This window comes from Amycolatopsis methanolica 239 (assembly GCF_000739085.1).
Classification (GTDB): domain Bacteria; phylum Actinomycetota; class Actinomycetes; order Mycobacteriales; family Pseudonocardiaceae; genus Amycolatopsis_E; species Amycolatopsis_E methanolica.
The window spans coordinates 3,207,149-3,319,120 of sequence record NZ_CP009110.1 but is presented as its reverse complement, the minus strand read 5'-3'; the positions used below and the strand labels follow the sequence as shown (position 1 = coordinate 3,319,120).

General features: G+C 70.3%; 108 protein-coding genes, 1 tRNA gene and 9 pseudogenes (2 of these 118 only partly in view). 50 read left to right on the top strand and 68 right to left on the bottom strand.

The window, feature by feature from the left end; genetic code table 11:
• Positions 1-497 carry the 5' portion of an aldehyde dehydrogenase gene (locus tag AMETH_RS16015; protein WP_017982116.1) on the bottom strand. It extends 940 nt beyond the left edge of the window, so 497 of the gene's 1,437 nt are visible here — the first part of the coding sequence; it begins with the start codon at positions 495-497; its stop codon lies off the left edge, out of view.
• A gap of 129 nt (positions 498-626) precedes the next feature.
• Here AMETH_RS16015 and AMETH_RS16010 point away from each other — a divergent pair, with 129 nt between their 5' ends.
• The gene (locus tag AMETH_RS16010; RefSeq protein WP_026153091.1) at positions 627-1,244 is read left to right on the top strand and encodes a TetR family transcriptional regulator; all 618 of its coding nucleotides are present in this window, start codon (positions 627-629) and stop codon (positions 1,242-1,244) included.
• Positions 1,245-1,304: 60 nt separating this feature from the next.
• Here AMETH_RS16010 and AMETH_RS42090 read toward each other — a convergent pair whose 3' ends face one another.
• The 4 genes and pseudogenes from AMETH_RS42090 to AMETH_RS15995 form a co-directional block, all read right to left on the bottom strand.
• Complete coding sequence (locus AMETH_RS42090; protein ID WP_017982114.1) at positions 1,305-1,742, bottom strand: zinc-binding dehydrogenase; 438 nt, start codon at positions 1,740-1,742, stop codon at positions 1,305-1,307.
• Between the two features lie 262 nt (positions 1,743-2,004).
• Positions 2,005-2,157: pseudogene (locus AMETH_RS42615) on the bottom strand (alcohol dehydrogenase catalytic domain-containing protein); the annotation flags it as partial.
• 110 nt (positions 2,158-2,267) lie between these two features.
• Positions 2,268-3,029 (bottom strand): 3-hydroxyacyl-CoA dehydrogenase, encoded by a 762-nt coding sequence (locus AMETH_RS16000; RefSeq protein ID WP_017982113.1) that lies wholly within the window; start codon positions 3,027-3,029, stop codon positions 2,268-2,270.
• Positions 3,030-3,044: 15 nt separating this feature from the next.
• Positions 3,045-4,016, bottom strand: a complete 972-nt coding sequence (locus AMETH_RS15995) for an NAD(P)H-dependent flavin oxidoreductase (protein ID WP_038532159.1) — start codon at positions 4,014-4,016, stop codon at positions 3,045-3,047.
• Positions 4,017-4,191: 175 nt separating this feature from the next.
• Between AMETH_RS15995 and AMETH_RS15990 the strand changes: the two genes are divergently transcribed.
• Positions 4,192-5,370 carry a thiolase family protein gene (locus tag AMETH_RS15990; protein ID WP_017987883.1) on the top strand — a complete coding sequence of 393 codons (1,179 nt, stop codon included), beginning with the start codon at positions 4,192-4,194 and terminating at the stop codon, positions 5,368-5,370.
• Between the two features lie 145 nt (positions 5,371-5,515).
• Positions 5,516-6,676 (top strand): Vgb family protein, encoded by a 1,161-nt coding sequence (locus tag AMETH_RS15985; protein ID WP_017987882.1) that lies wholly within the window; start codon positions 5,516-5,518, stop codon positions 6,674-6,676.
• Positions 6,677-6,732: 56 nt separating this feature from the next.
• Here AMETH_RS15985 and AMETH_RS15980 read toward each other — a convergent pair whose 3' ends face one another.
• Complete coding sequence (locus tag AMETH_RS15980; protein ID WP_017987881.1) at positions 6,733-8,346, bottom strand: FAD-dependent oxidoreductase; 1,614 nt, start codon at positions 8,344-8,346, stop codon at positions 6,733-6,735.
• A 152-nt stretch (positions 8,347-8,498) separates the two neighbouring features.
• On the opposite strand from AMETH_RS15980, the gene AMETH_RS15975 reads away from it, so the two are divergent.
• The gene (locus tag AMETH_RS15975; RefSeq protein ID WP_017987880.1) at positions 8,499-9,731 is read left to right on the top strand and encodes a cytochrome P450; all 1,233 of its coding nucleotides are present in this window, start codon (positions 8,499-8,501) and stop codon (positions 9,729-9,731) included.
• Positions 9,732-9,866: 135 nt separating this feature from the next.
• Positions 9,867-10,709 (top strand): FadR/GntR family transcriptional regulator, encoded by an 843-nt coding sequence (locus AMETH_RS15970; RefSeq protein ID WP_017987879.1) that lies wholly within the window; start codon positions 9,867-9,869, stop codon positions 10,707-10,709.
• Positions 10,710-10,741: 32 nt separating this feature from the next.
• Here AMETH_RS15970 and AMETH_RS15965 read toward each other — a convergent pair whose 3' ends face one another.
• Genes AMETH_RS15965 through AMETH_RS15955 form a run of 3 tightly spaced genes read right to left on the bottom strand, consistent with a single transcriptional unit; the run spans position 10,742 to position 13,598 of the window.
• Complete coding sequence (locus tag AMETH_RS15965) at positions 10,742-11,851, bottom strand: acyl-CoA dehydrogenase family protein (RefSeq protein ID WP_017987878.1); 1,110 nt, start codon at positions 11,849-11,851, stop codon at positions 10,742-10,744.
• Entirely contained in the window at positions 11,848-12,771 is a 924-nt protein-coding gene (locus tag AMETH_RS15960; protein ID WP_156131669.1) for an acyl-CoA dehydrogenase family protein, read from the bottom strand. Before AMETH_RS15960 ends, AMETH_RS15965 begins: the two co-directional genes overlap by 4 nt.
• A complete protein-coding gene (locus AMETH_RS15955; RefSeq protein ID WP_223843161.1) occupies positions 12,768-13,598 on the bottom strand; it encodes an enoyl-CoA hydratase/isomerase family protein in 831 nt (276 codons plus the stop codon). The genes AMETH_RS15960 and AMETH_RS15955 overlap by 4 nt, the downstream gene beginning before the upstream one ends.
• 81 nt (positions 13,599-13,679) lie before the next feature.
• On the opposite strand from AMETH_RS15955, the gene AMETH_RS15950 reads away from it, so the two are divergent.
• Positions 13,680-14,447, top strand: a complete 768-nt coding sequence (locus AMETH_RS15950) for an SDR family NAD(P)-dependent oxidoreductase (RefSeq protein ID WP_017987875.1) — start codon at positions 13,680-13,682, stop codon at positions 14,445-14,447.
• Between the two features lie 10 nt (positions 14,448-14,457).
• Here the strand turns inward: AMETH_RS15950 and AMETH_RS15945 are convergent, their stop codons facing one another.
• Genes AMETH_RS15945 through AMETH_RS15875 form a run of 15 tightly spaced genes read right to left on the bottom strand, consistent with a single transcriptional unit; the run spans position 14,458 to position 32,026 of the window.
• Complete coding sequence (locus AMETH_RS15945; protein WP_017987874.1) at positions 14,458-15,936, bottom strand: class I adenylate-forming enzyme family protein; 1,479 nt, start codon at positions 15,934-15,936, stop codon at positions 14,458-14,460.
• Positions 15,933-18,149, bottom strand: coding sequence for a CaiB/BaiF CoA-transferase family protein (locus AMETH_RS15940; protein WP_156131668.1), 2,217 nt, complete (start codon positions 18,147-18,149; stop codon positions 15,933-15,935). The genes AMETH_RS15945 and AMETH_RS15940 overlap by 4 nt, the downstream gene beginning before the upstream one ends.
• 2 nt (positions 18,150-18,151) lie before the next feature.
• On the bottom strand, positions 18,152-19,321 hold the full coding sequence (locus AMETH_RS15935) for a thiolase C-terminal domain-containing protein (protein ID WP_017987872.1): 1,170 nt from the start codon (positions 19,319-19,321) through the stop codon (positions 18,152-18,154).
• On the bottom strand, positions 19,322-19,741 hold the full coding sequence (locus tag AMETH_RS15930; protein WP_017987871.1) for a Zn-ribbon domain-containing OB-fold protein: 420 nt from the start codon (positions 19,739-19,741) through the stop codon (positions 19,322-19,324).
• Positions 19,738-20,697, bottom strand: coding sequence for an acyl-CoA dehydrogenase family protein (locus tag AMETH_RS15925; protein WP_017987870.1), 960 nt, complete (start codon positions 20,695-20,697; stop codon positions 19,738-19,740). The genes AMETH_RS15930 and AMETH_RS15925 overlap by 4 nt, the downstream gene beginning before the upstream one ends.
• The gene (locus tag AMETH_RS15920; RefSeq protein WP_017987869.1) at positions 20,694-21,845 is read right to left on the bottom strand and encodes an acyl-CoA dehydrogenase family protein; all 1,152 of its coding nucleotides are present in this window, start codon (positions 21,843-21,845) and stop codon (positions 20,694-20,696) included. The genes AMETH_RS15925 and AMETH_RS15920 overlap by 4 nt, the downstream gene beginning before the upstream one ends.
• A 21-nt stretch (positions 21,846-21,866) precedes the next feature.
• Positions 21,867-22,694: a mycofactocin-coupled SDR family oxidoreductase gene (locus tag AMETH_RS15915; RefSeq protein WP_017987868.1), complete on the bottom strand. Its 828-nt coding sequence runs from the start codon at positions 22,692-22,694 to the stop codon at positions 21,867-21,869.
• The gene (locus AMETH_RS15910) at positions 22,691-24,142 is read right to left on the bottom strand and encodes an aldehyde dehydrogenase (RefSeq protein ID WP_017987867.1); all 1,452 of its coding nucleotides are present in this window, start codon (positions 24,140-24,142) and stop codon (positions 22,691-22,693) included. Before AMETH_RS15910 ends, AMETH_RS15915 begins: the two co-directional genes overlap by 4 nt.
• Before the next feature lie 21 nt (positions 24,143-24,163).
• The gene (locus tag AMETH_RS15905) at positions 24,164-24,472 is read right to left on the bottom strand and encodes a hypothetical protein (protein ID WP_017987866.1); all 309 of its coding nucleotides are present in this window, start codon (positions 24,470-24,472) and stop codon (positions 24,164-24,166) included.
• Positions 24,472-26,094 carry an AMP-binding protein gene (locus AMETH_RS15900; RefSeq protein ID WP_017987865.1) on the bottom strand — a complete coding sequence of 541 codons (1,623 nt, stop codon included), beginning with the start codon at positions 26,092-26,094 and terminating at the stop codon, positions 24,472-24,474. The genes AMETH_RS15905 and AMETH_RS15900 overlap by 1 nt, the downstream gene beginning before the upstream one ends.
• Positions 26,091-27,578 carry a hypothetical protein gene (locus AMETH_RS15895; RefSeq protein ID WP_038533098.1) on the bottom strand — a complete coding sequence of 496 codons (1,488 nt, stop codon included), beginning with the start codon at positions 27,576-27,578 and terminating at the stop codon, positions 26,091-26,093. Before AMETH_RS15895 ends, AMETH_RS15900 begins: the two co-directional genes overlap by 4 nt.
• On the bottom strand, positions 27,575-28,345 hold the full coding sequence (locus tag AMETH_RS15890) for a crotonase/enoyl-CoA hydratase family protein (protein WP_017987863.1): 771 nt from the start codon (positions 28,343-28,345) through the stop codon (positions 27,575-27,577). The genes AMETH_RS15895 and AMETH_RS15890 overlap by 4 nt, the downstream gene beginning before the upstream one ends.
• A gap of 23 nt (positions 28,346-28,368) precedes the next feature.
• The gene (locus AMETH_RS15885) at positions 28,369-29,601 is read right to left on the bottom strand and encodes a cytochrome P450 (protein ID WP_017987862.1); all 1,233 of its coding nucleotides are present in this window, start codon (positions 29,599-29,601) and stop codon (positions 28,369-28,371) included.
• Between the two features lie 5 nt (positions 29,602-29,606).
• Positions 29,607-30,500 carry an SDR family NAD(P)-dependent oxidoreductase gene (locus tag AMETH_RS15880; protein ID WP_017987861.1) on the bottom strand — a complete coding sequence of 298 codons (894 nt, stop codon included), beginning with the start codon at positions 30,498-30,500 and terminating at the stop codon, positions 29,607-29,609.
• A gap of 23 nt (positions 30,501-30,523) precedes the next feature.
• Entirely contained in the window at positions 30,524-32,026 is a 1,503-nt protein-coding gene (locus AMETH_RS15875; RefSeq protein WP_017987860.1) for an aldehyde dehydrogenase family protein, read from the bottom strand.
• A gap of 154 nt (positions 32,027-32,180) precedes the next feature.
• Between AMETH_RS15875 and AMETH_RS15870 the strand changes: the two genes are divergently transcribed.
• The 3 genes from AMETH_RS15870 to AMETH_RS15860 are packed head-to-tail and all read left to right on the top strand — an operon-like array spanning position 32,181 to position 35,152.
• Complete coding sequence (locus tag AMETH_RS15870; RefSeq protein ID WP_017987859.1) at positions 32,181-33,140, top strand: PDR/VanB family oxidoreductase; 960 nt, start codon at positions 32,181-32,183, stop codon at positions 33,138-33,140.
• Positions 33,141-33,186: 46 nt separating this feature from the next.
• Positions 33,187-33,792, top strand: coding sequence for a TetR/AcrR family transcriptional regulator (locus tag AMETH_RS15865; protein WP_081617755.1), 606 nt, complete (start codon positions 33,187-33,189; stop codon positions 33,790-33,792).
• Positions 33,793-33,820: 28 nt separating this feature from the next.
• Positions 33,821-35,152, top strand: coding sequence for an MFS transporter (locus AMETH_RS15860; RefSeq protein ID WP_017987857.1), 1,332 nt, complete (start codon positions 33,821-33,823; stop codon positions 35,150-35,152).
• Here the strand turns inward: AMETH_RS15860 and AMETH_RS15855 are convergent.
• Both AMETH_RS15855 and AMETH_RS15850 read right to left on the bottom strand, forming a co-directional pair.
• A complete protein-coding gene (locus tag AMETH_RS15855) occupies positions 35,070-36,356 on the bottom strand; it encodes an amidohydrolase family protein (RefSeq protein WP_017987856.1) in 1,287 nt (428 codons plus the stop codon). The two genes, AMETH_RS15860 and AMETH_RS15855, sit on opposite strands and share 83 nt — an antisense overlap.
• Before the next feature lie 43 nt (positions 36,357-36,399).
• Positions 36,400-37,719 carry a CoA transferase gene (locus tag AMETH_RS15850; protein ID WP_017987855.1) on the bottom strand — a complete coding sequence of 440 codons (1,320 nt, stop codon included), beginning with the start codon at positions 37,717-37,719 and terminating at the stop codon, positions 36,400-36,402.
• A 214-nt stretch (positions 37,720-37,933) separates the two neighbouring features.
• Between AMETH_RS15850 and AMETH_RS15845 the strand changes: the two genes are divergently transcribed.
• Positions 37,934-38,800, top strand: coding sequence for a 3-hydroxybutyryl-CoA dehydrogenase (locus tag AMETH_RS15845; protein ID WP_017987854.1), 867 nt, complete (start codon positions 37,934-37,936; stop codon positions 38,798-38,800).
• A 46-nt stretch (positions 38,801-38,846) separates the two neighbouring features.
• Positions 38,847-39,171, top strand: a pseudogene (locus AMETH_RS37990) (acyl-CoA dehydrogenase family protein); the annotation flags it as partial.
• Positions 39,172-39,786: 615 nt separating this feature from the next.
• Here AMETH_RS37990 and AMETH_RS35785 read toward each other — a convergent pair.
• A complete protein-coding gene (locus AMETH_RS35785) occupies positions 39,787-39,966 on the bottom strand; it encodes a hypothetical protein (protein ID WP_085929453.1) in 180 nt (59 codons plus the stop codon).
• On the opposite strand from AMETH_RS35785, the gene AMETH_RS37985 reads away from it, so the two are divergent.
• Complete coding sequence (locus AMETH_RS37985) at positions 39,965-40,150, top strand: hypothetical protein (RefSeq protein ID WP_156131667.1); 186 nt, start codon at positions 39,965-39,967, stop codon at positions 40,148-40,150. The two genes, AMETH_RS35785 and AMETH_RS37985, sit on opposite strands and share 2 nt — an antisense overlap.
• Before the next feature lie 6 nt (positions 40,151-40,156).
• Here AMETH_RS37985 and AMETH_RS15835 read toward each other — a convergent pair whose 3' ends face one another.
• The 6 genes and pseudogenes from AMETH_RS15835 to AMETH_RS15805 all read right to left on the bottom strand — a co-directional run bounded on the left by AMETH_RS15835 (position 40,157) and on the right by AMETH_RS15805 (position 44,218).
• A complete protein-coding gene (locus AMETH_RS15835) occupies positions 40,157-40,762 on the bottom strand; it encodes a class I SAM-dependent methyltransferase (protein ID WP_017987850.1) in 606 nt (201 codons plus the stop codon).
• Between the two features lie 21 nt (positions 40,763-40,783).
• A pseudogene (locus AMETH_RS36830) lies at positions 40,784-41,599 on the bottom strand (IS5 family transposase).
• Positions 41,600-41,930: 331 nt separating this feature from the next.
• Positions 41,931-42,413, bottom strand: coding sequence for an MSMEG_6728 family protein (locus AMETH_RS15820; RefSeq protein WP_017987847.1), 483 nt, complete (start codon positions 42,411-42,413; stop codon positions 41,931-41,933).
• Complete coding sequence (locus tag AMETH_RS15815; protein ID WP_017987846.1) at positions 42,414-42,857, bottom strand: hypothetical protein; 444 nt, start codon at positions 42,855-42,857, stop codon at positions 42,414-42,416.
• Positions 42,858-42,885: 28 nt separating this feature from the next.
• Positions 42,886-43,770 carry a DMT family transporter gene (locus tag AMETH_RS15810; protein WP_017987845.1) on the bottom strand — a complete coding sequence of 295 codons (885 nt, stop codon included), beginning with the start codon at positions 43,768-43,770 and terminating at the stop codon, positions 42,886-42,888.
• Between the two features lie 22 nt (positions 43,771-43,792).
• A complete protein-coding gene (locus AMETH_RS15805; RefSeq protein ID WP_017987844.1) occupies positions 43,793-44,218 on the bottom strand; it encodes a YkvA family protein in 426 nt (141 codons plus the stop codon).
• A 156-nt stretch (positions 44,219-44,374) separates the two neighbouring features.
• Here AMETH_RS15805 and AMETH_RS15800 point away from each other — a divergent pair.
• The 6 genes from AMETH_RS15800 to AMETH_RS15775 all read left to right on the top strand — a co-directional run bounded on the left by AMETH_RS15800 (position 44,375) and on the right by AMETH_RS15775 (position 48,633).
• A tRNA-Leu gene (locus AMETH_RS15800) sits at positions 44,375-44,458 on the top strand.
• A gap of 108 nt (positions 44,459-44,566) precedes the next feature.
• Positions 44,567-45,037 (top strand): AbrB/MazE/SpoVT family DNA-binding domain-containing protein, encoded by a 471-nt coding sequence (locus tag AMETH_RS15795; RefSeq protein WP_223843160.1) that lies wholly within the window; start codon positions 44,567-44,569, stop codon positions 45,035-45,037.
• 261 nt (positions 45,038-45,298) lie between these two features.
• Complete coding sequence (locus AMETH_RS15790) at positions 45,299-46,048, top strand: tyrosine-type recombinase/integrase (RefSeq protein ID WP_017987842.1); 750 nt, start codon at positions 45,299-45,301, stop codon at positions 46,046-46,048.
• 312 nt (positions 46,049-46,360) lie between these two features.
• The gene (locus AMETH_RS15785) at positions 46,361-46,939 is read left to right on the top strand and encodes a DUF6932 family protein (RefSeq protein ID WP_026153961.1); all 579 of its coding nucleotides are present in this window, start codon (positions 46,361-46,363) and stop codon (positions 46,937-46,939) included.
• The gene (locus AMETH_RS15780) at positions 46,923-47,873 is read left to right on the top strand and encodes a hypothetical protein (protein ID WP_017987840.1); all 951 of its coding nucleotides are present in this window, start codon (positions 46,923-46,925) and stop codon (positions 47,871-47,873) included. Before AMETH_RS15785 ends, AMETH_RS15780 begins: the two co-directional genes overlap by 17 nt.
• Positions 47,874-48,165: 292 nt before the next feature.
• Positions 48,166-48,633: an NUDIX hydrolase gene (locus AMETH_RS15775; protein WP_026153960.1), complete on the top strand. Its 468-nt coding sequence runs from the start codon at positions 48,166-48,168 to the stop codon at positions 48,631-48,633.
• A gap of 11 nt (positions 48,634-48,644) precedes the next feature.
• Here the strand turns inward: AMETH_RS15775 and AMETH_RS15770 are convergent, their stop codons facing one another.
• Both AMETH_RS15770 and AMETH_RS15765 read right to left on the bottom strand, forming a co-directional pair.
• Positions 48,645-49,214, bottom strand: a complete 570-nt coding sequence (locus AMETH_RS15770; RefSeq protein ID WP_017987837.1) for a hypothetical protein — start codon at positions 49,212-49,214, stop codon at positions 48,645-48,647.
• 16 nt (positions 49,215-49,230) lie between these two features.
• A complete protein-coding gene (locus tag AMETH_RS15765; protein WP_017987836.1) occupies positions 49,231-50,073 on the bottom strand; it encodes a helix-turn-helix domain-containing GNAT family N-acetyltransferase in 843 nt (280 codons plus the stop codon).
• 106 nt (positions 50,074-50,179) lie between these two features.
• Here AMETH_RS15765 and AMETH_RS15760 point away from each other — a divergent pair, with 106 nt between their 5' ends.
• From AMETH_RS15760 to AMETH_RS15750, 3 genes are read left to right on the top strand one after another with little or no spacing between them, the layout of a single operon-like run.
• Positions 50,180-51,511 (top strand): FAD-dependent oxidoreductase, encoded by a 1,332-nt coding sequence (locus tag AMETH_RS15760; RefSeq protein ID WP_017987835.1) that lies wholly within the window; start codon positions 50,180-50,182, stop codon positions 51,509-51,511.
• The gene (locus AMETH_RS15755) at positions 51,508-52,728 is read left to right on the top strand and encodes an MFS transporter (RefSeq protein ID WP_017987834.1); all 1,221 of its coding nucleotides are present in this window, start codon (positions 51,508-51,510) and stop codon (positions 52,726-52,728) included. Before AMETH_RS15760 ends, AMETH_RS15755 begins: the two co-directional genes overlap by 4 nt.
• A gap of 41 nt (positions 52,729-52,769) precedes the next feature.
• Positions 52,770-53,807: a flavin-containing monooxygenase gene (locus AMETH_RS15750; protein ID WP_026153959.1), complete on the top strand. Its 1,038-nt coding sequence runs from the start codon at positions 52,770-52,772 to the stop codon at positions 53,805-53,807.
• Here AMETH_RS15750 and AMETH_RS15745 read toward each other — a convergent pair.
• Positions 53,797-54,309 (bottom strand): DinB family protein, encoded by a 513-nt coding sequence (locus tag AMETH_RS15745; protein ID WP_017987832.1) that lies wholly within the window; start codon positions 54,307-54,309, stop codon positions 53,797-53,799. The genes AMETH_RS15750 and AMETH_RS15745 overlap by 11 nt on opposite strands.
• 48 nt (positions 54,310-54,357) lie before the next feature.
• Positions 54,358-55,173 (bottom strand): arsenite methyltransferase, encoded by an 816-nt coding sequence (gene arsM, locus AMETH_RS15740; RefSeq protein WP_017987831.1) that lies wholly within the window; start codon positions 55,171-55,173, stop codon positions 54,358-54,360.
• A gap of 98 nt (positions 55,174-55,271) precedes the next feature.
• On the opposite strand from arsM, the gene AMETH_RS15735 reads away from it, so the two are divergent.
• The 3 genes from AMETH_RS15735 to AMETH_RS40195 are packed head-to-tail and all read left to right on the top strand — an operon-like array spanning position 55,272 to position 57,384.
• The gene (locus AMETH_RS15735) at positions 55,272-55,634 is read left to right on the top strand and encodes an ArsR/SmtB family transcription factor (RefSeq protein ID WP_017987830.1); all 363 of its coding nucleotides are present in this window, start codon (positions 55,272-55,274) and stop codon (positions 55,632-55,634) included.
• Positions 55,631-56,704 carry an ACR3 family arsenite efflux transporter gene (gene arsB, locus AMETH_RS15730; protein ID WP_017987829.1) on the top strand — a complete coding sequence of 358 codons (1,074 nt, stop codon included), beginning with the start codon at positions 55,631-55,633 and terminating at the stop codon, positions 56,702-56,704. Before AMETH_RS15735 ends, arsB begins: the two co-directional genes overlap by 4 nt.
• A gap of 2 nt (positions 56,705-56,706) precedes the next feature.
• The gene (locus AMETH_RS40195) at positions 56,707-57,384 is read left to right on the top strand and encodes an arsenate reductase ArsC (protein WP_017987828.1); all 678 of its coding nucleotides are present in this window, start codon (positions 56,707-56,709) and stop codon (positions 57,382-57,384) included.
• Positions 57,385-57,425: 41 nt separating this feature from the next.
• On the opposite strand, the gene AMETH_RS36825 is transcribed toward AMETH_RS40195, so the two are convergent.
• Complete coding sequence (locus AMETH_RS36825; protein ID WP_081617754.1) at positions 57,426-57,722, bottom strand: GntR family transcriptional regulator; 297 nt, start codon at positions 57,720-57,722, stop codon at positions 57,426-57,428.
• Positions 57,723-57,994: 272 nt separating this feature from the next.
• Between AMETH_RS36825 and AMETH_RS36820 the strand changes: the two genes are divergently transcribed.
• The gene (locus AMETH_RS36820; RefSeq protein WP_081617753.1) at positions 57,995-58,852 is read left to right on the top strand and encodes a helix-turn-helix domain-containing protein; all 858 of its coding nucleotides are present in this window, start codon (positions 57,995-57,997) and stop codon (positions 58,850-58,852) included.
• 12 nt (positions 58,853-58,864) lie between these two features.
• Here AMETH_RS36820 and AMETH_RS15715 read toward each other — a convergent pair whose 3' ends face one another.
• The 3 genes from AMETH_RS15715 to AMETH_RS15700 form a co-directional block, all read right to left on the bottom strand.
• Entirely contained in the window at positions 58,865-59,176 is a 312-nt protein-coding gene (locus AMETH_RS15715; RefSeq protein WP_017987826.1) for a hypothetical protein, read from the bottom strand.
• 303 nt (positions 59,177-59,479) lie between these two features.
• Positions 59,480-60,430, bottom strand: coding sequence for a phosphotransferase family protein (locus AMETH_RS15705; protein WP_017987824.1), 951 nt, complete (start codon positions 60,428-60,430; stop codon positions 59,480-59,482).
• A 14-nt stretch (positions 60,431-60,444) separates the two neighbouring features.
• Positions 60,445-60,909 carry a glycine-rich domain-containing protein gene (locus AMETH_RS15700; RefSeq protein ID WP_026153957.1) on the bottom strand — a complete coding sequence of 155 codons (465 nt, stop codon included), beginning with the start codon at positions 60,907-60,909 and terminating at the stop codon, positions 60,445-60,447.
• A gap of 200 nt (positions 60,910-61,109) precedes the next feature.
• Here AMETH_RS15700 and AMETH_RS15695 point away from each other — a divergent pair, with 200 nt between their 5' ends.
• On the top strand, positions 61,110-61,709 hold the full coding sequence (locus AMETH_RS15695; RefSeq protein WP_209436876.1) for a helix-turn-helix domain-containing protein: 600 nt from the start codon (positions 61,110-61,112) through the stop codon (positions 61,707-61,709).
• A 36-nt stretch (positions 61,710-61,745) separates the two neighbouring features.
• On the opposite strand, the gene AMETH_RS42610 is transcribed toward AMETH_RS15695, so the two are convergent.
• From AMETH_RS42610 to AMETH_RS42600, 3 genes are all read right to left on the bottom strand, one after another.
• Positions 61,746-62,333, bottom strand: coding sequence for an IS3 family transposase (locus AMETH_RS42610; RefSeq protein WP_410468250.1), 588 nt, complete (start codon positions 62,331-62,333; stop codon positions 61,746-61,748).
• Entirely contained in the window at positions 62,236-62,568 is a 333-nt protein-coding gene (locus AMETH_RS42605) for an IS3 family transposase (protein ID WP_410468252.1), read from the bottom strand. The genes AMETH_RS42610 and AMETH_RS42605 overlap by 98 nt, the downstream gene beginning before the upstream one ends.
• A gap of 68 nt (positions 62,569-62,636) precedes the next feature.
• The gene (locus AMETH_RS42600; protein ID WP_038532151.1) at positions 62,637-62,927 is read right to left on the bottom strand and encodes a transposase; all 291 of its coding nucleotides are present in this window, start codon (positions 62,925-62,927) and stop codon (positions 62,637-62,639) included.
• A 183-nt stretch (positions 62,928-63,110) separates the two neighbouring features.
• Between AMETH_RS42600 and AMETH_RS15680 the strand changes: the two genes are divergently transcribed.
• Both AMETH_RS15680 and AMETH_RS15675 read left to right on the top strand, forming a co-directional pair.
• Positions 63,111-63,452: a hypothetical protein gene (locus AMETH_RS15680; protein ID WP_017987820.1), complete on the top strand. Its 342-nt coding sequence runs from the start codon at positions 63,111-63,113 to the stop codon at positions 63,450-63,452.
• Between the two features lie 10 nt (positions 63,453-63,462).
• Positions 63,463-64,020 carry an HD domain-containing protein gene (locus AMETH_RS15675; RefSeq protein WP_017987819.1) on the top strand — a complete coding sequence of 186 codons (558 nt, stop codon included), beginning with the start codon at positions 63,463-63,465 and terminating at the stop codon, positions 64,018-64,020.
• Positions 64,021-64,141: 121 nt separating this feature from the next.
• Here the strand turns inward: AMETH_RS15675 and AMETH_RS15670 are convergent, their stop codons facing one another.
• Positions 64,142-64,768: a prepilin peptidase gene (locus tag AMETH_RS15670; protein ID WP_017987818.1), complete on the bottom strand. Its 627-nt coding sequence runs from the start codon at positions 64,766-64,768 to the stop codon at positions 64,142-64,144.
• A gap of 109 nt (positions 64,769-64,877) precedes the next feature.
• Positions 64,878-65,549: pseudogene (locus AMETH_RS15665) on the bottom strand (IS256 family transposase); the annotation flags it as partial.
• On the opposite strand from AMETH_RS15665, the pseudogene AMETH_RS42595 reads away from it, so the two are divergent.
• The 9 genes and pseudogenes from AMETH_RS42595 to AMETH_RS15630 form a co-directional block, all read left to right on the top strand.
• A pseudogene (locus AMETH_RS42595) lies at positions 65,545-65,934 on the top strand (family 1 glycosylhydrolase); the annotation flags it as partial. The pseudogenes AMETH_RS15665 and AMETH_RS42595 sit on opposite strands and share 5 nt — an antisense overlap.
• Positions 65,900-66,439 carry a family 1 glycosylhydrolase gene (locus AMETH_RS41500; RefSeq protein ID WP_267283513.1) on the top strand — a complete coding sequence of 180 codons (540 nt, stop codon included), beginning with the start codon at positions 65,900-65,902 and terminating at the stop codon, positions 66,437-66,439. The pseudogene AMETH_RS42595 and the gene AMETH_RS41500, both read left to right, overlap by 35 nt.
• Before the next feature lie 155 nt (positions 66,440-66,594).
• Entirely contained in the window at positions 66,595-67,590 is a 996-nt protein-coding gene (locus AMETH_RS35780; protein ID WP_017987816.1) for an Lrp/AsnC family transcriptional regulator, read from the top strand.
• Positions 67,587-68,786 carry a dipeptidase gene (locus tag AMETH_RS15655; protein ID WP_017987815.1) on the top strand — a complete coding sequence of 400 codons (1,200 nt, stop codon included), beginning with the start codon at positions 67,587-67,589 and terminating at the stop codon, positions 68,784-68,786. The genes AMETH_RS35780 and AMETH_RS15655 overlap by 4 nt, the downstream gene beginning before the upstream one ends.
• 1 nt (position 68,787) lies before the next feature.
• Positions 68,788-70,143 (top strand): amidase, encoded by a 1,356-nt coding sequence (locus AMETH_RS15650; RefSeq protein WP_017987814.1) that lies wholly within the window; start codon positions 68,788-68,790, stop codon positions 70,141-70,143.
• Positions 70,144-70,168: 25 nt separating this feature from the next.
• Positions 70,169-70,843: a hypothetical protein gene (locus tag AMETH_RS15645; RefSeq protein WP_017987813.1), complete on the top strand. Its 675-nt coding sequence runs from the start codon at positions 70,169-70,171 to the stop codon at positions 70,841-70,843.
• Positions 70,844-70,958: 115 nt separating this feature from the next.
• Positions 70,959-72,404 carry a sodium:solute symporter family protein gene (locus AMETH_RS15640; protein WP_038532149.1) on the top strand — a complete coding sequence of 482 codons (1,446 nt, stop codon included), beginning with the start codon at positions 70,959-70,961 and terminating at the stop codon, positions 72,402-72,404.
• 3 nt (positions 72,405-72,407) lie between these two features.
• The gene (locus AMETH_RS15635) at positions 72,408-73,166 is read left to right on the top strand and encodes an aspartate/glutamate racemase family protein (RefSeq protein ID WP_020486780.1); all 759 of its coding nucleotides are present in this window, start codon (positions 72,408-72,410) and stop codon (positions 73,164-73,166) included.
• A 1-nt stretch (position 73,167) separates the two neighbouring features.
• Positions 73,168-74,475, top strand: a complete 1,308-nt coding sequence (locus AMETH_RS15630; protein ID WP_017987809.1) for a CapA family protein — start codon at positions 73,168-73,170, stop codon at positions 74,473-74,475.
• Here the strand turns inward: AMETH_RS15630 and AMETH_RS15625 are convergent.
• From AMETH_RS15625 to AMETH_RS15590, 8 genes are read right to left on the bottom strand one after another with little or no spacing between them, the layout of a single operon-like run.
• Complete coding sequence (locus AMETH_RS15625) at positions 74,460-76,103, bottom strand: N-acyl-D-amino-acid deacylase family protein (protein ID WP_017987808.1); 1,644 nt, start codon at positions 76,101-76,103, stop codon at positions 74,460-74,462. The genes AMETH_RS15630 and AMETH_RS15625 overlap by 16 nt on opposite strands.
• Positions 76,094-77,062, bottom strand: coding sequence for an N-acetylglucosamine kinase (locus AMETH_RS35775; protein ID WP_051962081.1), 969 nt, complete (start codon positions 77,060-77,062; stop codon positions 76,094-76,096). The genes AMETH_RS15625 and AMETH_RS35775 overlap by 10 nt, the downstream gene beginning before the upstream one ends.
• Positions 77,059-78,129 carry an ROK family transcriptional regulator gene (locus tag AMETH_RS15615; protein ID WP_081924791.1) on the bottom strand — a complete coding sequence of 357 codons (1,071 nt, stop codon included), beginning with the start codon at positions 78,127-78,129 and terminating at the stop codon, positions 77,059-77,061. The genes AMETH_RS35775 and AMETH_RS15615 overlap by 4 nt, the downstream gene beginning before the upstream one ends.
• Complete coding sequence (locus tag AMETH_RS15610; protein ID WP_017988205.1) at positions 78,122-79,339, bottom strand: alanine racemase; 1,218 nt, start codon at positions 79,337-79,339, stop codon at positions 78,122-78,124. The genes AMETH_RS15615 and AMETH_RS15610 overlap by 8 nt, the downstream gene beginning before the upstream one ends.
• A complete protein-coding gene (locus AMETH_RS15605) occupies positions 79,329-80,441 on the bottom strand; it encodes an ABC transporter ATP-binding protein (RefSeq protein WP_167345522.1) in 1,113 nt (370 codons plus the stop codon). The genes AMETH_RS15610 and AMETH_RS15605 overlap by 11 nt, the downstream gene beginning before the upstream one ends.
• A 14-nt stretch (positions 80,442-80,455) precedes the next feature.
• A complete protein-coding gene (locus tag AMETH_RS15600; RefSeq protein ID WP_017988203.1) occupies positions 80,456-81,316 on the bottom strand; it encodes a carbohydrate ABC transporter permease in 861 nt (286 codons plus the stop codon).
• A 1-nt stretch (position 81,317) separates the two neighbouring features.
• Entirely contained in the window at positions 81,318-82,280 is a 963-nt protein-coding gene (locus AMETH_RS15595; protein ID WP_017988202.1) for a carbohydrate ABC transporter permease, read from the bottom strand.
• Positions 82,264-83,652 carry an ABC transporter substrate-binding protein gene (locus AMETH_RS15590; RefSeq protein ID WP_017988201.1) on the bottom strand — a complete coding sequence of 463 codons (1,389 nt, stop codon included), beginning with the start codon at positions 83,650-83,652 and terminating at the stop codon, positions 82,264-82,266. The genes AMETH_RS15595 and AMETH_RS15590 overlap by 17 nt, the downstream gene beginning before the upstream one ends.
• A 145-nt stretch (positions 83,653-83,797) precedes the next feature.
• Between AMETH_RS15590 and AMETH_RS15585 the strand changes: the two genes are divergently transcribed.
• The 3 genes from AMETH_RS15585 (at position 83,798) to AMETH_RS15575 (ending at position 87,656) form a co-directional block, all read left to right on the top strand.
• Positions 83,798-84,814 carry an SIS domain-containing protein gene (locus AMETH_RS15585; protein WP_051079606.1) on the top strand — a complete coding sequence of 339 codons (1,017 nt, stop codon included), beginning with the start codon at positions 83,798-83,800 and terminating at the stop codon, positions 84,812-84,814.
• Positions 84,815-85,091: 277 nt separating this feature from the next.
• Positions 85,092-86,774, top strand: a complete 1,683-nt coding sequence (locus tag AMETH_RS15580; RefSeq protein ID WP_017988199.1) for a purine-cytosine permease family protein — start codon at positions 85,092-85,094, stop codon at positions 86,772-86,774.
• A gap of 36 nt (positions 86,775-86,810) precedes the next feature.
• Positions 86,811-87,656: a C45 family peptidase gene (locus AMETH_RS15575; protein WP_017988198.1), complete on the top strand. Its 846-nt coding sequence runs from the start codon at positions 86,811-86,813 to the stop codon at positions 87,654-87,656.
• A 9-nt stretch (positions 87,657-87,665) separates the two neighbouring features.
• On the opposite strand, the gene AMETH_RS15570 is transcribed toward AMETH_RS15575, so the two are convergent.
• The 3 genes from AMETH_RS15570 to AMETH_RS15555 form a co-directional block, all read right to left on the bottom strand.
• Positions 87,666-88,448, bottom strand: coding sequence for a putative hydro-lyase (locus AMETH_RS15570; RefSeq protein WP_017988197.1), 783 nt, complete (start codon positions 88,446-88,448; stop codon positions 87,666-87,668).
• Between the two features lie 464 nt (positions 88,449-88,912).
• A complete protein-coding gene (locus tag AMETH_RS15560) occupies positions 88,913-89,929 on the bottom strand; it encodes an Lrp/AsnC family transcriptional regulator (RefSeq protein ID WP_026154013.1) in 1,017 nt (338 codons plus the stop codon).
• Positions 89,930-89,978: 49 nt separating this feature from the next.
• The gene (locus AMETH_RS15555; protein WP_209436874.1) at positions 89,979-91,754 is read right to left on the bottom strand and encodes an amidohydrolase; all 1,776 of its coding nucleotides are present in this window, start codon (positions 91,752-91,754) and stop codon (positions 89,979-89,981) included.
• A 63-nt stretch (positions 91,755-91,817) separates the two neighbouring features.
• Here AMETH_RS15555 and AMETH_RS15550 point away from each other — a divergent pair, with 63 nt between their 5' ends.
• The 6 genes and pseudogenes from AMETH_RS15550 (at position 91,818) to AMETH_RS42585 (ending at position 96,151) form a co-directional block, all read left to right on the top strand.
• The gene (locus AMETH_RS15550) at positions 91,818-92,966 is read left to right on the top strand and encodes an FAD-dependent oxidoreductase (RefSeq protein ID WP_017988193.1); all 1,149 of its coding nucleotides are present in this window, start codon (positions 91,818-91,820) and stop codon (positions 92,964-92,966) included.
• Between the two features lie 44 nt (positions 92,967-93,010).
• Complete coding sequence (locus tag AMETH_RS15545; RefSeq protein WP_017988192.1) at positions 93,011-94,453, top strand: purine-cytosine permease family protein; 1,443 nt, start codon at positions 93,011-93,013, stop codon at positions 94,451-94,453.
• Between the two features lie 122 nt (positions 94,454-94,575).
• Complete coding sequence (locus AMETH_RS15540) at positions 94,576-95,094, top strand: SDR family NAD(P)-dependent oxidoreductase (RefSeq protein WP_020486788.1); 519 nt, start codon at positions 94,576-94,578, stop codon at positions 95,092-95,094.
• Complete coding sequence (locus AMETH_RS15535; RefSeq protein ID WP_017988190.1) at positions 95,091-95,498, top strand: DUF1003 domain-containing protein; 408 nt, start codon at positions 95,091-95,093, stop codon at positions 95,496-95,498. Before AMETH_RS15540 ends, AMETH_RS15535 begins: the two co-directional genes overlap by 4 nt.
• Before the next feature lie 271 nt (positions 95,499-95,769).
• A pseudogene (locus AMETH_RS42590) lies at positions 95,770-95,841 on the top strand (dienelactone hydrolase family protein); the annotation flags it as partial.
• 76 nt (positions 95,842-95,917) lie between these two features.
• Entirely contained in the window at positions 95,918-96,151 is a 234-nt protein-coding gene (locus tag AMETH_RS42585) for a dienelactone hydrolase family protein (RefSeq protein WP_410468253.1), read from the top strand.
• 92 nt (positions 96,152-96,243) lie between these two features.
• Here AMETH_RS42585 and AMETH_RS41905 read toward each other — a convergent pair whose 3' ends face one another.
• The 3 genes from AMETH_RS41905 to AMETH_RS15520 all read right to left on the bottom strand — a co-directional run bounded on the left by AMETH_RS41905 (position 96,244) and on the right by AMETH_RS15520 (position 99,545).
• On the bottom strand, positions 96,244-97,215 hold the full coding sequence (locus AMETH_RS41905) for an HAD-IC family P-type ATPase (protein WP_275451572.1): 972 nt from the start codon (positions 97,213-97,215) through the stop codon (positions 96,244-96,246).
• Positions 97,216-97,285: 70 nt separating this feature from the next.
• On the bottom strand, positions 97,286-98,635 hold the full coding sequence (locus tag AMETH_RS41900) for an HAD-IC family P-type ATPase (protein WP_223843159.1): 1,350 nt from the start codon (positions 98,633-98,635) through the stop codon (positions 97,286-97,288).
• Between the two features lie 28 nt (positions 98,636-98,663).
• Entirely contained in the window at positions 98,664-99,545 is an 882-nt protein-coding gene (locus AMETH_RS15520) for a universal stress protein (protein WP_017988188.1), read from the bottom strand.
• Positions 99,546-100,321: 776 nt separating this feature from the next.
• Between AMETH_RS15520 and AMETH_RS15515 the strand changes: the two genes are divergently transcribed.
• Both AMETH_RS15515 and AMETH_RS36800 read left to right on the top strand, forming a co-directional pair.
• Positions 100,322-102,310, top strand: coding sequence for an APC family permease (locus tag AMETH_RS15515; protein WP_017988187.1), 1,989 nt, complete (start codon positions 100,322-100,324; stop codon positions 102,308-102,310).
• Positions 102,229-102,567, top strand: a pseudogene (locus AMETH_RS36800) (hypothetical protein); the annotation flags it as partial. The gene AMETH_RS15515 and the pseudogene AMETH_RS36800, both read left to right, overlap by 82 nt.
• Before the next feature lie 128 nt (positions 102,568-102,695).
• Here AMETH_RS36800 and AMETH_RS39190 read toward each other — a convergent pair.
• Positions 102,696-103,700, bottom strand: coding sequence for a hypothetical protein (locus AMETH_RS39190; RefSeq protein WP_209436873.1), 1,005 nt, complete (start codon positions 103,698-103,700; stop codon positions 102,696-102,698).
• Positions 103,701-103,830: 130 nt separating this feature from the next.
• Here AMETH_RS39190 and AMETH_RS15500 point away from each other — a divergent pair.
• Both AMETH_RS15500 and AMETH_RS41490 read left to right on the top strand, forming a co-directional pair.
• Positions 103,831-104,950, top strand: a pseudogene (locus tag AMETH_RS15500) (glutathione-independent formaldehyde dehydrogenase).
• Positions 104,951-105,144: 194 nt separating this feature from the next.
• Positions 105,145-105,216: pseudogene (locus AMETH_RS41490) on the top strand (peptidase C56); the annotation flags it as partial.
• Between the two features lie 120 nt (positions 105,217-105,336).
• On the opposite strand, the gene AMETH_RS15495 reads toward AMETH_RS41490, so the two are convergent.
• The 7 genes from AMETH_RS15495 to AMETH_RS15465 all read right to left on the bottom strand — a co-directional run.
• Positions 105,337-106,659, bottom strand: a complete 1,323-nt coding sequence (locus AMETH_RS15495) for an MFS transporter (protein ID WP_017988185.1) — start codon at positions 106,657-106,659, stop codon at positions 105,337-105,339.
• 77 nt (positions 106,660-106,736) lie between these two features.
• Complete coding sequence (locus tag AMETH_RS15490; RefSeq protein WP_017988184.1) at positions 106,737-107,666, bottom strand: AMP-binding protein; 930 nt, start codon at positions 107,664-107,666, stop codon at positions 106,737-106,739.
• 66 nt (positions 107,667-107,732) lie between these two features.
• On the bottom strand, positions 107,733-108,368 hold the full coding sequence (locus AMETH_RS15485; protein WP_017988183.1) for a response regulator transcription factor: 636 nt from the start codon (positions 108,366-108,368) through the stop codon (positions 107,733-107,735).
• Positions 108,361-109,518, bottom strand: coding sequence for a GAF domain-containing sensor histidine kinase (locus AMETH_RS15480; protein WP_017988182.1), 1,158 nt, complete (start codon positions 109,516-109,518; stop codon positions 108,361-108,363). Before AMETH_RS15480 ends, AMETH_RS15485 begins: the two co-directional genes overlap by 8 nt.
• 45 nt (positions 109,519-109,563) lie before the next feature.
• Positions 109,564-110,646 carry a glycoside hydrolase family 88 protein gene (locus tag AMETH_RS15475; protein WP_017988181.1) on the bottom strand — a complete coding sequence of 361 codons (1,083 nt, stop codon included), beginning with the start codon at positions 110,644-110,646 and terminating at the stop codon, positions 109,564-109,566.
• A 29-nt stretch (positions 110,647-110,675) separates the two neighbouring features.
• Positions 110,676-111,791, bottom strand: a complete 1,116-nt coding sequence (locus AMETH_RS15470; RefSeq protein WP_017988180.1) for a zinc-binding dehydrogenase — start codon at positions 111,789-111,791, stop codon at positions 110,676-110,678.
• Positions 111,792-111,825: 34 nt separating this feature from the next.
• Positions 111,826-111,972, bottom strand: partial view of a CaiB/BaiF CoA transferase family protein gene (locus tag AMETH_RS15465; RefSeq protein ID WP_017988179.1) — the final stretch only. Its footprint extends 1,038 nt past the window's final position; only the last 147 of its 1,185 coding nucleotides appear in the window; the start codon falls outside the window, past its right edge; its stop codon occupies positions 111,826-111,828.

Below are 111,972 nucleotides of genomic sequence, written 5' to 3'. Positions count from 1 at the left end.
GCCAGCGCCGGGCCGATCTTCATCGCGGCCAGCGGCTGGGGGTAGTTCCAGGGCACGATCGCGGCGACCACGCCGGCCGGCTCGCGCCGCACCAGCACCTCGCCGAAGAGCCCTGCGCGGCTCTCCTCGACCTCGAGGTCGCGGGCGAGCCGCGCGTAGTAGCCGATGATCTGGGCCGGAGCGAAGCCGTTGACCGCCTTCGACAGCGCGATCGGCATCCCGTTCTCGCGGCTGACCAGCGTCGCGGTGTCTCTGCCCCGTGCCTTGAGCGCCGCCGCGAACCGGTCGAGGGCGTGCGCGCGCTCCGCCGGCCGGCAGCGGCTCCACGGCCCGTCCAGGGCTCGCCGGGCCGCGGTGACCGCCGCGTCGACGTCGGCGCCGGAGGCCGAGCCGACCACCCCGAGGGGCGCTCCGCTCGCCGCCTCGACCACCTCGAACGAGCCGCCCGTGGGCCGGCTCCAGCTCGCATCGACGAAGAATGCGGGTTCCTGGCGCACCGTTGCTCCCTGTCCCACAAGGGTTCCTCTCGACCGTCATCTAATGGCTTTAGGTTAAGGGGAGGGTCGCCGTCGCGCAAGGGGAAGCGGGAGCCGGGCTACCTAATACCGATAGGCCATAATCGAGTCATGCCACGTCCCGCGCAGCCACTGATCAGTCGTGACCGGGTGATCAGCACGGCACTGGAGATCATCGACACCGACGGGCTTGCGGCGTGCAGCCTGCCTCGCCTCGCGCGGGAGCTGGAGGTGAAGGCGCCGTCGCTCTACCACCACTTCGCCGACCGCGCCGAGATCATGGCCGGGGTGGCGCGCAGCATCGTGCTGGAGGCGGCAGCGCCGCGACGGCGCGAGCCCGCGGACTGGCAGGAGTGGTTGGTCACCCTCGCCGTCAACTTCCGGCGTGTCGTCCTCCGGCACCCCAACGCGGCACCGGTACTGCTCGAGCACGTGCCCCGCGACCTGCTGAGCGCACGCTACGACGACGCGGCGCAACTCATGCGAGACGCCGGTGTGCCGGAGGAGGTGCACGTGCTGATCCTGGACGGGCTGGAGAACCTGACCCTGGGCGCGGCGCTCACCCAGGCCGTCAAGCCGGCCGACATCCGGAACCGGATCTTTCCGCACGTGGACGCCGAGAAGGAGCCCGCCCTGGCGAGCGCGGTGAAGGCCAACGAGTGGCGGACCGGCGAAAAGCTGTTTGCCGAGTCGATCCGCTCGTTCCTCCGGGGCGCCGTCCAGCGCTGAGCTGCGGCAGGGCGGCGCAGCCGGCAGCACGGCCGCCCGCCGAACGCCGCCGGAACCGCCTCAGCGCAGGTCGAGCACGAGTTTGCCGGTGGCCGTCCGGTCCGCCAACGCACCGAGCGCGTCTGCGGCCTCTGCCATCGGGTACACGGTCGGCTCGGCAGCGGTGAGCGTGCCGTGCTCGAGCAGCGGGTACAGCTCGTCCCACCGCCACCGCAGGGAGGCGGGCTCCTGGCGGAGCATCTCGCCCCAGCCGGCGCCCAGCACGGAGGTGTTGCTCAGCAGCAGGCGGTTCACCTTGACCGTCGGGATCGAACCGCCTGTGAAGCCGAGCACCACGAGGCGCCCCTCGGGCGCCAGGCTGCGCAGGCTGTCGGTGAACCGGTCGCCGCCCACCGGGTCGAGCACGATGTCGACCCCGCGCCCGCCGGTCCACCGGCGCACCTCGTCCAGCCGGCCGTCCACGCGCACGACATGGTCGGCACCCGCCGCGGCGGCCACCTCGGCCTTCCGCGTCGCTCACGACCGCGACGCTCCGCAGGTCCCATGCCCGGCACAGGTGCAGCGCGGCGATGCCGACACCGCCCGCGGCGCCGTGCACCAGGACCGCCTCCCCCGCCTCCGCCTTCGCGCGGCGCCGCAGCGCGAAGTGCCCGGTCAGGTAGTTCACCGGCAGCCCGGCGGCGGCCGTCGGCGACACGGTGTCCGGCAACGGCAGCACCCGCGCCGGGGCGACGGCCGCGACCTGCCGCCAGGTGCCCTCGAACGACAGCACCGCGACCCGCTGGCCCGCCCGCAGACCGCTCCCCGGCGGGGCGGCGCGGACGACGCCCGCGCCCTCCGCCCCGGGCACGAACGGCAGTGGCCGTCTCAGCTGGTAGAGCCCCTGCGTCTGCAGCAGGTCGGGGAACGACACACCGGCCGCGACGAGATCCACCACCACGTCACCGGCTTGCGGCTCCGGGAAATCCACCAGCCGCAAGCCCTCCGGCCCGGTGAGGTCCGTGAGCTGAAGCGCGTGCCGGGTCAGCGCGGGGCCATCCGGATGGCGCCGTCGAGCCGGATGGTCTCGCCGTTGAGCATCGGGTTCTCCACGATGTGCCGGGCCAGCGCCGCGAACTCGGCGGGGTCACCCAGCCGCGAGGGGTGCGGCACCTGCGCGCCGAGGGAGGCGATCGCCTCCTCCGGCAGGGTCGCGAACAGCGGCGTGTGGAACAACCCCGGCGCGATCGTCACCACCCGGATCTGCAGGCTCGCCAGATCCCGCGCGATCGGCAACGTCATCCCAACGATCCCGCCCTTGGACGCCGAATACGCCGCCTGCCCGATCTGCCCGTCGAACGCGGCCACGGACGCGGTGTTGACGATGACGCCGCGTTCCTCGCCTGCCGGCTCGGTCTTGGCGATCCGCTCCGCGGCCAGCCGGATCACGTTGAACGTGCCCACCAGGTTGACGTTGATGACCTTGACGAACCCGTCCAGCGGGAAGGGACCCCGCTTGCCCACGGTCTTGTGCGCGTTGCCGATGCCCGCGCAGTTCACCGCGATCCGCAACGTGCCCAGCGCCTCCGCCGCGTCCAGCGCCGCGGACACCTGCGCCTCGTCGGTCACGTCGGCCGCGGCGAACACCACCCCGTCGCCCAGCTCCTTGGCCACCGCCTCACCCTGCGACGAGGGCAGATCCACGATGACGACCTTCGCGCCCTTGCCGTGCAGCTCCTTGACCGTCGCCAGCCCGAGCCCCGACGCGCCACCAGTCACCAGCGCGACCGCGTTGCCGACCTCCATGTCACAACACCCCTTTCAGTTCAGCACGCCGGCCAGCCGGCCGGCGATGAGCTCGCGCGCCTCGGTGACGATGCGCTCGATCAGCTCGGCGACGGTGGGCACGTCGGTGATGATGCCCTGCACCATCCCGGCCGACCAGATGCCCAGGTCCAGGTCGCCCTCTTCGAACACCTTGCGGCCACGGGCGCCGGCGACCAGGTCGCGTACGTCCTCGAACTTCCCGCCCCGGTCCAGGATCCCGACCACCTCGCGGGAGACCGAGTTGCTCGCCACGCGGGCGGTGTTGCGCAGCGGGCGGAAGATCAGCTCCGAGTCCCGCTCGGTGTTGGCGACCAACTGCCGCTTGACGTTGTCGTGCACCGGGGCTTCGGCGGTGGCGAGGAAGCGGGTGCCCATGTTGATGCCGTCCGCGCCCAGAGCCAGCGCCGCCACCAGACCACGCGCGTCACCGAACCCGCCCGAGGCGATCATCGGGATGGTGATCTTCTCCGCGGCGGCCGGGATCAGCACCAGGCCGGGGATGTCGTCCTCACCCGGGTGCCCGGCGCACTCGAACCCGTCGATCGAGATGCCGTCCACGCCCAGCTCCTGGGCCTTCACCGCGTGGCGGACGCTGGTGCACTTGTGCAGCACCTTGACCCCGCCCGCCCGGAAAGCCGGCAGGTGCTCGGCCGGGTTGAACCCCGCGGTCTCCACCACCGGCACCCCGGACTCCACGATCACGTCGCGGTACTCGGCGTACGGCGGCGGGTTGATCGAGGGCAGAATGGTCAGGTTGACACCGAACGGCCTGTCGGTCATCTCCCGGCAGCGCGCGATCTCCTTCGCCAGATCCTCGGGAGTCGGCTGGGTGAGCGCGGTGAGGAACCCGAGCCCGCCCGCGTTCGCGACGGCCGAGGTCAGCTCCGCGCGGCCCACCCACTGCATCCCACCCTGCACGATCGGGTACGCCACCCCGAACACGTCGCAGAACCGTGTGCGCACCATTGCAGAAGTCCTCCTGATCACGAGTCCAGGAGAACCATAGCGCCCTGAACGAGCGCTACGTAAACCCCGTGAGCCACATCTCGTCTCCGGGAAACGCTTGACAGCACGGACGTCTCTTCCGATCGTCGAGGAGTCCCGGCGCGCACTCGCGCCGACCATCCACAGGAGACTCATCATGACCAGTGCTGTCATCGTCGACGCGGTCCGCACCGCATCCGGGAAGGGCAAGCCCGGCGGCCAGTTGTCCGGACTCCACCCGGCCGAACTTCTCTCCCAGGTGCTGCGGCAGCTGGTGGAGCGCACCGGAATCGACCCCGGCCTGATCGACGACGTCATCGGCGGCTGCGTGAGCCAGGCCGGTGAGCAGGCGATCAACATCACCCGCAGCGCCGTGCTCGGCGCCGGATTCCCCGAGCACGTGCCGGCCACGACCATCGACCGCCAGTGCGGATCCAGTCAGCAGGCCGCGCACTTCGCCGCCCAAGGTGTGCTCTCCGGCGCCTACGACGTCGTGATCGCCTGTGGTGTCGAACTGATGAGCCGGGTGCCGATGGGCTTCGCCGCACAGGGCAAGAACCCATTCGGCCCCGCCGTCGGCGCGCGTTACCCCGAGGGCCTGGTGAACCAGGGCGTGTCGGCCGAGCTGATCGCCGCGCGGTGGAAGCTCGACCGGACCACTTTGGACGAGTACTCGGCGCGCTCCCACGCCCGGGCGGCCGCCACCGCGGCCGCGGGCGGGTTCGACCGCGAGATCGTCCCGGTCGTCTCAGGCAACACGAAGATCAGCACCGACGAGACGGTCCGCCCGCAGACCACCGTGGAGGGTCTTGCCGGACTCGACCCGTCCTTCGCCGACGAACGCCTTTCCCAGCGTTTCCCGGAAATCGACTGGAAGATCACGCCGGGCAACTCTTCGCCGCTCACCGACGGCGCGTCGGCGGTGCTGATCATGAGCGAGGAGAAGGCGAACGCCCTCGGCCTCCAGCCCAGGGCGCGGTTCCACACGTTCGCGGTGACGGGAAGCGACCCCCTGCTCATGCTCACCGGCGTCGTCCCGGCGACGCGCAAGGCGCTGGACCGCTCCGGACTCACGATCGAGGACATCGACGCGTACGAGGTGAACGAAGCGTTCGCTCCGGTCCCACTGATGTGGCAGCAGGAGTTCGGCGCGGACCCCGAACGGCTGAATCCGCGCGGTGGCGCGATCGCACTCGGTCACGCACTGGGCGCCTCCGGCACACGACTACTGACGACGCTGGTCAACCACCTCCAGGCCACCGGCGGCCGGTACGGGCTGCAGACGATGTGCGAGGGCGGCGGCATGGCCAACGCGACCATCGTCGAGCGCCTCTGACAGGCGTCACCAGGGCCGGACGCGCGCACGGGTAAGCAGTTAATCTTTACAAAGTTAATGTGCTATCGTGCTCGCGACCGGCCGTCCGGACGTGACGCCGCCGGTCCTGCGCTCCCTGTCAACGAAGCCACGGAAGGACGCCGTAGTGCCACGTTCGGTCACCAAGAAACGCAGAGTCCTCACCGCCGTCGCCGGTGCCGCCCTGCTCGCGAGCTCCGCAGCCATCCCGGCGTCGGCGGCGGACGGCACAGTGGGCGGGGCGGGCCCCATCAAGGAGTACGCCCCGTTCCCCACGCCGGTCAGCTACCCGTGCGAGGTCATCGTCGACGACAACGGCAAGTTATGGACGGACCAGTTCATCGGCAACCGCTACGGGCGGGTCGACCCCGAGACCGGCCAGGTCAGCGAAACGCCCCTGCCGAACCTGGCCGGCCTGCCCGGCGGGCAGAACAAGGGGCCCGACGGCAGCATCTGGTTCGTCGAGGCGACCGGGAACGCCCTCGGGCGGCTCAACCCGGAAACCCTCCACATCGACACCTACCCCTTCCCCTGGGGCAACATCGGCCCGATCAACCTGCCCGCCACGCCCACCATCAACACCGGGCTGGGCGTTCCGTTCGACAACAGCTTCGGCAAGGACGGCAAGCTCTACTTCGCCCTGATCGGACTGAACATCTTCGGCAGCTACGACCCGGCCACTGGCCAGTGGGAGCGTTACGACATTCCCACGCCGCTGTCGGGGCCGATCGCGATGGAGAAGGGTCCGGCCAACACGATCGCCTTCACCGAGGCGATCGGCAACAAGATCGCCCTGTTCGACATCTACACCCACGAGTTCACCGAGTACACGATCCCGACCCCGGGCGCGTTCCCCGGTGGGCTCACCGTTTCGCCGGACGACAAGTACCTCTACTTCGGTGAGACGCTGACGAACAAGATCGGCCGCATCGAGTACGCCACAGGCAAGATCGAGGAGTTCGACCTGCTCGCCCTGCGCAAGGGGCTGCCCAGCAACCTGCTCACCGGCAACCCCCTGCCCAACCCCGGGCAGATGCGCTTCGGCAGCGACGGCAAGCTCTACATCATGCAGGGCACGTTCACCCTGGGCAACCAGGTCGGCCAGTTCGACCCGAAGACCCTGGAGTACAACGAGCTCCGCACGCCGACGCCGTACTCCTCGCCCTGCGACCTGAACAACACGGTGCCTGGCAAGATCTTCTTCGCCGAGTTCACCGGCAACCGGATCGCCTACTTCGACATCCCGGTCACCGAGGACATCAGCAACACCTTCCCGGTGTTCGGCTGATCGTCGCGGACAACGAGACGGGGCCGGTCCTGAGTGGACCGGCCCCGTCTTCGTGCTCAGCGGCCCCGCGCGACGGACAGCATCTCCTCGACGGACACGAACTTGACCCGCGGCCGCCCCGCGGCCCGGCCGGCGTCCCGCTCAGCCGCGTCGATGCGCTGCCAGCCGGCCGCCCCTAGCACACCCGGCACCCGGGCGCGGACCAGGGCGCCCAGGTCCGCGCGGGTCTTGACCGGCTTCGCCAGACGGCCGGCGGTGAAGTCCTCCAGCAAGCCGGCGACGGTTTCCTCCGAGCAGACCTTGTTGCTGCCGATGACACCGGACGGCCCGCGCTTGGCCCAACCGGCGCAGTAGAGCCCGGCCAGCGGCTCACCGTCCTCGATCACCCGGCCCGCCCGGTTCGGGATGACTCCCTTCGCCGGATCGACGGGTACACCGGCCGGCGGCCGCGACGAATAGCCGATCGCCTTCACGACCACGGAGGCGGGCAGGGTTTCCCGCCGCCCGGTCTCCACCAGCAGCGGAGACCCGCTGGAGCGGTCGATGCGCTGCTCGGCGAAGGTGATCCCCTCCACCCGGTCCGTTCCCTCGATCGCGACGGGCACGGACAGGAAACGGAAGTCGATCCGCTTCGCCCCTGGCCGCTGGGGGCGCCGCGCGGCTTCGAGCACGAGGTTCGCCCGGCGGCGCGTGGTGTCGCCGGTGTGCGAAGTGGACTCCAGGTGCTCAAGTTCCTCGCGCGAGCAGGTCACCGTCAGGTCCACGTCCTGCAGCCGGGCCAGCTCGCCCAGCTCCCCCGCGCTGCAGGCGAGCGAATCCGGACCGCGACGGCCGGCGATGACGACCTCCCGGATCGTGCTGCACCGTAACGCCTCCAGCGCGTGGTCGGCGATGTCGGTACGCGCCAGGGTCTCCCGGTCGCGGACCAGGATCCGGGCGATGTCCAGTGCCACGTTGCCGTTGCCGATGACCACCGCGCGCTCACCCGAGAAGTCCATCCGGTCCGCGGCGTGCTCGGGACGGCCGTTGTACCAGCCCACGAAGGCGTTCGCCCCGAAGGCGCCGGGCAGGTCCTCGCCGGGGACGCCCAGCCGCCGGTCCTCCTGCGCGCCGGTCGCGACGAGGACCGCGTGGTGGTGCTCGAGCAGCTCGTCCACCGTGATGTCGGCGCCGACGTCGACACCGAAGAAGCAGTCGACGTTCGGCCGGGCCAGCACCGGGCCGAACCGGTCGCCGATCAGCCGGGTGTGCGGGTGGTCCGGCGCGACACCGGACCGCACCAACCCGAAGGGCGCGGGCTGGCGCTCGAACACGCTGACCCGCGTGCCGCGCATGGTCGCCAGCTCGGTGATCGCGTAGCACGCGGCGGGCCCGGTGCCGACCACCGCGACCCGCAGCTCCTCCGGCGCGTCGTCCAGCCGTGGCCGCGGACGGCGGACCGGAACGCGGTCGTAGCCCGGCAGATCGCTGAAGTACCCGGCGTTGACGTCCAGGTAGCCGGCCAGCTCGGCGGGGAGGTCGTGTCCCGGGTGGATCGCGTCCACCGGGCATTCCTCGACGCACGCGCCGCAGTCGATGCACACGTCGGGGTCGATGTAGAGCTGCTCCGCGGTCTCGAACTCCGGATCCCCCGGGCGGGGCCGGATGCATTGGACCGGGCAGACGCTCACGCACGAGGCGTCGCGACAGCAGCCTGGGGAAATGACGAACGTCATCCGAATGTGCCTCCTCGCACTCTCCACGGCCGCATCATCGTAATCTTTAATAAGATGAGATACAATGGCGGGGCAACGTCGGTGCGGACGGGAAGGAAACGGCTGGGATGGACGCGAAGCAGGACCTGGCGGTCGAGTTCGACCACCACTCGCCGGAGTTCAACCGCGACCCGGTGCCGGAGCTCGCGGAACTCCGTCGCCGGTGCCCGCTCGGCTACACCGCGAGCCACGACGGCTACTGGGTCGCGACGACCTACGCCAACGCGCGCCGGGTGCTCAGCGAGCCGGAGAACTTCACCGTCGAGCGCAGCGCGGACGGACTCCGCGGCGGCAAGCTCATCCCCACCGCGCCGCACGCGCCGCTGATCCTCCCCGGCGCGCTGGACGGCGCGGAGCACGACCGGCTGCGTGACCCGTTGCGGCGCTACTTCCTCCGCCCCTACGTGGAGAGCCGGATGGCAGGCGAGGTCGCCGATATCGTCCACGAGCTGGCGAGCAGCCTGCGCGAGCGCGAGGAGTTCGACTTCGCCGCCGAGTTCAGCTTCGAGCTGACCGTGCGGACCATCTTCAAGTTCGTCGGTCTCGACCGGGACGTGCCGGACAAAGCCCGGTTCATCCGCATGCTCGAAGACGCCTTCGCCATCGACCCGGAGGCCGGTTCCGAGCGCGACAAGCTGGCCGAGGTCACCTCCACGCAGTTCCTGGAAGCGGAGGCACTGGTCACGCGGATCGTCGAGACCCGCCGCGCGGCCGCGGACCCGGGTGACGACCTCATCGGGCGCATGGTCGCGGCCGAGCCGGCCCTGACCGTGCCGGAGATCGTCTCGCTGACCCTGTCGCTCGTGCTCGGCGGAGTGCGTACCACGGCGGCGACGCTGGAGAACGTGGTGTGGCACCTGGACGCCGACCGCGATCTGCGCCGTGAGCTGCAGGCGGACCGCGCCCGGATCCCGCGCGCCGTCGATGAGCTGGTGCGGTTCTACCCGGCGACGCCGGTGGTCGCGCGGACGGCGGTCCGCGATGTCGAACTCGACGGGGTGCGCATCCGCGAGGGCGACCGGATCGCCGCGGTCATCCCGTCGGCGAACCTCGACGACGAGGTGTTCCCCGCGGCGGACCGCATCGACCCGGACCGGCGGGACGGCCCGCCGCTGACCTTCGGCGCCGGGATCCACTTCTGCATGGGTATCTGGCTTGCCAAGATGGAACTCCGCCTCGCGGTGGAAGGCCTGCTGGACCGGATGCCGGACTACGCGGTCGACCGGACGGCCTCCCGGCGGTTCGAGCGGCTGGGCGTGAACAACGGGTGGGCGAAATTGATCGTCCGCCCCCGCGGCTGAGAGCGCATGCACTACGCTGGGCGGTCCCTGACGACCAGGCACGCCCGGATGGTGAGCATGCCACCGGATCGATCCGAATCTGTGTAAACTTATAAACACTGAGACGCTGTTGACCAGCCGTGAGGGGAGCCCTTCATGCTCGATCATCTGGACCGGCCGCGCAGGGCCCGCGTGCAGCCCCGCCTCGCCGAGATGATCGCCTCCGAGCTGCGCGAACAGATCCTCAACGGCGTCTACACCGACGGGATGCTGCCCAAGCAGGAGGACCTGATCGCGCAGTTCGGCGTCAGCGCGCCGCCGATGCGCGAGGCGCTGCGCATCCTGGAGGTCGACGGTCTGATCACGGTGCGCCGGGGCAAGGTCGGCGGCGCGGTCATCCACCGGCCGGACGGCGGTTCGGTGTCGCACGCGCTGGGCATGACGCTGCAGGGCGAGCACGTGCCGCTGCGGGACCTCGCCGACTCGGTGCTGCAGCTCGAACCGATGTGCGCCGCCGGGTGCGCGCGCCTGCCCGACCGGGCGAAGCTGCTCGGTCCGCTGATCGAGGCCAACCTCGCCGAGACGGAGGAGGCCATCGGCGACGGCCCGGTGTTCACCCACCGGGCCCGGCTGTTCCACGACCTGATCGTCGCACACGTGCCGCAGATGACGATGCGGCTGGTGGTGCGCAGCGTGCTGGCGGTCTGGACGGCGCAGGAGGAGACCTGGGCGCACGAGGTCACCGAGGCCGGCCGCTACCCGAACCGCCGGGAGCAGCGCAGCGCCCTGGACGCGCACAAACGCATCGCGGCCCGCATCCTCGACGGCGACGCCGAGGGCGCCGAACGCGCGGCGCGCTCGCACACGAAGGCCTCGCAGAAGCGGGTGCTGGCGGAGTTCGGCGACCGCGTCGTGGACGCGTCCTCGCCCCGCGCGCTGCGCGGGTTGCGCGAGGTCACGGCACGGCATTCGGATCTCAACCTCTACCAGCAGGACTGAGGGGTGGCGGCCGCCAGGCCGCCACCCCTTCTTCATCGCGGCAGGCCCAGGACCCGCTGAGCCAGGATGTTGAGCTGGATCTGCTCGGAGCCGCCGTAGATGGAGGCCGCCCGGGAGTACAGGTAGCGGCGAAGCCACGGTGAGGTCGCCTCACCGAGCAGGGCCGACGCGCCCAGCAGCCGCACCGCACCGGCGTGCAGCTCCTGGTCCACCTGGGTCATCAGCAGTTTGTCCACCGACATCTCCGGACCAGGCGGGGCGTCCGAGCCGTCCCGCTCGCGCAGCCGGCGGGCGACATGCTGGCCCAGCACCCGGTACAGCACCTCCAGCCGCCCCAGCTCGCGGCGGACCAGCGGATCGCCCGGCCGGGACGTGGCCAGCTCCGCACGCAGCTCCTGCAGCGCCGCCCCGAACTTGGACAGATACCCCACGTCGGCAGCCCCGCGCTCGTAGGCGACCGTCATCATCGCGATCGCCCAGCCGTCACCCTCGGCGCCCACCCGGTTCTCCGCGGGCACCTCGACCCCGTCGAGGAAGATCTCCGAGAACTCCGACTCGTCGGTGATCGCCCGGATCGGCCGCACCTCGACACCCGGCAGCCGCATCGGGACCACGAACGCGGAAATCCCCTTGTGCCGTCCGTCCGGCGGCCCGGTGCGGGCCAGCAGAAGGCAGTAGTCGGCGTAGTCGCCGTAGGTCGTCCAGACCTTCTGGCCGCTGATCCGGTACACGTCGCCATCCCGCACCGCCCTGGCGGCGATCCCCGCCAGATCGGAGCCCGCCCCCGGCTCGGAGAACCCCTGGCACCAGTAGTCCGCGCCGCTGAGCAGGGCCGGCAGGTACTTCCGCCGCTGCTCCTCGGTGCCCCACTGCAGCAACGCGCGTCCGAGGTAACCGATGCGCGGCGCGTCCGGCGCTCCGGACGCGCCGATCTCCTCGTTGAGCACGACGTCGTAGACGTTGCCCAGCTCCTGGCCGCCGTATTCGCGCGGCCAGGACAGCCCGACCCAGCCGCCCTGGTACAGCGTCTGGTGCCAGCGCTTGAGGAACAACGCGTGCGGCTCGTCCGGCCCCGGCGTGATCACGTTGTCGCGCAGCCACTCGCGGAACCGCGCCCGGAACGCGGCGACGTCCTCGGTCATCGCGCCACTCCTTCCACCTCGTCGTGCAGCAGTCCGTACAGGGCGTCCGCGGTCCCGAAGACCTGCGCGTCCGCCACCACGCGCCGCAGGTGCAGGTGCGCGGGGAACTCCCAGGTGATCGCCACGCCGCCGAACACCTGGATGGCGGTCTCCACCACCGAGACCGCGGCCTCGTTCGCGTAGGCCTTCGCGACCAGGGCGCAGGCGTGGGCGTCGTCCCCGGTGTCGATCGCGTGGGCGGCGTGCGCCAGTGTGCTGCGCATCGCCTCCAGGTCGGCGAACGCCCGGGCCAGCAGGTGCTGGACCGCCTGGAACGAACCGATCGGCCTGCCGAACTGCACACGCTGCTCGGCGTACTCGACCGCCTTGCCGAACAAGCCCCCGGCCGCGCCGAGCAGATCCGCGGTGAGCAGCACGCGCGCGAAGCCGGCGAACCGCCGCGCCTCCGCCTCGCCGAGAGCCGCGCCACACCGGCCGACGATCTCGCCGACCCGGGACACGCCCCGGGTGAGGTCGGCGGAGGGCTCCCCGGCGCCGAGCGCGACCGTCACCAGCTCGCCCTGGTCCAGGGCGAGGCCACGGGACACCGCCGTGGAGTCCCAGGCGAGCCCCGCACCGAGCGAACCCAAGTCATCGGCCAGCACCAGCGTGAGGGGCTCATCGAGCGCGACGCCGGCCAGCCGGAGCGCCTCGCCAGCCAGCAGCGTGCCGACCAGCGGCGCCCCGCACACCACTTTCGCCATCTCCTCGACCACGACGACGGTCTGCGCCGCGGTGGCCGCCGGAGCGTCCCCGTCGGCGTCGCGCAACGCGCTGAAACCGGTCTCGGTGAGGGCTTTCCAGCAGTCGTCGTGCTGCTCGGGACGGCACTGCTCCGCGATCTCCGCGGCCGTTTCCCGCAGCAGGGTGTCTTCGCTCATCGTGTCCACCACTTCGCCGGTTTCGCCGCCGTCCTGTCCAGCCCGTCGGCGCCGATCGGGTTGCCGATCTGCGTGTACATCAGGGCCGTGTCGAGCGCCTGCACGCGGGTGCGGTCCAACGACTGCCACATCGCCTTGACCGTGCCCTGCACCGCCGCCGGCGGTTGCGCCGCGATCGCCTCCGCCAGCTGCAGCGCACGGGCGTGCAACTCGTCCCGGTCGACGATTTCGGTGACCAGCCCCGCGGACCGCGCCGTCTCCGCGGTCATGCGCTCGTACAGGCCGAGCAGCGCCATCCGCAGGGTTTCGGAGAAGTGCATGCGGTAGGACAACGCGATCGGCTCCAGCGCCGCCACCATGCCGTAGGTGACGTGCGGGTCGAAGAACGTCGCCTCCGGACTGCAAATCACGATGTCGCACTCGGTGATCCAGTAGAACGCGCCGCCCGCGCACATCCCGTGCACGGCGGCGACCACCGGCTTCCACAACCCGTTGCGCTTCGGGCTCAGCTGGTGCCCGGGATCCTCGGTCTCCGCCCACGGCTCGGCCGTGTCCAGCCAGGGGCTGTCGGAGGAGCCGGTGCGCTCGGTGACGTCCAGCCCGGTGGAGAACGCGCGGTCACCGGCGGCGCGCAGCACCACGGCGCGGATCCCCGGGTCCTCGCGCACCTCCGTCCACAAGCGGGCGAAGTCGGCGCGCATGGCTTCGTTGAACGCGTTCAGCACCTCGGGGCGGTTGAGCGTGACGACCGCGACTCCGGTGTCGGTCCGCTCCAGCAGGATGGTCTGGTAGGGGTGCCCGGTCATGGAACCCTCGTCTTTCAGCACGGCTTGATACGGTAGCTTAACTTCTATATCTTTAACAGTATAAGAATCCCCGCCCATCGTCGAGGACAGGAGCCCAACGTCATGCCGATCGCGCAGGATCTCTTTTCGCTGCAAGGAAAGTCGGTGCTCCTCACCGGGGCGACCGCGGGGCTGGGGCGCCGGTTCGCCGAGACCCTGAGCGAGGCGGGCGCGAAGGTCGCGATCGTCGGCCGACGGGCCGCGCTGCTGGCGGAGATCGCCGAAAAGAACCCCGGCTGCGTCCCGGTCCAGGCCGACCTCGCCCAGCCGTCGATCGTGCCGGACGTCGTCGCGCGGGCCACCGAGGCGGTCGGCGCCATCGACGTGCTCGTCAACAACGCCGCCTACATCGCAGGCGGCGTGCGCGCCGAGGACGAGACGCCGGAGGACATCGACACCACCCTCAACGTCAACCTCGTCTCGCCGATCCGCCTGGCGCAGGCGGTGTTCCCGGCGATGAAGGAACGCGGCCGCGGTTCCATCATCAACGTCACCTCGATCGTCGCCAGGGCCGGCATCGCCCGCTTCCCGCAGGCCACCTACGCCGCCTCCAAGGGCGGGCTCGAGGCCATCACCCGCGAGTGGGCGGCACAGTGGGCGCGCCACGGCATCCGGGTCAACGCGATCGCGCCCGGGTTCTTCGAAAGCGAGATGACCAGCCAGGTCATCCACCACGAGAAGGTCCAGAACTGGATCCTGGACAACACGCTGATCCCCCGGCACGGCACCGCCGCCGACTTCGACGGCGCCCTGCTGTACCTCGCCAGCGATGCCAGCGGCTACGTCACCGGGCAGACCCTCGTCGTCGACGGCGGCTGGACCGCGCACTGAGATCACCGGCTCAGCCGCGGTCCGCGGGGACCGCGGCGAGCTCGGCCCGCAGCACGCGGCGCAACAACTTGCCGGTCTCGCTATAGGGCAGCGCGTCCTTTTCGACCACAATGGACGGTGCGCGCGAGGAACGCAGACGCTCCTTCACCCAGGCCCGCAACTCGTCGGGCTCCGCCTTGCACCCCTTGTGGAAGACCACCGCGGCCGCGACCGTCTCACCCCATTCGACATCCGGCACGCCGACCACCGCGACCTCGGCCACGGCAGGGTGCCGGAACAGGACGTCCTCGATCTCGCCCGGCGACATGTTCTCCCCGCCCCGCACGATCACGTCGTCGGCCCGGCCCTCGATGAACAGGTAGCCGTCGGCGTCCAGGCGACCGTTGTCGTTGGTGCGGAACCAGCCCTGCTCGTCCCGCGCGTCGGCGCTCTCGTACTCCCCCGCCACCTGCTCACCGCGGACGAAGACCTCGCCGACCTCGCCGGCGGGCAGCACCGCGCCGTCGGCGTCCCGGATCTCGATCTCCACACCCGGCACCGCGCGGCCCACCGAACCCAGCCGCGCGCGGACGGCCGCATCCGCGCTCGCCGCCGCGGCCCGGTGGTCGTCCGGGCCGAGCAACGCGATCGTGGAGCTCGTCTCGGTCAACCCGTACGCGTTGACGAACCCGACCTCGGGCAACAGCCGCATGGCGCGCTCCACCACGGGGGTCGGCATCCGCCCGCCGCCGTAGGACAGGTGCCGCAGGTGCGGCAGCGTGGTCCCGGTCTCGGCCAGTACGTCGAGGATCCGGCCGAGCATCGTCGGCACGATCATCGCGTGGGTGATGCGCTCGGCCTCGGCCAGTTCGACCCACCTGCGCGCGTCGAACTGCGGCAGGTACACCAGCCGCCGCCCGAGGTACACGTTGGACAGCACCGCCGCCATGCCGGCGATGTGGTACTGCGGCACGCTCACCAGCGCCGCCTCGTCCTCGCCCGCCGACAGGAAGTCCACTGTGGACAGGATGTAGGAGACCAGGTTGTGATGGCGCAGCAGCACCAGCTTCGGCGTCCCGGTGGTGCCGCTGGTGAACAACGCGATCGCCACGTCCGAGCCACCGTCGCCGGGCTCGGCCGCCGTCGGGGCCAGCAGCTCCGCCTCGGTCGCGAAATCCAGCCCGGCGACGCCCTCGACGCGCGGCCGCGTCTGTTCGTCGGCGACCACGACGGCCGGCGCGGCGCGGCCCAGGACGTCGCGCAGCCGGTCGTCGGCCAGGCGGTAGTTCACCGCGGTGAACGGGACCCGCGCCTGCGCGGCGCCGAACACCATGGCCGGGATGGCGTCGGTGTTGAGTCCGGCAAGCACCAGCCGGCGGGCGTCCCGCCCGGTCACGTGGGCGGCCACGGCGCGGGCCTGGTCCCGCAACTCGGCGTAGGTGGCCTTCCCGACGGCACGCCGGTCGCCGGCCGCGTCGGCCACCATGTCCAGCAGCATCGCGATGTTCATCGGGCCACCGCCTCACGGGTCATCATCGGTGTCACTCCTGAATGGGAATCGAGTTCGCGCAGCACTTCGGCTGTGTGCTCGCCGAGGGCGGGCACCGACTCGCCGGTGCGCCCGGCGCTCCAGAAGCCCCCGACAACGTCGAGGCGCCCGTAGCCGCTGGTGTCCAGCGTGCGACTGAAGCCCAGCGCGCGGTGGTGCGGATCGTCGAAGAAGGCGTTCATCCGGTCGAACGCGACGCGGGTCGCCGGTACGCCGGCTTCCGCGAGCCGGGCCAGCAACTCGTCGGTGCCGAGTCCGCGGAAGGTTTCGGCCGGGGACGCCGTGCCGGTGAGGCGGTAGAGCCGCGCCAGCTCCTGGTCGGTGCGTGCGGCGATCGCGACCCAACCGTCGCGGACCTGGAGGATCCGGTGCGCGGGTGACACGCCCGTCTGGTCCGCGTCAACGCGGTCCACCCGCAGCCGCTCGCCGGACACCGGCAGGGCCACCTCGCCGGCCATGGTCATGCCGACCGCCAGCAGGGAGGTCGCCGCCTCCCCCGCCAGCCCGGTCCGCTCCCGCCGGAACAGCTGCAGCAGCGCCCCGACACACGCCGCGAGCCCGGCCTGCACGTCCAGGATCGAGTTGCGCAGCCACATCGGCGGCCGGCCCGCGCCGGCGTTGGCGCGCTCCCAGCCGGTCAGCGCCTGCGCCGTCGGGTCGTAGCCCGGGTAGGCCGCGAGCGGGCCGTGCTGCCCGTTGGCGCTGACGTGACTGAACACCACCCGAGGGTTGACCGCGCGCAGCCCGTCGGCGTCGATGCCCAGCCGCTTGGCGGCGCGCAGCCGCATGTTGTGCAGGACGATGTCGGCGCGCTCGACCAGGCGGCGCAGCGGTTCCCGCGCCGAGTCGTCCTTGAGGTCCAGCGCGATCGAGCGCTTGCCCCGGTTCGACCCGGCGAACTGCGTCAGCCCGCGGCCGCGGTCACCGGAGAGCGGCTCGACCTTGATCACGTCGGCGCCGAGCTCGGCCAGGCACTGCGCGCCGTACGGGCCGGCGACCACGCCGCCGAAGTCCAGGGCGCGGATGCCCGCCAGCGGCAGCGCGCCGGAAGACTCTCCCCGCGGAGCGGGCCGGGGCTCGCCGAACGCGGCGAGAACCTCCTCGAACGCGCTCTCCTCGAGCGGGCCGCGCACCACGCTGTCCGGGGTGGTGTGGATCGGCGGTCCGACCTGCAGGCAACGCCCGATGACCGGATCGTCGACCTCGACGACGTAGCCGTTGACCCGCGCCTGTTCGTCGGTGAAGCAGTCGCCGAGGTCGCGGATCCGCATGCACGGCACGTCCGCCTCACCGAACTCGCGGATCCAGTGCGCCGAGTCGTGCTGCCGGAAGACCTGCTGCCACTCGTCCCTGTTGGCCGGGGTCACGCCGGTCTCGCACAAGTCGACCTTGTCCAGCACCGCGAGCGTCTCGATCACCGGCGGGGACTCCAGCCAGCCGCCCATGGCCCCGGCCAGCTGGATCCATTCGCCGTCCGCGCACTCGAAGATGCTCAGCGCCGCGTCCGGCCAGATCTTGGGCAGCGTGTGCCCGTTCAGCCCGGCGGGCAGGCGCTCGGACCGCTGCCAGTACAACGCGGCCGGGGCGAGCGCGCCCTGGAAGACGCTGGTGTGCATGGCCCGGACCACCCCGGTCCGCTCGCGCTGCACGAGCCGCGCCAGCACGCCGGCGGCGAGCAGGTAGGCCGCGCACCAGCTCGGGAACGGCATCCGCACGAAGATGGGGCCCTCGCGATTGCCCTGCTGCTCGTCCATGAACCCCTCGGCGGCCTGGACGAGCGAGTCCGGCGCGTCCCAGTTCTCCCGCGGGTGCCCCGCCGGATAGGCCGGGACCGAGCCGAGCACCAGGTGCGGGTGGCGGGCGGCCAGGCTCGCCTCGTCGAGGCCGAGCTCCCGCGCCCGTCCGATCGGCAGCGAGTGGACCAGCACGTCGGCGCGAGCCAGCAGGTCGTCCAGCTGCCCCCGCTGCGCGGCGAGGTCCAGCACCACCCCGCGCTTGCTGCGGTTCCAGGTAGCGAACCCGGCCGGCCACAGCTGCCGCGCCGGGTCACCACCGGGGCGCTCGACCTTCACCACGTCCGCACCGGCCTCGGCCAGCAGGCGCGTGGCGAAGGGACCGGGAATCCCCTCGGCGAGGTCGACGACCCGCAGGCCGGCGAGAACCGCCTCGGACATGATCACCTCCCGTCCGTCGTGGCGAACAGCGCGGCGCTGCTCAGCTCGGAGATGGGGCCGCCGGACACCAGGCACAGGCGCGCGCCCGGCACGGGGTTGCTCGACTCGCCCCGCAGCAGCCGGACCGCCTCGACGGCGTTGCCCATGCCGTGCAGGAAGCCTTCGGCGAGGTCGCCGCCGCCCGTGCAGATCGGCAGTTTGCCGTCCGGCGCGATCAGGTTCTCGAACGTGAGGAACTCCCCCGCGTTCTCCGCGGTGCAGAACCCGAGGTCGATCAGGGCCGAGACGGCGGGACCGGTGAAGTTGACGTACAACTGGACCGCGTCCACGTCGGACGGAGTGACCCCGGAGCGTTCCCACACCCGGCGGCCCGCCGAGACCTGCGACGAGGACGTGTACGGCTCGTGGTTCTCGTCCAGCTCGCCCCACTTCGGCCCGTCCGCGCCGATGGCCGACGCCAGCAGGTACACCGGCTTGTCGGTGAGGTCGCGAGCGCGCTCGGCGGAGGTCAGGATGATCGCCGCCGCCGCGTCGTTCTCGCGGGAGGAGTCGAACAGCCGCAACGGTTCCACGATCCAGCGCGACGACTCGTACTTCTCGTCGGTGAGGTCCACCCCGTGCCCGACCGCGTCCGGGTTCTTGCCCGCGTGGTGGTAGCAGGCCTGGGCGATCGCGCGCAGCGCCGACGGCGGGATGCCGTCGTGCTCGATGAGCCGCTGCGTGCGCAACCCGAGCGCTTGCGCGGGCGAATCCACACCGTGCGCGGCGTAGTGCGGCCCGAACACACCCTGGCTGACCGCGCGCAGCAGCCGCCCGCTGGAGGACTCCGCGGTGGCGCGGTAGACGACGACCGTTTCGGCGTGCCCGGACAGGATCGCCGCCTCGGCCATCGCGATCGCCCCGGCGCTGCCCCCGCCGCCACCGCCCCACACGAGGCTGCTCCAGCGCAGCTCGCGGGTGCCCAGCGGCCCGGCGAGCCGGGTGCCCTCCTGCACGTCGGCGCCGTAGGAGCAGAAGCCGTCGATCTCGCTCGCGGGGATCCCGGCGTCGGCCGCGGCCGCGTCGATGGCCTTGAGCAGCAGCTTGCGTTCGGCGTCCGGGGACGCGCCGCGCTTGTGGTACGGCGTGATCCCGATCCCCACGACGGCCACGCCCGTGGGTCGCTTGCCCATTCAGGACTCCTTCGTCCAGGTCAGCACCGGCAGTCCGGCGGTGCGCTCCGAGGCGGCCACGAACGTGCCGCGCACCCGGTCGCCGATCCGCGCACCGCCGCCGGTGAGCAGCCCGATGAGCCGGGCACCGCCCGCCTGCGGCAACTCCACCAGCACGTTGTCGTAGGGCACGAGGTCGGCGTAGGCCGGGACGAACGGGTAGTGCGTGCGGATCCGGCTGAACACGGTGCCCACCGGCTCCACGGCCTCCCAGCCGAGGTCGTAGGACCCGCAGCCGGGGCAGCGCCAGTCCGCGGGCCAGGCCCAGCGCCGGCAGGACGTGCAGCGCTGGATCCGCAGCTCGCCCTCGGCCAGGCCCGACCAGTACGGCGCGTCGACCCGGCGGCCGAACTCGACCGCCGCGTTGCGTTCCCCGGTCATGTGCCGGTCACCAGCAGGTCTTCGCCGGTGTCGGTGAACAGGCTCGCCAGCGGCACCGACTCGACGGTCTCCAGCAGGCGCGCCTGGGTCTGCGAACGGCCCCACGGCAGGCGGCGGATCGGCTGGCTGTGGCGCGACAGCCAGGACAGGTCCGTCTCGTCGCAGAAGCCCATCGCGCCGAACATCTGGTGCCCGGTGCGGAACACCGTCTCGGCCGTCTCCAGCGCGGACATCCGCAGCGCCATCGCGTCGGTGGCGGCGCCCGGCTGCCCGGACAGCACCGACCACAGCGTGTACTTCGCCAGCTCCTCGAAGCCCTGCAGCTGCGCCGCGGTGTCGGCCAGCTGGAACTGCAGGGCCTGGAACGTGGCCAGCGGGCGGCCGAACTGCTGCCGGTCAAGCAGGTGGCGCCGGGTCATCCGCAGCGCTTCGTCGACCATGCCGAGCAGGACCCAGCAGGGCAGCGTCAGCGCGAGCGGGGTGCGCCCGCCGTCGTCGGACCACTCCCCCAGCTCCACCGGGCACGCCAGGGCACCCAGCTTCGAGCCCACCCGCGCCCCGGTGGACACCACCGGCGCCCGGCGGCCCCGGCCGTCCAGGGCGAACCAGCTCAGCGCGGGGTCGACGTCGGCCAGGTTGATCCGCGGCGACGGCAGCGGCACCACGGCCACCGCGTCCACTCCGGACTCCGGGTCCCCGGCGAGCCGCTGCGCGACCGGGTACGGCAACGCGAAGCGCCCGGCGGCGCGGCAGACGGCCGCCGCCGCTTCACCGTCCACCGCGGACTCCCGGGGCCGCAGCTCCCACACCCCGATCTCGGCGAGCAGGGTCCGCACCGTGCCGGACTGCTCGCCCGCCTCGGCCTGCCGCACCAGCTCGAACCCGCCCGCCTTGCGCAGGGCGGCCTCGACCACCTGCTCCAGTTCGAGCGCCTCGGCACTCAGTTCGGTCTTCACTTCGCCCCCAGCAGCGTGCGCGAGAGCAGCATCCGCTGCACCTCGATGCTGCCCGAGGCCACGGTCGCGGCCTGGGCGTAGCGCCAGTGGTCGTCCACCGCGCGCTCGAACAGCCGGGCCGCGTCGCCCGCGCCCACGGCTCGTTCCTCGATCATGTCCATCAGCACCTCTGCCACTTCCTGGTCCACCTGGGTCGCGACGATGCGGTAGGCGGCCGCGTCCGCCGGGTCGACCGTCCCGGTCTCCTGCTTCTCGATCACCCGGTAGGCCAGCAGCCGCGCCTGCCGGGTGTGCACGAGCGCCTTGGCCCACCGCTGCTTCAGCTCGGCGGGCAGCGCGTCCCACCGGTCGGCGAGCATCACCGGCGCGAGGTTGAGCAGCCGGTCGCACCGCGCGTACCGCGCGATCCCGACGCGCTCGAACGCCAGCGCCTCCCGCACGATCGACCAGCCCTGGTCGACCTCGCCGAGCACGTCCTCGCGCGTCACCGCGACGTCGTCGAAGTAGACCTCGTTGAGGTGGTGCGGGCCGACCATCGCCTTGATCGGCACGACCCGGATCCCCGGGCGGTCCATCGGCACCAGGAACACCGTGATGCCGTGGTGCTTCTTGTCGCCCCGGCTGGTGCGGGCGAGCAGGAAGCACCAGTCGGCCATCGTCGCGTAGGAGGTCCAGATCTTCTGGCCGCGCACCCGCCAGCCGTCGCCGTCGGCCACGGCCGCGGTGCGCAGTGACGCCAGGTCCGAACCGGCCTCCGGCTCGGAGAAGCCCTGGCACCAGATGACCTGCCCGCGGGCGATGCGCTCGAGGTGCTCGGCGCGCTGGGCCTCGGTGCCGAAGCGCATGATCGCCGGGCCCACCCAGTTGACGCCCATGTACTGCGCGCCGCGGGGTTCGAAGTGCGCCCACATCTCCTCGCGCATGATCGCCTGTTCCCACGGGCTGGACGCGGCGCCGCCGTACTCGACCGGCCAGGCCGGCGTCAGCTGGCCCTTGTCCGCGAGCAGCTTGCAGAAGTTCTGCGCCAGCTCCAGATCGCGCGGGTCAGTGGTGAAGGCGCCGAGGTACTCGCGCGGCATCGCCGAGCGCACCAGGTCGCGCAGCTCGCGGCGCAAAGCCGCGCCGCGCTCGGAATCTTGGAAATCCACACGATCCTCCGTATCGGGAATTCACACGACGGCGAAGCCCGCGTCAACCGGCAGGCTCACACCGGTGACGTGCTTCGCGGCGTCGGACGCGAGCCACAGGACGGCCGCGCTGATCTCTTCGGGTTGCAGACGCCCGGCGTGCATCGCGTCGCCGAAGCGGCTCGGCACGCGTGGCAGGTTGTGCTCGACCCAGGCCTTCATCGCCGGGTTCTCGATCATCGGCGTCGCCACCGCGGTGGGGTGGACGCAGTTGACGCGGATCCCGTGCGGGCCGAGTTCGAGCGCGTAGGCCTTCATCAGGCCCAGCTGGCCGTGCTTGGCCGCGGTGTAGGCGTCGCTGCGGGCGTCGCCCCGGGACATGCCCTTCAGGCCCGAGGTGGAGTTGATGAGGATGACGCTGCCGCCGCGGCCGCCCTCGACGAGCACCGGAGCGGTGGCCTGGATGGTGTTCCAGGCGCCGGTCAGGTTCACCGCGAGGTAGTCGTCCCAGATCTCCCCGGGCGAGTGGGTCTCTTCTTCGGGGAAGCCCTGCGCGACGCCCGCGTTGGCGATCACGACGTCGATGCGACCGAAGGCGTCCACGCCCTGGCGCACCGCGTCGTCCAGCTGGTCGCGGGACCGCACGTCGGCGACCACGCCGATCCCGCGCCCGCCGCCTTCCTCCACACCCGCGACGGTTTCGGCGAGGTCGTCCGGAGTGGACATCGGGTAGGGCACGGTCGGGATCTGCGCGCAGCAGTCGGTGGCGACGACCGCCGCGCCGGCGCGCGCCAGCGCGAGGGCGTGTGACCGGCCCTGCCCGCGCGCGGCGCCGGTGATGAAGGCGACTTTGCCGGTGAGGTCGGTCATGAGCCCACCCGGGGTGCGTTGTAGATGGACTTGACCGCGTAATACGGGGTGAGGCCCTCGGGGCCGAGCTCCCGGCCCAGCCCGCTGGCCTTGTACCCGCCGAACGGCGCCGCCATGCTGAGGTCGTAGCCGTTGATGCCGATGGTGCCGGTCTCCACGCGCCGGGCCACGTTCATGCCGCGCCCGGGGTCGGCGGTGAACACCGAGCCGCCGAGGCCGTACTCGGAGTCGTTGGCGATCTCGACGGCCTCGTCCTCGTCGCGGTAGGGGATCACGACGACCACCGGGCCGAAGATCTCCTCGCGGGCGATCGTCATCCGGTTGTGCACCCCGCGGAACACCGTCGGCGCGTAGAAGAACCCGCGCGGGAACCCCGACGGCCGTGACCCGCCCAGCACCACCTCGGCGCCTTCGCGACGGCCGGTCTCCACGTATCCGGCGACCCGGTCCAGCTGCCGTGCGCTCACCAGCGGGCCGAAGTCGGTGCCGCGGTCGGCCGGGTCACCCAGCCGCGCGGCACGCATCCCGGCGACCACGGCGTCGACCACCGAGTCGTAGCGGTCCTCGGGCGCCAGCACCCGGGTGCAGGAGTAGCAGACCTGCCCGGAGTTGGGGGCGCACAGCCGCGCCGCCTGGCCGCTGAACGCGTCGAGGTCGGCGTCGTCGAGCAGGATCGCCGCGCTCTTGCCGCCCAGCTCCAGCGTCACCGGCTTGAGTGCCGCCCCGCAGGCCGCGGCGATCTCCCGCCCGGCCGCGGTGGACCCGGTGAAAGCGACCTTCGCGACCAGCGGGTGCTCCACCAGCGCCATCCCGGTGTCGCGGCCGCCGGTGACCACGTTGAGCACGCCCGGCGGGAACCCGGCCTCCAGCACCGCCTCGGCGAGCCAGTGCGCGTCGAGGCTGGTTTCCGGGGCCGGTTTGAGCACCGCGGTGCAGCCCGCGGCCAGTGCCGGGGCGAGCTTCCAGGCGACCAGGATCTGCGGGCCGTTCCACGGCGCGATGATGCCGACCACGCCGACCGGTTCGCGGCGAACGACGGCGTGCGCGGGCTGTCCGGGCCGGTCCTCCTCCTCGGCGATCCCCTCGACGAGGTCGGCGTAGTAGCGGTAGGCCGCGGCGGCGCCGAACGCGTTGCCCCAGCGGGCCATCTTGACCGGCATGCCGTTCTGCCGCGAGATCAGCGCGGCAAGTTCACCGGCCCGCGATTCGATGATCTCCGCGAGCCGCCGCAGCAGCGCGGCCCGGTCGGCCGGGCCGAGCTTGCGCCACTGCGCCGAAGCCAGCGCCGCCGACGCCGACCGCACCGCGGTGTCCACATCGGACGCCGAGGCGGCCGGGACCGACCCGAGGACCTCCTCGGTGGCCGGGTTGACCAGCGTGACCCGTTCCGCGCCGGTCGCCGGGACCGGACGGCCGTCGACCAGCAGGTGCTCGATGACGGTGCTCATGTCTCTCCCTCCCTCCGCGCTTCAGTCCGAGGACGGGAGCGACTTGGCTTCCTTGATCTCGAGGATCACGCCGTCGGCCCGCAGCGTTCCGGCGCCGGGCTTGGTGCACAGCAGTTCCAGCCCGTACTCGGGGTGGATGTAGCGCTTGCCCAGCAGGGTGCCGCGTTCGGTGTCCACCGGGGTGCCCTGCGGTTCGGCGGGCGCCTCGGCGAGCGGGCGCATCGGCTCGCCGCCGCAGGTGATCGTGACCGCCTTGCGGGGCGGGCGCACCACGATGACCTGCGTGCCACACACCGCGCTCGCCAGCCGGTCGCCAACCCTGACCAACATCATTCGTCTCCTCGCTCGAGTTGCGCGCGAGCCCAGGCGTAGTCGGGCTTTCCGTTGTCGTACCGCCGGATCTTCTCCACGCGCAGGAACGTCTTGGGTGCCTTGTAGCCGGCCAGCTGCGCCTTCACGGCGGCGGCGAGGTCGGAGTCGGACACTGTGCCGTCGGCGACCAGCAGCGCGACCACCTCGCTTCCCCAGCGTTCGCTGGGGCGGCCCAGCACGAGGGTGTCGGCGACGCCGGGGTGGGTCAGCAGGACGGACTCGACCTCCTCGGCGTAGACCTTCTCGCCGCCGGTGTTGATGACGGTGGCGTCCCGGCCGAGGAACGTCACCGCGCCGTCCGCGTCGATCTCCGCGCGGTCGCCGGACACCGCCAGGTAGCGGCCGCCGATGGTGCGGAACGTCATGCGGGTGCGCTCCGGATCGCCGAGGTAGCCCCGCGGCAGGAACCCTCCGTTGGCCAGCAGGCCCTGCCCGGGCCGGGTCCGGTCGCGCAGGACGCCGGTCTTCTCGTCGAGCACGAACGTGTTCGGGCCGGCCGTGAAGGTCGCGTCCCCGCCAGTCTGGTTGGCCTGCGGGCCGGTCTCGGACGAGCCGAGCGCGTTGATGATCGTCGCTCGCGGGAAGTGCTCGCGGAACCCGGCCCACGACCGCTGCGAGAGCACCGCGCCGCTGGAGAACACGAACCGCAGGTGCTCCGGCGGGTCCGGCGTGGCGGCCAGCGCGTCGAGCAACGGCCGCGCGAAGACGTCCCCGACGATCGCCAGCGACGAAATCCGCTCCCGCCGCAGCGTGCCCACCATCTCGGCGGCGTCGAAGTGCACCGGGTTGTCCCCCAGCACCACCGTGCCGCCACTGGACCAGGCGTTGAACGCGTACCACAGCGCGGTGCCGTGCATCAGCGGCGGCGCGGGCAGGGCCCGCAGCCACTCCCGGCGGGGCGCGCCCTCGACCGCCTGCGCGATCGAGCCGGCGGCGATCCCACACGGGCCGGGTATCGCGTCGCGCTGGCGCCAGATCACGCCCTTGGGCATGCCGGTGGTACCGCCCGTGTAGAGCACATGCACGTCGTCGCCCGAGGGAACCCGCTCCACCGGGGGCGCCACCGCGGTGGCGATCACCTGCTCGTAGTCCACCGACCCGGCGACCGGCTGCTCGCCCGAGTCGTCGGCCACGCACACCAGCACCGGCGCCGCGGGCCGACCGGCCAGGGCCTCACGCAGCACGGGCGCGAACTCCTGCTGGTACACCAGCACCGCCGGGGCGGCGTCGCGCAGCAGGTAGGCCAGCTCGGCGGCGCGGTACCGGTAGTTGACGTTGAACGGGGCGCACCGGGCGCGGTAGCAGCCCAGAACGGTCTCCAGGAACTCCGGCCGGTTGCGCACGTAGACGCCGACGAGATCGTTGGGCGACTCCCACGGCTGGTGCTCACCCGCGCGACGGCCTTCGGTGCGCGCGGTGAGCCACCAGCCCAGGGCGAGCGTGCGCTCCCGGGTTTGCGCCCAGCTCTGCCGTCGCCCGTTCTGCACGAGGCAGTCGCGCTCGCCCACCACCCCGGCGATGGCGTCCCACAGCGCGAGGTAGCCGAACGTGCCGGTCTGCGCTTCCACGGTGGCGGTCATGCGGATCCCTCCAGGGCGAAGGTGCGGCGGCCGCCCGATTCGGTGATCCGGCCCCTTCGCCCGATGGGTTCGGTGTCTTCGCGGACCAGCTCGCCCAGCGTGTAGGTGTCCTTCTTGGACACGCGCACCCCGGTCCGGCGGCCGCCGGACAGGCTGGCCACGACGTACCCGCGCGCGGGATTGGCCTCCCGGTCGTACTCGACGGTGAAGGTCTCCACCACGGCCTCGCCGGTGTAGTCGTCGAGCACCGTGACCGTCTCGGGCTCCCCGGTGGCCGCCGCGGACACGAAACCCTCGGGCCGGGCCCGGCCGGACAGCACGACGACGGAGTGCCGGGTGACGTACTCGCCGTTGGCGTACACCAGGCCGGTGCCACCGGTCCGGCGCAGCTCGCGGGTCACCGCGACCAGCGCGTGCGAGGAGTAGTTGTTGTGCGCCCCGCCGAAGGACGTCAGCCCGCCCGTCGCCGACAACGCCCGGTCCGTGACCTTAAGGTGCAGCGCGGCGAGCTTGGGCACCACCGGGAAGCAGCTGTACAGGTCCAGCACGTCCACGTCGCCCGCGGCGAGCTCGGCGCCGTCCAGCGCCTGGTCGAGGGCCTTCGCCATGCCGGCCGAGGCCCCGAAGGCCGGCCGTTCCAGCACGTCCTCGCAGTCGCGGTCCGCGGCGGCCGACCACAGGTGGATGCGCTTGGATTCCGGCACGCCCAGCCGGTCCGCCTCCTCGGCGCTGGCGACAAGGATCGCCGCGGCCTGGTCGACCTTCGCGGTGGCGTTCATCAGCAGCGGGTACGGGAAGCAGATCATCCGGTTCTTCGGGCCCACCGTCGCGATCTCGTCCGGCGTGCGCGGCGTGGGGTGCCACGCCGCGTCGTTGCGTGCCGCGACCGCGCTGAACTCCGAGTACATCCGGGCCGACCACTGCTGCGCCTGCGCGAAGGACTGGCCCAGCTCGTACCGCAGCCGGTTCTCGAACAGCGGGTAGATCCGGATCGGCCCGACCAGCCCCAGGTCCCACATCCGCTCGGTGCCGCCGACCTCCCGGCTGAACTTTCCCGGACCGCCCGGCTCGCGCGACCACGGGATGTCGGCCTCCGCCCGCTGGAACAGCTCCAGCGAGGACTGCGCCTCCCCACCGCACAGCAGAGCGAGGTCGGCGTCCCCGGCGGCCACCTGCTCGGCGAGGCGCGTGAGCATCTCGACCGGCTGGTGCCCGCCGGAACCGGAGGTGACACACCGCGCCCCGGTGGCACCGAGCCGGTCCGCGACCGCCTTCGCGTCGTCGGCGTAGGACCACGACACGATCTGCACCGCCGCGACCGCGTCCACCCGGGCGAGGTGGTCCGCGCCGATCCCCGCGTCGTCCGCACTCGCACGGGCGGCCCGCTCGATCAGGTCGAGCGGTTCGGCGGCCTGGGCCAGGTCGCGCTCCCGGTTGTTGCGGAGCTGGCCGACGCCGATGATCACCACGTCCCGGGCGCTCATGAGGCCGTCCACTTCGGCGGGCGCTTCTCGATGAAGGCCCGGACGCCTTCCTTGACGTCGTTGGTCTTGCCGACCTTCCGGGTCGCCTCGTTCGAGATCTGCCAGGCCTCGCTGTCCGGCAGCGAGGTGGCGGTGAGCACGACCTGACGGGAGTACTGCACGGCCAGTGGCGCGTTGACGGTGATCCGCTCGGCGAGCTTGCGCGCCACCGCCACCGCTTCGCCCGGTTCGCACAGCTCGTTGACCAGGCCCAGTTCGTACGCCCTGGTCGCGGAGTAGGCCTCGCCGGTGAGCGCCCATTCCATCGCGATGGTGATCGGGATCTTCCGGCCCAGCCGGAACAGCCCGCCACCGCCGGCGACCAGCGCCCGGCGCACCTCGGGCAGCCCGAAGGTGGCCGCCGTGGAGGCCACGACCAGATCGCACGCCAGGATGATCTCGGTGCCGCCCGCCAGCGCGGGCCCGTCGACAGCGGCGATCAACGGCTTGGTCCGCTCCCGGCGGATCAGGCCGGCGAAGCCGCCCTTGCGGGTCCGCATCTCCCGGTCCTTGCCTGCGCCTACCACCTTCAGGTCGGCGCCCGCCGAGAACACCGGTGGCGTGCCGGTGAGGATCGACACCCAGATGTCGTCGTCCGCCTCGATCCGGTCGAGTGCCTCCTCGATTCCCGTGGCCACCTCGCCGTTGACGGCGTTGCGGGCCTCCGGGCGGTCGATGGTGATCAGCGCGACGTGCGTGCGCGGATCGGCCTCGTACAGGACTCCCATGATGTGCGTACCTTTCGAAGAGATCAGGCGTTTTCCCGGCGGCCCGGCTCGAAGACCAGCTCGACGTTCTCCACGCCCCAGGTCAGCCCGAGGTGCTCCGTGATCTCCACGCCGTCGGCCAGACGGAACTCGGGGATCCGCCGGTGCAGCTCGGTGAAGGCGATCTTCAGCTCGAGCCTGGCGAGGTGGACGCCGATGCAGCGGTGCGCGCCGAGCCCGAACGTGAGGTGCGGCTTGGGCGGCCGGTCGAACTTGACCTCGTCCGGGTCCTCGAAGTACTTCGGGTCGCGGTTGGCCGCGCCGAGCGGGCAGTGCACCCGCTCCCCCTTCGGCAGCTCCAGGTCGCCCACCTTCGCCGACTCGGCGGCGACATTGCGGGTCGGCACAGCGGGTGAGGACCACCGCAGCAGCTCCTCCACCGCCGGCTCCAGCTTCTCCGGAGAGGAGAACATCTCCGCCCACTTGTCCGGGTTGCGGCCGAGGTAGGCCATGCTCTGGCCGAGCACGCTCTGCACCGTGTCCAGCCCGGCCAGCATCATGACCAGGAACAGGTCGAACAGGTCCTCCAACGGGATCGGCGCGCCGTCGATCTCCGCTTCCAGAAGGTGACTGGTGATGTCGTCGGTCCGGTTGGTCCTGCGTTTCTCGATCAGCTCCATGACGTAGCCGTGCACGCCTGCGCTCGCCTCGGCGCGGGCCTTGTCGGTCTCCTCCTGCGGCGCGCCGGGGATGCCGTGCAGGAAGATGTCGACCCACTTGGTGAGCTTCGCCGCGTCCTCGAGCGGCCAGCCCATCAGCGCCATGAACGTGGTGCCCGGGTACGGGAAGGCGAACTCGGGATCGAAGTCGCAGCGGCCCCTCTCGATGAAGTTGTCGATCAGGTCGTTGGCCACCCGCCGGATCCGCGGCTCCAGCTTGGCGACCGCGTCCGGGGAGAAGAACGGCTCGAGGATCTGGCGGTACTGCCGGTGCAGCGAGCCGTCGATCTCCAGCGGGATCATCCGCTTCTGCCCGAACGCCTGCGAACCGTCGGGCATGTTGGGGAAGCTGATGAAGCCCCGGTTGTTGCGCCGCAGCACGCTGCTCATGTCGTCGTAGCTGGAGAGCACCCAGAAGCCGCCGTCGGCGGAGAAGCTCACCGGGCACTTCTCCCGGCGGTCGGCCAGTTCGGCCAGGTGCTCGGCGATGGTGGTCTGCGCGTAGACGTCGTAGTCGCGGCGGTGCTGCTCGCGCAGCTGCCCGATAGTCTTGTCCATTGTGGTCACTGCCCTTCGCCCATGATGCCCTTGGCCGCCCGTTCGGTCATCGTTTCCCGCCAGTTGTCGCCGAACGGGATCGCGACCTGGGCGAGCGTGCCGCCGTCGGTCACCGGGATGCTCACGCCCGACATGTACATCGACTCGTCGGAGGCCAGGAACAACGCGGGATAGGCGTTGTCCAGGATCCGCGGCGGGCGCGGCAGCTTGAGCGGGATCGGCGAGTGCTCCGGGATCCACTCCGGCGCCATCTCCTCGTGCGACTTGCCCAGCACCGGCGCCTCCGGCGGCAGGATGAAGTTCGCCGACATGCCGTGCGTCGGGCAGATCGCGTTGATCCGGATCCCGTACTTGCCGATCTCCCACGCCGCACAGATGCGGACCAGCGCGTTGATGCCGCCCTTGGCCGCACCGTACTGCGGGAAGCCGGGGTAGCCGACCAGCGAGGCCGCCGATGAGGTGCAGATGATCGAGCTGCCCGCCGGGCCGTCCGGGTTGTTCTTCATCGCGCGCACGGCGTGCTTGACGGCAAAGAACACGCCCTTGAGCACGACGTCGTGGGTCTCGTCCCACTCCTGTTCGGTGATGTCCTCGAACGGGGTGAGCCCGAAGCCCTTCGCCGGGATGCCCGCGTTCGCGAACATCACGTCGAGCTTCCCGTACTGCTCGACGGTAGCGTTGACCGCGGCTTCCACTTCGGACTCGACGGTGACATCGGCCTTGACGGCGATCGCGTCCCCGCCGGCCTCCGTCACCAGCGCGACCGTCTCCTTCGCCCGGGACTCCTGGATGTCGGTGACGACGACCTTCGCCCCCTCCTGCGCGAAGAGCTGAGCCGAGACCCGGCCGAGGCCGGAGCCCGCACCGGTGATCATCGCCACCTTGTTCGCCAGACGCATCGTTGCTGTCCTTCCTGGGGTTCTCAGTTGCGGGTCCACTGCGCGCCGAGCAGCCCGTAGGGCCGCCGCGCCGGGTCGGGGTCCAGTGCGGTGTAGAAACTCTTGGTGCGGGTGAGGTCGTCCAGGGCGGCGGTGCCGTACTGGGCGCCGATGCCACTGGCCTTCCAGCCCTGCATCGGCGAGTCCGACACGCTCGCCATGCCGTACTCGTTGATCCAGACGGTGCCCGACTCGATCCGGGCGCCGATCGCGCGCGCCGCGACGAGGTCGGAGCCCCACACCGAGGCCGCCAGCCCGTAGCGGGTGGAGTTCGCGATCTCCACGGCGTGGTCGACCGACTCCGCGGCCAGCACGGTGATCACCGGGCCGAAGGTCTCCTCCTGCGCGATCTCCATGTCGGAGGTGACGTCGCGCAACACCGTGGGCACCACGTAGTAGCCGCCCTCGGGCAGCTCGCCCAGCGTCCGCGCCCGTCCGGCGATCTTCGCGCCCTGGTCCTGCGCCCGGGCGATCATGTCGTGCACTCGCTTGGCGGAGGCGGCCGACACGACCGGGCCGACGTCGGTGTCCGGGTCCGTGGCCGGGCCGACGCGCAGCGCGCCGACCAGCTCGGCCAGGCGGTCGCAGGCCTCGTCGTAGCGGCTGCGCGGCACGATCAGCCTGCTGGTCGCGACGCAGATCTGGCCGGCGTGCAGCACGGAGCCGAACACCGCGCCGGGCAGGGCGAGCTCGAAGTCGGCGTCCTCCAGGATCACCGCGGGCGACTTGCCGCCCAGTTCCAGCTGGAGGCGCTTGAGGGAGGCGGCCGCGGTAGCCATGACCTTGCTGCCGGTCTCGGTGCTGCCGGTGAACGAGATCCCGGCGACGTCCGGGTGCGCGACAAGGTGCTGCGACGGCGTCACCCCGCCGTTGACGATGTTCAACGCCCCGGCGGGCAGGCCAGCCTCGGCCATCACCTCGGCGAACAACCGCGCCCCGACCGGCGCCAGGGGCGAGGGCTTCACGACCACCGTGTTGCCTGCCAGCAGTGCCGGGATCGCCTTCTGCCCCACCACGTACATCGGCACGTTGAACGGGGTCAGCGCGGCGATCACGCCGAGCGGTTCGCGGTGCACCTCCCACTGGCCGAGGAACACCGACGCGTCGATCGGTGCGGCTGCGGGGCGTTCGAGGTAGGGCGCCAGCTTGGGCCACTCCCGGAACAGCATCGCGGTGCCGGCGACCTGCAGGGCGGCCGACATCCGGACCGCGCACCCGGTGTCCGCGGCGAGCAGCCCGGTGAACTCCTCGGCGCGCCGGTCGACGATGTCGGCGGCACGGTGCATCAGTGCGACCCGCTCGGCCAGCGGCGTCTCGCGCCAGGTCCGCCCGGCTTCGACGGCCGCGGCGACCGCGGCGTCGACATCCCCGGTGGAGCTGTCGGCCAGCTCGCCCAGCCGCAACCCGGTGGACGGATCGAAGAACGGTGTGGTCCGGCCGGCCTGCGCCGGGGTCCACGAGTTGCTCACGAAGTTGAGCACATCCACGGGCGTTTCCCTTCGTCCTCGTCGACTCGGTGCCCGATCCTGACACAACTATGCAATCTTATCAAGGATTAGAAGCATTCGACCGGGCCGCTATAGACGTATAAGATTGCAAGGATTAAGGTGCCCGCAGGACTGTCGATCGGCGGAGGATCCAGTGCAGAGCACACACGACGAGGTGGACCTGAAGCTCCTGGTGAGCCGCAAGGAGACGCTTGCCGAAGGCGTCGTCCGCCTCCACCTGACCGACCCCGGCGGTGCGGCGCTGCCGTCGTGGACCCCGGGGTCGCACATCGACCTGCAGTTCGGCGAGGGCCTCGTCCGGCAGTACTCGCTGTGCGGCGACCCGGACGACACCGGCACGTGGCAGGTCGCGATCCTGCGCGAGCCGGACAGCCGCGGCGGGTCCGCGTTCGCCCATGAGCACCTCACCGAGGGCACGCAGATCGGGGTTCGCGGGCCGCGCAACCACTTCGAGCTCGCGCCGGCCGCGAACTACCTGTTCATCGGCGGCGGCATCGGCATCACACCACTGGTTCCGATGATCCGTGAGGCCGAACGCGCCGGCGCGAACTGGCGCCTGCTCTACGGCGGGCGGACGCGCGGGTCGATGGCGTTCCGCGACGAACTGGCGGCGCTCGGCGACCGGGTGAGCATCCGCCCGCAGGACGAGACCGGACTGCTCGACCTCGCCGCGTTCCTCGGCGAGCCGCGGCCGGACACGGCGGTCTACTGCTGCGGGCCGGAGCCACTCCTGCAGGCGGTGGAGCAGGCGTGCGAGCGGTGGCCGTCGGGCACGCTGCACGTCGAGCGCTTCGCGCCGAAGGAGATGGGCGAACCGGTGCGCAAGGACTCCTTCGAAGTCGAGCTGGCCCAGTCCGGACAGGTGCTGACCGTGCCCCCGGAGAGGTCCATCCTGGAAGTCCTCGAGGACGCCGGCCTGGACGTGCCGTCCTCGTGCCAGGAAGGCACCTGCGGCACGTGCGAAACCGTCGTGCTCGGCGGCGAACCTGATCACCGCGACTCCTTGCTCACACCCGAGGAGCAGGAGGCGAACGAGACCATGATGATCTGCGTGTCGCGCGCGAAGTGTGCTCGCCTGGTCCTCGATCTCTGACGACTCTGTCTAACGGACAGTGTCCGTTAAGTTGTAGGCTCGCGCAATGGCCCAGGGCAGGCAACCTCAGGACGAATTACGCGGCCGGATGCGCGGCAGCACCGACGCACGCGCCCAGCGGACCAGGAAACGCCTGGTCAACGCGTTCCAGGAGCTCGCAGCCGAAGGAGGTGCCGATGTCACGGTCAAGGAGATCGTGACGCGGGCGGGCGTGAACAGAACGTCGTTCTACGCCCATTTCCCGGACCTCGACGCGCTGGCCGTGGCTGCCACCTCCGACCTGTTCGACGTGGTCGCGGTGGCCGACGCGGCACGCCGCCCGGGCGACCCCGCACAAGCCAGTCTTGATTCGCTCCGCGCGGTGATCGAGTATCTCGCCGAGCGGGCCACCGTCTACGAGCGGCTGCTGGGCTCCGGCGCCACACCGTTCTTCACCGCCGTCGAGGACGCGTTCACCGAGCGGAACCGCCACACCCTGCGGGGCGTTCGCGATCTTCCCCCCGAAGTGGACGTGGACGTGACGGCACGCTACGTCGCCGCCGGCGTGATGGGCGTGATCGCGCAATGGCTGCGCGACGGCCGCCCGGTGAGCGCCGAGGCGCTGGCCGTCCGCCTCCGTGACGTGCTTCCCCCCTACCTGATCGCCCGATGAATTCCCCGTCCCCTGAAGTGGAGCAACGATGCACACTGAGCAGTCCGGCGCGCGCACGCGCGCGAGCACCGCCGCATTCGCCGGCTCGGTGCTGGAGTACTACGACTTCAGCCTGTACGCCTCGGCGGCCGCGACCGTTTTCCCGAGGGTCTTCTTCCCCGGCGCGTCCCCGTTCCTGGCCACCATGCAGTCCGTGGCGACCTTCGCCGTCGCCTTCCTCGTCCGCCCGATCGGTGGTTCGATCCTCGGCAGCATCGGAGACCGGGTCGGCCGCCAGCGCGTCCTCGTCTTCACCCTGCTGCTCATGGGGTTCGCGACCGTCTGCATCGGACTCGTGCCCGGCCACGGCACGATCGGCTGGCTGGCTCCGGTCCTGCTCGTCGTGCTGCGCATCCTGCAGGGCATCGGCGCCAGCGGCGAGTTCGGCGGTGCCACGCTGGTGGCCGTCGAGTTCGCCCCGGACCGGCGGCGCGGGTTGCTGGGCTCTCTTCCCGCGGCCGGGGCTTCGTTCGGCGGCATGCTCGGGACGCTCGCGCTGCTCGCCGCGTCGTCGGCGACCACCGGCGAGCAGTTCTTCGCCTGGGGCTGGCGGATCCCGTTCCTGCTCAGCGCCGTGCTCGTCGCTTACGGGCTGTGGGTCCGGCTGCGGCTGCCGGAGACGCCCAGCTTCCGCGAAGCCGACCAGTCCGGCCACACCGCGCGGACCCCGATCCGGCACATCCTGCGGCACCAGGCCCGTTCGGTGCTGGCGATCATCGCGATCGTGACGGCGCAGACCGGGTTCGGCTACTTCTACCTCGTCTTCGTGGTCTCCTACGCCGGCACGCACGTCAGGTTCTCCCGCACCGAGACGTTCACCGGACTCCTCGTCGCGCAGATCTCATGCGGACTGCTGATCCCGGTGTTCGGCTGGCTGTCCGATGTGGTCGGCCGCCGTCCGGTCATCACCTTCGGCATGGTGGCTTCGGGTGCGCTGGCGTTCCCGTTCTTCGTCCTGCTGCAGCCGGACTGGCCGTTTGGGCTGTGGCTGGCGATGTTCCTGGGCAACGGTGTCGCGGCGTCGGCGATCGTCGCTCCGGCCGGCACGCTGGTGACCGAGCTGTTCTCGACCCAGTACCGCTACAGCGGGATGGGCCTGGCGCGCGAATTCGGCAACATGCTCGGCGCGGCCTGCATCCCGCTGCTCGCCGTGCAACTGGCCGGTGCGGACGGGGAGACGACCGCGCTCAGCGTCATGCTCGTCGTGCTCGCCCTGGTCGGCCTGACCGGGGTGGCGATCACACGCGCCGGCCACGACACCACGTCGCAGCCACGAACCCCGAGTCGGGACAGGTCAGCGCTTCCCTCAGCGGAACGCTGAGGAGGCACAGATCGGCGGGCGCCCCGGCGGTGACGCGCCGGGGCGCGCCGCCGGGGTCGGACAGCGGGGCCAGGTAGCCCTCCAGCGCGCGCTGCGCAGACACCCGTTCGGCTTGGCCCAGTCCGCGACGGGCGGCAGCTGCGATGGTGCGCCACGGGTCCACGTCCGCGAAGGGCGCGTCACTGCTGGGCGCCACCCGGAGGCCGGCGTCGAGCAGGCTGGCATAGCGGTAGAGGTCGGCGTGCTCGTCGGCGGGGATGTCCCGCCGGTACTCGGGTTCGCGCTCGGTGACGAACCCCGGCTGGGTCACCACCACGGGATTGATCTCGGCGAGCAGCGGGATCGCCTCCGCACCCACGATCGCGGCGTGCTCGATCCGGTCGCCGGGGATCGTGCCCACCTCGCTCAGCACGCCCAGCGTGACGACCAACGACTCGCGAGTGACGGCGTGGATCGCGACCGCCCGGCCCTCGGCGTGCACCCGCGCGACTTCGTCCCGCAGCGCCTCCCAGTCCGGTGGCTCGTGGTCGGGGCGCAGGATCTTCCACGGCCCCACCTCGAACCCCGGCGGTAGCCGGGCACCGGTGGGAACCCCCAGAAGGCGCACCCGCTGCGGCAACGCCGTCAGCAGGCGCACCGTGTCCTCGGACAGCCGCGGCGTCGCGTCGGTGACCCCGGTGATGCCCACCGCGGCCAACCGCCTGCCGACCACCGCGAGATCCGGCGGCGGCTGCGACCCTCGCAGCTCCTCGTCGGCGCGCCAGAGCCGCCCGTCCGGGAACCGTTCGGTCAGCCCCGCCTCGGCCAGCGCAGGGGTGTTGAGCATCCACAACGCCCCGCCACGGTGCTGCACCCGCACCGGCCGGTCCGGCACGAGCCGATCCAGCGCATGCCGGTCGAGAATCCCGGCCACGCTTTCGTGGTAGCCGATCCCCCGGACCGGTCCCGCGGCCGCGCGCAGCACCCGGGCGAGCCCGTCGAGATCACGCACCTCCGGCGGCCCGCAGCGCACCGACGACGCCGCGGCCGCGAGGGACAGCAGGTGGAGGTGGTGATCGTGCAGCCCCGGCAACAGCGCCCCGCCCCGCGCCTCGACGACCTCCTCCCCGGGCTCGGGCCGCAGGTCGCCCAGCTCCGCCACCCGCTCCACCCGGACACGGACGTCGGTCAGGCGCCCCTCGACCTCGGCCCGCCGGATCAGCACAACGCCACCGCCCGCTCGTCGCCCACGCACGCCGCGCGCTGAATCAGCACCGCGCCCCCAGCTCGGCCAGCACCCGTCCGGTGTCCGCCCCCAGCTCCGGCGCCCGCCCGGCCGGGGTGCGCGCCACCGGAGCGGCCACCTCTCCCGGCGACCCCGGCTCCCCCGGCAACTCCAGGGTGGCCGCGATCTGCTCCCGCAACGCCAGGTCCGCCAGCCACGTCCCGCCGGCCATCCGGCAGGCCACCGCGACCAGCGCCGCGTTCACCCCCGTCACCGGATCCGCGATCGCGTCCCCCACCGGCGACGGGCCCCCGGTCACCGGATCGAACGCCAGCAACCCCGCCGCCAGTGCCGCGTCGTCCCCGAACCCCGGCACGTTCGCCCACGGCCCCGTCCGCCCGTATGCGGTGATGCTGATCCACACCTTGTCCCGCGCCCGCGCCAGCACCTCGTCGGCGTCGATGCCCAGCTGCCGCAACGCCCGCGGCCGCGACCCCTCGATAACCACGTCCGCCGCCTCGACCAACCGCGCCAGCGACGCCCGCCCCTCCGGCGACCCGAAGTCCAGCGCCACCGACTCCTGCCCCGCGTGCAGCAGGTCGTAGAACTCCCGTTCCCCCGAGCGGGCACCGTCCGGACGGGACAGGCTCTCGACCTTGACCACCCGCGCCCCCGCCAGGGTCAGCAGGTGCCCGCACAACGGCCCCGCCCACAACGCCGACAGATCCACCACCAAGGTCGGCGGCAGAAATCCGTGCCGCGTCCCCGGCCCGCCAGTGAGCACGAACGGCCGCACCTCCGGCACCTGCCCACGCGCGATCAACTGCTCGTCGGGCCCCGAAGGCAGCACCGCGAACGGCAACCCGAGCAACCGGGCCCGCTCGGCCAGCTCGCTCGCCGTTCGCCGCGCGACCACCTCCTCCAGCACCGGGTCCGCATCCTCCAGCCACGCCGGGAGCAACTCCTCATCCGATGGCCGGGCCAGGTTCAGCCCCACCCAGGAGTCAGCGGCCCGCAACACCTGGAACGCCCCGCGCGGCGCTCGTGGCGCGTCCCGGCGCAACCCCATGATCGCGGCCCGCTCCGACAACACGCCCACGCCCGGCAGCGCCACCGGGCGTCCCGCCAGCGCACAGAGGGACTCGAGCGCCAGCAACGCCCCACGCACGGCGCTGGCCGCCTGGCCCGGCGGCAGCACCGGATCCCCGTCCCGGGTCCCGGTCAGCGCCATGACGCCGGAGGCCGCCCAATCCGCTGCCGAGCCCTGGTTCTCCGCCTCGCAGACCACGGACGCTCCCAGCCCGCCCAGCATCCGCGCCGCATGCCATGCCGCCGCCCCGGTGCCGGGCACGCGCAGGCGCATACCCGCCAGGGGAAGAAGTCCTCGCACCGGGACATCGTCACACACACGTCGCAGCGACACCGGTGTTCCGCGCGGCCCTCCGTCCGCTTGCGGAGGGATTCACCCGCCTGGGAAACGCTCGTTCAGACCCGGGGATGCGACCCACGAGCAGCGTGAGCTGGATCGCAGATACTCATATGTCCAATAGTCGGTCATCCTACTACTCTCGGTCGTCATGGACATCGCGAAGGTGGGCGTGGTCGGCGGCGGGCTGATGGGCGCCGGGATCGCCGAGGTGTGTGCCCGGGCAGGGCTGGACGTGGTCGTCGCGGAAGCCGGCGAGGCGGCGCTGGCGGCAGCGCGGGAGCGGATCAGCACGTCGCTGGACCGCGCGACCCGCGCGGGCAAGCTCTCTGCGGAGGACCGCGCGATCGTGGACGGCCGCCTGTCCTACACCGCGGATCTCGACGACTTCGCCGACCGGGACCTGGTGATCGAGGCGGTCGCGGAGGACGAGCGCATCAAGATCGACGTGTTCGAGCGGCTGGACAAGATCGTCCAGCGGCCGGACGCGATCCTCGCGTCGAACACGTCGTCGATCCCGATCATGAAACTGGCGGTGGCCACCGAACGGGCCGCCCAGGTGGTGGGCATCCACTTCTTCAACCCGGTTCCGGTGCTGCCGCTGGTCGAGCTCATCCCTTCGCTCCTGACCGCGGACCGGACACGCGAACGCGCGGCGGAGTTCGCATCGGAGACGCTGGGTAAGACGGTGGTGCACGCGCAGGACCGGTCCGGGTTCGTGGTCAACGCCCTGCTGGTCCCCTACCTGCTGTCGGCGATCCGCATGCTGGAGTCCGGGTTCGCCGCGGCCGAGGACATCGACAACGGCATGGTCCACGGCTGCGCCCACCCCATGGGGCCGCTGCGCCTGGCCGACCTCATCGGGCTCGACACCACGAAGGCCGTCGCCGAGTCGATGTACGCGGAGTTCAAGGAGCCGCTCTACGCTCCCCCGCCGCTGTTGCTGCGCATGGTCGACGCGGGCCTGCTCGGCCGCAAGTCCGGGCGCGGTTTCTACGACTACCGCAAGGACGCCTGATGTACCGCCTGAGGAGCACGAAGAACTCCGCGCCGCCGTACGCGCCCTGGCCGAGCGGGCAATCGCACCCCACGCCGCCGACGTCGATGAGTACGAGCGCTTCCTCTACGAAGCCCTGAAAGCACTCAACAGCGCAGGTTTCAACGCGGTGCACATCCCCGACGAGCACGAGGGTCAGGGCGCGGATGCGATCGCGGCGTGCATCGTGATCGAGGAAGTCGCGCCGGTGGACGCGTCGGCGTCGCTGACCCCGGCGGTGAACAAGCTGGGGACGCAGCCGATCATCCTTTCGGCGGGACGACTTGAAGAAGCTGGAGCTGCCGGAGATGGTCCGCGCGCACCAGCGATGCGGGACTGCCTCGTCGTTTCGGATCGTCGCCACTGGCGTACCTGGTCGGGTTCTCGAGGTGGGCGGGCCGGCGGGCACGCTGCCGGTGTTTCCTGATCCGCAGGGCGCCCTGCCTCCACGCGTCTGAACCAGTGCAGCTTGGCGCGGCCCTCGGGCTGCGCTGTTGAACCGCGAGTGCCTGGCCTGTCGTCGATGCCCGGGCATCGACGAGGCGTGGTTCAAAGTTGGCGTGCGATCCCAGGCCGAGTCAAGAGCAACCCCTTGGTCCGCTTGCCGCCCAGATAGGAGCCACAGCAGTGCAACCGTCTAGGTGTGCTACTGACGGTGGTCGGTGACAGGCTGGGCTTGGGACTTCTGTAGCAGCCTCTCATAGGAGGTTTGGCCGCCGAGGCCGCCGTGGGGTCGGTGGTAGTTGTCGTAGTCCTCCCATTCCTTGAGCTTGTCGTTGAAACCCCCGCGTCGTCGATGACCACGCCGTCGAGGAGACGGTAGAACTCTTCGGTGTCGATGCGATGGACTCAGCGCCGTTGTCGGTCTGGATTTTCTCGACTTGAAAGGGCAGCCGGGAGGGCACGTAGTCCAGGAACTGGATCGCGGTCTTCTGGTCCGACCGAGGGCAGATGCGCAGCACCCGCAGTCACGTGCAGTCGTCCATGGCGGTGTACTGGTAGTACCGCTTGCGCTTGGCGGTTCCCGTGGTGATGGGTTCGATGAACTTGACATCGATCTTAACGTGGTGGCCGGGCCGTTGCTTCTCGTAGCACTTCCAGCGCTGCTGGTGCCGCTCGAAGCGCCGCGAGGCCGGCAGCCGGTTCATGCCCAGCCGTTTGCGCCCGTTCATCGCGCCGGTCCGCCTGGTGCTGTCACTGCGCTGGCGATCGGCGACTCCGGGGCAGCGCAAGGCTTTCCTGGGTGAGCTGCCGGGCGGATCCGGACGCGGCTGGCTGCTCCGACGGCAGACGGTGCCGGTGATGGGGCTGGACCTGGAGGTCGCCCGCTGACTGTCGTCAGTGGACGGTGGCGAGGACGAGGTAGCGGTCCTCGCCGTCGTCGATGTCGTCCAGGCGCCAGCCGGCCGCGGTGAGGGCGGCGCGGATGTTCGGTTCGGCGCGGAGGTCGTCGGGGGTCAGCTCCCGGCCCTGCCGCCGCGCGAGCGCGGCCCGCCCGACGGGGTGGAACAACGCGAGGCGCCCGCCGGGCCGGCACACGCGGGCGAGTTCGCGCAGCCCCGCGACCGGGTCGGGCAGGTGCGAGACCAGCCCGGCGGCGAAGACGGCGTCCAGGGCGCCGGTTTTCAGCGGCAGGTGCAGGGCGTCGCCGAGGAGCAGCGCCGCCACGCGGTGACGCCCGCGGGCGGCTGCCTCGGCGAGCATCTCTGGCGTCACGTCGACGCCGAGGACCGTCCCGCCGGGGCCGACGGCGTCCCGCAGCTCGGGCAGGGCGCGCCCGGTGCCGCACGCGATGTCGGCGACGACCCCGCCTGCCGGCGGAGCCAGATCCGCGACGGCACGCCGGTAGCGGGGCCCGTCGTCGGGGAACTTCAGCTCCCAGGTCGCCGCGCGGGGCCCGAAGAAGGCCCGCGTCGCGGCGAGACCAGTGGGTGGCACGCTCATGGGGGAAGCTTAGAGGCCCTATCAGATTGAGTGTTTGTTGAGTCGGCGCCAGCAGATGATGCTGCAGGCGATGCTGAGGAAGGCTTGGTGGATGTCGTCGCGGATTTCCCAGCGGGTGCGCAGGCGGCGGATCCAGTGCAGCAGGGCGATGGTTTGCTCGACCACCCAGCGGTGGACACCCAGGCCGGAGCCGTGCTCGGTGCTGCGGCGGGCGAAGCGTGGCTCGATGCCTCTGGCGCGCACCAGGTTGCGGTGCTTGTCGAAGTCATAGGCGCGGTCGGCATACAAGCTGTCGGGACGACGGCGGGGCCGTCCGCGGCGGCCGCGCACCGGCGGGATGGCCTCGAGCAGCGGGGTGAGCTGGGTGATGACGTGGCGGTTCCCGCCGGTCAGGGCCACCGCCAGCGGGACCGCCGCCTTCGGTGATCACGTGGTGTTGGGAGCCGGTGCGGGCGCGGTCGACCGGGCTCGGCCCGGTTTTCGACCCCCTTTTAGCGCCCGGACATGGGAGCCGTCGATCGCCGCGCGGGACCAGTCGATCACACCGGCCCCGTTGAGCTTGACCAACAGCAGCTCGTGCAGCCGCGGCCACACTCCAGCTTCGGTCCAGTCCCGCAACCGGCGCCAACAGGCCATCCCAGAGCCGTATCCCAGCTCCTGCGGCAAGAACTCCCACGGCATCCCCGTGGACAGCACGAACAAGATCCCGCATAGCGCACGCCGGTCGTCCAGCCGCTTGCGCCCAGGATGGCGGAAGCGGCGCTCGACCTTGGGCAGCAGAGGCTCGACCAGCTCCCACAGCCCGTCCTCGACCTCCCACGGCCTGCGCTGCGCCACCAGCAACCCGCCATCACAAGATCAACAACGGGAGACATCAAACCACACCAAGATCATTCTGTTACGACCTCTAAGGCGCTGCGGCAGCGGCAAGGTCGCCACCACGCGCCGGACCACCGCCGCGACCGCTCCCCTCGAACCGTTGAAGCACCCCACCGGCAAGTCCCCAACCCACCGGCGCCCGCACCCAGCCGCGACGACCGCCCTGCGGCCCCCATCACCGGCAGCACCTCTCCCCAGACCCGCGCCCCTGGCACAGCCACCCCACAGCCGCCGTCACCCCACGAATCGACAAACCGCGACGCCCGGAGCCACCGGAGCCCGCGGCCCCTCACGAGTGGACCAACCGTGACTGCCGGTCCGAAGCCGGCCACACGTAGGGCAGGTCGTCCGGCACGCCGTCGAAGAACCGTCCGTAGTGCTCGGGATCCTTGTGCAGCAGCGCCGACTGGTGGCTGCGGTGGAAGTCCGGGTCGCCGAGCCACGGCGGCATCTCCCCGGCCTCCCGCAGCGCCTCCTCGTCCCGCGGCCGCGGCAGCCCGACCGCGCGCGCCAGGTCGTCGGTCAGCTTCACCGCGCACGTGTCGGTGCGCCCGGCCGCGCACCACACCCGGCACACCTCCAGCCCGTAGCGAGTCAGCGCCTCCTCGTAGCCGGTCCACATCTTCGCCGCCGGGTGGTGCCGCCAGCCGTAGTTCGGCACCGTCAGCGCCCGCAGCACCTGCAGCGTCTCGACGCGCTGCTTGCCGAGGCGCCGCGTGTCCAGCACCTGCGCGGTTTCGGCGAACCCCGGGTAGGGCAGGAACGTCTGCATTCAGCCCACCCGCTCGTCCGGCGTCGCCTCGTGCCCGGCCACCCCCCGCGAACGCCGCTGTCGTTTCAGTTCCGCCTCGAACAGGTGCCGCCGCCCGCCGGTCAGCTCGCGCGCCTGCCGTTCGAACGCGCGGAACGGCTGGTAGTAGGTGTCGTCGAAGTCCTCGACCACCTGGAACGTCCACCGCCCCGGCAGCACGTTGCGGCCCACCAGCTCGCGGGCGATGCGGTCGGCCAGCTCGTCGTGGCCGGCCTTGCGCAGCAGCTCGACGGCCTCGCCGACGGCGAAGTCGGTGGTTCCGGTCATGCGGTGGAACTGGTACAGGTGCCCGCGCGCGACCTCGAGGGTCTCCAGGGCCTCGGTGAGCTTGCCGACCGCCTGGACCGTCGCGCGGTCGTAGCGGTCGGCCTCGGGGTTCTCGTCGTCGAGACGCGCCTCAGTCATGCGGGCGGGATACCCACCCCGAACCGTTTCACAACCGTTGCCGGGCGAGCACGGGTTCACGTTTCGCGCGGGATACCGCCACCCCGGCCAGGCAGAGGACGCCGCCGGCCAGCGAGCGCCAGCCCGGGACCTCGCCGAGCACGGCCCACGACATCAGCACCACCACGGCCGGCACGGCGTAGGTCGTCGAGCCCATCTTCCCCGCGGTCGTGCGGGCCAGCGCGTACGCCCAGGTCGTGAAGGCGAGCGCGGTCGGGAACACGCCGAGGTAGAGCATGCTGAGTGTGGCCTCGGCGGGCGCGGTCGCGAGGTCGTCGACGAGCTGCCCGGCGAACGGCAGGCACGCGATGGCGCCGATCAGGCAGCCGAAGGTGGTGACCTGGAGCGCCGAGGCGTGCTTCAGCGCGGGTTTCTGGCTGACCACGCCACCCGCGTAGGTGATGGCCGCGAGCAGGCAGAGCACCACGCCGAGCACGGGCGCGTGACCGCGGCCGGACATCGACAGCCCCACGACGACGGCGCCGGCGAAGGAGACGGCGAGCCCCGCGAGCAGCCGCCCGGGGAAGCCCTCGCGCAGCAGCCAGCCGCCGAGCAGGGCGATCAGGATGGGGCCGACGTTGACCAGCATGGCAGCCGTGCCCGCGTCGACGAGCTGTTCGCCCCAGTTCAGGACGACCATGTAGGCGCCGAACCAGAGCACCCCCGCGGCCGCGATCCCCGGCCACGCCTCGCGTTTCGGCAGCCCCTCGCGCCGGATGACCAGGAAGACGAGGAGGGTGAGCGCGCCGGCGACGAGCCGCCCGAGCGCCAGCGCGCCCGGCGCGAAGTGCTCACCGGCCGCCCGGATGGCCACGAAGGCCGACGCCCAGAGCACGACGGTGGTGAGGGCCGCGACCATCGCGCGGCGGTCCATGCTGAGATCCACGCTCCGGACGCTATTCCTCGGACGTTTCGGTGTCCGGCGATTTTCCGCCACGGCGCCCGGCGAGCCGGTCCAGCAGGTCACGGTTCCCGGGCCACGCCTGGTCGAGCACCTCTCGTGGTACGCGCCGCGCCGCGTACCGCAAGGCCAGCGCCACGACGACGACGTCGTCGAGCGGCCCGATGACGGGCAGGAACTCGGGGATCAGGTCGACCGGCGACAGCACCCAAAGCCCCGCGAACACGATGGCGACCTTCGCCCGCCGCGGAACGCGCGGATCCTTCCGGAGCCGCCTGACGGTGACCACACAGTCCGGCAGGAAGCGCGCGAGATCCCTGGCCAGCCCCGGTGGGAGCAACGTCGCGAGGAGGATCAGCAGCACCCACGAGGCAAGCACGACCCCAGCCGCAATCAGGACGCCCGTGAGCCAGCCAGGCACTTTGCGCTCCTCCGAGTAGCCCCCAAGGGAGCCTACCCGCCTCACCCTCTGTGACCGGCCGCTCCTATAGCGCACTGTTGATCACACGCGGTCACCCACCCCCCGTGAACCGGCGTCCGCGGATGGGCTACTCTTGTGCGCACAAGAGAAGAGCAGGTCCGAGTGGCGGAATGGCAGACGCGCTAGCTTGAGGTGCTAGTGCCCGTAAAGGGCGTGGGGGTTCAAGTCCCCCCTCGGACACAGTTTCGTGGCAGATCTGCCACATCTGATGTGCCAGTGCCTGAACGCACTCCACCACCTGACTGCGGCATGTAGGCCGCGCCTGTGTGTCTCCCGGCGGTGGTCCTCGTGACCGACGCCGTGATCAAGCCGGTCATCCCGGCTACTCCTTTCCCGCGCGATGGTCATGCCGCTATCGGCATCGGGACCACCCGTCGAACGCTGCCACTTCCCACCATGCCGGTGCCGCGCACGAGCAACGTTGTGTACGGGATGGCGGCCGTGGACTGCCGGGGCCGCGTCGCCGACCGGACCGTGCTGACCGCACTGTCTTGGACGCCGGGCACCCGCCTGGACATCCGCGAAGCGCACGGACTCCTCCTCATCCGCCGCGACGACCACGGCATGTTCGGCATCACCAAGCAGGGACACCTCCGCCTGCCCGCGCACGTCCGACACCGCTGCCGGCTGGTCCCCGGCGACCGCGTCCTCCTCGTGACCGACCCCAAGCGGGAGCTGGTCATCGTCCACCCGCCCGCAGCGCTCGACGACCTCCTGGCCCAGTGCCACACCGACGTGCTGGGCGGTGATCCCGCATGACGACACCATCCTCAGCCGACCTGGATGCCGCGCGTCTGCTGTTGGCCCGAATGGGCCTATCCCCCGAGGACCTCCTCGCGACGCCCGCCGCCCGGCCACCGGTGCCCACCTTCACCGAGTACATCCCGATCGTCTCGGCTGCGGTCACCGACGGCACCCGCCGCGTCTACGGCTCCTACTGGAACCGCATCGACGCCCACTGGGGGCCACCGTCGTCTCGACGAACCCACCCCATCGGAGATCAAGCAGCTGGTCGAACATGTGAAGATCAATGTCGTACCCCGGCGCAATGCTCGCGGCGGGCGCAGCGCAGGCGAACACCTCATCGCCGCGCTGCGCTGCCTCTACCGGCACGCCGAGGACGCCCGGCTGATCGATCCGGCCGACAACCCGGCCACGAAGGTCGCCACGCCCCGCCGCCTGCCCTCCACCCGCCGCGCGGTCGCTGACACCCGACTGGCCGAGATCAATCACGTCGCCGCCACCACCGGCAACGACCCCGCCCTCGACAGCCTGATCCTGCGCCTGCACACCGAAACCGCCTGCCGCCGCGGCGGCGCACTCGCCCTCCGCCCCCAAGACCTCGACCCCGACCAATGCCTCGTCTTCCTCCGAGAGAAAGGCGAAACCGTCCGCTGGCAACCGGTGTCCCCAACCCTCATGACCCACCTCCGGCACCACGCCGACCAACGTCACGCCCCACGGGAGGGACAACTCCTTCGCTACACCGACGGCCGGCCGATCACCACTCGGCGCTACGACCACCTTTGGACCCGAATCGGCAAACACCTCCCCTGGGTCGCCACCCAGCAAATCTCCACCCACTGGCTCCGCCACACCACCCTCACCTGGGTCGAACGCAACTTCGGCTACGCCGTCGCCCGCGCCTACGCCGGACACACCAGCCAACACAACGACGCCGGCACCACAACCACCTACGTGCGGGCCAACATCCATGAAGTAGCCGCCGCGGTCGCTACCCTCACAGGAGAGCCACACCCACTCGCCTAGAGCCACGTGTGGCGTGACCCTTAGGCGTGAACTATGTACGCGACGCCGTGCTGACCTGCGGAAATATGAATCCTATAGGTCAGCGCGGGTCGTTCAGGTGTGTTGGCGCACGTTCTGGTGCGTTCAGTGCGCGCCGGTGCTCCCCACGGTGCCCCCGGGTGTCGCCGCTCGCGCCAAACAGTGCACAGGCTGCCCCCTCTGTAACGGGGAGTGTGTGAGGAGCGACTCTCGGATAGTCCTAGTTGACCATGCTCCGTGCAGCTGACACCGCCCGCGGTGTTAGCGAGGTGGGCACGGAACGAACGATCGGAAATGGCTGTGCCCGTCCCCGCGCTGGATGACGCGACAGGCTACCTACCTGTCGGTCGTCATCACTGCACCATCGAAGAATTCCGGAGCGCGTTCGTGGACGGCGACCAGTTCACTAGAACCCAGCGTAGGAAGGAGATCTGGACACACTGGGAACGGGCCAAGGTCGTGCTAGGCCGTCTGGTGCCGGTCTACGCTGCTTGGATTAGCGGCAGCTACGTCAGCTCGAAGCCCGAACCCGACGATATGGACATCGTTTTCGTCATCGATGGACCCGCCGCAGAACGCCTCGCCGCGGATGAACCCACCAGGGCCCAGTACCTCACTGCGTTTGCTCAAGGGAAGAGGTTTCACCAGCCCGCCGGACGACGCCTGGACACCTACCTCGTGCAGTGGCGGCCGATCCTCAAGCCGGGGCCGACCATGACCGATGATGAAGTCAGCTACTACCAGTCTCGCGGCCACTGGGACGACTTCTGGCAGCGTTGCCGAGCTGGAGCGAAGGACGGCCCCATCGTCGTTGCGGATACCATCCCGCAGCGTGGTTACCTGGAGGTGAAGCTCGATGACTACCCCAGATAGCTCGTTCGAGAGCTTCAGCTCCCCCGCAGAGTTCTTCTCGGGTGTCGACCTCAGCTCAGTTCCCGCCTGGGAAACCGCGAACGAGCTGGCCGCCATCAGCATCGCCGCCTTTGCGGCTCCACAAGACGGCGACCAACAGTCCCGAGGGGTCATCCGGCTTCACGGCGACGCGGTCCAGAACCACTCCGTACCGGTCCGGACCACCATCCGAGTGCTCGGCGCACTGCAAGACCTTGTCGCTGCGGTGGCGACCGCGCTTCGCGGTGAGCCTGCCGGGTTGCGCGGCCGAATACCGGAAGTCGCCCGTGCAGCCACCGAACTGAGGTTGGTTGCGGAACCACTCCCCGGTTCACTCGTGTTGAAACTTGCGGCCGGGCCAACTGACACTGCGAGCGACCCCCGACCGGCGTTGTGGCCCGAGGCGACACTGGCCGACCGCAGCATGCATCGGCTCATCGACCTGATTCGCGAAGCCGATCCGCTCGACCGCGAGCAACTGTTGAGTGAACTGCGCCCGCTAGGGCCGCGTGTCGCACGCCAACTGGTGAAACTTGCGGAGGCCGTGATTGATGACCACGTCCTACTCGACCTCTCGTGGCATGAGGCCGGCCGGGCAACCGATCGCGCCGCCGTACGCCGCTCAACCGCAGTGGCGTTGCGAGACGCAATCACCGAAGCAAGGGTGGACGTCGATCGTACGACCCTCGTTGGTGTGTTGCAGACCGTAAGTCAGGTGCGAGCGCTCGACCTCCTACTGAACAACGGCGACAGGATTACCCTGGAAGCGAGTGACGACGTGCGTGCCGATCTTGGCCCCATGTACAACCACCGGGTTGAGGTGCTTGCCGAAGTTCGCGTACGAACGTCCGGGACCGGTCAGGACCGCGCGCGGTACCAGCTGATCTCGGTGCGCTCACTTGAAGAAGACGGCTAGCGCGTTGGTATCGTCGCGACCTGTGAGCGCTCGTTTTCGTGTCGATCTCCTGTAAAGCCCTAAGCGGATCGGTGCGTCGCATCTGCCGCTAGTTCGCCCCGGCGTCCGGTCAACCGGTACACAAGCGCAAGGAAGCAGCGCTTTACCTCGACGCGGTCGCCTACCTGACGCCGAGGGTCAGGCCACGCTCGAGACACGCCCCGAGCATCTCGTCGTCTAGGTCATCACCTGCGAGCTGATCCCACTGTCCTGCCTCCCACGACCGGAACAAGCCACCGCGTAGCCTCAGCGCGTGGCCGACCGACACCTCATCGACGTACACGTACTCCTCGTCGACAACGGCAACCTCCTGCTCACCCGCCGCCGCGACACCAACCCCGCCTTTGACGGCAAGTGGCACCTGCCCTCCGGCAAACTCGACGCCGGCGAATCCGTCCTGCACGCCGCAGCACGAGAAGCCGAAGAAGAGGTCGGCGTCCTCATCGACCCCGAGGACCTGCAGCACGTCCACACGCTTCACGTCAACGGATCAGGTGTGGAGCCTCGCCTCGGGCTGTTCTTCCTCGCCACCCGCTGGACCGGTGAAACGGTCAACCGGGAACCCGACAAGTGCTCTGCCATCGACTGGTTCCCGCTCGACAACCTACCCACTGACCTGATCAGCTACCCCGCTGCCGGGATCCACGCCTACCTCACCGGACAACCCTTCGCCATCCTCGGCTGGCCTGCGACCGAGGCTCCTGCCGCCATGCTCAGCTGACACCGCAGCCGTCAGGTGAGTTGGCCCTCGAACCAGGCGCGTAGATCATCGAGAGTGGGGCCGACCTTCTGTCCTGCGAGGTGGTCGACGTACGCCTGGCGAAGCTGGAGCTGCCCCGATCGCTCCTCGTCCACGGCTGGAAGGTGTACCTCGTGAAGCCATCGCACGCCTCCAAAGTGGTCGAACGCCAGCGGGAAGGACATCGGGAACCTCATCGCGCCCTTCGGTTCCATGAGTGCGAGTAGCTGGTGGACCTCGCGGTTGGTGGCGTACCGGGCGCCGTCGACAAGGCCCTCGACCGATGACCGTGCTGCTTCGTATCCTGCGAGGTACGGCTGGGTCGGGGTCAGTTTGCCGTTTCTCCTCTCCGGCATACCGCGGCAGAAGTCGTCCAGCCCCCGCGCCCACATGAGGAATTCCACTGCGGGCCCGCGGATGATGTGCGCGACCTCCTCGCGCCCGTTGAGGTCGTCGAACTTCATGCCGTCCAACTGACTGAACACGTCCCGCCACCGGTCGTGCGCCAACTGCAGCACCCGCAGGGTGCCGCGCGCCTTCGCGTAGTCGAACGCGTTGCTCATCCTCAGCGGCCGGCCGTCAGCTGATGTTGTTGCGGCGTTCGAGGAGGACGGTGTCGTGCCAGGTGCCGTCGCGCTGGGCGATGCGTTCGCGGATGCCGATGGTGCGGTAGCCGGCGGAGTGGTGCAGGGCGAGGCTGGCGCGGTTTTCGGTGAAGATGGAGGTTTGCAGGGTCCAGTAGCCGGCCTCGTCGAGGGCGATGACTTGCTGGCGGATGAGGGCTTTGCCGATACCGCGGCCGCGGTAGCCGTCGGCGACGTAGATCGAGGTTTCGGCGACGCCGGAGTAGCACTCGCGTGTGGAGACCGGCGTGGCGGCGGCCCAGCCGACGACGGTGCCGTCGATCTCGGCGACCCAGCGCTGTCCGGCGATCCATTTCGCGTCGAGGGTGGCGCGGCTGGGGACGGTGGTTTCGAAGGTGGCGATGCCGGTGTTCATGCCTTCGCCGTAGATGCGGCGGACCGCGGGCCAGTCCTCGTCGCGCAGGGCCCGGACGGTGACGTCTGCGGGCACGTCTTCCGGGCAGCACGGACGCGGCGCGAGCAGCCCCATGACCGCGTCGGCGGCGTGCGGGAGGCCGGCGCAGCAGGCCGCGTTGACCGTGACGATGGTGGCGGTGCCCTCCTTGCGGACCTGCACGAACCCGACGTCGGCGAGCTTGCGCACGTGGTGCGAGCACGTGGACTGGCTGATCCCGAGCAGCTCGGTCAGGGCGCCGACGGTGATCCCGCGGGGCGCGGTGGCCACCGCGTGCAGCAGCCGCACCCGGGTCGGTTCGGCCAGGCAGGCGAACCAGTCGGCGTAGGTGGCGGCTTCCCCGTCCGGCAGAACCTGGGCCTGGGGCGCGACAGTCGTGGTCATGCCCCCGAGTGTATCGACCCGAATCGATGGTTGCATCAATCGACACCGGTCGATAGAGTCTGCCGCAACGGTGCTCAATCGAGCTGGATCGATGAAAGGGGTCGGGATGAGCGAGCTGCCCGTCGTGGTGGTGGGGGCCGGGCCGATCGGGCTCGCGGCCGCTGCCGAGTTGCTGGAGCGGGGTCTGGAGCCGCTGGTGCTGGAGCGTGGTCCGCAGGCGGGGGCGTCGGTGGCGCAGTGGAACCACGTGCGCTTGTTCTCGCAGTGGTCGGAGCTGGTGGACCCGGCGGCCGGCCGGCTACTGGAAGCCGCCGGCTGGGAACGCCCCGCCGCCGACGAGTATCCGACCGGGCAGGACTGGGTCGCGCGCTACCTCGCCCCGCTGGCCGCCGCGCTGGGCGAGCGTGTCCGGTTCGGCGCCGAGGTGGTGGGGGTGGCCCGCCGTGGCCGGGACCGCGTGGTCGACCACGGGCGCGACACTGAGCCGCTGACGGTGCACGTCTGCCACACCGACGGGCGCGAGGAACTGATCACCGCGCGGGCGGTGGTCGACGCCTCCGGGACGTGGACCAACCCGAACCCGCTGGGCGGCGACGGTCTGCCGGCCCTGGGCGAGCGGGCTGCTACCGACCGCATCACCTACCAGGTGCCGGATCTGCAGGACCCGGCCGTGCGCGTCCGGTTCGCCGGCAAGCACGTCGCTGTCGCGGGCAGCGGACACTCCGCGCTCACGGCGCTGGTCGCGCTCACCGGTGTGGAGGGGACGCGGATCAGCTGGATCCTGCGCCGCCGCTCGGTGGGCAACACCTTCGGCGGCGGCGAGGCCGACCAGCTCCCGGCACGCGGCGCGCTCGGGCTGCGCGCGAAGGAGGCCGTGGACGCCGGGCTGGTGCAGGTGGTCGCCGGGTTCCGCACCGAGGCGGTGGAGCGCGACGAGCAGGGGCTGCTGGTGTTGCGCGCACCGGACGGCCGCACGGTCCGGGCTGTAGACGAGGTCGTCGTGGTGACCGGGTTCCGGCCGGACCTGTCCTGGCTGTCGGAGCTGCGGCTGGAGCTGGATGCCACGCTGCAGGCGCCGGTCGCGCTCGCGCCGTTGATCGACCCGAACGTGCACTCCTGCGGCACCGTCTACCCGCACGGCGCGAAGGAACTCGCGCACCCCGAGCCGAACGTCTACCTGGCCGGGATGAAGAGCTACGGCCGCGCCCCGACGTTCCTCGCCATGACCGGCTACGAGCAGGTCCGCTCGATCGCCGCCGCACTGGCCGGGGACCACGAGGCGGTCGGCCGCGTGGAGCTGGTGCTCGCCGAGACCGGGGTGTGCGGCGGGGCGGGCCTGTTCGACGAGCCCGCTGCCGACGCCTCTTCGGGCGGGTGCTGCGGCGCCCCGGCCGAGCCGGAGCTGATTTCGCTGTCCGCCCCCTCGACGGACCGGTGACGGTCGATGCGTCCGCGCAGCCCGGTTTCCTGTCGAGGGCCGGGCTGCGCCGGGTCCTGGTGACCTTGTGCGTCACCGAGATCACCAGCTGGGGCGTGCTCTACTACGCCTTCCCCGTGCTGGCCACCGACATCGCGAGGGCCACCGGGTGGTCGCCGAGCTGGATCACCGCGGGTTTCTCGGGTGGTCAGCTGGTCGCCGCGCTCGCCGGCATTCCGGTGGGTCGGTGGCTGGACCGGCACGGGCCGCGGTGGCTGATGACCGGCGGCTCGGTCCTCGCGGTGCCCGCGGTGGTGGCGATCGCGACCGCGCAGAACCTCGCCTGGTTCGTCGCGGCGTGGCTGCTGGCCGGGGTGGCGATGGGCGCGACGCTGTACCCGCCGGCGTTCGCCGCACTGACCCGCTGGTACGGGCCTCGCCGGGTGGGCGCGTTGACCATCGTGACCCTGGTGGCGGGGCTGGCGTCGACGGTGTTCGCCCCGTTGACCGCCGCGCTGGCCTCCCATCTGGACTGGCGGCAGACCTACCTCGTGCTCGCCGTCGTCCTGGCGGTGATCACGATCCCGGGCCACGTGTGGGGGTTGCGGGGGCACTGGCCGGATCCCGAACCGCACGAGCACCCCGAGCACGCGGAGCACACCGATCCTGGACGCATCGCGCGCAGCCGCGCGTTTGTGGCGCTGGTGCTGGCGTTGAGTCTGTCGGCGTTCGCCGCGTTCGCGGTGGTGATCAACCTGGTGCCGTTGCTCACCGAGCGCGGGCTCAGCCCGGGTGCCGCCGCGGTCGCGCTTGGCCTCGGCGGGGCTGGGCAGGTGCTGGGCCGCCTCGGTTACACGACCTTCACCCGCCACACCAGCGTCCGTGTCCGCACCGCGATCATTCTCGCCGCGGTGGCGGCCACCACGGCGGTGCTGGGCCTGCTGACCACGGCAGCCGCGCTCGTCATCGCGGCCGTGGTCGCCGGGATGGCCCGCGGCGTGTTCACACTGTTGCAGGCCACCGCGATCACCGACCGGTGGGGAGCGGTCCACTATGGACGGCTCACGGGGCTGCTGTCCGCGCCGCTGACGATCACGATGTCGCTCGCCCCGTGGGCGGGCGCCGCGATCGCCACCGGGCTGGGCGGCTACGCGCCCACGTTCCTCGTGCTGGCCCTCATCGCGGCGGCGGCCGTGGTGTTCTCCCTCGCGAGCATCCCCCGCCGGTCTGCCCGGTAGCTGCTTTTCTCAACTCGTTGTAGTGAAAGGGTTTCTTTGTCATGCCTGATGCCATTGTGATCGGCGGCGGCCAAGCCGGTCTCGCCTCGGTCCACGCCCTCAAGGCGCGCGGGCTCAAGCCCGTCCTGCTGGAGGCCGGTGACGAACCGGTCGGCTCGTGGCCGCACTACTACGACAGCCTCCACCTGTTCTCCCCGGCCCGCTACAGCTCACTACCGGGCCTGGCCTTCCCCGGCGACCCCCGCCGCTACCCGCACCGCGACGAGGTGATCGACTACCTTCGCCGCTACGCCGCCGCGCTGGACGCCGACATGCGTACCGGCCAGCGGGTCACCGCCGTGACCCGGCCCGACGGGGAGTTCCTGGTGTCGACCGAGGCCGGCGCCGAGTTCTCCGCGCCGATCGTCATCGCCGCCACCGGGGCGTTCACCTCCCCGCACCGGCCGGCGCTGCCCGGGCTTGACGAGTTCGCCGGAACGGTCCTGCACTCCAGCGAGTACCGCGAACCCAGCCCGTTCGCCGGGCAGCGCGTGGTCGTGGTCGGCGCGGCCAACTCCGCCGTGCAGATCGCCGTCGACCTCGCGCCGCACGCCCACGTCACGCTCGCCACGCGCAAGCCGATCCGCTACGCCACGCAGAAACCGCTGGGCCGGGATGTGCACTTCTGGTTCACCGTCACCGGGTTCGACGTCCTGCCCATCGGGCCGTGGCTGCGCACCAAGCCGAGCATGCTCGTCCTCGACGCCGGCGGCTACCAGGCCGCGATCGACGCCGGCAAGCCCGACCAGCGGCGCATGTTCACCGCCATCAACGGCGACACACTGACCTGGCGCGACGGCACCCATGAGCGGGTGGACACCATCATCCTGGCCACCGGGTTCCGCCCTGGACTGACCTACCTGGACAAGCTCGGCGCCCTCGACCCGACCGGAGCGGCGAAGCAGCACCGTGGCCTGTCCACCAGCCATCCCGGGCTCGGGTTCGTCGGGCTGGAATGGCAGCGCAGCTTCTCCTCGGCCACCATCCGCGGCGTCGGCCGGGACGCCGCCTACCTGGCCCGGCGGCTGCTCAAGCAGTGAAAGTGAGCTGCCGCTGGTGGAAGGCGAAATGCCGGGCCGGGTACCGGTAGACGTCGGCCAGGGTCATCCGAGGCGCGAAGAACGGATCCCAGCGCGTGGGATAGTGCATGCCCCGCCCGAGGTCGGCTTCGGACGCGCGGTCGAGGCTGCGGTGCAGGGACGCGATGATGCGGTCGAACCACCAGGTCATCCACCGCGGTCCGAGCAGGCCGCCGCCGCAGGAGCCCAGGTAGTTCACGACGTCGAACGGCACCGCGGCGGCATCCAGCGCCCGGGCGAACCCACGGCTCACCGGATCCGGCAGGCGCCCGAACACGCGCACCAGCAACCGCAGAGCCCGCACCACCTGGTAGCCGAACAGCATGTGGAACAACAGTTGCCGGTTGGTCCACCGGGTGCCGCGCGACGGCTGGCGCAAGTCGTCGGCCGTCGCGGCGGCCAGCAGCGCGTGGAAGGTGGCACGGTCGCGTTCCCACTGCTCGTGCACGGCCCGCCGATCCATGACCCGTCCCTTCCAGCTCAGCGTGACACCGCCGGGCTGAGGCCGGTCTCAGCCGCAGCACTCACCCGAAGTGGAATTGGTGACCAGCGGCAGCGCCCGGCTCGCGACCGCCTCGTGGGGCTTGGTCGCGCGGACGATCGCGGAGTGCATGTTCTCGGCGGCCTCGTGTGTCGGCGTGATCTCGATCCCGGTGAATCCGGCCTCGGCCAGCCCCGCCCGGTACTCCGCGAACAACAGCGCCCCGGCGATGCAGGCGGTGTATTCGCCGCGCTCGGCCCGCTCGGCGGCGGTCAGCTGGTCCTCTGCGACGACGTCGGAGATGCCGAGCCGCCCGCCGGGCTTGAGCACGCGGAACATCTCGGCGAACACCGCGGGCTTGTCGACCGACAGATTGATCACGCAGTTGGAGATGATCACATCAACCCGGTCCGCCGGGAGCGGGATCGCCTCAATGTGGCCCTTGAGGAAGTCGACGTTGGTCGCCCCGGCCTTGTCGGCGTTGGCCTGCGCGAGCGCGAGCATCTCCTCGGTCATGTCCAGCCCGTACACCTTGCCCGCCGGGCCGACCCGCCGCGCCGACAGCAGCACGTCGATGCCGCCGCCGGAGCCCAGATCGAGCACCGTCTCACCCTCGCGCAGCTCAGCCACGGCCAGTGGATTGCCACAGCCGAGACTGGCCAGCACCGCCTCCTCCGGCAGAGACGACCGCTCCACCTCGTCGTACCAGCCGCCCGTCAGGTCGGGCACCTCGCCGGAACATCCGCCGCCGCAGCACGACGCCGCCGCTCGCGTGCTCGCTCGCACCGCGGCCGCCGCATAGCGCTCCCGCACCTGTTCCCGCACGTCCTGCGCCTGCTCGCCCATGCTGACACCTCCGGTTCCACGACGATCGATGTCTGTCGATGAAAAGCCTGCACCTTGGGTAGATGGACGTCAAGATAGAAGTTTGTTTAGATAGGGGCATGTCGAAACAGCTGCCGATCGTCGACGCCGAGTGCTGCTCGCCACTGGTACGAGAACCGCTGTCCGAGCCGCAGGCCGCGGACCTGGCGAAGGTGTTCAAGGCGGTCGGCGACCCGGTGCGGCTGCGGCTGCTGTCGCTGATCGCCTCCCACGACGGCGGCGAGGCGTGTGTCTGCGACCTGACGGGCGCGTTCGAGCTGACCGGGCCCACGATCTCCCACCACCTCAAGGTGCTGCGCGAGTCCGGCCTCATCACCGGCGAGCGCCGCGGCACCTGGATCTACTACCGCGTCCAGCCTGAGACCCTGGCCCGGCTGTCCGCCGTCCTCACCCCCGCCGAGGGCTCGGTGGTGACGGCGTGACCACCACCGACACGGCCCCCGCCGGCGTCGTCGGCAAGCTGTCCACGCTGGACCGCTTCCTGCCGATCTGGATCGGCGCGGCGATGGTCCTCGGATTGCTCGCCGGGCGCTGGATCCCCGGCCTGGAGACCGGCCTCAACGCCGTGGCCATCGACGGGATCTCGTTGCCGATCGCTCTTGGGTTGCTGGTGATGATGTACCCGGTGCTGGCCAAGGTCCGCTACGACAAGCTGGACTCAGTCACCCGCGACCGGAAGCTGCTGTGGCCCTCGCTCGTGCTCAACTGGCTCATCGGGCCGGCGCTGATGTTCGCCCTCGCGTGGCTGCTGCTGCCGGACCTGCCCGAGTACCGCACCGGCCTCATCATCGTCGGCCTGGCCCGCTGCATCGCCATGGTCATCATCTGGAACGACCTCGCCTGCGGCGACCGCGAAGCCGCCGCCGTGCTGGTCGCGCTCAACTCGGTCTTCCAGGTGATCATGTTCGGCGCGCTCGGCTGGTTCTACCTGGAGATCCTGCCCGGCTGGCTCGGCCTCGACACCACCAGCCTGTCAGTGTCCGGGTGGCAGATCGCGAAGTCCACGCTGATCTTCCTCGGCATCCCACTCGTCGCCGGCTACCTCACGCGCCGCCTCGGCGAGCGGGGCAAGGGCCGCGACTGGTACGAAACCCGGTTCCTGCCGCGCATCGGGCCGGTCGCCCTGTACGGACTGCTGTTCACCATCGTCGTGTTGTTCGCCCTGCAGGGCGACCAGATCACCAGCCGCCCGCTCGACGTCGCCCGCATCGCACTGCCGCTGCTGGTCTACTTCGGACTCATGTGGGCCGGCTCCTACGCCCTCGGCAAGGCGCTCGGCCTGAACTACGAACGCACCACCACGCTCGCCTTCACCGCGGCGGGCAACAACTTCGAGCTCGCCATCGCCGTCGCCATCGCGACCTTCGGCGCCACCAGCGGCCAGGCCCTCGCCGGGGTCGTCGGCCCCCTGATCGAGGTGCCGGTCCTGGTCGCGCTCGTCTACGTCTCGCTCGCCCTGCGCCGCCGATTCACCCCTGCCACCCGGGAGTAGCCATGGACCACATCGAAGGCGAACCCTGCCAGGACGTCGAAGACTGCCGCCTCACCGACCGCCACGTGCAGACCCTGCTCAACCGCGAAGCCGACGAGATCGCCCGGCACTTCACCGGCACCTTCTCGCCAGAAACCGTCCGCGACTGTGTCGAGGACTCCTACACCCACCTCGCCGCCACCGCTCGCATCCGCACCCACCTGCCCGTCCTGGCCGCCCGCTTCGCCCGGCAGCGACTGGAAGCCACCGCCAAGAACCAAGGAGCCACCGTGTCCGACAAGCCCGAAGTCCTCTTCGTCTGCGTCCACAACGCCGGCCGCTCCCAGATGGCCGCCGCCCTGCTCGACCACCACGCCGCCGGACGCGTCACCGTCCGCTCCGCCGGCTCCGCCCCCGCCGACACCATCAACCCCGCCGTCGTCGAAGCCATGCACGAACTCGGCCTCGACCTGACCAAGGAATTCCCCAAACCGCTAACCACCGAGGCCGTCCAAGCCGCCGACGTCGTCATCACCATGGGCTGCGGCGACGCCTGCCCCATCTTCCCCGGCAAGCGCTACCTCGACGGGCAACTCGACGACCCCGCCGGCAAGGGAATCGACGCGGTACGCCCCATCCGCGACGAAATCGACCGCCGCGTGCGTGCGCTGCTCGACGAACTCGTGCCCGCACGAGCGTGATCCAGCCGAGGGTGGGTGGGCACCTGGTTCACGCCACCCGCTCATCGGCTGGTTTCGTCTCCGGAGATTGCCGCGGACGTCTGATCAGCCGAGCGCGGGCTGGCGCGGACCTCGCGCACGAAGGTCCCCTTCGACGGCACCGTGACCACGAGACCCTCGTCCCGCAGGAGCTGAGTGGCGTGGCGGAGTGTGCCTAGCGCGACGCCGAGTTCCGCCGCCAGGCGCCGTTCGGCCGGGAAGGGTGTGTTCGCAGGGAGTTCGCCGGATTCGATTCGAGCCTTGAACTGCTCGAAAACTGTCCGGTAGAGATATTGCGGAGTTCGTCGTTCTTCCGTCATCGCCTACTCCGGCGAACGCGTCCCCAGCCGTTCTCCTCGTTGAGCGCGACCTTCACACGCTCAGGCATGGCATGGCGAGGACCACTTTGCGATCGACTTCTTCTTGCCAGAGAAGGCACGCTGTCGCAAATATGCGAAATCCATCGCCACATCTTCCCTCCAAAGTTTGGTGCGGAAACTTACGCACCAAACAACGGTGCATTGCGCCATCAAGAGGGGCAATAGCCCATCCGGGTCGTTCCGACAAAGGTCTTTTTCGGTACTCTTGACTCATGCCGAGGCACCCCGATACGGCGAAACAGCTCGACGGCCGGCCGCTCGCGCGTCTTCTGCGCTCGCACTGGCTAGCTCGCTCGCCTCGGCCCACCACGCGAGACGTTGGTCGCCAGCTCGGTGTCTCGCATACCACCGTGAGCCGGTGGCTCGACGGCACACTTGTCCCGACCGCTGAGCAGACGGAAGCACTCGCCGGCGCCCTGGGAATCACGGGAAAGGCACGCGCAGACCTGCTCCAGGTCGCGACGTGGGTCACTCCGAAACGGGCAACTCCGAACCGTGGCACTCACGGCCTTTTCGGCATTTCGCATCAAACTGCCGACGCGATGGAGCTCGAAAAGCAAGCCACCTCGATCACGGAATGGTCACCTCTGCGCATCCCCGACCTTTTGCAGTGTGAGGATTACGCCCGTCAGGTTCCATCGAATATGAGCGACTTGCCCTCCAAATCCGAACGCCAGGCTGCAGTGATCGAGGACAGGCGAACCAAGTATGAAGTTTTCCTCGGCCGACCCGCACTCACCTGGCGAGTCGGCGGAGTGACCGTCATGGCGAAGCAGGTTGGGCAGTTGATAGAAGTACTCGACCAGCGATTGGCCGCGGTGCGTCTCGTGCTCGAGGGTTCGGACTGGCATGACGGCCAGATTGGCCCTTTTGCGCTCTACGACCGTGGCGATGGCGAGAGCTCCGTCGTCGTCCAGCACCTCGGGGCGGTCACCCTCCTGACCGATCGCGAAATTGTCGGACGCTACCGACAGCTTGGTGCCACGCTCGAGCAAATAGCCTTGACACCGGAGGAAACCCGCCGGCACCTCGAAGATATTCTCCGGGATTTGAGAACCACATCGCCTTGAGACTGACCGCGGTCAGTCGTCACGGCGGCGTAGGGCGTAGGCCGGGACGAGTTGGTCGACGACCTCGAGCTTGTTCCGCCGCGGGTCGGCGTACGGGATGTCGAAGTCGACGACGCCGAGCCAGTCCCCCTTCGCGGTGGAGAACCAGCCTGTGAGTCGACCGGGTACCTCGCCCGTCATGTCCAGGCCGGTGACCACGGTGTGCATGGGCGCCCCCGGCACTCGCAGGTAGATGGCGTCGAGCCGAACCCAGACGGGGGTGATGACCGGGACCCGCCCGTGGTCGTCGTCGCCCCGGAACCGGGTGTAGGGGCTGTGCAGCATCCGCAGACCCCCTACTTCCAGCTCGGGAGCGCAGCGTCCGCCCGAGTCCGTCGATCGAGGTACGGCTGGTCATCGAACTCGGCCCGCGCGGCGAGTGGCCCGGCCGTACCGAAGAGCCACGCTGCCGGAGAAACGCCTTCGGCTCGGCACGTCTGGCACTCGACAGCGACGCCAGCACTGTCGGCAACGGCGCGGTATCCCGCCACGACAAGGGAATGTCGGCCCGCCCTGCAGGTCGCGGGCAGGACGACGACCCGCTCACCGCGGGGATCGACGCGGTAGTTGACGAGCCCGTCGTTTTGCTCACCGGTCAGGCCCTCCACGCTCATGTCCCGAGGCTAACACGTCATCGAACTTGTGTTCGAAGGCTGTGTTGTCGTCCAGGTGGTGCGTGGCCCAGGTGCGGGCGGCCGGGACGAGGGTGCGCCACAGGTCGCGGTGCTGCTGCGCGGCCTGGTACTCCCAGATTCCCCAGATCTCGACCGCCAGCGCGGTCCGGACGGCCCGTGGAGTCCGTTGCCACGCCGGAAGCGCCTCGGCCCACTCTTCGGCGGCAGGCGGGGTGTGGCCGGCGGCGATCAGCCGGGCGGTCAGGAACGCCACGTCGACCGCCGCTGATCCGGTGCGCGACCAAGCCCAGTCGATAAGAGTGGCTCGGCGCCCGGAGACCAGAATGTTGAGCGAGTGCAGGTCGGTGTGCACCAGGTCGTGTCCATCGGCGGCCTCGATCGCCCGCGCCTCCCACTGGACGAGCTGCGAGGCTCTCACGGGATCGAGGCCGGGTGGCGGATCCTTGGCGAGCCGCCGCCACGGTGCGAGCCGTGCCCACTGGTCGGCCAGTCGTGGAGCGGTTCCTGGGCAGCCGGCGAGGTCTTGACCCAGCGCTGCCATCGCGTCGGCGACGACGGGCAGGTCGGGTGAGCCGGGTGTGAGGTCGGCGTGGGCGCCGGTGACGCGGTCGAAGCCGAGTAGCAGCCAGCCGTCGGCCTCGATGCGCCAGCGCAGTCGCGGCGCGATGGCCGAGGGCAACCACGGGTTGATGTCCGCCTCGTGGCGGTGCATCGCACCGCGTTTGCCCTCGGCATCGGCGATGCCCTTGCAGAACACGACTCCGCCGGAGCGCAGGTGCAACGTGGCCGAGAAATCCGAGTTGCGTCCCGCCGAGGGGACCTCGGCACGCGCGACGAGCCCGGCCTTGCGTTCGATCGCGGCTCGCACGGTGGCGGGGAGCTCGTCCCAGGTGCTGCGAGGCATCGTGGAGCTCCTTGTCAGTCGCGGGCGGGCGGCGGGTCGTCGTGGCAGCCATTGTGGCAACCGGTGCACCCGGCCGCCTGCGGCCACAGCTCGGAGTCGAGCGTGAAGCCCGCGGCCTCGATCGCCGCCACCGTCCGTGCCGCCGTCTCCCGGGCGGGGTCGCCGCTGGCGGCCGGGTCGTGGTCCGCGGTGGGCACGTGGTGCAGGAATCGTCCGGCGATCCGGTCGCAGAAGGCCGCGTAGTCGTGGGTGTGCAGGACGAAGGTGTGCCAGCCGATGTCCACCAGTTCGCTGGGCGCGAGCGGGTCACCGGTGTTGCGGGCGCACGCGGCCAGGAAGGCCAGCGCCTGGTCCATGATGCGTTCGGCAAGGCCGCGCGCGAGGTCGTGCTCGGCGACGATCCGGTTCACCAACCGCTCGAACAAAGCGGGCTCGACCAGGGACTGGCCAGTCATCGGGGTGCTCAGTACTGCTGTCAACGTCCTCCTTCAGCGTGTGCGATCACTCGCCGTAATCGTTTGGGAACACCTGACGATCGGGGCGGCCGCGGCAGAACGGACTGTCAGTACGGGTTGCGGCCACGGCGAGGCTGGACCTGGGGGGCGAACGCATGGCGAGGGCGTCACGAACACCGACCGGCAGTCAGGGATCACGCTGCCTGGGCGTCGTGGCGGGGTTCGTGCTCAAGCTCGCCCGCCAATCCGCGGGCGCGACGCAAGATCAGTTCGCCGAGGCCGCGGGTGTCGACGTCACAACGGTGCAGGGGTGGGAATCCGGCCGCAGGCCGCTCGCCGCGATGCAGACCCGGGACTTCCTCCGGCTCCGGTCCACCCTGACCCGGCTCGGCGCGCCGGCGTCCGTGGGCCGGCATCTGCACGAGGCCATCGAAGCCGACGTCGTCCTCGCCGCGGCCGTCGACGCCGGTCCGGCCTGGCTGGACCCGGCGCAGCATCCCCTGGCCGCCAACGTGCATCGCCGGTCACTGACGAACTTGATCACGTGGCCGATCACCGGAATTCTGCCCGAGCAACTCCGCCCACTGGCAGTACCCGCTCGCCGACGGGGACCAACGGCGTCGCAACCCGTGCTCTATCCCGACGAGCGAGCACGCTTCTTCGACCACCTGCTCACCCTCGCCGACCGCGCCTCCGGCCCCGACCAAGCCCTGCTCCGCCGCCAAGCGATCTACCTGCTCAGCTTCGACCAGCGGCCCGCCAGCGTCGACTGGCTCCGCACCGAGTGGACACGCGCCAGCCGCCAGACCATCCACACCGACTGAGCTTGTCCCCGTTCGTCGGACACGTGGGGTGTGGTGTCAGCGATCGTGTTGTGGTGACGGTCGCTCGGGGGTGTGGGCTTCGAACTGGACAGGGCTGAGCATTCCCAGGCTGGAGTGCCGCCGTTGCGGATTATACCAGCATTCTATCCGTTCGAAGATCGCGGCGGCAAGCTCGTCGCGTGTTTCCCACGTTTGCGTGTCGAGTACTTCGAGTTGGAGTGTGCCCCAGAAGGATTCCATCATGGAGTTGTTGTAACAATCGCCGACGCTGCCCATGGAGGGCAGGAGTTCGGCGGCGCGGAGTCGTTGCCCGAATGCCCAGGAGGTGAATTGGGATCCGTGGTTAGAATGGAGGATAGTGTTGCCGGGTGCGGGTTTGCGGCGGAGCGTGGCCATGCCGAGTGTGTCGATCACCAGCTCGGTGCGCATGTGGTTGTCGATGGACCATCCGATGATGCGTCGTGAATAGGCGTCCATAACGGCAGCGCAGTACAATTTCCCTTCTTTCGTGGGATGTTCGGTGATGTCAGTCAGCCACAGCCGATTCGGGCCCTTGCTGGTGAACGTGCGGTTGACCAGGTCCTCGGCGGTTTCCTCGGGCGGGGTTGCGGACGGTGCAGCCACGGCGGCGACGTCGGTAGAGACCCTGGATGTCGGCCTCGCGCATGAGCCGGGCCACCCGTTTATGGTTGACGCCGACGCCCATCCCGAGGACAAGTTCGGCATGCACTCGCGGCCAACCATAAGTGCCGCGAGATTCGGCGTGAATGGCCTCGATGTGCTTGAGCAGCAACGTGTTGTCCTGCTCTCGAGATGAGGGCGGCCGGTCACGCCAGTCGTAATAGCCCGACCGTGACACCTTCAATACCCGGCAGGCCACCGCGACGTCGATACCGTCCACGGCGAGTTCACGGACCAGCGGGTAAATTACTTTGGGAGGATGTTCTCCCGTGCGAAGTAGGCAGCCGCGCGTTTGAGAATCTCATTCTCCATCTCAAGCTGGCGGGTTTTCTTCCGCAGCTCGGCAAGTTCTTTCTTCTCCGCGCTCGTCAACCGGCTCGCTGAGCCGTTCTCGTCGGTCTCGGCCTGGGCCATCCAGTTGCGCAAGCATGACTCGCTGATGCCCAACTCTGTGGCCAGCCCAGAGACCGGTTTGGAGCCCTGACGGGCCAACCCGACGGCACGACGACGAAACTCAGGCGGGTGTGGTGCAGGCACCGCAACATCCTTCCTGGTGACCCAAGGCCACCTCAAGACCGGTGTCCGAGCCACGGGGACAAGCTCAGACAACGTCAACCGGCTGCTGGAAACCCGCTCCGCCTCGGTCGCGCTGGCCGGCCGCGGCGACGGCGACGTGCTGCGCCACTTCACCACCGCCAGACCACAGGCTCGACTCCCGACGTGGCAAACCTGAACTACTGGGCCTACTGGATCGGCGAACTGCGCGAGGACCACGTCAACGACGCCTTCATGCTGCACGCCGACCCCCGCTCCTGGGGCGGCGTCCACCTGCTGGAGCACCTCACCCGCCGGGTCGCACCGTCCTCGCCCCACCTACCGCTCAACCTGCACACCCTGTTCACGTTGATAGCCTCACGCCCGTCACGACTGACCGACTGGCCCCACCCGCGCCCGCCGCTCGAGGAGGCCGTCGAGGTGGGCCTGTCCACCGACGAACTCACCCGCGCCGAGCGGGACCAGTTCGCCGGCCTGCACTACGCCCTCCGCATCGCCGACCGATAGGAGCCCCCGCGTGTCCGACCCAAGCGCCATCGCCAGCTTCGGCTACGAGCTCGGCATCCTCAAACGCATCCGGCGCTCGGGCTGGTGGCACGCCGGCGTCCGCGACCCCGAATCCGTGGCCGAGCACTCCCTGCGCGTCGCCCAGCTCGCCGGACTGCTGGCCGCCGAAGAAGGCGCCGACCCCGCCCGCGCCGCCTACCTCGCCCTCTGGCACGACACCCAGGAAACCCGCACCGGCGACCTCCCCCACACCGTCAAGCCCTACCTCACCAAACCCGACCCGCAGCAGATCACCGCCGACCAAACCGCCAGGCTGCCCGACGCCGCCCGCACCTCCGTCCGGGACGCCGTCGACGAGTACGAGACGGCCGAAACCCTGGAATCTCGGTGCGCCCGCGACGCCGACAAGCTGGAGATGCTCCTCCAAGCGGTCGAGTACCGCGAGGTCGGCGTTCAGCGCGTCCAGGGCTGGATCGACAGCGCGCTTAAGGGCCTGTCCACTGCAACCGCCCAACGGGTCGCCGAGGCAGCGACTTCGCTGTCGCCGCTCGCGTGGCGTGACCGGTAAAAGACCGTCCAAACGACACCTTAATCGCGTATGCCCAATGGCGGAGTTAACAGATTACTGCACCTATAGGGCAAGCTAAGTTAAATAGCCGGCCGCGCTGGCCGATTATTCCAGAACGGCTTCAGTCGCCAAGTATTGCCAACAGCGCACCCAGCACGAGGTAGGGCCCCAGGGGCATTGCAGCATCACGGGACACCGACCCCGTAGCCCGCAGCAGAGCACGTGCGATTCCCGCGAGCAGCCAGCCCAGCACTGTGCCGGCCAGGACTGCGCTCCAGCTCTGCCACCCCAGCGCGAGGCCAAGGAGCCCGGCGAGCTTGACGTCCCCCGAGCCGAGACCACCGAGCGCGAGAGCAAGCACGAGGTAGCCGGCGGCAAGAACGACCATCGCGGCCGCAGCTCGGAGCAGGTCGTTGTAACCGGCCGTACGGACCGCCTCAAGGGTGAAAGTGCCCCCCAACACGACGATGCCAGCAAAGGTCAGCACACCGGGAAGCCGTTGTTCGACAAAGTCGATCAACGCCAAGGCCACTGCCACCGCCGTGAACGAGCTGTAGCCGGCCAGGTCGATCCCCCAACCGAACCGCCGACCCAGACCGGCGAACAGCACCGCCGTCACAGCGGCGGACGCGATCGTCTCCCGTCCGCCAAGCCCGCCCGTCCGCAGCAGCAACCGCGTGCCTGTCGCCACCCCCGCGCCGACACCAGCACCGACGGCAGCCCAGCCCGCCAGTGCGAACGGATTCATCGGACACTCCGGCCAATCGATGTGCGCAAAAAGGAACGCGACGCCTAGCTCCCAGCAATACCGGAAGCAAGCCGGGTCTATCCCGTGATCGGTGTTTCTGGCGGTTTGGTTAGTAGGTTTCGGCGTCCGGCCAGCGGTCACCGAAGGTGATGGCGAAGGCGTTGGGTACGGGTTTCCAGCGCATCGTCCATCGGGCGCGGCCTGTGCCGGTGGGGTCCAGGCTGCGGGTCACAAGATACAGACACTTCAGTGCGGCCTGCTCGGTTGGGAAGTGGCCGCGAGCTCGCACCGCGCGCCGGTAGCGGGCGTTGAGTGATTCGATCGCGTTGGTCGAGCAGATCATTTTTCGGATCTCGACGTCGTAATCGAGGAACGGCACGAACTCGGTCCAGGCGTTGCGCCATAGTCGGACCAGCGCCGGATACTGCGTGGACCACCTGTCGTCCAGTTCCTGTAAAGCGGCTTCCGCCGCCGTCGCGTTGGGGGCCTCGTACATGGCTTTGAGATCCCGTTTGAGCGCGTCGGTGTATTTCCGCGAAGTAAGTCGAAACGAATTGCGGATAAGGTGGATGATGCAGGTTTGCACGATCGCGGCCGGCCACACTTGTTCCACCACTTCGGGCAGGCCTTTCAACCCGTCACAGACGAGGAAGAACACGTCCCGCACGCCACGATTTTTCAAATCGACCGGGACGCTCATCCAGAATTTGGCACCCTCGCCACCGCTGCCCGCCCACAGGCCGAGCACGTCCTTGCGGCCGTCCACCGTGACACCGATGGCAAACCGCGGGCTACTCCGAGATGCGCACCACCGCGTCGGCCGAAGTGCGCGAAGACCAGATCCTCCTGGTGCTGGCACCGTGACGGAAAAGACGTTCCCACCAGCATTTCTGTGGTGTGCTTCGACCTCGGCCTACCATGTGGAGGGCGGCTGCGATGCCGACGACAAGGGGCCGTGCGTTCAGGACATCCGGGTCACCTTCCCCTAAGGAACTTCCGACTTCCGCGTAGCCGCCGACCACTACCACCGGTTCAAGGAGGACGTGGCACTCTTCGCCGAGCTGGGCTTGCGGGCCTACCGGTTCTCCATCGCGTGGACCCAGATCGTCCCCGACGGCGACGGCGCCCCGAGTGCGGCCGGCATCACCTTCTACCACCAGCTCATCGACGAACTGCTCGCTCGCGGCATCGAGCCCATCGTCACCCTGTACCACTTCGACCTCCGGCACGCAGGCCCTGGAGGACCGTGGCGGGTGGAACTCCCGGGACACGGTCGAAGCGTTCGTCCGCTACGCCGGAATTCTCTTCCGGGAGTACGGCGGCAAGGTGAACTACTGGCTCACCATCAACGAGCAGAACATGATGGTCCTGCACGGAGCCGCCCTCGGCATGCCCGGACGCGGCACCCTCTCGGAGGCCTACCAGCGCAACCACCACATGCTGGTCGCGCAAGCGCGCGATGGTGCTGTGCCACGAGCGCCTGCCGCACTGGAGGACCTCCTGACGGTCGCCCCACCCGAGCGGCAGCCAGCGCTCCAAAGGCAGCTGGACGTGCTCGTCGCGCCTGGTGAGAAGTCTCCTCAGTCACGCCGACCGTGGCGTCGGGGACACCGGCCGAAACGAAATGCGGGAAAACATCATCGCCCGATGACGTCCCACCAACGCCACTGACCTGCGTAGCCGGGCTCGGGACCGGTCGGCGGCGCACCGTTTTTCGGAACACCATACCGGATTCCCGCACTTTATTGACACCAGTTGCGGCGATGCCGCACGATCATGGGCGTTGACAGCGGAATCCTTCATCAACCGCATCGAGGATGTGTCGCATGCTCGACGAAACCGATCGGCGAATTCTCGCCAGGCTCGCGGTCAACGGCCGGGAAACCTGGGCGAACCTGGCCCGCGCGCTGGGACTGTCCGAAAGCAAGGTCGCGCGCCGGGCACAGCGGTTGTTCGATTCGGGCTGCGCCCGGGTGGTCGCCGTTCCCGATCCGCTGCGCTGCGGTTTCGGCACCCCGGTGCTGGTTCACCTCAAGTGTGTGCCCGGGCATGCCCGGGCGGTCGCCGAATGCCTGGCCGCGCGTCCCGACACCCGGCTGGTCGTCCTGCTCGCCGGCAACTTCGACGTGCTCGCCGAACTGATCAGCACCGACCGGGATCACCTGATGCGGGTGATCCACGAGGATTTCCGGGAGCTGCAGGGCGCGCTCGAGGTCAGTGTCGAATCGGTACTGCGCACCTTCAAGGTCGGCTTCGACTGGGCGCGCGAACTCCTCGGCCACGACGCGGTCACCCCGCGGTCCGCGCCGCCCGCGGCCCACCGCGGGGCCTGCCCGGAACTGTCCGCCGTGGACCTCGACCTCATCGCCGCGCTGTCCACCGACGGCAGGCTTTCCTACGCCACGCTCGCGCAGCGCCTCGGCATCACCGAGTCCCTCGCCACCCGGCGGCTGCGGCACCTCGTCGGCTGCGGCTACCTCACCTTCAGCCCGCTGATCGATCCGGCGTTGCTGGGCTACGAGATCGAGGCGTTCCTCCGGATGCGCGTGGACCTGCGCAAGATCGGCGCGATCGCCCGCAGGCTCTGCCGCGAGACCTCCGTGCGCTACGTCTCGGCGACCACCGGCGCCTCCGATCTGGTCTGCGAAGCCGTCCTCCGCGACCACGCGGCGCTATACGAGTTCGTCACCGGCACCATCGCCGGTCTCGAGGGCGTCCGGAGCGTGGAAACCACCGTCGAACTCGGCTCGGTCAAGCGTGCCTACCGGCCGAGGCCCGTCCGCACGCACGCGGACGACGCACCACGAAAAGGAGAAGAATGAGCAAGGCCACCCAGTACACCGGCTACCGGTCGTATTCCTACCTCACCCCCGGCGTCGACTACGAGACGTTCGAGCTGAGCGACGAACTGGACCGGGTCCCGGAATACGACCAGGGCCTGGACGCCGAGCAGCTGGCCCGAACCCGCCGGCTCGTCGAGGACAACATCGTGGTGAGCCTGCACGACCACCCGCAGGTCTTCCCGCGCGACGTGGGCAAGATCCGCGAGTACATCCGCACCGGCCGCGAGCACACCGGCTACGCGGGCCTGGCCCGCTCGGGCATGACCGCCGTGTTCGACAACCTGATGGACGGCACCGCCTGCGTCACCAGCAAGTGCGGCTGGAAGTGGGACGACGTCCTCTACGACATCGGTATGCGGTTATGCGATCTGGCGCACCAGGACTTCGTGCGGGTCGTGTACGGCCTCGACGACATCCAGGCCGCGCACGAGAACGGTCAGGTGGGGCTCGTGCTGTGCCTGGAGGCCTCCACGCCGATCGAGAACGAGGTCGACCGGATCGACATCCTCTACGGCTTCGGCGTGCGGCAGATGGGTATCGCGTACTCGGAGTCGAACACCCTGGGCAGCGGTCTCAAGGAGAAGCGCGACGGCGGCCTCACCGTGTTCGGCCGGCGCGCGGTGGAGCGGATGAACAAGCTCGGCATGGCGATCGACGTGTCGCACTCCGGGGACCAGACCTGCCTGGACGTCTTCGAGGTGTCCGAGAAACCCGTCCTCATCACCCACGCGGGCGCGCGGGCGATCTGGCCGACCCCGCGGATGATGCCGGACGACGTGCTCAAGGCGTGCGCGCAATCCGGTGGCGTGCTCGGCATCGAAGCGGCTCCGCACACATCACTGTCGAAGGAGCACCCGCGCCACAGCCTCGAGTCGGTGATGGACCACTTCACCTACTGCGTCGACCTGATGGGCATCGAGCACGTCGCGTTCGGACCGGACACCCTCTACGGCGACCACGTGGGGCTGCACAAGCTCTTCGCATCCAACTTGGGGGTGCACGACGCGCACGCCGGCCCGGACTACGAGGAAGTGCCCTACGTCGCGGGGCTCGAGAACCCGACCGAATGCTTCTTCAACATCGTCGGCTGGCTGGTGAAGCACGGCTACTCCGACGAGGAGATCAAACTCGTTATCGGCGGCAACGTGGTCCGCGCGCTCGAACAGATCTGGTGACATGGACGCCGGAAGCGATCTCCTGGTCGCACCGATCGCGACGGTCTCGCGGCTGCTGCACCACGGTGAGCTCTCCCCCGAGGACCTCCTGGAGGCCGTGCTGGCCCGCCAGGAGGTCCTGGAACCCGAGCTCAACGCGTTCACCACGGTGCTCGCGGACCTGGCGAGGCGGCAGGCACGCGAGGCCGCCGCGGCCATCGCAGCCGGCCAGGGCGGTCCCCTGGCCGGCATCCCGGTGTCCGTCAAGGACAACTTCGACATCGCCGGGGTTCCCACGCTCGCGGGTTCGCGCGTTCTCCGCGGCACCGAGGCCGCTGTGGACTCCGCTGTCCACAGCAGACTCCGGGACGCGGGAGCGGTGGTCTTCGGGAAGACGAACATGCTCGAATTCGCCTACGGGTTCGTCCATCCCGACCACGGGCAGTGCAACAACCCGTGGGACACCGGCCGTACCGCTGGCGGGTCCAGCAGTGGATCCGCCAGCGCGGTGGCGGCAGGGATCGGGTACGCCTCGGTGGGCACGGACACCGGCGGCTCGGTCCGCGCGCCCGCGTCCTTCTGCGGGCTCGTGGGCATGAAGCCCACTTGCGACAGCATCGACCGCCGGGGTCTCGTCCCACTGTCCGCCACCCTGGACCACGTCGGACTGCTGACCAGGACGGTGGCCGACAACCGGTTGCTGCTGGCAGTGCTCACCGGGCGGCCGGTGCCTGCCGGGCCGCCGCCCCTGTGCCCGGTGGTCGGCGTGATCACCGAACTCCTCGACGCCACCCCGGACGCGCAGGTCCGCGACGCGTTCGCCAAGGCGGTGGAAGTCCTCGGGTCGACGGGCGCCCGCATCCGGGAGGTGAGCCTGCCCGGCATCACCGAGCTGTGGCGGCGGGGCGTGGAAATCCTGGGACCGGAGGCGGCGCACGCCCACCGCCACTGGCTTCCCGGGCGGGAGGCCGACTACGCCCCGCCGACCTTCGCCAACCTGATGGCCGGCCGGGCCGTACCCGCGGTGGTCTACCTGGACGCGCTGGAGGCCCGGCAGGAGTTCGGCAGGCGGGTCGACTCCGTGCTCGGCGAAGCCGACGTGCTGGCCGCGCCCACGATGCCCGGAGGTGCCACGGTCCAGGATCCCGTGCTGGACCTGGCCGGGCTGGACGCGTGTGTCCGCACCATCCCGTTCAACGTCAGCGGTCACCCCGCCCTCTGCCTGCCTGCGGGCAGCACCCTCGACGGCCTGCCGCTGGGCTGGCAGCTGATCGGGCCGAAGGGCCGTGAAGACGCGGTCTACGCCATCGCCGAACGCTACGAGACCGCCTGCGGCGGTTTCCCCACCCCGTCACTCGACATCGCCGGCCGAGCCTGAGCACCGCATCCCCCAAGGAGTCCCCATGCGATACCGCCTGCTGTTCGGCATCGCCTGCCTCGCGCTGGTCGCCGCGCCCCCGGCCGCGACGGCGACCGCGCAGGGCGCCGGTCCCGTGCTCCGCCGAGCACAGCTCGAAGTCACGCCCGCGCCGCAGGCGCGAAGCGTCACGGTCACCGAGTCGATCACCGTCGACGACATCGCCCCCGGCAGCCCGATCCGGCACCTGGTGGCCAAGTTCCCCGGCGTGGAGATCACCGGCCTGCGGGTCAGTGCCGGGCCGGCGGTCCTGCCCACCGCGACGACCACCGGTGCCGGCGCGGACACCATCAGCTTCCCCGCACCGCACGCCGGGCCGCTGTCCTACGACATCGCCTACACCGTCTCGCAGCACGGCGGTGAGCAGGTTCCGATCCTGGTGCCCGACGCCCCGACCGACGGCAGCCGGGTGGTGCGGCTGCGCTACCAAGTACCCGACGGCTATCACGTGCAGGGCGAGCCGTTCCCCGTGGTGATCGGGTCCAGCGGCATGCAACAACGGGACCTCGCCGGCGTGCCCTCGTTCCTGGCCTACCGGCTCGGCGACCAACCCTCCTCCGGCCGGGGGTTCGCCGGCTGGGCCGGCGTGCTCATCATCCTGCTCGGGGTCGCCTTCTCCGCCATCGTGATGCTCCGCGAAACGCTCGCGAGAAAGGGGTGAACAGCGTGTTCTCCCTCGGTGTGCCGTTCTTCGTCTACGTGCTGTTCTCCGTGCTGTGGGTCGTCCTCTACTTCTGCTGGGCCTACACCCGCCGCGACCGCGAAGGGAAATGACCATGCCGGGACAGTCCGTCTTCTGGGGCGTCACGATCGGCTACTTCGTCCTGCTGATCGTGATCAGCGTGTGGTCCGGGGCGAAGACCCGCACCGTCCGGGACTACCTGACCGCGAGCGGGTCGATCGGCTCCGTGGTCGGTGGCGCCTCGCTCGCCGCGACCCAGATGAGCGCGGGCACGTTCGTCGGCACGCTGGGCATTCACTACCTGACCGGGGCCAGCTTCGGCATGGTGGTGATCGGGCTGTGGGCGGGCTGGATCGTGCAGGTGCTGTTCGTGGCGCCGAAGTTCGCCCGCTTCGGCGGCAAGACGGTGCCCGAGTTCATCCGGGCGCGCTACAACTCCCGCGCGGCGAGCGTGATCTCCGCCGTGCTGATCATCGTCGCCTACACCGTCTACCTCACCGCGCAGTACCAGGCGGGCGGCCAGATCTTCCACGCGATCCTGGGCATGCCCTTCCTGTACGGGGTGCTGATCACCATCGGCGTGACCCTGCTGTTCGTCCTGATCGGCGGGATGCGGGCGACCGCGTACACCGACTACCTGCACGCGCTGCTGATGGCGGGCTGCTTCGTCGCCGCCGTGCCCGCCGTGCTCATGCAGCTCGGGCCGGACGCCATCGGCGGGATCGTGCACCAGGTGCAGCCGAGCATGACCGGCTGGTTCTACTCGTCCAACGCACTGCTCGGGCTGGGGCTGGCGTTCCTGTTCGCTCAGGCGACCACGCCCTACGAGCTCGCCCGCCTCTACACCATGAAGAACATCCGGACCGTGCGCCGGGCGGTGGGGTGGTCGTTCCTGTTCCAGGCCATCGTGTTCCTGTCCGTCTGCGTCCTGGGCATGGCGACCCGGGCGATCTTCCCGTCGCTGCCGACCCCGGACATCGCCTCGACGGTGCTCTCCGCCGACGTGCTGCCCCCGATCGTCGGCGCGCTGCTGATCATCGCGGTGCTCGGCGCGATCGCCTCCAGTGTCTCCGGAATCATGATCGTGTCGGCCTCCGCGCTGACCAACGACCTGCTCCGCGAGGTGTGGCGGCTGTCGGACCGGGCACAGCTGTGGCTCACCCGGGCCGCGGTGCTGGTGCTGGGCATCATCCCGGTCTTCCTGGCGCTGCGCCAGCTCGCGCTGGTGCAGTTCGTGGTGGCGCTCCAGGCCTCGCTGGTCGCCTCGTTCTTCTTCGCGACCGTCGTGGTCGGACTGAACTGGCGGCGTGCCACCGCCGCCGGCTCGATCGCGTCGATGTGCGCCGGCTTCGTGGTCGCGCTGGCCTGGTTCGTCGCGGGGAAGCCGGCTGGGCTCGACCCGGTGATCCCCGGGGTGTCGGTGAGCCTGGTGGTGTTCGTCGTCGTGTCACTGCGCACTCGCGGCCCCGGCGAGCAAGCGCTCACCACGTTCTTTCCCCCGCCCCGCCCGCGGGTCTCCCCCGTTCCGAGTGAGAGGTGAACCATGCGCATCGTGTACGTAGTTCCCGGCCCGATGTCCAGGACGGCACTGGGCGGCGCGGAGGTCCAGCGCCGTCAGAAAATCCTCCGGCGCTGGGCGCCCGAAGGCGCCGAGGTCACCGTGCAGGACGTCCCGTCCGGACCTGCCTCCATCGAATCCGCCTACGAGGAGTACGTGTCGGTCGAGCAGACCGCACGACTGGTCACGCGGCTGGAAGCCGACGGTGCCGACGCGATCATCCTCGGTTGCTACGGCGATCCCGGCCTGGACGCGCTCTGCGAGCTGACCGAGCGCGCGATCCTGGTCGGCCCGGGCGCGGCCTCCGCACATCTGGCCACGATGCTCGGCCACCGGTTCGGGGTGGTCACGGTCGCCGACGGGGTCGTGCACCCCATCCGCCGACTGGTCGCCGACGCCGGGCTCACCGGTTCGCTGGCGGGCATCGCCGTCGTGGACGTCCCGGTCCTCGAGCTCGGCACCGACCGGGAGGCATCCGCTCTGCGGGCGGCCGAAGCCGGCCGGACCCTCGTCGACCGCGACGGTGCCGACGTGCTGGTGCTCGGCTGCATGAGCATGGCCTTCCTGGAACTGGACGCCGATCTCCAGGCGAAGCTCGGGGTGCCGGTGGTGAACCCGGTCAAGGCCGCACTCGCCATCGCCCACGCCCGCGCACAGTTCGGCTGGCGCCACAGCAAAACCGCCTATCCGACGCCGCGGAAGCTCGCGGCCGGCGCCACGCTCGGCGATCTGGTGGTCGGCTGAGATGGGGTTGGTACTGGCGCTGTCCGGCGACACCATGATCACCCGCGGGGCGGTGGTGCGCGCCACCCCCGCCGCGGAGGCGCTGCGGACCCTCCTGCGGGAAGCGGATGTCACGTTCACCAACCTGGAGATGGTCACCGCCGACCACGCCGGGCAGCACACCTCCCACCCGCTCAACCCGACCCTCACCGCGGACGCGCGCGTGCTCGACGAACTGGCCGACATCGGGATCGACGTCGTGTCGTTCGCCAACAACCACGCGCTGAACCTGGGCGTTCCCGGCATGGCGGGCACCATCCGGGAGCTCGCCGCCCGCCGGCTCGCGCACGCGGGCGCCGGGAACTCGCTGGAGGAGGCGACGCTGCCGGCCTACGTCGACCGGCAGGCCGGCAGCGTCGCGGTGATCGCCTGCACGTCCACCTTCGGCACCGGCGACGACGCCAGCGGCCCGGCCGACCTGATGCCGCCCCGGCCGGGGCTCAACCCGTTGCGCTTCCACACCCGGCTGCGCGTACCGCCCGGGCAGCTCACCGCGCTCCGGGCGGCACACCGCGATCTCGGCCTCGACGAACAGCTGAAGTACGTGGTGGACATGGGATTCCTGCCACCGTTGCCGGACGAGCGGGACGAGCGGCTGTTCGGGCAGGTCTTCCGGGCGGCGGATGAACCGGCCGTGGAGACCTGGTGCGATTCCCGGAACCTGGAACGCATCCAGCGGTGGGTGGCCGAGGCCGCCGAGCGGGCCGACGTCGTGGTGGTCAGCGTGCACGGGCACGAGCAGGGCCGGGCGCTGACCGAGCCGGCGGCCTTCCAGCGCGAGTTCGCGCACGCCGTCATCGACAGCGGTGCCGACGTGGTCGCCGGCCACGGGCCGCACCGGTTGCGGGGCATCGAGTTCTACCGCGGGCGCCCGATCTTCTACGGCCTGGGCAACTTCGTGGACCAGATCCACCTGCAGGACCGGCTGACCCCGCACTCCTACGACGTGTTCGGGGCCGCTCCCGGCTCGCCCGGCGCGCGGCGCGCGGTGACCTCCCCCGGTTTCCCGGCGCACCCCGAGTACGCCCGGTCGGTCGTGGCGACCCTGACGTTCGAGGACGGTGACCTCACCGGCGTCGAGCTGTGGCCGATCTCCCTCGGCCGTGACCGGCCCGCGGCCCGCCGGGGCACACCCGAACTCGCGAGCGGCGCGGAATCCGCCGCGATCGGCGCGGAGCTGACGGAACTGTCCAAGCCCTACGGCACCCGTCTGCGGCCCAGGGGCGAGTGGTTCACCGTGCACGCCGCAGCGGATCACGACCTGCGGTAGACCCGGCCGGCCCGGCTCGGGCGGTACCTCCCCTGATCGACGACCGCGGTTCCGTTGACGAGCACGTACTCGAGGCCCCTCGGCGCGGACGTCGTGTCGAGGTAGGTGGTGGTGTCCTCGATCTCGGCGAGGTCGAAGACCACCACGTCGGCGGCGCAGCCGGCGCGCAGCCGCCCAGCATCGGAGAGACCGATGCGGTCGGCGGCCAGCCCGGTCATCTGGTACACCGCCTGTTCGAGGGAGAGCAGGCCCTCGTCGCGAACGAAGTGCCCGAGCATGCGGGGATAGGCACCCATCGCGCCACGGTTGGGCTTGCCCTCACCCGTCACGATCGCGTCGGTTTCCAGCGCCGTGTACGGCAGGCGTAGAACCTCCCGCAGGGGCGCGTCCGAGCGCATGCTGCCGGCCGAGCCGACCACCAGCATCATCGTCTCGCCCCGGTCGGCGACGACGAGGTCCATGGTGGCGTCGAAGGGGTCCTTGCCGATGGCGGCCGCGAACCCGGCCAGAGACATCCCCTCGAAGTCCTTGAACCGGTCCGACCCGATGGTCAGCAGCAGGATGTTGTCGTAGCCGAGGGACGCGATCATGTTGTCGGTCCAGCCGCCCGCGCCGGTCGGCCACTGCGGCCGTTCGTGCTCGATGGCACGCCGGATCTGGCAGCGGGTACCGGTGTCGGCGAGGCGTTCGACGACCGCGTCCATCCCGCCTTCGAGGGCCCACGGCGGCAGGAGCGCGGAGAGGGTGGTGTTGCCGGCGATGTAGGCCTGACAGTCGGTGGCGATGTCGACACCGCGCGACCGGGCCGACTCGAGCGTGTCGATCGCGCGGCCGATCCGCGGCCAGTTCGCTTCGCCGAGCGCACACAGGTGGGAGAACTGGGTCCGCACCTCGCCGTGGGCCGCGACGTCGACCACCTCGGACACCGCGTCCACCAGCGTCTCGGACAAACCCCTGCTGTGGCAGGTGAACAGGCCATCGCGACGGCCGACCGACGTCGCGAGGCGGGTTATCTCCGCCGTGCCGGCGTACATCCCCGGCGCGTATGCCAGCCCGGCCGACATGCCGTACACACCGGCGTCCAGGGCCTCGTCGAGCAGTGCGACCATCCGCCTGAGTTCGGCGGCGTCCGGTTCACGTTTCGCGAAACCCATGGTGGCGATTCGCAGCGCTCCGTGCGCGGCGAGCGGGACGACGTTCAGCGCCACGCCCTGGTCGGTCAGGGTGTCGAGGTAGGCGCCCATCGTGGGCCAGTCGGTGACCGAACGCCGCGACCGCAGGAAGGACGTGTAGTCCCTCATCTCGGCCCCGAACTCCGGGTTCGCCGGGGCGGGCGCGAAACCGCAGTTCCCGGTGACGAGCGTGGTGATGCCCTGGCGCAGGAAGCAGCCGAGGATGTCCTCGTGCGCCGGGTCGGCGAGCACGAAGTCGGAGTGGCTGTGGATGTCGAGGAAACCGGGCGAGACGACCTTGCCCGTGGCGTCGATCTCGCGGCGCGCCGAAACCCCTTCGGGCAGCACGCCGACGTAGGCGACGCGCCCTCCCGCGATGCCGACGTCGGCGGTGAAGGCAGGCGCACCCGTCCCGTCGACGACGAGCCCGTTGCGGATGAGGAGATCTAGTTGCATGTCTGGTACCTATCGACGTGATCTTGGGTGAGGTCCACCGCGCTGAACGTGCCCGCGGCCTCCATCGCCAGGTAGACCGCACCGACGACGGGGGGCGCCTCCGGCCGGTGCCAGGGCGTCAGCAGCGCCGGGTCGGCGCAATGCCGCCGCACCCGCCCGGCGAAGTACTCGTCGCCCGAGACCCCGCCGGCGAGCGAGAACGGAATCTCGCGCTCCTCGTTCCCCCGCACCGTCCGCGCGGCCGCCGCGACCATCCCGGCCAGCGACCGCGCCACCCCATCCACTACCGACACCGCGACCTCGTCGCCCTCCCCGGCTTGCCCCAGCACGAGGGGCGCCAGCGCCGCCACGTGCGAGGGCTGCATGTGGAAATGCACGTGATCGATGATGGATTCGGTCCGGCTCAGCCCGAGGTGGTTCAGGACGGGCTCTCGCAGCGAAGTCGCCGGGCCCATGCCGTCCTGATGCCGCAACAGCGCGAGCAGCGCCCGCCGCCCCATGTCGTAGCCACTTCCTTCGTCACCGAGTGCGGCGCCCCAGCCGCCTGCCCGCGCCTGGCGCCCGTCGTGCCGGGCGAAGGCCACCGCTCCGGTGCCGCAGATCGCGACCACCCCGGACTCCCCCGCCCCGAACGCGCCCTTCCACGCGGCGACCGCGTCGTTCTCCAGCCGCCACACGACTTCCGGCGCGAGGTCGCGCAGCACCGCGGCGAAGGTGCGGGCGGTCTCCTCGGTGTCGAGGCCCGCGGTGCAGACGGCCGCGTGAACCGGGCCGTCCGCGGACCCGGCTCCCGCCAGCGTCCGACGGACGAGGGTGACAGCGCGCTGAGCCGCCTCCGGGATCCCGTGGCGGTGCACGTTGGAGCCGGGGCCGCCGCCACGGGCGAGCACCTTTCCCGCGGTGTCCACTGCGACGCAGCGCGACGAGGTGCCGCCGACATCGATTCCGACGAAGATCACGCGAGCAGCCGCCGGATGTCGTGGGTGATTTCCGCGTGCACTGCGGCGGCCGCCCCGCGAAGGGTTCCGTCCGCTCCCAGCTTCGAGGCGACCACCGCCGGCGGGTGCGGCAGCACCTCGGCGAGCCGCTGGTGCAGTTCGCGAGGCAGGTCCTCGCCGTGCCGCAGGAGCTCCTCCCCCAGGACGATGACCGCGACGTCCAGCACCGCCGCCACCGCGACGCAGGCGAACGACAGCAGTTTCACGATGTCCGGCCCGCCCCCGCCGGCCGCCTGCTCGTCGAGTGAGTCGAACAAGGTGGATTCCAGCGCGCCGAAGTCCCTGGTGCCCCGCGTGCCGGGCATCACCGGCAGGTAGCCGATCTCGCCCGCCGCGAAGTGCACACCCCGGTGCAGCGCGCCGCCCAGAATCACTCCCGCGCCGAGGCCGCCCCGCAGGCCCAGCATCACCAGGTCCGAGACGCGCTCGTCGGCGAAGGCGTGTTCCCCCAGCGAGGCCAGGTTCAGGTCGTTGTCCACCACGATCACCGCGGCGCCCGCCGGCCGGAGATCATCGCGCAGCCGTACGTCGCGCCAGCCGAGACTGGGCGCCCATTCGATGGTGCCGGTGACGGGATCGGTGACACCGGGGACGGCCACCCCGATCCCCACGAGCCCGTCGAGGGACGCCGCGTAACTGGTGACCCAGCGGACGAAGGCCTGCGACGAGCGCAGCGCCGACTTCGGAAGGTCGGCGGCGGATCCGCCGACGATGTCGCCGCGGAGGTCGACGAGCGCGCGCCGCGGTGGGGTCGAGCTCAGGTCCACCGCCAGCACGAGCCGCGCGTCCGCCTTGAGCTCGTACAGGTCACCGCGGCGGCCACCGGTCGCCGGTCCGGAGCCGGCGGTGGTGACCAGGCCCGCTTCGAGCAGCGTGGTCACCATCGCCGACACGGTCGGCGAGCTGAGCCCGGTCTCCCGCGCGATGCGCGCGCGGGTGACGGACCCGTGCCGCCGCAGCGTGTCCACGACAGCCGCCAGGTTGACGTCCCGGATGTCACCTCGGTCCGCCGTGCGAATGTCAGACATAGGTAGGTAGCCGATTTCCCATCTGGTCGAACACACCGAGCAGCCGGGGCTCGCCCGCGGCACCGCCGACGACCGCGATGTTCGCCCGCGTGACGAAGGACTGCATGCGGAATCCCATCACAACCGTCGCGCCCACGGGAACGGTCCGCGGCGTGCCGCTGAGGAAACCGTAGTAGTCGATGCCGCCGAACCCGCCGGTCTCGCCCGCTCCCGCGCCGAAGAACTCCTCGCGGTGCTCGGCGAGCTCGCCCGCGGTGCGACCGACCATCGCCTTGCGGCGGAAGCCCGGATCGAGCCAGACCGGGTCGTCGACGAAGAACCCACCGCCGTAGACGTAGGCGCGGTCGCCCACGTGGTGCGCCACCTCGGTGACATAGCAGGCGGCCGGGATCTCGGGCAGGTCCTGCTTGAGGTGGAACGGTGTGGTACCGAGGAAGCCGTGACCCGGCTCCACGTGGGTGGCGCCGAGCCTCGCCTGGGTGGCGAGCGTGTACGCGGACGTGTTGCCCGGCGCGTTCACCTGGCGCACCTCGACGCCGATGCCGGTCAGGATGTCGCGAGCCGTCAGCAGGGTGTCGAAGTTGCCGGTGGGGCGGGGCTCCGCGGCCTCGGAGTAGGCCAGCGCGGGGAAGGTCGTGACACCGTCGATCCGCACGCCGGGCAGCGCGGCGATGGCGCGGGCGGTCGCCTCCAGCTCGGCGAGCAGGATGCCGCCGTCCATCCCGGGGAGGTAGGTGTCGCGGTCCGGATCGGCGACCCGCAGCAGCAGTCCCTGGACGCGCCCCTGGCGGGCGGCCTCCTCGGCGATCTGAGCCGCCTTGTCGAGGCTGAAGACCGAGATGACCTCCGGTTCCAGTCCGACGATCCGCGGGATGTCGATGCTGGGAACCTGGACCAGGTTGCCGATGTGCCCGAGCCCGAAACCGTTGCCGGTCAGCGCGTTGGCGTCGGCGATGTCGACGGCCACGGTCTCCCGGCCGCCTTCGCCGGTCAGCGCGGCCGTCACCAGCGGGTTGCGGCCGATCTGCTTGGTCATGAAGTACAGGCTCAGGCCGAGGCGCTCCGCCTCGGCGCGGATCGCCGCCCCGTTCGCGGCGATCGCGTCGACGTCGAGGACGAAGGTGTTCGGCGGGATCCGCCGCCGCAGGGCCAGGTCACCGGCGGCGCGCAGCAGGCCGGGGTTGCGTCGTTCGAGCAGCTCAAGGAACACGGGCGATCTCCCCGTCCAGGTCGATGTCGAGTCGGGCGCCGTCGGCGCCGAAGGCCAGGGCTCGCCGCCAGTCGACGGCCACCTCGACCGGCGTGTCGACGGCGAGGGCGTTCTCCTCACCGCTCACCGCGACGATTTCGTCACCGTGCGGGGTGCGCACGGTGTACTTCAGCTGGCCGCCGAAGACCTCCCGGGTGTAGATCCGCAGCTCGGACCCGTCGGCAGGACGCAGCGTCACGTGCTCGGGGGCGATCCCGAGATCGAACTCCTCGGGCAGCCCGGAGCGTGGCGCGGAGAGGACGACATCACCGCCGAAGGCTTCGAGGATGCCGCCGCCGCGGTGCCGCACGCCGACCAGGTTGAACGGCTGCACGCTGACGAAGTCGGCCAGCCACGCGGACGTCGGGCGCCGGTACAGCTCGAGCGGCTCGGAGACCTGGACCAGCCTGCCGTCACGCATCACCGCGACCCGGTCCGCGATCCCCATCGCCTCTTCCTGGTCGTGCGTGATGAACACGGTCGTCGTGCCGAACTCCTTGTGCAGCTTGACGAGTTCGGTGCGCAGCTGGCGGCGCAGCTGGGCGTCCACCGCCGAGAACGGCTCGTCCATGAGCAGCAGCGCCGGCCGGGACACGAGCGCCTTGGCGATCGCGGCGCGCTGGCGTTCGCCGCCGGACACCTCGTGTGGTTTGCGGTCGAGCAGGTGCGCGATCCGCAGCCAGCCCGCGACCTCGTCGATGCGGGCCGTGATCTCGGCCTCCGCGACCTTCTGCAGCCGCAACGCGAAGCCGATGCTCCGCCGCAGGGAGAGGTGCGGGTACAGCATCGAGGACTGGAACACGACGGCGACGTTGCGGCGTTCGGCGGGCACGTCGGTGACGTCGTCCTCGCCGAAGCGCAAGCGCCCCGAATCGGTGGTCTCCAGTCCCGCGAGGACGCTGAGGAGCGTGGTCTTCCCGCTGCCCGAAGGACCGAGAATGGCCAGCATCTCCCCCGCCTCGATGTCGAGGCTGACGTTGTCGAGGGCCTTGCGCGGTGACTTGCCGTACCGCTTGGTGACCGCGTCGACGACGACGCGCACCTGGGGTGTTTCTGTGTGCATGGGAACGTCCATCTCTAAAGACCGACCAGGTTGACCTTGCGGATATACCGCTGGAAGATCGCCGCGACCACGAGCGGCGGGATGAGACCGAGCACGGTGGCGGCCGCGACGTCGGTCGGGACCGACACCTGGAAGAACATGCTCGACAGCGCCGCCGGGAACGTCTGCGCGGGCGTCCCGGTGTTGAAGATCAGCGCGAAGGTGAACTCGTCCCACGAGGTCAGGAACGCGATCACCGCCATCGCGGTCATGGCCGGACGCGAAGCAGGCACCACGATGCGCCAGAACGCCTGCCAGCGGGAGCATCCGTCCACCTGCGCGATCCGCTCGAGCCCCGGCGGCAGTCCACCGAAGAAGCTCGTACCGATCCACACGAGCAGGGGCACCGTGATCGTCAGGTGGGCGACCACCAGCCCGGTTTTCGTGCCGGCGAGGTTCAGCGTCTGGTACAGCGTGAAGAAGGGCACGGTCGTGGCGACCGGCGGGATGGCCCGGGTGGCCACGACGGTGAGCAGGCCTGCCTTGCGGAAGCGCATCTGCACGCGGGACAGCGCATAGGCCGCCGGCACCGCGACGAGCATGCTGAGCACCGTCACCCACACGGCGACCTCGGCGCTGTTGAGCAGGCCCGCGCGGATCAACGGCCCGTAGGCGTTGGGCTCCATGCGCGAACCGTCCCAGTTCGCCGCGGATCCGCCGAGCAGGCGGACGTAGTTCGCGAGCGTCGGCTGGTCGGGCAGGAGGTGGATGTCGGCGGAGCCGAATTCGTGGTGGTACATCAGGGAGATGACGAGGATCCACGCCAGTGGCGCGACCGACCACACGAACGCGATCAGCGCCAGTAGGTGGATGATCACCTTACGGCGGAGCGTCATGTCAGCTCGCCTCCTTCTCGCGCCGCGATGACGACATGGCCACCGCGTAGTAGCCGGCCGTGACCACGGTGAGGACCACCAGCAGCACCCACGAGGTGGCGGCGCCGGTACCGAAGCTCTGGTCCTGGAACGTCTGCTGGTAGATGTCGTAGGTCAGCGTCCGCGACGCCGAGCCCGGCCCGCCCGAGGTGAGGAAGTAGATGAGGTCGAACGCCGTCGCGGCCTGACCGCCCACCAGCACCAGGAAGATCGACAGCGGCAGCCGGATGTAGGGCAGGGTGATCGCGGTGAACCGCCGCAGGATCCCCATGCCGTCGACCTTGCCGAGCTTGTACAGGTCCTCCGGGATCACCTGCAGGCTCGCGAGCAGGAAGTAGGCACCCAGCGGGGCGAACTGCCACGCGTGCACGACCGCGAGCGAGGGGATCACCGAGTTCTGGGACAGGAAGTCCACCGGGGACAGTCCGAACTTCTCGAAGATCCCGGCCAGCAGGCCGTACTGCGGGCTGAAGACGTAGCGCCAGACGACACCGGCCGCGTACGTCGACAACGACCACGGGAGCACGATGACGGCCATCAGCACGGGCCGGCCGATGAACTTCTCCCGCAGCAGCAGTGCCATGCCCAGGGAAATCCCGGCCGCGAGCACCGTCACGCAGACGACGTAGTAGAGCGTCAGCCAGGTCGAGTGCCAGAACGCCGGGTCGGTGAACACGTTGTGGAAGTTCTTCAGGCCGACGAAGGTCTGACTGCCGGTGATCGGGTTCGTGCGCACGAAGCTCAGGTAGAGCGAGTACGCCACCGGGTACACGACGATCGCCAGCACCAGCACCAGTACCGGCGCGACGAGCAGGAAGCCGAAGCGGGTCGGGCTCAGCCGTGAGCTGAACGGGATGCGGGCCGACGCGGCACCACGCGCCTTCGGCGGCCGGGCCGGAGCAGTCGGATCAGTGACCGTAGACATCGATCAGGCTCTCCGCTTTCGTCCGCAGGTTCTTCACGACCGTTTCGGCGTCTTCGTCGCCGTTGACCGCCTTCGGTAGTTCGTGGGAGGCGTAGTTCATCCAGGTCGGCCCCCACGTCGTGTGGAACAGACTCGTCGCGGCCTGCGGCTTGGCGAGGTAGTCCTGCAGCACGGGCCAGTTGGTCTCCGGGTCCGGCAGCCACCGGGCGACCGCCTCCGCGACCTCCGGGCTGTTGTTGACCTCGGCGTAGCCCTGGGTCATGTAGTAGTTCTTCGCCCAGGCCGTCGGCACGTCGAAGCGGCCGGTGCGCCGGTCCCGGTAGCCGAAGTGCTGCGCGAGGTCGTACGTCTGCGCGAGGACGTCGTCGCTCTGGCCGTGATCACCGATCAGGTACGCGCCGACGTGCAGCATGCCCCAGTTCTGCCCCTGCTGCGGAACAGGCACGATCTTGCCCGCCACCCGGGACGTCTTCGGGTCGGCGAAGGTCTTCAGGTCGTACTGCAGCTGGGGCGAGTAGGCGATGCCGCCCTTGGCGAACGTCTCGGTCCAGTCGGATTCCTGGAACGTCAGCACGCCCTTGGGCACCAGGCCTTCGCTGTACAGGCTGCGCCACTGCTTCAGCATGTCGACCACGGCGGAGTGCTCGTCGAACACCGGATGGCCGTCGTCGGCGAAGAGCGGGATGCTCCGGTTGAGCGCTTCCTGGATGAAGCCGAACGGAATTCCGTACCACGGCGCCGACCAGAACGACGGCAGGTACGGCGTGTCGCTCGCGCCGCGCCGCTTGATCAAGCGGACCTGGGCGTACAGCTCGTCGTAGGTCGTCGGGTACTGACCTTCGAGATTCGCCCTGCGCAGCACGTCGGTGTTGGCGAACAGCGCGCCGTTGACGAAGGCGAAGTACGGCAGGCCGATCAGGCTTCCGTTGACGGTCAGCGCGTCGCGCACGGCGGGCAGCATTTCCCGTTTCGCGTCCGCCCTGGCCCAGAACCGCTCGAAGTCGCGGATCCAGCCGGCCTCGTAGTAGGCCTGGGGCATGTGCCACAGGCTGTAGACCATGTCGAGCGGGGTGCTCTGCCTGAGCAGGTTCGTCATCAGGGACGGGTAGTCGCCCGCGATCACCCCGAGGTCGACGGTGGTTCCGTAGGTCCGCTCGAAGTCCTCGACGACGCCGCCGACGAAGTCGGGGTAGGCGCCCCAGATGCGCATGTTCAGGTTCGCACCGCCGGCGGCCGGGGCGGACAGCGGCGGCCCGCCACGCGGTGTGCGCGCCTGGCTCCCCGCGCAGGCGGACAGAGCCGGCCCCGCGCCGAAGGCCAGCGCGGTCAGCCCGGCGGCCCGCAGGAGCCGTCGTCGTGAGAGTGGGGACATGGGGACCTTTCTTCGGAAACTTTCCTAAGGTTTACTCATAGAGCTGATCAGTGTCAACAGGCGCCTCACTTCGGGGTGCCGGGAGAGGACGACGAACGTGACCCAGACCTTCGGCAAGGTCCGGCCGAGCAGCGCCGGGACGACGATGTGGACCGAGATCGCGGAGCAGCCCGAGGTGTGGCGGCGCGGTCTCGCCGAACGCGGCCGCATCGAGCCCGTCACCACGGCCGTGCGCCGGGCGGCACCGCGGTTCGTGCTCTTCGCCGCTCGGGGGACGTCCGACCACGCGGCCCTCTACGCCAAGTACCTGTTCGAGGTGGTCCACCAGCTGCCGGCCGGGCTGATCTCACCCTCGACGGTGACCGCCTACGGCACGAGCCCGGACCTGCGCGATGTCCTGGTGGTCGCGGTCAGCCAGTCCGGCCGGTCGCCGGATCTCGTCCAGACCGTCGAGACGAGCAGGCGCCGCGGCGCGCTGACGCTGGCGGTGACCAACGACACCCAGTCCCCCCTGGCACAGGCCGCGGAGCTGCACATCGACATCCTCGCCGGGCCGGAGCGCGCTGTGGCGGCGACCAAGTCCTACACCGCCCAGCTGCTGAGCCTGTACCTGCTCGTCGACCAGCTGCGCGGCGGTGACGGTGAAGCGGCCGCGGCGTTGCCCGGTGCGGGCGACCGGCTGCTGGCACTGGAGGACGGCGTACGGGAGAGCGCCGAAGGACACCGCGGCACGACGAACTTCGTGGTGACCGGACGGGGTTACTCCAGCGCGACCGCGCACGAGGCGGCGCTGAAGCTCATGGAGACCTCGTACCTGCCGGCCCAGGCGTTCTCCGGCGCCGACCTGCTGCACGGCCCCATCGCGATGGTCGACCGCGGCGCGAAGGTCCTCGTGATCGCCGCCGAAGGCGTCGGCGCCCGGGCGATGCGCGAGGCGATCACGAGGATCCGCAACCTGGGCGCCGAGGCGTGGTACGTCGGCAGCGCCGAGACCGTCCCCGGCTCGAGCGCGGGCATCGTGCTTCCGGGCGGTCTGTCCGAAGAGGTCTCCCCGATCGCCGAAATCCTGCCGTTCCAGCATTTCGCACTGCACCTCGCCCTCGCGCGCGGCAACAACCCCGACTCGCCCCGCGGACTCTCCAAGGTCACCGAAACGCGGTGAGACACAGCCGCGGCGCCGAGCTGCTGCCACCGGGGAGTGCTGCACCGGCATCCGATGGCCGGGCAACCCGGTTTCCACTCCGCGGTCCTCGCCGCGAGACCCGGAACGGCGTCGTCCACATACGACAGTCTTGTAGCCCTGTTGAACAATCCGTAAGCTCCACAAAACGGGGTGGCCGAACGTGTCCTGGGACCCGGCCACCGTCACTGTCCGGGCGCAGTCGCGGGGCTTCCGCGAGATGCTGCGCCCCATTTCGACGAATGACTGAGGAGAGACGATGAGCGATACCGGCGACATGCCCGCGCGCATCGGGTCCGGCAGCGTCGCACGCAACGACTACGCCTTGGGCAAGGTGCCACCCACCTGGCGTTATCGCACGTCCGAGGTCGTGCTTTCACTGCTGGGCGGTGCCACGGCAGCCATCTTCCTTTCGCTGCCCGCGGGGTTGTCGGCGTCGTTCGGCATCGCGAACGTGCTGATCGCCATCGCCTACGCGGTCGTGGTGCAGACCCTGCTCAACGTGCTGTACGTGAAGACAGCCTCGCGCACGGGACTGGGTTCGGCGCTGATGTCGCGGGGTCTCGGCCTCGGCTTCGATGGTGCCGCCTGGACCACCCTGCTCTACTGGGTGAGCTGGCTGACCTACTTCGCGACCGAGGGTCAGATCCTCTCCAGCGCCCTGTCCGCGCAGACGGGAATTCCGCTGAAGATCTCCTACCTGCTGGTGGGCCTGGTGTTCCTGCCGTTGGTGCTGTATGGGTTGCAGTTCGTGGCCAAGTTCCAGAAGTGGACGCTCTACGTCTACGTCGTCGGGCTGGCGGCACTGCTGATCATCGTGCTCGCCCGGTCGGATATGTCCGCCACCGGCGAGTTTCTCGCCGCGCACATGGGTGCCGTGGGCGGAGTCGGCCTGCTCGGTGCGGTGGCGTCGTACAACGGACTGGTCGGCAACGTGGCGTTCGGGCACGCCGACATGGGGCGGTTGCTCGCGAACGACCAGAGCCTCGTCCGCGGCGGCCGGCGCGGCGCGCTCTGGGTGGCGCTGCTCCCGTACGCCTTCGGCGCCTACGTCATCGCCGGCGGGATCGGCCTGTTCCTGTGGGCGTCCTCGGGCGGAGACACCAATCCCGGCCAGTACATGGTCACGATCATGGGCGTCGCCGGCTTCCTGCTCATCGTGGTCACCCAGCTGCGCATCAACCTGATCAACGCCTACAGCGGCTCGCTCTCGCTGGCGAACTTCTTCTCCCGCCTGCGATTCACGCCCGGCAGGTCCTTCTGGGCGGTCGTCATGGTGGTGGCCGGCACCCTGTCGATGTACCTCAACGTCCTCGGTCACCTGGGCACCGTCCTCGCCGTCGAAGGTGTGCTGCTGGCCGCCTGGATCGGTGTCAGCGTCGCCGACCTCCTGCTGGTCCGGGGACGGGGCGGGCACGGGCCGGCCAACGGCCGGTTCATCGAGTATCGCCGCGCCATGCTCAAGCACTGGAACTGGACCGGGGTGATTCCCCTGTTCACGGCTACCGTCGTCGGCTCCTTCCTGGCGGTGAGCGGACTGCTCGGGCTCCTGGGCGGCCAGGTCACGCTCTACCTGTCGAACTGGGTCAGCTTCTTGATCGCCGGCGGACTGACCTGGTGGCTGGGCGTGCGAGCACGCGGCCGCCAGTACGCGATCCGCTCCCGAATCACCTGGCCGCGAGAAGATCTCGTCGTCGCCTGCCCCGTCGACGGCGAGGTCGTCAGCACCGACGACCTCTTCCCGTGCCCGTTCCACAAGCAGTGGATCTGCTCCGAGGACTGCATGCAGACCAAGGAGTGTGGCGACGCCTGCCGCTCGATGCCGGAGCAGGTCCTGGTGCAGATCGCGCCGCTACCGCCGCGCACGCCCGGCCTCGAAGCGGCCAACGCGCGCCTGCGCGGCGAACACCGGGCGTCGGCGGACGACGTCCCGCAATCCTGAATCCACATCGGAGGAGTCATGTGTTTCCTGGCAGGGATGAACGGGCCCCGGCACTGGCTGCTGGCCAGCAACAGCGACAACCCGTACACCACGACGAATCATCTGCTGGCCGCGAGTGGTGAACGCCACTCGTACCTGGCGGTCCGCGTCGTCGTGCCCGACGCCGATGTCTTCGTGCCGTGGGCTGGAATGCTCACTCGCGGCGTCAACGCCGCCGGGCTCGGCTTCACCTACGCGTTCGTGCCGGAGCAGGACATGGCGGACCACCCCGCGCAGGAGTGGTCCGCCCGGATGCTCGCCACCGCGTCGACCGTGGAGGAGGGACTGACCTATCTGACCGGAGACGAGACGTTGCCGGGCAACTACCTCTTCGCCGACAGGTCGGGGGGGATGGCGGTCGTCGAGGTGGGGGGTGGGCGCGTGGAGGTGCGGCCCCCTGCGACCGGCACCGAAGCGCGCGCCAACGGGTGGCGGTTTCTGGCGGAAAAAGCCGCGCCGTCCTGGGACGACTCCACCGCGTCGACCCACCGGCAGGGCCGGGGCAGCGAGCTGCTCGGCGCGCTGGACACCGCCAGCCCGGAAGCGTTGCGGCACGTTCTGCGCGACCACCGGGAAGACGGCGGGCCGGCCGGGAAGCACGGCCGTTCGCTGTGCAACCACGGCACCACCGACGGCACGATCTCCAGCGAGATCATCGATCCGTCCGGGCACCTGTGGTTCGGGTTCGGTTTTCCGTGTGGCAGCCCACGAGGGTACGAGCAGGACAGCCGCACGCCGTGGGGACGGCTCGTCCGCTTCTCGCTGGCGGAGGGTTCCGGAAGTGGGGACCTCACCACCGCTGACGGCACGATCACGCCCCTGGGCGTGCGGCTCATGTCCTGAACGGGGCTCCTACACCGCGTAGGTGTGGTCGGGCACGTCGGTGACGAACATGTGGCCCGGGGCGTGGGTGATCGCGAACGGCGGCCGGGACGCCATGATCGCCGCCTGCGGGGTGACACCACAGGCCCAGAAGACGGGCACTTCGCCCGGCTTGATCTCGACGGCGTCGCCGAAGTCCGGAGTGGACAGGTCGGAGATGCCGAGCGCCGCGGGCTCGCCGATGTGGACCGGGGCGCCGTGCACGGCGGGGAACTGGCCACTGATCCGCACGGCGTCCGCCACCCGGTCGGCGGGGATCGGCCGCATGGACACCACCATCGGGCCGCTCAGCCTCCCCGCGGGCCGGCACGGGCGGTTGGTCCGGTACATCGGCACGTTGCTGCCCGCGCTGATGTGCCGGACCTCGATCCCCGCGGCGACCAACGGCGTCTCGAAGGTGAAACTGCAGCCGATCAGGAAGGTCACCAGATCGTCGGCCCAGTATCCGGTGATGTCGCCCGGCTCGTCGACGAGCTCCCCGTCCCGCCACACCCGGTACGCCGGCAGGTCCGTGCGGATATCGGCATCCGCGGCCAGCGCGGTGTGCGGGCTGCCCGCGTCGGAGACGTCGATGATCGGGCAGGGCTTGGGATTGCGCTGCCCGAACAGGAGCACGTCGTAGGCGTACTCCCGGGGAACGATGATCATGTTCGCCTGGGCGTGACCGGGCGCCCAGCCCGCCGTCGGCACCCGCACCCCGGCCCGGAAGCGACCGCGGGCCTCGGCGGGGCTGGTGACCGATGTGATGTGCATGAACGCTCCTCAGGGGAATCGGATCCGGCGATCGCCGGAGACGGTTTGCAGGGGGTAACGGGCCAGGTGCCCCGCCGGGCTCGTGCGTGCAGGTGGTCACGTGATCCCGCGGGAAGACCAGCGGGTGCCGGTCGCCGCCAGGACAGAAGATGGGAGTCCCCACGGCGCGGCCCGGCCGTCGATGCCGATGGGCATTGCCGACGACTCGGCTGGCCAGGTTCCCTGTCAGCTCGCCCAGCCCGGCGGGACCGGTCAGCCCGTCGACGAGCGCGGTGCGGGCGCCCGGTAGCGGATGGGCACCGGCGAGCATCTTCGTGATGTCCGACTTGTCCCCCCATCCGCTGCGCGCCACCAAATCCGAGATCACCTCGTGGGATTGTTCTACGATACCCACATAACCTGTTGCCGGAGCCCGAGACCCTGGCGGATGCTGGCGGTCGCCGTGACGGTGACCGGACAGGCCCTCACTCCGGCTCGAGCGGCGGCTGGACCGCGCGGTAGTACAGGTCGAGGCAGAGCATCAGCTCGGTGTGAGTGACCCCGGTCAGCGTTCTGATCTCGCCGTCGACGAGACGGGCCATGTCCTGGGTACTACGGCAGACCGCCTCGGCGAAGATGTCGAAGCGGCCCGCGCACGCGGCGACGTAGGTGATCGACGGAATTCTCGTCAGGGTCTCGGCAAGATCCGCCACGCTGTGCCCAGGGGTGCACCGGATCGCCACCCACACCTGGTTCTCGAAACCGAGACTGCGCGGGTTGGCGATGGCCGTGATCCGGATGATCCGCTCAGCGAGCAGGCGCGTGACCCGCTTGCGGACCTGGGATTCGGACATGCCCAGCCGGTCCCCGATGACGGAGAAGGCGAGCCGTCCGTCGCCGGTGAGCTCGGCGACGATCTTCCGGTCCGTCGCGTCGAGCGAGCCGCGTACGTCGCGCACGCCGTTGCGGGCCTTCTCCTGGGCGGCGTCCCACTCCGGTTCCTGGTAGTGCAGCTGCACGTAGGGGAAGATCTCCACGCCGCGCACCCCGGGCAGCGGCGCCAGCGACTCGTGCACCACCGACAGCAGTTCGCTCGTGTCGCGGCACAGCACCTCGACGAGCGCGTCGTACCGGCCGGTGGTGATCACGGCGTAGTCGACGGCGGCGACCCGGGTGACGGACGCGATGACCGCACGGACGTTCCGCCCGCCGTCGAGATGCAGACCGACCAGCGCCGCCACCCGGTAACCGAGGACCGCGGGATCGGTGACCGCGGTGATCTGGATGACCTGGTCCGCGAGCAGCTGGTTCACGCGACGCCGGATCGTCCGCTCCGGAACGCCGATCGCCTTCGACAACGCCACGAAGGACTGCCGGCCGTCGGCCTGCAACGCGCGAATCAGAGCGCGATCGGTATCGCTGAGCCCGCTGCTTCCGTCGTCGCTGGGAAGCGGGAACACCCCTGGCAGGAAACTGGGCACCGGGTCGTCGGGTCCGCACATGGAAGGGAACATAGCTGGCTCCCGGGCCGGGGCCCCGGCCCAACCCCGCTTACGCGGGAGCCGCCGAGCGGGCGTGGACGAGCTCGCCCCCGAAGTACACCTCGTCCACCCGCACGTCGAGCAGTTCGTCGTCCGAGCACGCGAAGGGGTCGCGGTCCAGCACGATCACGTCCGCGCGCTTGCCCCGCTCGAGACTGCCGTAGCGGTCGCCCTCGCCCAGGGTGGCCGCCGCGTTGACGGTGTGCATCCGCAGGGCCTCCACGACGGTGATCCGCTGGTCTCCGTCCAGGATCTCCCCGAAGAACGACTGCCGCCGCAGGGTGCACCAGATGCTGAAGAACGGGTTGGTCGCGCGCTCCTCCGAGCCGATCCACACATCGGAGCTGCCGGTGATCGGCCAGCCCTCGTCGAGCAGGTCGCGGAAGGGAAACCGGCCGCGCTTGCCGTAGTCGCCGAGATAGGTGGGGAAGAAGTCGCCGAAGGTGTAGAGGAACACCGGCTGCGGCACGGGTATGATGCCCGCCCGGCGCCACAACGCGGTCGCTTCCGGCTCTGGCAGCAGGTTGCCGGCGTGCTCGATCCGGGGCGCGGGCGCTCCGGATGGCACACCGCCGGCCGCGATGATCGCCTCGCACATGGCTTCTTGCGCACGGTCACCGTTGGCGTGTATCGCGAGCTGGAGCCCCGCCGCCGCGGTCCGCTCGAGCGCCGCGGCGACCTGCTCGGGACTGAGCGCCACCTGACCGCAGTGGTGGCCGTGGCCGTCGAGGACGTAAGGCCGCTTCATCGCGGCGCTCGCCGCCGAATAGCCGCCGTCGGAGAACATCTTCACGCCGTGGATCCGGATCAGGTCGTCCGCGGCTTCCAGTCCGAGCCAGTCGGCGTGGGTGCACGCCTGCTCCAGGCTGACGGTTCCCGGTGTCCACAGGTAGATCCGCAGCCGGGCGCCCAGTTCACCGTCGCGGTGCAGCCGGTCCATCTCACGCAGACCCTCGACCGTCTCCGAGATCTCCCCGATCGTGGTGACGCCGTGGACGGTGAACAGGTCGTGCACGCCCTGGCGGATGGCGTGGCGCAGGTCCTTGCCCGAGAGGCGGGGCAGCGGCAGGAGGTTGTCCATCTCCTTGACCACACCGGTCGGTTCGCCGTCCTCGTCCCTTTCGACGGTCGGCATACCGGTGATGCTGTAGTCGGCGGCCTGGTAATCGCGGTCGATGCCGGCACGGGCCAGCGCCGGGCTGTTGAGGACACTCACGTGGCCTCCGGCGCGGACCACGATCGCGACCTCGGTGCTCACCGAGTCCAGCTCGGCACGGGTCGGCAGCCGCTTCTCGGCGAGCTTCTGGTCGAAGAACAGATTGGCCTGGCCGACGAGCCAGCCATCGACCGCGTCGCCGAGATGCGCTCGGAGGGTGTCGAGAACGTCGCCGACGTCGGCGCACCGGGGCGCGCGGCAGTCGACCGTCTGGTACAGGGTGCGCGCGGCGACCTCCATGTGCGCGTGCACGTCGACGAAGCCGGGCATGATCGGCCGCGCCGCGAAGTCCTTGACGACGGTCGCCGGCCCGATGTGCTCCCGCCCCTGCTCCCGGGGGCCGGTGGCGACGATGTCGTTACCGCGGATGGCGACGAAACCAGGGGACACCGGATCGTCGTCGGCGAGCCAGACGACCCGGTTCGAGAAGAGAACCAGGTCCGCAGCGTTGCCCATCTCGGCGTTACCTCCCAAGTCGAGGACTGCACCCAGCCCGTCGTGGATGTCTTGATGACGATATGGGCCACTTATCAGGTCGTCAAGAACGAAAAAGCGCTTGACAGACGTCATCAGCGACTGATTACGTTCGTCCCTACTTCACGTCCGACTGTTTCCTTCACAGGGAGGTCCGTCATGTCTGCCGTTCGTCACGCGGAGATCGCCGGGGGTGGCCTCGCGGGGCTGACCGTGGCCACCGCACTCGCCCAGCGCGGCTGGAGCGTCCGGGTCCACGAGCGCGGCCGCGAGCTGCGCGAGATCGGCGCCGGGATCTTCGTGTGGGAGAACGCCTTGCGGGTTCTCGAGGAGATCGGCGCCTACGACGACGCGACGCACCGAGCCGAGCGGGTCTCCAGCTGGCAGCTGTTCGACGAACGCCGCCGGCTCATCCAGGACGACTGGATGAAGGGCGACCACACCCGCCTGTTCACGGTGCTGCGCACCGATCTGCACCGCGCGCTGGCCGACGCGGCGGTCCGGGCCGGTGTCGAGATCGTGACGAATTCCCTGGTCGCCGGAGCCACCCCGGAGGGCGAGCTGCTCCTCGAATCCGGGGAGACCCTCCGCGGGGACCTGGTGGTCGGCGCGGACGGCGTCGGCTCGCCGGTGCGCAACGCGGTCGGACTGAACCTGGCGGTGCGGGACCTGGAGGACGGGTGCAGCCGTCACCTGATCCCGCGCACGCCGCAGGACCCGGTCAACCACGCCCTGGAGTACTGGAACGGTGGCCGGCGCGTCGGTGTCGTCCCCGTCACCCCGGACCAGGTCTACGTCTACACCTGCTGCCCCGCCGAGGATCTCGTCGGCAGGCAGAAGCCGCTCGACAAGGAGTCGTGGGTGCGCTCGTTTCCCGCTCTGCGCGACACCATCGAGCGGATCCCGAACGTGTCGCGGTGGGCCTCGTTCTCCGACGTCCGGTGCCACGGCTGGGTCAAGGGGCGCGTCGCGATCATCGGTGACGCGGCGAGCGCGATGTCGCCGAACCTGGGTCAGGCGGCCTGCCTGGCGATGACGAACGGGTACGCGCTCGCGCTGGTGCTGGAGGGCGCGACGGACGTGCCGTCCGCCTTGCGCGCCTGGGAATCCCGGCAGCGGCCCGTCACCGACGCCACGCAACGGTACTCGCGGCTCTACGGCAAGGTCGGCACCCGCTGGCCGCGGCCGCTGGCCGACGTCCGCTCGGCGCTGGTCTGGTTCGCGGGCCGGTCCAGGGCCTGGCAGGAGCGGGTCAACGTGGCGGCACACCAAGGCGCCCAGCTGGTCCGGCAGGACCAGCGCGGCTGAATCCGCGCACAAGCATCCACAGCACAGGAACAAGGAGGTTCCTCATGGCGGGCAACAACATCGCCAGAGCGGGCGCAACCGGTGGGGTGGTGGAGCGTCGCTCGATCGACTACATCCCCCTCACCGAACGACACGGCAAGGCGTGGCACCAAGGCCCGTTCTGGCTCACCGGCGGGTTCATGCTGCCCTCTCTTCTGATCGGCTTCCTCGGGCCGTCGCTGGGGCTGGGACTGGTGTGGTCCCTGGTCGCGGTTGTCTGCGGCATGGGCTTCGGCACCCTGTTCATGGCGTTGCACGCCAACCAAGGACCACGGCTCGGGTTACCGCAGATGATCCAGTCCCGGGCGCAGTTCGGCTCACGCGGAGCGATTTTCCCGCTCCTGATGGCCGTGTTCATCTACGTCGGGTACAACGTCTTCCAGATGGTTCTCGCCGGAGACGCGGTCGCGATGTTCCTGTCCGGCGGCCGTGTCTGGTACCTGGTGTTCTCGGTTGTCGCGGTCGTCATCGCCGTGGTGGGACACGACCTGCTGCACACCGTGCAGCGGTATTTCAGTTACCTGATCATCGTGATCTTCGCGATCCTCACGGTCGCCGCCGTCGTCCGGTTCCCGCTCAGCGGGGCGACGCCAGTCTCGTCCGGGTTCACGTTCTCGGCGTTCCTGGCGCAGTTCGCGGCCGCCGGCGGGTACCAGATCAGCTACAGCATCTACGTCTCGGACTACACCCGGTACCTACCGCAGGACCTTCCCGAGGGCAAGCTGATCGGTTGGACGTTCCTGGGCGGCTTCACCGGTGCGGCGTGGCTCGCCTGCCTCGGCAGCCTCATCGCCAGCTACGTGCCGGGCCCGAACGCGCTCACCGAGCTCTACCACATCGGTGACGGCATCTTCCCCGGCTTCGGCGTGGTGGCCGTGCTGGCCACCCTCCCTGCGCTCATCGGCACTTCCGGGGTCAACGCCTACGGCGCGATGCTCTCGGGGATGACGATCGTCGACGGGATCAGGCGGGTGAACCCCACCTTGCGCGTACGGATCACGGGAGTCGTGTTCGTCGGCGTCGTCGGCGCGTTGATCAGCGTGACCATGCCCGCCGACTACATGAGCAGCTTCGAGGAGTTCATCATGATCATGGTGAACCTGCTGGTTCCGTGGACGGCCGTGAACCTGGTCGACTTCTACCTCGTCCGCCACGGCCGCTACGCGATCGCCGACATCAGCGACCCCGACGGGGGCGTGTACGGCCGCTGGGCGTGGCGTGGCCTGACCGCCTACTTCGGTGGGTTCCTCGCGATGATCCCGTTCCTGTCGCTCGGCTTCTACACGGGACCGATGACCACGGCGCTCGGGGGCGCCGACATCGCCTTCATCGTGGGCCTGCTGGTGTCGGGCGGTCTGTACCTCCTCCTCAGCGGCAAGATCCGCAACAACCCGCGCACACCCGGCGGGCAACCGAGCGGAGTACCGGCGCTGCACACCCTCGGGTAAGCCGGAGGCGCACCGCCCCAGCCCGGCTGCCACCCCGACCGCCGACAACCGGTCGGGGTGGCAGCCGGGCTACCGGCCCCCCAGCGGGACAGCCGGCCGGGCGCGAAAGCTCGTCGAGGACCATGAAGGCCGCCTCCACGACACCGGCCCGCGCCGAAGGACGAGCCGGTGATCCGAGGGTCGAGCGCGTGCTCCGGGTCAACCTGCACGGGCTGTTCCTGTGCACGCGCCACGTGGCGCGGCACATGATCGAGCGGGGCGAAGGCGGCCGGATCATCAACATCACCTCGATCGACGCGCTGCACCCGTCGGCTCCCGGGCTGGCGCACTACGACGCGTCCAAGCACGGCGCGTGGGGGTTCACCAAGAACGTCGCTCTGGAACTGGCACCGCACGGCATCTGGGTGAACGGCGTCGGGCCCGGCGGCATCGCCACCCCGGGCGTGGCGGCCGCGCAGTCCGCAGCCCCGGCGGGGGTGGACATGGCGGCCGTGCTCGAAGGGTTCCTGGCCAGGATCCCCATGAAACGCCTCGGCGACCCGGACGAGATCGGCCGGGCCGCGTTGTTCCTGGCCTCGGAGCTGTCCTCGTACACGACGGGCACCCAGATCGTCGTCGATGGCGGAGCGCTGTTGTCGTGATCCAGCCGAGCGGCGAGCCGCGACACCACCCCGCGGTGGTCGCCCACCGCGCCCACCGCAGCGGTGACGCGCAGTTGCGGCTCGCCGACTCGATCACCCGGTTCGCGGGCTCGATGTGGTTCGTCTACCTGCACGCGATCGGGATCGCGGCCTGGATGCTGGCCCTTGAGCGCGGTCCCTGGCCCACCCTCACCCTGGTCGTGTCGTTCGAGGCGATCTTCCTGTCCACGTTCGTGATGATCGGGCAGAACCGGCAGGCGGCCTTCCAGCAGATGAAGGCCGACCACGAGTTCGTCCAGCAGGAACTCGAGCTCAAGACCAACACCGAACTGACCCGGCCCATCCACGCCATGACGGCCGAGCTGCACCGCCGGATGCTGGCCGACGACCGGAGCCCGTCGTGACGGACCTGCTGATCGGCACGCCAATGGTGGTCCACGACTCCACCGGGGTGAGCCACGACCCGCGGGCCCAGGTTGACTGGCTCGCGGGCGAAGGGCTCCTCACCGTCGCGCCCGATCTGTACCACTGGGGCAGCCGGCTCGGCTGCCTGCGCACGATCCATACGGGACATCGGCGCCCGGCGGGGGCGGACGTTCGACGACATCGCGGCCGCCCGTGCTCTGCTCGCCGGGGACGACCGGTGCACCGGCGGTCGGCGTCATCGGGTTCTGCATGGGCGGCGGGTACGCCCTCGCGCTGGCGCCGGACCGCGGTTACGCGGCCGCGGCCGTCAACTACGGCGGATGCCCCGCCGACGCCGAAGCGTGGCTGGCCGGAGCCTGCCCGGTCGTCGGCAGCTTCTGCGGCGCGGGCCGGGCCCCTGGGCGCCAAGGCCGGACGCCGCCTCGACGACCTCCTCACCCGCCTCGGCGTGCCCCACAACGTCAAGATCTACCCCGGCGCCGGGCACGGGTTCATGAACGACCATGCCCCGGCCGACCTGACCTTGATGTTGCGGGTGCTGGGGCGCCTGCCCGGCACCCGGTACGACCAGGCCGCGACCGCCGACGCGCGACGGCGGATAGTCACCTTCTTCCGCGACCACCTGCGCTGACGAGGGGCACCGGCCCTGCTCGACATCATCGGTGAGGGGCTGACGAACCGGCAGCGCGCGCAGCGCATGCCGGCCGGCCTAGCACGCGGGGCTCAGCGGACCCGGTGGGCGCGGAGGGCCTTGTGCAGCGCATCCGCTCCCCACACCGCCGGGACCGCCAGCGCCGCGAGTGACCAGCCCAACGGGGTCGGCGGGTCGCTGCCCAGCAGGCCGGGCAACGGCGGAACCAGCAGGAACACCGCGAGCATCCCGGCTTCCAGCGCGGTGGCCCACAGGAGCAGCGGGTTGCCCCGGAAACCGCGGCGGCCGATCCAGCTGCTTTCGCTGCGGCAGGCGAACGCGTTGGCGAGCTGGCCGAGGACGATCTCGGTGAAAGCGGTTCCCGACGCGGTCGCCAGTAGCGCCGCACCCGGCTCCTCCCCGAACCACCAGCCGCCGGCGAGCAGCACTGCCAGGAACGCTGCCATCGCGGTGAGCGCCTCGGCCGGGCCGAGCACCCCGAATGCCCGGCGCACCAGCCGGCCGTCGATGAGGTTGCCGGTGCGCGCCCGGCCCCGCATGGTGCGCGGGTTGGGCGGCTCCGCGCCGAGCGCGAGCGCGGGCACCAGGTCGGTGCCGATGTCCAGCGCCAGCACCTGCAGCACTGTGAGACCCAGCGGGATCGAGCCGCCGGAGAGCGCCCACACCGCGAACGGCGCCAGCTCGGCGACGTTGTCCGTGAGGTGGTAGGTCAGGAACCGGCGGATGTTGGCGAACGTGGCCCGCCCCAGCTCGATCGCCCTGACGATGGTGGTGAAGCGGTCGTCCAGCAACACCAGGTCGGCGGCCTCACGGGCGACGTCGGTGCCGGAGGCACCCATGGCGACGCCGATATCGGCGGTGCGCAACGCCGGGCCGTCGTTCACCCCGTCGCCGGTCATCGCCACGACGTGCCCGCGCGACTGCAACGCCCTCGCGATGCGCAGCTTCTGCTCCGGGCTCACCCGCGCCACCACCGCCCCGTCGGTGTCGAGCAACTCGGCGAGCGCCGTGTCGTCCCCGGGCAGTTCCGTGCCCTCGACCACCACCCGGTCCGCACCCAGCAACCCGATTTCGGCGGCGATCGCGGCCGCGGTGCCGGGTGGTCGCCGGTGATCATCGCGGCGCGCTCAGCTCCTGCACCGCGTCGGCCGCGCCGGCGGGCAGGTCCACGCACAGCGGGAGCACGCTGTCCGGCGCGCCCGTCACATGGAGGCCGTCCACATCGGACACCGATGAGCGGCGCCGGTACGGGTCGAATGGCCGGCGGCCGAGCGGAGGCGGCGGAGCGGGCCGCCCGGCACGGCTCGCGAGCACGTGCAAGGCGACCTCCATCGGGTCGCCGACCGGATGCCACGTCCCGCCGCGCTCCACCGCCCGCGAGTCCGGCGAGCAGCGCGCCGCGGAATCGGCCAGGGCCCCCGCCGCGCTCAGCGCCGCGGAGCTCCCGTACAGCCGTCCCTCGGGCAGGTACCCCTCGCCGTCCACGGTCACGGTCCCGTCCGCGGTCCAGGCGGCCACCACCGACATCTCGTTGCGGGTCAGGGTCCCGGTCTTGTCGGTGCAGATGAACGTAGTGGCGCCCAGCGTCTCCACGGACTCCAGCTGCCGCACGAGCGCGTTGCGCGCGGCCATCTTCTGCACCGCACGGGCCAAGGACAACGTCACGGTCGGCAGGAGACCTTCCGGCACGAGCGCGACGGTTACCCCGATGGCGAACAGGAACCCCTCGCCCGGGGCGAAGCCGAGCAGCAGCGCGATCCCGAAGAACAGCACGCCCACCGACACCGCGATCACCGAGACGATCCGCACCACCCGCTGCAACTGCCCGGTCAGCGGGCTGCGCGGGCGGGTAGCTTGTGCCGTGATCTGGGCGATCCCGGCCAGCCTGGTGTGCGTGCCGGTGGCCGTCACAGAGGCGGCACCGTGCCCCTCCACGACGTAGGTGCCGGCGTGCACGCGGCCACCCTCGTCCGGATGCTCGGGAGCGCTCTCCCCGGTCAGCAACGATTCGTCCACCGACAGCCGGCCGCCGGAGAGCACGGTGGCGTCGGCGCAGACGCGGTCTCCGGCTTCCAGCAACAGCACGTCGCCGACCACCAACTCGGTGGCGTCGACCGTGATCGGTTTGCCGTCCCGCCGCACGGTGGCGCGCACGGGTAGCAGGTCCCGCAACCGTTCCGCCGCGCGGTCGGCGCGGTACTCCTGCACGAACGAGAACACCCCGTTTACCAGGACGACCACGGCGATCGCGATCGCCAGCGCGGGCATCCCCGCCAGCAGCGCCAGCCCCGAGGCGACCCACAACATGAGGGCGAAAAAGTGCACCAACTGTTTGACGAACTCCACGACCGGATTGGCCCGCCGTGCGGCGGGCAGGGCATTGGGCCCGTCGCGGCGCGACCGCTCGGCGGCTTCGGCCGCGGACAACCCGTTGTCGAGCACCGCGCCGGAGGCAGCTCGCATCACGTTCTCCTGGGGATCCGGTCGCGGATCAGGGACGGACGACCATCACGGGACACTCCGCGTGATGGATGAGGGCCTGGCTGGTCGAGCCCAGCAACAGCCCGGTGAACCCGCCGCGGCCACGGCTTCCGACCACGACCAGCTGCGCCTGCCCGCTCCACTCCACCAGCTGGTGGCGCGGCCGGTCGCGCACAACGACCCGCTCGACCTTGACGTCCGGGTACTCCTCCTGCCACCCGGCCAGCCGCTCCGCGAGCAGCCGCTGCTCGTCCCGCTCGATCTCCTCCCAGTCCAGCGCCAGCGGCAGCGAGCCGTAGAAGCCGGTGAACTGGTCGTCGCTCCACACGTGCACCGCCACCAGCGGGGTCTCGCGGCGGCACGCCTCCTCGAACGCCATGGCCAGCGCGCGCTCCCCGGAGGGACTGCCGTCGACCCCGACCACCACCGGACCGGACTCGGCGTCCCGGCCGCGGACGACCACCACCGGGCACGCGGCGTGCGCCGAGACCGCCACCGTGGTCGATCCGATGAGCATGCCGGTGAAGCCGCCCGTGCCGGAGCTGCCTAGGGCGATCATGCGGGCGTTGCGGGACCGTTCGACGAGTAGCGGCGCCGCCGGCTCGTTGGGCATCTCGGAGGTGATCCGCACGTGCTCGCCCGTGATCTCCCTGGCCGCGCCGACTGCCTCCGCCACCACGCGCTCGCCGGCCCGCACGAGGTCGTCGTAGGCGTTCTGCAGAACTGGCATGCCGGCCCCGTAGAAGCCCGACAGGGGCGCGAACCCGTAGACGATGTGCAGTGGCTCGTGACGCAGCCGCGCGGCGGCGGCTGCCCAGCGGACGGCCCGAAGGGACTCCCCGGAGCCGTCGATCCCGACGACGATCGCGTACTTCGCGTTGCTCGTGTTCATGACACCGACGCTAGGAACAGCGGGCCGGGCGCCGCTGCGGGCCATGGTCATCCGCGGCGAGGACTTCCGGCCCTGCTCATCCGCACGTCGCGCGGCCCCGTTGCGGACGCACCGGCAGGCGCAGCGGACTCCCGGGCTCAACCCGCCGCGGGGATCCCGCTCACCCACATCCTGCCCGGACACTCCGCAACGGCTGGCACCCTGGCGCGGCAGTGGGACGTTCCGCTCTTCCTCAGCGCCGCGGAACTGCCCGCCGCCCGCGGCCGGTTCCGGCCCTCCTTCCGCATACCACGAGATGCAGAGTGATAACCGGTGCTGTCCAGGGGTTCACGCAGGATGCCATCCGCCCAGCGATGACGCCCCTTCCCCTACGGTAGCTCAAAACGTTTCCGCTGGTAGAGCGCGTGTGGGGATGGGTTTCAGCCACCACCATCCGTGTTGCACCGTAAGGCAAAACGGCGTTCGGGCGCTGCTGCAATTGCCGTTGCCGACCAGGTCGGTACCCCGAGTGATCGGGGTGGACGACTCTGCTCATCCGCGGTGATCGGAACTCGGCTGATGCTGTTGTGGCGTCCCAGGACGACAGGGTCATGTCAAGTGCCATTGCGGTGGGCGATGCGCTCGCCTGCGCCGATGGTGCGGTGCCGGCGCATTGACACCCACGACGGGCGGCGTGTCCTTCCGGACGTGTCCCGGACGGCACGGACGCGGATTTTGACGGCATTTATACGGCTCGCGGACCGCCCGGCCGATCACGGTCTGCCTACTCTTCGGGCGTGCCCACCGCGACGTCCGTGCTCAAGCGCCTGGTGGTCGGCCGCCCGTTCCGCAGCGACCACCTCGCGCACGAGTTGCTGCCGAAGCGGATCGCACTGCCGATCTTCGCCAGTGACCCGCTGTCGTCGGTCACCTATGCCACCCAGGAGATCCTGCTCATCCTCGCCCTGGGCGGGGTGGCTTTCCTGCACCTGACGTCGTGGATCGCGCTCGCGGTCGTGGCGCTGCTGGTCGTGGTAGTGCTGTCCTACCGGCAAGTGGTGCAGGCATACCCCAGCGGCGGCGGGTCCTACGAGGTCGCCTCGCGCAACCTCGGCCGCGACGCGGGCCTGGTGGTCGCCGGGGCGCTGCTGGTCGATTACGTCCTGACCGTCGCCGTGTCGGTCGCCGCGGGGGTGGACAACATCATCTCGGCAGTCCCCGAGCTCGGCCCCCACCGGATGCTGATCAACTTCGTGTGCGTCCTGCTGCTGACGGCGATGAACCTGCGCGGGGTGCGGGAGTCGGGACGCATCTTCGCCGTCCCCACCTACGCGTTCGTGGCCGGTGTGCTGCTGATGATCGTGGTCGGACTGGTCGAGACCGCTGTCGGTCACCGTCCGGTGGCCGAGAGCGCGCACTACGGCATCCGTGCCGAGCACGTCGGGCTGTCCGGGCTGGCCCTGGTATTCCTGGTGCTGCGGGCGTTCTCCTCCGGCTGCACCGCCCTGACCGGGGCGGAGGCGATCTCCAACGGGGTTCCGGCCTTCCGCAAGCCGAAGGGCCTCAACGCCGCCCGCACCATGACCGCCATGGGCCTCCTGTCGCTCACAATGTTCGGCGGGATCACCCTCCTGGCCCTGGTCTCCCAGGTCAAGATCGCCGAAAACGCCTGCGACCTCATCGGCTACCCCGGCGACTGCGCGAACGGCGACCAGCGCACGGTCATCGCGCAGGTCGCCGCGGCCGTGTTCGGCGGCGACAACAGCGTCGGGTTCTACTATCTCCAGGCCAGCGCCGCGCTGATCCTGATCCTCGCGGCCAACACCGCGTTCAACGGCTTCCCGCTGCTCTGCTCGATCCTGGCCCGGGACCGCTACCTGCCGCGACAGCTGCACACACGAGGTGACCGGTTGACCTTCTCCAACGGGATCATCCTGCTCGCCCTGATCGCCGCGGTACTGATCTATAGCTTCGACGGGTCCACCACCAGGCTGATCCAGCTCTACATCATCGGCGTGTTCACCTCGTTCACCCTCTGCCAGACCGGCATGGTGCGGCATTGGAACCGCGAACTCCGCGCAGCCGGCACGGGCGCAGAACGACGGCGCCTCCACCGCGCCCGGATCATCAACGCATTCGGCGCCTGCTTCACCGGCGTGGTGCTGGCGGTCGTGCTGATCACCAAGTTCTCCCACGGCGCCTACCTCGTGGTCATAGCCATCCCGGCGCTGTTCGTGATGATGCGCGTCATCCAGGGCCACTACCGCCGGGTTCGCGAAGAACTCGCCCCCGACGAAACCGGCGCCCTCCTTCCCAGCCGGGTGCACGCCCTGGTGCTGATCTCCACCCTGCACAAACCGACCCAGCGTGCCCTCGCCTTCGCCAGGGCCGCGAACCCGGACACGCTGACCGCGATCACCATCAACGTCGACGAGGCCGAAACCCGCGAACTCGAACGGACCTGGGAGATCTACGACGTCAAGGTGCCGCTGAAAGTCCTCGAATCCCCCTACCGCGAGATCACCCGGCCCGTGGTGGCCTACATCAAGAACATGCGCCGGGTCAGCCCCCGCGACGTCATCTGCGTCTACATCCCCGAATACGTCGTCGGGCACTGGTGGGAAAACCTCCTGCACAACCAAAGCGCGCTACGACTCAAGGGACACCTGCTCTTCGAACCGGGCGTGATGGTCGTCAGCGTCCCCTGGCAACTGCGCTCCAGCGCCCGCCGCGACCTCGAACGCGCCAACCGCCTCCCCGGCGACGTCCGCCGCGGCATCCTCTGACCGCAAGATCTCGGGTCGGCCGCGCTGGTCGCCGACGGGCTGCACGGCCGCACCGCGGGGTTCACCTCGCTCGCCTTGCTCGGCGCGGCCGGGGTCGGGCTCGGGTTCCCGCTGGCCGGCGCCATCATCGGCCCGTCGATCGCACCACGGTCGAACTGGTCGAGCACGCCGCAGCCGCCGTCGACGGGGAGCAGCGCGCCGGGCAGGTGCGCATCCGCTGGATCGGTCCCTCGCCACACGCCGAACTGACAGTCGGCGTCGACGCCACCCTCACCGTCGCCCAGGCGCACCGGCTCACGCACGGAGTCGAGCACCGGCCCGACAAATCTCAAAGAACTGCGGCGAGTCGCACCATACATGGTCAATCCAACGAGCCGGCTGTTCCTCAGTTGCCGGCGCGCCGCAGCAGCTTCCGGACAGTCACGGCGACGAGGCCGCCCACCAAGCCCCAGGGACCGGCGACGATGATCGGGTCCAGCATCTGGTGTTTCACGTCCGCGCGATTCTTCCCGAGACGGGACGAGACACCGCGCCGGGAGAACTCGCTGAGTACCCCGGTCTGCGTGATCGGGTTGTCGGGGCGCAGGGTCAGCATTGAACGCGCGTGGTGCTCCCACGCGTCCGCCAGGAGCGAGTGGTCCTCGAGTCCCGGCAGCGGGTGGGTGGCGCCGTCGCGGTACAGGACGGCACCCGATGTGACGCTCTGTACCAGGCGCGCGGTACCGAGCAGCGAGCGCATGGGCGACACGCACCGGGCGACCAGTGGCGCGAGCTGCCCGACGCGGTCGCGAAGATCATCGGATGGCGCATTCCGGCCGGAGAAGAGCAGGGCGAGCAGCCCCAGGTACGGGCCGCCAGGCTCGAAGAGCGGCACGCCCAGGCCGTCGCGGAAGCCGGCCGGGATGAGGCACTCCGTCCAGGTGGGCAGCTCATCGGCCGGGACGGGGAGCTCGGCCAGGCTGACCGGTGGCCGGTTCCGGTCGAGTTCGGCCAACCGGATCTCGCGCGAAACCGACGGACGATCGAGGCGGTCGAGGACGGATCGCTGCAGCCCGGTGCTTCCGACCGTCGCGTAGGCGTTCGTCCCCGGGGTGGACAGGGCCAGCCAGCTCACTTCGGCGGGCAACCGCCGCTGCGGCGTCTCCAACAGGGTCTGAGCCGGCTCGGACAAGGGGACGCCGGTGGCGGCGATTTCGATCATTTGGCAACGATCGGATCGTCCGGCATGACAGCTCCCTTCAGCGGCGCGCGAGCAGGGGCGTACCGAGCGCCGGCGATCGGATGCTGTTGACCCGCTGAGGCCGTCGCGACTGGATTTGGCCTTGCGGTACCCGCTACGACGACACCCAACCGGCCCGGTGAAGGTGAGCGCGCTGCGTTCGAACGGCACCCCGGAGCATGTGGAGGGACCTCAGGCCGGTATGGGCATGTCTGCCGATACCGCCCCGGGCGTCCGCTCCGTGTATGGAAACTGCCGCCCGGCCGCGGGCGGCTGGAATCCGGCACGAGGGAGCAGGCAGATGAAGGCAGTGGTGTACGAAGGGCCGCGGCAGGTGAGCGTCAAGGACGTGCCGGACGCGAGGATCGAACGGCCCACCGACGTCCTGGTTCGTATCACGTCGACGAACATTTGTGGCTCCGATCTCCACATGTACGAGGGCCGGACCGACTTCGAGCCCGGCCGCTGGTTCGGGCACGAGAACCTGGGGCAGGTGGTCGAAGTCGGCGACGGGGTCGACAAGGTGCAGGTGGGGGACTATGTCGTCCTGCCGTTCAACATCTCCTGTGGACACTGCAAGAACTGCGAGCGTCAGCTCACGAACTACTGCCTGACCGCCCAGCCTGAGCCGAAGTTGGCCGGCGCCGCGTACGGCTTCGCGGACATGGGGCCGTGGGCCGGAGGACACGCCGAGCTGCTGCGCGTGCCGTGGGGTGACTTCAACTGCCTGCGGCTCGGCGAGGATGCGGAGGAGCGCCAGAGCGACCACGTGATGCTCGCCGACATCTTCCCGACCGGCTATCACGCGACCGAAATGGCCGGCGTGCAGCCCGGCGACGAGACCGTCATCTACGGCGCCGGCCCGGTCGGGTTGATGGCTGCCCTGTCGGCGACCCTGCGCGGGGCGAGCAAGGTGATGATCGTCGACCGGCACCCCGACCGGCTCCGGTTGGCCGAATCCATCGGCGCGATCGCCATCGACGACTCGAAGGTCGACCCGGTGCAGGCCGTCCTCGAGGAGACCACGGGTCTGGGAGCGGACAACGGCTGCGAATGCGTCGGTTACCAGGCGCACGAGCCGGACGGTCAGGAGCAGGCGAACCTGACCATGAACCGGCTGGTCGGCTCGGTCCGCTTCACCGGGAGGATCGGCAACGTCGGTGTCTTCGTGCCGCAGGATCCCGGCGCCGGCGACGAATTGGCCAAGCAGGGCCAGCTCGCCTTCGACTACGGCCTGTGCTGGTTCAAGGCCAGCACATCGGCAGCGGCCAAGCGCCGGTCAAGAAGTACAACCGGCAATTGCGCGACCTGATCGCCGGGCGCAAGGCCGAGCCGTCGTTCATCGTGGGTCACGAGCTTCCGACAACCGCGACGACGGCTGGACAAAGGTCGTCCTGCACCCGGCGATGGCGGGTGCCTGAACTGGCCGGAACTCTGGACGGGCGCCGGGTGGCCATCCTCGCGGCCGACGCGGTGGAGCGGGCCGAACTGGAGCAGCCGCGGCGGGCGCTGGAGGACACCGGCGCGCGAACCGACGTGGTTTCCCTCGGCAACTGGGGAGATCCAGGCACGCGACCACGACCTCGAGGATGCCGGCACCTTCCCCGTCGACCGCGTGGTCCGCGAGGTCTACCCCGGCGACTACGACGCGCCGCTCCTGCCCGGCGGGACGGTGAACCCGGACAAGCTGCGGATGGAACCCGCCGCCGTCCGGTTCGTCCGCGACTTCGTGCACTCGCGCAAGGTGTCCGCGCCGTCCAGCTCGCGTCACGTCGCGGTCCGCGGGCTGGACGGCGCGGCCGCGCCCTCACTCGGCAGGGAGCAATGGCGACTCGCTCCGGGACGCGGCTCCCGGCCGGTCGGCCAGGTTCGATCCCTTGGTCTCACGCAGGGCGAACGTGCACACCAGCGAGAGCACCGCGGTGCCGACCATGTACCAGGCGACCGCCGTGATGCCTCCCGTGCGGTCGAGCAGCCAGGTGGCGATGACCGGCGCCAGCGCGCTGCTGGCCAGCGTGCCGAGGGTGTAGCCGAACGAGATGCCCGAGTACCGGATCCTGGTCTCGAAGGCCTCGGCGAAGAACGCGGCGAGTGGGCCGAACGCGGCGGAGAAACCAGTGCAGATCAACAGGTAACCGAGCACGGCGAGCAGGAACGAGCCGGAGCCGAGCAGCCAGAACCAGGGAAACGCCAGCACCCCCATCGCCACCGTTCCCGCGGCGAAGACCGGCTTGCGGCCGAAACGGTCGGAGAGCGCGCCGAAGAGCGGCAGGGTGACGAAGGTGAGCGCCATCGCCGCCAGCACGATCCACAGCATCGAGTTCCGGCTGAAGCCGATCTGCTGGGCGCCGTAGCTCAGGCCGAACACCGTGGTCAGGTAGAACGTGACGCCGATCGAGAGGTAGGCACCGCCGGTCAGCAGGACCTGTTTCGGGTAGTGTCGCAGCACGAGGGCGATCGGCAGCTTGACCACGTTCTCCTTGTCCTTCAGGCGGTCGAAGCTGGGGCTTTCACCGATCTTCAGCCGCACGACGAGTCCGACGAGCACGAACACGCCGCCGATCAGGAACGGCACTCGCCAGCCCCAGGACAGGAAGCTCTCGGGCGACATCGCGCCGAAGGCGAGGAAGACCGCGTTGCCGAGCATGAGGCCCGCCGGCACGCCCATCTGCACCCAGCTGCCGTAGTAGCCGCGGCGGTGGGCCGGCGCGTGCTCGACCGTCATCAGCACCGCACCACCGTACTCACCGCCGAGCGAGAGGCCCTGGATGAACCGCAGCGTGACGAGGATGATCGGGGCGGCCACCCCGATGGTCCCGTAGCTGGGCAGCACACCCACGGCGAAGGTCGTGGTCCCCATGATGCTCAGGGTCAGCACCAGCATGGACTTGCGGCCGATCCGGTCGCCGAAGTGCCCGAACAGGACACCGCCGATCGGCCGCGCGACGAAGGCGGCGGAAAACGTCGCGAACGACAACAACGTGCCGATCACGGCGTCGAACTGCGGGAAGAACTGGGTGTTGAAGACGAGTCCGGCCGCGGTGCCGTAGATGAAGAAATCGTACCATTCCACGGTCGTGCCGACGGCGCTGGCGAATCCTGCTTTTCCGCTGCGCGAGATCAGGGACATCGGTGTTCCTTTTCGTCGGGAAGTTTTCCGAAAGCTTCTTCGTGGCGGGCACCCCGTGGTACCTCCACCTGGAGAGGTCAGAAAGCGCCGGGAAAAGTCGCGCAAGTAGTCGGCGCCTCGACGGGCGCGGGACCGGGGTGTATCCACAGACCCTTCTCCCGGAACCAGGCACGGGCGGCGTCGGCGTCCGGTTGCGCACCGGTGGCGAGCACGCGGCGCAACGACGAGTTCCGCAGACCACGCAGACCGGTTCGATCGAGGTCCACATAGGACGAACCGGGCGCGGAGAAGGTGGTCACCGGGAATCGTTCCAGCAGGCCGCGGATCCGGGTGGGGTCACCATCGGTTTCATCGACCAGGATCGCCGCCCCCGCCGACCACGGCTCGATCATGCCGAGCAAGACGCCGGCGGCGGTGTGCCGCGGGGTGAGACTCAGGTGCAGGTCGTCGCGGTGCCGATCCAGCCACGCCAGGCCGAGTTCGTCCGCCAGTCGCCGAAGGTCGGCGTGGCTGTACCTCTCGTCCTCGGCCAGCAGAACCGGGCTGTCCGGTGGCGCCGGTGCGGGTTCGGTCCCGGCCAGGAACATCATGGCCCGGTAGTTCATCGCCTCGGCGTGCGGCAGGCCCCCGACGCAGACCACGTACCGCACCACACCCGCCCGCCGCAGGGCCAGCGCGGGTTCGAGGTGCGCATCGTCGACCACCACGACGGCCGCTCCGGCGGCTCGCAACCGGTCGCCGTCCGGCGCCCCGCCGGGCATCGGCGCGAACGGGACCCCGGCCCGCATCGCCCCGGCGGCGACCTCCCACCATTCGGGCACCGGCCGCAGCAGCACCGCGACCGACTCCCCCGTCGCCAGCCCGAGGCCGTTCAGGAGGCCGGCGAACCGCGCGGCACGGTCGGCGAAATGCGAATACGGGAGCAGCCGATGGCGACCGCATCGGTCCACCCAGATCAACGCCGGCCGGGCGGCGTGTTTTCCCCAGTAATCCAGGAACGCACTCATGACGAAACACCTCACCGATTTCAGGGCAGCGCGAGAATCACGGAAATCGCCGGGAAAGGGAATTTACTAGAGCAGCCGGAGTTCGTGGGCCTTGGCGATGGCCTCGACCCTGTTCCGCGCATTCAGTTTCTGCATCGCGGTCTGCAGGTACGTCTTCACGGTGTTGCGGGCGAGCGCGAGCCGGTCGGCGATCTCCGGATTGCTGTGCCCCATCGCGGCGAGCCGCAGCACCTCGTACTCACGCCTGGTGAGACCGACCCGGAACAGCAGTTCCGGGGTCGCGGACGCGTGCCGGCCGGTCAGCCGGGGATCGACGACCCGGACACCGCGGGCCACCCGGCGCACCGCGGTGGCGAAGTCACCGCCGGTGATGTCCTTGACCAGGCAGCCGTCCGCACCCGCCTCGATCAGCACGTCGATCGCGCCGTGATCGGCGAAGGCCGTGAACAGCAGGATCTTCACGCGCGGTGCGACCCGCCGCAGCTGGGTGACGAGTTCGGGTGCCGGTATGTCCGGAAGGCGCAGGTCCAGCAGGATGACGTCGGTGGCCACCTCCTGCGCGACCTTGATCGCCTCGTGCCCCGTGCTCGCGCCGCCCACCACGGTGATCGCCGGGTCTTCGGCGGCGAGCAGCTCGACCCCGCCGCGGATCACCGGATGGTCGTCCACCACGAGCACCCGGACGCCGGCGTGGTCAGACATCGTCGGCGCCCTCGGCCACGCAGGGCACCCAGGCCCGCACGGTCGTGCCACCGTCCTCGTTGCCGATGATCGACATGCCGCCGCCCACCCGTTCCATCCGGCGCAGGGACAGCGGCAGGCCGAGGTGGCCTGCCTTGTCCAGGTCGCCGCTGGCCCAGCCGTTCCCGTCGTCGGCGACCGCGACGGTGAGCCGCCCGCCCGCCACCACGAGGCTCACGACCACGGTGGACGCCTGGGCGTGCTTCTCGACGTTGACCAGCGCTTCGCGCACGACGCTGGTCAGCGCCTCCGTCCGGCCCGGCCCCAGCTCGGGGATGTCCGCGAGCGCCACGAAGGAGGCCGGCAGACCGGTCCGCTCCTCGAAGGCCTCGCAGTCCTCCTGGATGACCACCGCCAGCCGGCGCTCCGGGGGTTGTTCGTTGAGGTGGGCCAGGGAGTTGCGCAGCAGCGCGCTCACCGAGGCCACCTGCCGCTGCACCTCGTCGAGCCGGTCCCGGATCCGGTCGAGGTCGTCCATCGACCGCAGGCTGCGGAGCTCGGCGCCGATGCGGAAGAGGACCGGGCTGACCGAATCGTGCAGGTCGGCTGCCATCCGCCGCCGCTCGGCGTCCAGCGCCACCCCGGTCTGCAGCTTCGCCCGCTCCGAGCTGACCAACGTCACCGACGCGACGGCCGCCGCCTCCTCCAGCCGCGCGATGACCTGGTCGCCGAAGGAGGCCTCGGCGCGGATGCCGACGTACACGGCGCCGAGCACTTCCCCGTCGTAGATCATGGGGACGGCCAGCATCGCACCGAGCCCCTCCCGCGCGACCAGCTCGTCGAAGTCGTGCGTGATCGCGTCCGACGTGCAGTAGTCGCGGACCCACACCGGCCGCCGCTGGGCGATGCTCTTGCCGCCCAGGCCGACGCCCTCGGGCACGACAAGCCGGTGCAACGCCGTGCTCGTGGTGCCCTGCCAGCTCCGGTGCACCAGCCGGCGCCCCGACTCGAGCCGGCCCACCAGGGACATGTCGAACTCGCCCAGCTCCCGGATCCGGCGGGCCACCGTCTTCATCGCGAGCGAACTGTCCGACAGGACGAGCAGCTCCGAATGCCGCGAGGCGAGCTGCTCCAGCAGCGCTTCCGCGGGGGTCTCCGGCGCACGCGTCATCACGTTCTCTCTTCGTCGAGGTACGGCCATGGTAACCCGGGTGATCTACAGGTCCGCCGGATCGAGCACGCCCCGCAGCGCCAGCAGGCTCTCCAGCAGGAAATAGTCACCCCACACGAGCTCCGCGTCGGTGGCCACCCCGCGCCGCGGGTCGAAACAGCCTCCGGTGAGCATGCCCGGCCGCCGGTGGTCCCCCGCTCCGGTCGGCGTGACGAACGTGGTCAGCGTGTCCACCATCGCGGCGGCGTGCTCCCGGTACCGCGGCCGGCCCGGAACCAACGCGGCCAGCTTGAGCAATGCGGCCGCGGCGATGGCGGTCGCGGAGGTGTCCCGCGGCTCGTCCGGTCCGGCGCTGAAGTCCCACGGCGCGACGCGGTCGGGGGGCAGCTGCTCGATCCACCAGTCCGCGACCGTCTTCGCCGGTCCGGCGAACTCGGGATCCACCCAGCGGGTGGCCTGGGCGAAACCGAGCATCGCCCAGGCCTGGGCGCGGGCCCACGTGCTGTCGTCAGAGCGTCCCTTGTGGGTGTAGCGCCGCAACAGGGTCCCGTCCCACTCGTCGAAGGCGGCGGACTGGCACACGGAACCGTCCTCGCGCACGCAGTACTCGACATGGCGCTGCGCGTGCGCGCGTGCCATGTCCGCCAGCTCCGGCCGGTCCGTCTCCCGTGCGGCCCACGCGAGCAGTGCCACGGTGCCGGGCACGGCGTCGATGTTGGCGGCGCCGGCGCCGACCGCGTCGGATTCCTCGGCCTGGCTGCCGAGCGGGATCAGTCCCGCGTCGTGGTTGAAGCTCGCCGCGAGCCCCTGTGCACCGGCGAGTGCCGCGGCACGTGTGGTGTCGCTCTTCCCGGTCAGATGTGCGACTCCGGCGCCGTAGAAGAACAGGAACCCACGGAACGCGGTGTCCGAGCTCGCCCGGACCGTGAGCCGCTCCGCCACGTCGTCGGCAGCCCGCGCGTAGCGCCGGGCACCGGAGTCGGCGGCCGACAGCGCGAGGAGGCCGCCCCAGAAGCCGCCGGTCCAGAACCCGTCCGCACTGCGGGTCCAGAGGCCGGTGTCCGTGTCGGCGTAGTTCGGGAAGCCCGTCGCCACCTCGGCCGCGGTCTCGTCGATCCGCAGACGCATCCTCCGCGACGCTTCGTCCCACCGCCCGCTCACGACCGGTCTCCGCTCACCAGCACCGGCTTGAGAGTCCTGCCGGCACGCATGTCCGCCAGCGCCTCGTTGGCCCGCTCCAGCGGATAGGCGGTGACCAGCCGGTCCAGGTCGAAGCGCGCGGCGAGACTGGGCAGGGCCAGCACGTAGTCCAGGTGGTTCCGCGGCGAGAACGCCCAGCTGCCGAGCACCCGCAACTGCTTGCGGGTGATGTGGTGCGGGTTGATCATCGTCGGCCCGTGGTCGGTGTACTGGCCGACCACCAGGTATTTGCCGCCGCGCCGGGTCATGTCCATACCCTCGGCGACCGCGGCAGGCACCCCGGTCGCCTCGATCACGAGGTCCGCGCCGCGCCCGTCCGGGGTTTCGGCAAGGACCTTCGCCACGCGGGCCTCCTGGTCGGTCTCGGTGAAGATGTCGAGGTGCACGTCGCCGACGCCGATCTCCCGTGCGACTTCGAGCCGGTTGGCCGGCCCGCCGACAATGATCACCTTGCTCGCACCGGCGACGGCGGCGAACATGGCCGCCGCCATGCCGACCGGCCCACTGCCCTGGACCACCACGACATCGCCTGCACGGGGCTTGCCGATGTCCAGCACCGCGTGCACGACGGTCGGGCCGGCACAACCGAGCGCGATCACCTGCCGCGGCCCGATGCCTTCGGGCAGTTTGACGATGGTGGAGCCCGGCTGCAGGTAGATCTGCTCGGACCAGCCGCCGGACAGATGCGGGGGCTGGGCGCAACTCTGGTTGATGCCGTAGACCTTGCGGGTCTCGCACAGCGACGGCTCGCCCTCCGTCGCGCAGTGGAAGCAGGTCCCGCAGGGGATGTTCGACGCCCACGACACCAGGTCGCCCTCCCGCAGAGGTGCACCGGTGGCATCGGCCGACACGCCTTCACCGAGTTCCCGGATGCGGCCGACCGCTTCGTGGCCGAGCACGACCGGAAGGGGAATCGCCATCCGGCCCTGCTGGAGGTGCATGTCGGTGCCACAGACACCGGCGTGGGTGACATCGGCGACCACCGCACCGGGTCCGGGACGCACCCCGGGGAACCGGGTGACCTCCAGGTCGGCGCCGAACTCCGTCAGCACCACGGCGTTGCGCTCGTTCATCGGGATCCTCCTCGCAGCGTGGGGTCGAGCGTCCTCATCGGATGCCCCCGCTCGCGCGCAGTCGCGCGAGGTCGTCGTCGGTGAAGCCGGACTCCCGCAACACCGGTTCGGTGTGCTCGCCCACGCCGGCGACGCCCCGCCTGGTCGTGGCCGGGGTCCGGGAGAGCTTGACCGGGTTGCC

Bases quoted from the DNA above. Each gene is read 5' to 3' on its own strand.
- AMETH_RS16010 (WP_026153091.1), top strand. From the start codon at position 627: ATGCCACGTCCCGCGCAGCCACTGATCAGTCGTGACCGGGTGATCAGC.
- AMETH_RS16000 (WP_017982113.1), bottom strand. From the start codon at position 3,029: ATGGAGGTCGGCAACGCGGTCGCGCTGGTGACTGGTGGCGCGTCGGGG.
- AMETH_RS15995 (WP_038532159.1), bottom strand. From the start codon at position 4,016: ATGGTGCGCACACGGTTCTGCGACGTGTTCGGGGTGGCGTACCCGATC.
- AMETH_RS15990 (WP_017987883.1), top strand. From the start codon at position 4,192: ATGACCAGTGCTGTCATCGTCGACGCGGTCCGCACCGCATCCGGGAAG.
- AMETH_RS15975 (WP_017987880.1), top strand. From the start codon at position 8,499: ATGGACGCGAAGCAGGACCTGGCGGTCGAGTTCGACCACCACTCGCCG.
- AMETH_RS15970 (WP_017987879.1), top strand. From the start codon at position 9,867: ATGCTCGATCATCTGGACCGGCCGCGCAGGGCCCGCGTGCAGCCCCGC.
- AMETH_RS15965 (WP_017987878.1), bottom strand. From the start codon at position 11,851: ATGACCGAGGACGTCGCCGCGTTCCGGGCGCGGTTCCGCGAGTGGCTG.
- AMETH_RS15960 (WP_156131669.1), bottom strand. From the start codon at position 12,771: ATGAGCGAAGACACCCTGCTGCGGGAAACGGCCGCGGAGATCGCGGAG.
- AMETH_RS15950 (WP_017987875.1), top strand. From the start codon at position 13,680: ATGCCGATCGCGCAGGATCTCTTTTCGCTGCAAGGAAAGTCGGTGCTC.
- AMETH_RS15945 (WP_017987874.1), bottom strand. From the start codon at position 15,936: ATGAACATCGCGATGCTGCTGGACATGGTGGCCGACGCGGCCGGCGAC.
- AMETH_RS15940 (WP_156131668.1), bottom strand. From the start codon at position 18,149: ATGTCCGAGGCGGTTCTCGCCGGCCTGCGGGTCGTCGACCTCGCCGAG.
- AMETH_RS15935 (WP_017987872.1), bottom strand. From the start codon at position 19,321: ATGGGCAAGCGACCCACGGGCGTGGCCGTCGTGGGGATCGGGATCACG.
- AMETH_RS15930 (WP_017987871.1), bottom strand. From the start codon at position 19,741: ATGACCGGGGAACGCAACGCGGCGGTCGAGTTCGGCCGCCGGGTCGAC.
- AMETH_RS15915 (WP_017987868.1), bottom strand. From the start codon at position 22,694: ATGACCGACCTCACCGGCAAAGTCGCCTTCATCACCGGCGCCGCGCGC.
- AMETH_RS15910 (WP_017987867.1), bottom strand. From the start codon at position 24,142: ATGAGCACCGTCATCGAGCACCTGCTGGTCGACGGCCGTCCGGTCCCG.
- AMETH_RS15905 (WP_017987866.1), bottom strand. From the start codon at position 24,472: ATGTTGGTCAGGGTTGGCGACCGGCTGGCGAGCGCGGTGTGTGGCACG.
- AMETH_RS15900 (WP_017987865.1), bottom strand. From the start codon at position 26,094: ATGACCGCCACCGTGGAAGCGCAGACCGGCACGTTCGGCTACCTCGCG.
- AMETH_RS15895 (WP_038533098.1), bottom strand. From the start codon at position 27,578: ATGAGCGCCCGGGACGTGGTGATCATCGGCGTCGGCCAGCTCCGCAAC.
- AMETH_RS15890 (WP_017987863.1), bottom strand. From the start codon at position 28,345: ATGGGAGTCCTGTACGAGGCCGATCCGCGCACGCACGTCGCGCTGATC.
- AMETH_RS15885 (WP_017987862.1), bottom strand. From the start codon at position 29,601: ATGGACAAGACTATCGGGCAGCTGCGCGAGCAGCACCGCCGCGACTAC.
- AMETH_RS15880 (WP_017987861.1), bottom strand. From the start codon at position 30,500: ATGCGTCTGGCGAACAAGGTGGCGATGATCACCGGTGCGGGCTCCGGC.
- AMETH_RS15865 (WP_081617755.1), top strand. From the start codon at position 33,187: ATGGCCCAGGGCAGGCAACCTCAGGACGAATTACGCGGCCGGATGCGC.
- AMETH_RS15860 (WP_017987857.1), top strand. From the start codon at position 33,821: ATGCACACTGAGCAGTCCGGCGCGCGCACGCGCGCGAGCACCGCCGCA.
- AMETH_RS15850 (WP_017987855.1), bottom strand. From the start codon at position 37,719: ATGCGCCTGCGCGTGCCCGGCACCGGGGCGGCGGCATGGCATGCGGCG.
- AMETH_RS15845 (WP_017987854.1), top strand. From the start codon at position 37,934: ATGGACATCGCGAAGGTGGGCGTGGTCGGCGGCGGGCTGATGGGCGCC.
- AMETH_RS37985 (WP_156131667.1), top strand. From the start codon at position 39,965: ATGCCCAGCCGTTTGCGCCCGTTCATCGCGCCGGTCCGCCTGGTGCTG.
- AMETH_RS35785 (WP_085929453.1), bottom strand. From the start codon at position 39,966: ATGAACCGGCTGCCGGCCTCGCGGCGCTTCGAGCGGCACCAGCAGCGC.
- AMETH_RS15835 (WP_017987850.1), bottom strand. From the start codon at position 40,762: ATGAGCGTGCCACCCACTGGTCTCGCCGCGACGCGGGCCTTCTTCGGG.
- AMETH_RS15820 (WP_017987847.1), bottom strand. From the start codon at position 42,413: ATGCAGACGTTCCTGCCCTACCCGGGGTTCGCCGAAACCGCGCAGGTG.
- AMETH_RS15815 (WP_017987846.1), bottom strand. From the start codon at position 42,857: ATGACTGAGGCGCGTCTCGACGACGAGAACCCCGAGGCCGACCGCTAC.
- AMETH_RS15810 (WP_017987845.1), bottom strand. From the start codon at position 43,770: ATGGACCGCCGCGCGATGGTCGCGGCCCTCACCACCGTCGTGCTCTGG.
- AMETH_RS15785 (WP_026153961.1), top strand. From the start codon at position 46,361: ATGGCTGTGCCCGTCCCCGCGCTGGATGACGCGACAGGCTACCTACCT.
- AMETH_RS15780 (WP_017987840.1), top strand. From the start codon at position 46,923: ATGACTACCCCAGATAGCTCGTTCGAGAGCTTCAGCTCCCCCGCAGAG.
- AMETH_RS15770 (WP_017987837.1), bottom strand. From the start codon at position 49,214: ATGAGCAACGCGTTCGACTACGCGAAGGCGCGCGGCACCCTGCGGGTG.
- AMETH_RS15765 (WP_017987836.1), bottom strand. From the start codon at position 50,073: ATGACCACGACTGTCGCGCCCCAGGCCCAGGTTCTGCCGGACGGGGAA.
- AMETH_RS15760 (WP_017987835.1), top strand. From the start codon at position 50,180: ATGAGCGAGCTGCCCGTCGTGGTGGTGGGGGCCGGGCCGATCGGGCTC.
- AMETH_RS15750 (WP_026153959.1), top strand. From the start codon at position 52,770: ATGCCTGATGCCATTGTGATCGGCGGCGGCCAAGCCGGTCTCGCCTCG.
- AMETH_RS15745 (WP_017987832.1), bottom strand. From the start codon at position 54,309: ATGGATCGGCGGGCCGTGCACGAGCAGTGGGAACGCGACCGTGCCACC.
- arsM (WP_017987831.1), bottom strand. From the start codon at position 55,173: ATGGGCGAGCAGGCGCAGGACGTGCGGGAACAGGTGCGGGAGCGCTAT.
- AMETH_RS15735 (WP_017987830.1), top strand. From the start codon at position 55,272: ATGTCGAAACAGCTGCCGATCGTCGACGCCGAGTGCTGCTCGCCACTG.
- AMETH_RS40195 (WP_017987828.1), top strand. From the start codon at position 56,707: ATGGACCACATCGAAGGCGAACCCTGCCAGGACGTCGAAGACTGCCGC.
- AMETH_RS36825 (WP_081617754.1), bottom strand. From the start codon at position 57,722: ATGACGGAAGAACGACGAACTCCGCAATATCTCTACCGGACAGTTTTC.
- AMETH_RS36820 (WP_081617753.1), top strand. From the start codon at position 57,995: ATGCCGAGGCACCCCGATACGGCGAAACAGCTCGACGGCCGGCCGCTC.
- AMETH_RS15715 (WP_017987826.1), bottom strand. From the start codon at position 59,176: ATGCTGCACAGCCCCTACACCCGGTTCCGGGGCGACGACGACCACGGG.
- AMETH_RS15705 (WP_017987824.1), bottom strand. From the start codon at position 60,430: ATGCCTCGCAGCACCTGGGACGAGCTCCCCGCCACCGTGCGAGCCGCG.
- AMETH_RS15670 (WP_017987818.1), bottom strand. From the start codon at position 64,768: ATGAATCCGTTCGCACTGGCGGGCTGGGCTGCCGTCGGTGCTGGTGTC.
- AMETH_RS35780 (WP_017987816.1), top strand. From the start codon at position 66,595: ATGCTCGACGAAACCGATCGGCGAATTCTCGCCAGGCTCGCGGTCAAC.
- AMETH_RS15655 (WP_017987815.1), top strand. From the start codon at position 67,587: ATGAGCAAGGCCACCCAGTACACCGGCTACCGGTCGTATTCCTACCTC.
- AMETH_RS15650 (WP_017987814.1), top strand. From the start codon at position 68,788: ATGGACGCCGGAAGCGATCTCCTGGTCGCACCGATCGCGACGGTCTCG.
- AMETH_RS15645 (WP_017987813.1), top strand. From the start codon at position 70,169: ATGCGATACCGCCTGCTGTTCGGCATCGCCTGCCTCGCGCTGGTCGCC.
- AMETH_RS15640 (WP_038532149.1), top strand. From the start codon at position 70,959: ATGCCGGGACAGTCCGTCTTCTGGGGCGTCACGATCGGCTACTTCGTC.
- AMETH_RS15635 (WP_020486780.1), top strand. From the start codon at position 72,408: ATGCGCATCGTGTACGTAGTTCCCGGCCCGATGTCCAGGACGGCACTG.
- AMETH_RS15630 (WP_017987809.1), top strand. From the start codon at position 73,168: ATGGGGTTGGTACTGGCGCTGTCCGGCGACACCATGATCACCCGCGGG.
- AMETH_RS15625 (WP_017987808.1), bottom strand. From the start codon at position 76,103: ATGCAACTAGATCTCCTCATCCGCAACGGGCTCGTCGTCGACGGGACG.
- AMETH_RS15615 (WP_081924791.1), bottom strand. From the start codon at position 78,129: ATGTCTGACATTCGCACGGCGGACCGAGGTGACATCCGGGACGTCAAC.
- AMETH_RS15605 (WP_167345522.1), bottom strand. From the start codon at position 80,441: ATGCACACAGAAACACCCCAGGTGCGCGTCGTCGTCGACGCGGTCACC.
- AMETH_RS15600 (WP_017988203.1), bottom strand. From the start codon at position 81,316: ATGACGCTCCGCCGTAAGGTGATCATCCACCTACTGGCGCTGATCGCG.
- AMETH_RS15595 (WP_017988202.1), bottom strand. From the start codon at position 82,280: ATGTCTACGGTCACTGATCCGACTGCTCCGGCCCGGCCGCCGAAGGCG.
- AMETH_RS15590 (WP_017988201.1), bottom strand. From the start codon at position 83,652: ATGTCCCCACTCTCACGACGACGGCTCCTGCGGGCCGCCGGGCTGACC.
- AMETH_RS15585 (WP_051079606.1), top strand. From the start codon at position 83,798: ATGTGGACCGAGATCGCGGAGCAGCCCGAGGTGTGGCGGCGCGGTCTC.
- AMETH_RS15580 (WP_017988199.1), top strand. From the start codon at position 85,092: ATGAGCGATACCGGCGACATGCCCGCGCGCATCGGGTCCGGCAGCGTC.
- AMETH_RS15575 (WP_017988198.1), top strand. From the start codon at position 86,811: ATGAACGGGCCCCGGCACTGGCTGCTGGCCAGCAACAGCGACAACCCG.
- AMETH_RS15570 (WP_017988197.1), bottom strand. From the start codon at position 88,448: ATGCACATCACATCGGTCACCAGCCCCGCCGAGGCCCGCGGTCGCTTC.
- AMETH_RS15560 (WP_026154013.1), bottom strand. From the start codon at position 89,929: ATGTGCGGACCCGACGACCCGGTGCCCAGTTTCCTGCCAGGGGTGTTC.
- AMETH_RS15555 (WP_209436874.1), bottom strand. From the start codon at position 91,754: ATGACGTCTGTCAAGCGCTTTTTCGTTCTTGACGACCTGATAAGTGGC.
- AMETH_RS15550 (WP_017988193.1), top strand. From the start codon at position 91,818: ATGTCTGCCGTTCGTCACGCGGAGATCGCCGGGGGTGGCCTCGCGGGG.
- AMETH_RS15545 (WP_017988192.1), top strand. From the start codon at position 93,011: ATGGCGGGCAACAACATCGCCAGAGCGGGCGCAACCGGTGGGGTGGTG.
- AMETH_RS15540 (WP_020486788.1), top strand. From the start codon at position 94,576: ATGAAGGCCGCCTCCACGACACCGGCCCGCGCCGAAGGACGAGCCGGT.
- AMETH_RS41900 (WP_223843159.1), bottom strand. From the start codon at position 98,635: ATGCGAGCTGCCTCCGGCGCGGTGCTCGACAACGGGTTGTCCGCGGCC.
- AMETH_RS15520 (WP_017988188.1), bottom strand. From the start codon at position 99,545: ATGAACACGAGCAACGCGAAGTACGCGATCGTCGTCGGGATCGACGGC.
- AMETH_RS15495 (WP_017988185.1), bottom strand. From the start codon at position 106,659: ATGTCCCTGATCTCGCGCAGCGGAAAAGCAGGATTCGCCAGCGCCGTC.
- AMETH_RS15490 (WP_017988184.1), bottom strand. From the start codon at position 107,666: ATGAGTGCGTTCCTGGATTACTGGGGAAAACACGCCGCCCGGCCGGCG.
- AMETH_RS15485 (WP_017988183.1), bottom strand. From the start codon at position 108,368: ATGTCTGACCACGCCGGCGTCCGGGTGCTCGTGGTGGACGACCATCCG.
- AMETH_RS15480 (WP_017988182.1), bottom strand. From the start codon at position 109,518: ATGACGCGTGCGCCGGAGACCCCCGCGGAAGCGCTGCTGGAGCAGCTC.
- AMETH_RS15475 (WP_017988181.1), bottom strand. From the start codon at position 110,646: ATGCGTCTGCGGATCGACGAGACCGCGGCCGAGGTGGCGACGGGCTTC.
- AMETH_RS15470 (WP_017988180.1), bottom strand. From the start codon at position 111,791: ATGAACGAGCGCAACGCCGTGGTGCTGACGGAGTTCGGCGCCGACCTG.